This window comes from Streptomyces sp. NPDC003016 (assembly GCF_053591455.1).
The window spans coordinates 1-114,612 of sequence record NZ_JBSFTV010000011.1; the positions used below are offsets into that span (position 1 = coordinate 1).

Genomic DNA, 114,612 nt, shown 5'->3' on the forward strand with positions numbered 1-114,612 from the left:
CGGCGAGCTGGACCCCGTGCTGCGGCTGCGTCTCGTCGCCCGCTGGCGCGACTGGCTGGAAGCCGCCGGGCGCGGACTGCTGGAGGTGCGCTCGGGCTGCACGCCGACGCGGAGTGCGTGGCCGCCGCGCCCGGCGCGCAGCCGCTGCTGTTCGCACTGATGGCGGCCGCCGGCGGCGACGTCCTGCTGCCGCGGCCCTGCCCCGCCTGGTGGGTGCCGCAGGCCACGATGCTCGGCCGGACGGCCTACCACGTGCCGGCACCGGCCGAGTGCGGCGGCATACCCGATCCGTTCGCGCTGCTCGAAACCGTACGGCGGGTCCGCGACGAGGGCGGCGACCCGCGCCTGCTGCTGCTCTGCGTCCCCGACGACCCGACCGCCACCGTCGCCCCGCCCGAGCTCGTGCACGAGGTCTGCGAGGCGGCGGTCTCCGAGGGCCTGCACATCGTCAGCGACGAGACCTGGGGCGACACCCTGCACCGGCCGCAGGAGACGGTGTTCCTCAGTCCCGCGGAGATGTTCCCCGGCCGGGTGACCGTCCTGGCCGACCTGGCCGGGGCGTACACGCCGGCGAGCTGGCCGGCGGCTGTCGCCCGCTGCCCCCTCACCGGGGCGGGCGCGGCACTGCGTGCCAGGACCCTCGACCTCCTGATGGCGATCGGCGCCGTCGTGCCGGGGCCGGTCGCCGAGGCGGCGACGTACGCGCTCGGTGAGCCCGGACCCGTCACCGCCAGGATCCGGGCCGCCGCCGCGCTGCACGCGCGGGTGGCCGCCGCCGCCCACCACGCGGTTCTCGCCTCCGGCGCGCTCGCCCGCCCGCCGCACGCCGGCCGCCACCTGTACGCCGACCTCGGACCGCTGCGCGCCGGGCTCGCCGCCCGGGGGGTCACCGACTCCATGGACCTGGAGGAGTACCTGAGCGCACGGCTGGACAGCCTCGTCCCCGGGGGGCACCGGTTCGGCGACGAAATGAGCGCGCTGCGCGTCCGGATCGCCACCGCCCCGCTGCTCGGGTCAACCCCGGAGCAGCGTCTGGAGTCCCTTACAGCAGCCGACCCACTGGAATTGCCGCACGTGGCCCGAGCGTTGAGCACGTTCGTAAGGGCCTTCGACGAACTTCGATGACCCTACGCCGGCTTACGCCACCGAACGGAGCACCCTTGATGACGGAGACGCAGCAGCAGGCCGAGCGCTCTCTCGCCACCCCCGCCCCTCCCGGCGCCCCCGCCGCCCCCGGCGCACCCGCCCCGCCCCGGCCCCTCGGTGAGGTCCGCTCCTGGCCCCGGTCGTTCGCCGACCGCCTCACCACCCCGCTCCCCGGTGTGAAGGGCTTCGCCAGATTCGCCCGCGAGGGCGCCATACGGCCGAGCCCCGAAGGACTGCGCGACATCGCGCTGCTGCCCTACGAACCCGGCCCGTTGCCCGCCGTCGGGACCTCCACCCTCGCCGTCACCTGGGCGGGGCACGCCAGCTGGGTCGTGCGCATCGGCGGGCTCACGGTCCTCACCGACCCCGTCTGGTCACGGAAGATCCTCGGCACGCCGGCCCGCGTCACACCCGTCGGCGTGCCCTGGGAGGACCTGCCGCGGATCGACGCCGTGGTCATCAGCCACAACCACTACGACCACCTGGACGCCCCCACCCTCAAGCGCCTCCCGCGCGACACACCGCTCTTCGTCCCGGCGGGGCTGGCCCGCTGGTGCCGGCGCCGCGGCTTCACCCGGGTCACCGAGCTCGACTGGTGGGAGGCCGCCGAACTGGGCGGCGTGCGCTTCAACTTCGTCCCCGCCCACCACTGGAGCAAGCGCTCCCTCACCGACACCTGCCGCTCCCTGTGGGGCGGCTGGGTGCTCACGGACCATCAGGGCCGGGGGCAGAGCGTCTACTTCGCGGGCGACACCGGCTACGGCCACTGGTTCAAGGAGATCGGCGCCCGCCACCCCGGCATCGACCTCGCGCTGCTTCCCATCGGCGCGTACGACCCGCGCTGGTGGCTCAGCGACGTGCACACCGACCCGGAAGAGGCCGTGCAGGCGTGCCAGGACCTCGGGGCGGCGCGCATGGCGCCCATGCACTGGGGCACCTTCGTCCTCTCCGCCGAGCCGGTCCTGGAGCCGCTGACCCGGGTGCGCGCGGCCTGGCAGGAGGCGGGCCGGCCGCGCGAGCAGTTGTGGGACCTGCCGATCGGCGGCTCACGCGTACTGGAGCCCTGACGGTACGTCACAGGCGCCGCGCCCGGCCGTGGGGATGCCGCGTCCGGCAGTCCGGTGCTACGCGCCCCGCAGCCTGCGCCACACCGTCGGCGCCCCGCTGATCAGCAGCGCCAGCGCCACCGCCGCGACCACGCCCTGCCACGGCTCGGGGAAGAGCGAGCCGCCGAGGATGCCGATCAGCTGGTACGCCGCCGCCCAGGCGAGGCACGCCGGGGCGTCGCCCCGGGCGAACCCGCGCATCGGCATCGTCGACAGCAGGCAGGCGAGCATCACCGGTATCCGTCCGGCCGGCACGAGGCGGGAGAGCACCAGCACCTGCGACCCGTGCTCGCGCAGTGTGCGCCGCGCCTGTTCGAGACGGTCGGGAGCGGCCCGGCCGCGCAGCGTCTCCAGCAGACGGGAGCCGTTCCTCGAGCGGACCCCGCGCAGGCCGAGCCAGTACAGGCCGATGTCGCCCAGGAACGCGGCGGACGCCGCCAGCGCGAAGACGACGAGCAGGGCGAACGGGTCGCTGTGGTGGAAGGCCACCACGGCGGCCGTGCTCACCAGCGCACCCGTCGGCACCACCGGCACCAGCGATCCCAGCAGCACCAGCAGGAACAGTGCCGGATAACCGATCGCCTGCTGGGTCGACTCCGGGGGCACCTGGCGCACCACGTCCTGCGCGAGCGCGGCGTGGATCACCGGCCGGCCTCCGGCCGGACACTCTCGCCGTGCCCGAGCCGGTGCACCGCGACCTCCGGCGCGAGCCGCGCCGCCTGCCGCACGAACTCGTCGCCCGGGGAGTGGAACTCGTGCGGCCTGATCCCGTCCATCCCGATCGGCCAGTACGTTCCGTAGTGCACCGGCACGGCCGAGCGCGGCGCGATCCGCGCGAGCGCCTGCGCCGCCCGCCGCGCGTCCAGGTGCCCGTGCCCCAGGAAGGGCCCCCAGCCGCCCACCGGAAGCAGGGCCACGTCGACGGGCCCCACGGCGTCGGCCATGCCGTCGAAGAGCCCGGTGTCCCCGGCGAAGTACGTGCGTGCTTCACCGGTGACGACGTAACCGAGCGCGGGGGCGCGGTGCGGCCCCAGCGGCAGCCGCCGCCCGTCGTGCAGCGCCGGGACCGCCCGTACGACCAGGTTCTCCACCCGCACCTCGTCACCCGGCTCCACCTCGGTGATGCGCAGCCCGAGCCCGGAGAGCCTGCGCAGACCGGGCACGGCCCGCGCGGCGCCGCGCGGCACGACCACTGCGGTGCCGGGCGCCAGGCGGCGCAGCGACGGCAGGTGCAGATGGTCGGAGTGCAGGTGCGAGACGAGCACGGCTTCGGCCTCGGCGGCCTCGGGCGGCGGCAGCGCCCCGCGCCTGCGGCGCAGGTGGGCGAGGCGCCGCGCGAAGAGGGGGTCGGTCAGCAGCCGCGTCCCGGAGTCCGCGACGGTGCAGGTGGCGTGCCCCCACCAGGTGATCTCCACCGACACGAACGGCCTCCTCGCTGGGGGATGTCTCCGGTACGAGCGTAGGCGGTACCGGTCCGGGCGGTCACGGATGCCCCGACGGGTGCGTGAAGGAACCGGGTCCGTCACCGGTTCCGCCGCCGGGTCTGCTCATGGACGAGCGGGGGTAGCAATCCGGGAACGGAGGGGAGGGCGGCGCCATGACCACGCACTCCGTACGGTGCCCGCGCTGCGGGGGAGTCCTGGCGGTCACCCAGGACGGCTGGAGGATCTGCCATGCGTGCGGGTACTCCACGCCTCCGTGAGCCGTCCCCGAGCGCTTCCGGGCCGACGCACGAGTGCGCCGCACCGCGCCTCCTCCCCGGGACACGATCGGGAGTAGGGTCGTCGGCGACGGCAGTCAGTGCGAGGGGGCGGGGCATGGACGAGGTACGCGTGGCAGTCATCGCCAGCCTGACTCCGCTCGAGGAGCTCGACACGGATCCGTTCCTGGTGGACACCCGCAGTCAGCAGGCGATGTGCGCGCGCTGGGCCGCCGACAAGGGCTATGTCGTCACACGGCAGCTGCTCTTCTACGGCATGCGCCCCGACCACCGCGGACTGTGGGCGGACATCGAGGCGGGCGCGGTGGACCTCTTCGTCGCGCCCAACGAGCGCGTGCTGGCGCGGGCGCTGACCTCGGTGGCGGAATTCTCCGCGGAGTGCGAGCGCCGGGGCGTACGCCTGGAGACCGCGGACCTCGACGAGCCCGCGTACAGCGCCGCCATGAAGGCCGGAGTGCACCGGAGACTGTCGATGCCCACGGCCGGGTACGACGGCTGCTGACCGTTTCCGGCGCACTGGTCCTCTCCGCTTCTCCTCCGGACGCGCTTCTGTCCGAATCTGTCTGACGCTTTCCTCTGGACGCGGCCGTCCTCCCCACCGGCGCGGACAACCGGGGCGGTCCCGTCCCGCTGTGCCAGGCTGGGAAGCGGGCCCGGGTGCGGCCCGGAACGTGAGGTGGGAACGGCGTGGTCCGAGGGCGATGGCGCAGCGCGGGCAGCGCCCTGCTGCGGGTGACCACGGTATGGGCCGTGTCGACGCTCACGATGCTGGCGCTCGCCGGCATCCTGCCGGACTTCCAGCTCCAGGACGACAACGGCGACAGCATCACCCGGGTCGCGCTCACCGCGGTCTGGGGCGCCGGCGCCTTCGGACTGCTCGGCGCCCTGGTCTGGCCCCTGGCCGTACGCGCGCTGCTGCTCGTCCCCGCGCTCGTCGTCGGCCTGCTCGCCTTCTTCCTCAACGGCTCCCTGCTGCTCGTCGCGCTCAGCCTCGTCCCCGACGGGCGCGGCGAGGCCGATCCGGAGACCGCCGTGGTCGTCGCCGCCGTCATGTCCGCCGTCGCGTCGGCCACCTCCGGGGCGCTCGCGGTGCGCGACGACGGCGCGTACCGGCGCAGGCTCTACCGGCTCGCGCACCGCCGCCACCGGCGGGTCGGCGACGACGGGCGCAACGGACTGCCCGGCACGCTCTTCCTGCAACTCGACGGTGTCGGCCACGAGGTGCTGCGCGAGGCGGTCGCCGACGGGCTGATGCCGACCGTCGCCGCCTGGCTCGGCGGCGACGAACCCACCCACCGGCTGACCCCGTGGCGCACCGACTGGTCCAGCCAGACCGGCGCCAGCCAGCTCGGCATCCTGCACGGCTCGAACTTCGACGTCCCCGCCTTCCGCTGGTACGAGAAGGAGAGCGGCGAGGTCGTCGTCTCCAGCCGCCCCGCCAGCGCGGCCCTGATACAGCGCCGCGCGATCGAACGCACCGGTGACGGCGGACTGCTCACCTTCGACGGCGCGAGCCGCGGCAACCTCTTCAGCGGCGGCGCCGACCAGCTCGCCCTCGTCCTGTCGATCGCCGCCAGGCGCGGCAGGTCCAACCGGTCCCGGGCCGGCTACTTCGCGTACTTCTCCGACCCCGCCAATACGGTACGCACCGTCATGTCCTTCGTCGCCGAGGCCGTCCGGGAGATCGGCCAGTCGACCGCCGCGTGGCTGCGCAGCGACAGCCCGCGCGTGAAGCGGGGCGGCTTCTACCCCTTCATCAGGGCCTTCGCGACCGTCGTCGAGCGCGACGTGGTGGTCGCCGCGGTGCTCGGCGACATGCTCGCCGGACGTACCGCCGTCTACGCCGACCTCGTCGCGTACGACGAGGTGGCGCACCACTCCGGGCCGCACAGCCCGGACGCGCTGAAGGTCCTGGAGCGGCTCGACCGGTCGCTGGGGCTGATAGCCAAGGTCGCCGAGCACGCCCCGCGCGCGTACCGGATCGTCCTCCTCTCCGACCACGGGCAGAGCCCGGGGGAGACCTTCGAGGGCGCCTACGGACTCACCCTCGCGAACCTCGTCAGGGCCGGCTGCGGACTGCCCGTCCCGCGCCGTGCGGCGCGCACCGTCAGCGCGTCGGAGGCGCGCGACGCCGTGCGGACCGCGCTGCACCGCCCGGTGGCCGACGACGAGGAGGAGCGCCCGGAGCCCGGCACCGACCCGGTGGTGCTGGCCTCGGGCAACCTGGGGCTCATCTCCTTCCCCGACGTCGCGGGCCGGGCGACGCGCGAGCAGATCGACCGCCACCACCCCGCGCTGCTGACGACGCTCGCCAACCACCCCGGCATCGGCTTCCTGCTGGTACGGAGCGAGGAGCACGGCGCACTGGTGCTCGGGGCCGGCGGCGCGCAGCTGCGCCTCGACGACGACAGCACGGGCGACACCGGGCCGCTGGCGGTGTTCGGCCCGGGCGCCGCCGACGCCGTACGCCGGACCGACGGCTTCCCCCATGTCGCCGACATCATGGTGAACTCCTGGTACGACCCGGACACCGGACGCGTACACGCCTTCGAGGAACAGATCGGCTCGCACGGCGGCCTCGGCGGCGAACAGGCCCGGCCCTTCCTGATGTCGCCGTACACCCTCTCCCCGCCCGTCGCCGACGGGCGGGAGCCGGCCGGGGCCGAGCAGGTGCACCGGGTGCTGCGGCGCTGGCTGCGCGAGTGCCAGGGGCCGCAGGTGCCGCTGACGACGGTGGAGGATTCCCGGTCAGAAACGGAAGCGGAAGGACCTTTTCCGGTCAGCGACGGTGCCGTACAGGATAAATCCGGCTGATTTGGTGCCCTGTTTCCCGTACCGGAGCATGGTCGGGCTTTGGCACGGAGAGAGGCGCACCCCCCCATGACCACCCTGACCACCCCACCCCCCGCAGTCACCCCCACAGGCACCCCGGCGGGCAACGCCGACGAGGCCGGCAAGCACGCCCGGCGCTTCGGGCTCCCGGTGGCGACCGCCCTGGTCATGGGCAACATCATCGGCGGCGGAATCTTCCTGCTGCCCGCCTCCGTCGCCCCCTTCGGCACCATCAGCCTGGTCGCCTTCGGAGTGCTGACCCTCGGCGCGATCGCGCTGGCCCTGGTCTTCGGACGGCTCGCCGAGAGGCACCCGCGGACCGGCGGTCCGTACGTCTACGCCCGCGAGGCCTTCGGCGACTTCGCCGGCTTCCTCGCCGCCTGGAGCTACTGGATCACCACCTGGGTGTCCAACGCCGCGCTCGCGGTGGCCGCCGTCGGCTACCTCGACGTCCTCATACCCGTCCACGGCTCCGTCGCCGCCACGATCACGGCCGCGCTGGTGCTCCAGTGGCTGCCCGCCCTCGCCAACCTGGCCGGCACGCGCTACGTCGGTGCGGTCCAGCTCGTGGCGACGGTCCTGAAGTTCGCTCCGCTGCTGCTCGTCGCCGTCGGCGGGCTCTTCTTCTTCGACCCGTCCAACCTCGGCCCGTTCCAGGCGAGCGACCAGGGCCCGCTCGGCGCCGTCTCCGCCTCCGCCGCCATCCTGCTCTTCAGCTACCTCGGCGTGGAGTCCGCCGCCGTCAGCGCCGGCGAGGTCCGCGACCCGCGGCGCAACGTCGGCCGCGCCACCATCCTCGGCACGCTGGGCGCCGCCTTCATCTATCTGCTGGGTACGCTCGCGGTCTTCGGCACCGTCGCCCACGACAAACTGGTCGGTTCCACGGCGCCCTTCTCCGACGCCGTGAACGCGATGTTCGGCGGCTCGTGGGGCGGCACCGCCGTCGCCTGCGCCGCCCTGGTCTCCATGGTCGGCGCGCTCAACGGCTGGACGCTGCTGAGCGCGCAGACGCCGTACGCCGCCGCGAAGGACGGCCTCTTCCCCGCCGTGTTCGCCACGAAGCGGCGCGGGGTCCCGACGGTCGGCGTCCTGGTCACGGCCGTCCTGGCCTCGCTCCTCACCGTCTACAACTACACGATGGGCTCCGAGGGCGTCTTCGAGGTCCTGGTCCTGGTCACGACCTTCACGGCCACCGTCCCGTACCTGCTGTCCACGGCCGCCCAGATCTACTTCCTCGCCTCCGGCCGGTCGGCCCGCGTCGACCGCCGCCGCCTGGTCCGCGACGCGGTCCTCGCGGCCCTCGCCTTCGGCTTCTCGATGTGGCTGGTCGCGGGCTCGGGCTACGCGGCGGTCTACCAGGGTGTGCTGTTCCTGTTCGCGGGGGTGCTGGTGTACGCGTGGATCGCGGCCCGCAAGGCCAGGGCCGGGGCCGCCGCCTGAGGGTCTGCCCCCCGGACGCCCCCGGGCGTTGTCCTCAATCGCCGGACGGGCCGGACAGTGCCGCTTGCGGCAACTTTCGGCCCGTCGGGGGCCCCGGACGAAGTCGGGGGGCGATCGAGGGGCGGAGCTCGGGTCGGGGAAAGCGCCGCGGGCACCCCGCCGTCCCGGGCCCCGTGTGCCCGCTATCCTCCCTCAGGCACCCGCGCCCGTTCCGGACCAGGAGGTACACATGACGGCCCACCCGGCTGCCGCCGCCGAGCGCCCCGAGCGGGTCCGCCCCACGCCGAACAGCCTGACCGGCGTAGGGGTCGTCGTCACGGGTCCCGAGGGCCGCATCCTGCTGGGCCTCGCGCACGACGGCCGCTGGGAGCTCCCGGGCGGCAAGGTCGACCCCGGCGAGAGCTTCGAGGAGGCCGCCGTGCGCGAGCTGGCGGAGGAGACCTCGCTGCGCGCCGACGCCGCCGCGGTCCGCATCGTCGCCGTACTCATGGACGGCGTCACGGAGGGCGTTGCGGACGGCGCCCGCGGCGTCACCCGCGTCACGGCCGCCGCGGTGCTGGAGAGCGCCACGGGCGCGCCGCGCGTCACCGAGCCGCACAAGATCGTGCGGTGGGAGTGGTTCGGGGCCGACGACGTGCCCAAGGACCTCTTCGTACCGTCGGCGTCCGTACTGCGCGCCTGGCGCCCGGACCTCGACATTCCCCAGGCCCCCGCGCACTGCTACCCGACGGCCCGCTGAACCCGGCGGCCCACGGGCCCGCCGGGTCAGTCCTTCGCGGGCCCGGCCACGCCGGGGTCCGAGCCCGGCGCCGCGGCGGCGGACGGGTCCAGGATGCGGTTGAGGAAGTTCCTGGTCCGCTCGTGCCGGGGATCGCCCACGACCTGCGCGGCCGGGCCCTCCTCGACGATCACCCCGCCGTCCATGAACACGACCCGGTCGGCGACCTCCCGGGCGAAGCTCATCTCGTGGGTGACGACCATCATCGTCATGCCCTCCGAGGCGAGCACCCGCATGACCGCGAGCACGTCGCCGACGAGCTCCGGGTCGAGGGCGGAGGTGGGCTCGTCGAAGAGCATCACCTCGGGCCCCATGGCCAGCGCGCGGGCGATGGCCACCCGCTGCTGCTGCCCGCCGGACAGCTGCGCCGGGTAGGCGTCGGCCTTGTCGGCCAGCCCGACCCGCTCCAGGTTCGCCCGGGCCACCTCGGCGGCCTCGGCCTTGCCCCGGCCCAGCACCCGCCGCTGGGGGAGGACGAGGTTCTCGGTCACGGTCACGTGCGGGAAGAGGTTGAACTGCTGGAAGACCATGCCGATACGGCGGCGTACCGCGTCGATGTCCACCTCGACGTCGGTGACCTCGGTGCCACCGACGAAGACCTGGCCCGAGCTGGGCTCCTCCAGCAGGTTCACACAGCGCAGCAGCGTCGACTTGCCCGAGCCGGAGGGCCCGATGACGCACACCACGTCGCCCCGGGCGACCTCCAGGTCGATGCCGCGCAGGACGTGGTTGTCCCCGAACGACTTGTGCAGGGCGCGGATCTCGATCTCGGGCTGTGGCATCTGCTCGTCCTCACTTGGCCTTGTCGGCGCGGGCTTCCAGGCGGCGCACCACGAAGCTCAGCGGCACCGTCACGATCAGGTAGCACAGCCCCGCGACGAGGATCGGGGTGGAGTTGGCGGTCTGGCTGGCCAGGTCCCTGCCGAACTTGGTCAGTTCCCGCTCATTGAGGGTGATGCCGAGGAACAGCACCAGCGAGGAGTCCTTGAACAGCAGGACGAGTTCGTTGGTCAGCGGCGGGATGACGATGCGGAACGCCTGCGGGATGATCACCGAAATCATCGCCCGGGCATGCGAGAAGCCCAGCGAACGGGCCGCCTCCATCTGTCCCTTGGGCACGGCCTGGATGCCCGCCCTGATGGTCTCGGCCATGTAGGCGGCGGCGACCAGACCGAGGCCGAGGGCGACCTTGCCGTACGTACCGCCGGGAATCTCGGTGCCCGGGAACGCCAGCGGCACCGCGACGCCCACGAAGATGAGGATCAGCAGGGCGGGCAGGCCGCGGAAGATCTCGATGTAGACGCTCGCGACCCACCGGTAGGGGGCCACGGACGACAGCCGCATCAGCGCGACGACCAGGCCGAGTACGAGCCCGAACGCGAACCCGGAGAGCGTGTACACCACCGTGTTGCGCAGGGCGGTGGTGATGATCTCCGGGAAGAGCTCCGCGACCAGGTCCTTCTGCGCGAACTGGTTCTGCAGCCGGTCCCAGTCGGCCAGGAAGCCGAGCAGGACCAGGACCGCCACGAAGAGGGCGTACTGGATGCCCTGCGAGACGCGGCGCCGCTGCCGCCTGGAGAGACGGGAGGTCACGACCGGGTGGCCTTGGGCATCGGTCCGATCCACTTCTCGTAGATCTTCTTGTACGTGCCGTCGGCCTTGGCGTCGGTGATGGCCTTGTCGATGGCCGCCTTCAGTCCGGTGTTGCCCTTCTTCACCGAGAACCCGTACTTCTCGCCGGTCTCGATGTTCTGGCCGAGGACGAACTGGTCGGCGTTGGCCTTGTCCTTGAGCCAGCCCCGCACGACGGGGTAGTCGATGACGACGGCGTCGACCTGACCGGTGCGCAGCCCGTTCAGTACGGCGTCGGAACTCTCGAACGCCACCGGGTCGAAGCCCTTGCTCGTGGCGTAGCTCTCGCCGGTCGTCTCGGCCTGCGCCCCCAGCTTCTTCTTCTCGGACCTGACCTCGTCCAGCGAGGTGACGCCGCTCTTCCTGGTCGCCAGCAGTGCCTGGGTGGCATCGAAGTACGGCACGGAGAAGTCGACGTTCTTCTTGCGCTCGTCGGTGATGGTCATGCCGGCGGCGGCGAGGTCGCACTCGCCGGAGTTGAGGAACGCGCCCGTCTTGAAGTTCTCGAACGGCGTGTCGAGGATCTTCTGCTCGACCCCGAGGTTCTTGGCCACGAGATCGACGAGCGCCACGTCGAAGCCGACGACCTCGCCGTCCTGCTCCGACTGGAACGGCGGGTACGGCAGGTGGGTACAGGTGGTCAGCTTGCCCTTCTCGACCACGGGCACGCCGCCGGCGGCCTCGCCCGGCCCTTCGTCGCCCGAGGAACAGCCGGCGGCGAGGAACAGTCCGGCTGCCGCGGCACCGGCGGCGGTGAGGGTACGGAAGCGGCGGGCGCGGTGGCCCTTGGCCGTCCTGGACACGGTTGACCTCCATGGGGCGGGGGCGGACGTCGGCGGAGAAGACCGAGCCGTCAGCGGTGATCGTAAGCCAGCGACCCCGCCTTCGGGGCGCAGGACGGCACATCGCCCGCCCCCGGCGGATGCGGGGGCGGGCGACGGAGTGCGGTGGAGCGGATTACACGCTGGTCTCGGCGTCGATGAGCTGCTTGACCCTCCGGTCGATCGCCTCGGCCTGGGCGCGGGCGCGCTTCGCCGCCTCGCGCTCGCCCAGCCGGTCCAGCTGCTTGGCCTTGGCCCTCAGGCCGGCGGACTGCTTGCGCAGCTCTTCGATGTCGACGGTGATGGCACCGCCGCGAGCGGCCACGGCCTGCGGGCCGGCGGTCGTGGCGGCGTGCGCCGGCAGAGCCGTGAGAAGAACGCCACCGGTCATCACGGCGGTCACGGCGATCGTGGACATACGTCGAAGCATGAGAGCTTCCCCCTGGTGCAGGTCGGTCATTACCTGCCAGTAACCCTATAGGGAGTGATCTTGCGTTCCGGCCGCTTCTCCACCGGTTCGGCACCACCGGCTCTCTTCAGCAGCAGTTCCCGCTCGCGTGCGTTGCGGGTCAGGGAAGCCGCCCTCTCGAACTCCGCGCGCGCCTCCTCCCCCCGCCCCAGACGCTCCAGCAGGTCTCCTCGGACGCTCGGCAGCAAGTGGTAGTCCTTCAGCGCCGGTTCGTCGGCCAGGGCGTCCACCAGCGTCAGGGCGGCCGCCGCTCCCTCCGACATCGAGACGGCGACCGCCCGGTTCAGCTCGACCACGGGGGACGGGACCAGTGCCACCAGCCGCCCGTACAGCGCGGCGATCATCGCCCAGTCCGTGTCCTTGGTGGGGGCACCCCCACGCCGAAGGCTGTGGGGGAAGATCGCCCGGGCGTGGCACGCGGCGATCGCGGCCTGGACGGAGTACGGACCGCGGCCCGCGCGGTGCAGGGCCTCGAAGCCACGGCGGATGAGCATGCGGTTCCACCTGGCGCGGTTCTGGTCGGCGAGCAGCACCGGCTCGCCGTCGGGACCCGTACGGGCCGCGATGCGCGACGCCTGGAGTTCCAGGAGCGCGGCCAGGCCGTGGACTTCTGGCTCCTCGGGCATCAGCGCCGCGAGGACGCGCGCGAGCCGCAGCGCGTCCTCGCACAGGGCCGGACGCACCAGGTCGTCGCCGGCCGTCGCGGAGTAACCCTCGTTGAACACCAAGTAGATGACTTCGAGGACCGAATCGACGCGGGCCGCACGGTCGGCGCCGTACGGAACCTCGAAGGGCACCCCGGCCTTGGCGAGCGTCCGTTTCGCGCGCACGATCCGCTGGGCGACGGCAGGTTCGGAGACCAGGAACGCGCGGGCGATCTCCTGCGTCGTCAGCCCGCCCAGCAGCCGCAGTGTGAGCGCGACCCGGGCCTCCGTCGACAGGACCGGATGGCACGCGGTGAAGACCAGCCGCAGCAGATCGTCGTCGATGCCGTCGGCGTCGACAGCCCCCGGATCGGGCGGCGGCACGTCCTCCAGTGCCCGCCCCACCTCCGCCAGCTTGCGCGCGTACGTCTCCTTGCGGCGTACGAGATCGATCGCACGGTGCTTGGCGGTGGCCATGAGCCAGGCGCCCGGCCTGTCCGGGACACCCGACTCCGGCCACCGCTCCAGTGCGGCGACCAGAGCGTCCTGCGCGAGCTCCTCGGCGATGCCCACGTCCCGCACGATGCGGGCGACACCTGCGATGATGCGCCCGGACTCGATCCTGAACACCGCTTCGACCGTCTCGGTCACGTCGCTTGCTGCTGCTGTCACGACCACGTATCAGAGCAGCCGCACGGGGGCGGGGCAAGCGGGGCAGGGCGCCCGGATCAGCCCTCGGTGATCTCGCGGACCTCGACGGTGATGGTCCAGTAGTCCTCGTGGGTCTGGAGGAACCGCTTGGTCCACTCCACCGCCTCGGCCTTGTCCCTGGCCTGGATGATGGAGTAACCGCCGATGACTTCCTTGCTCTCGGTGAAGGGCCCGTCGGTGCAGCTCGTCTTCCCGCCGGACCAGGTGACCCTGGTGCCCTCGGAGGTCGGCGTGAGCCCGGCCGTGTCCAGCATGACCCCGGCCTTGGTGATCTCCTCGAACAGCGCGCCCATGCGCTCCACGAGCTCGGGACTGGGGCCCTCGGCGGGGGCGTTCTGCTCGTCGATGCGGATCAGCGTCAGGAAGCGCGGCATGGTGACTCCTCGGTACGGGAGGACGGGGGCTTTCCCCGCCTCTCACCCTTGCGTCGAACGGGAGGCACCGGGATCGACAGCTCGCCCGGAATTCTCCGAAGGATTTTCCGGAGCGGCGGCCGGAGCGCTCCGGCCGGCTGCATCCCCGGCACCCCGTGGTCGTGCACCTGCGAGGTCTGCGGCATCCCGCCCCGCGGGCCACCGGCCTCCGCCGCGACCGGCATGACGGTCTCGTCGAACCGCCGCGGGGCCTGCTCGGACTCCCACAGATCGAAGATCCGCAGGCCGGAGCCGGTCGGGACGGTGACGTGCGCCAGACAGCCCTCGAAGGCGTTGCCGGGAAGCACCTGGAGCTTGGCATGCAGCTCGTCGTGCTGCTCGGTCGTCACGCCCGTCAGTTCGGCCCGCGTGGAAATCGCCATCGGGGTCTCCTCCGGATGAACAGGTCCGCTCCCTCCCCGCCGCCGCGCCGCCGGCCTGCGCCCGCAACCAGCACACCACGCCCCCCGCGCGGCGGTATTCCACCCGATGCGGTACGAGGGGCGCCCCGCTGCCGCATTACCCCGGAGGTAATCGACCCTCTTCCGCAGACCCGGCATCGTTGCGGTCACCGGGAGCCGGGCGGCGCACTCCGCCCGGCCCCCGGCCCCCTTCCAGTCCGTACGACCACGACCACGACCACGATCTCGACGGAGGCTGACGCGTCATGTCCGCAACCCTGCTCGCGAACCTGTCCCGCACCACCGACCCCCGGACGATGCTGCGCCGCTTCCTCGCGCTCGACGCCGTGGTCACCACCACCAACGGGCTGGTGTACGTCGCCGCATCCGGCCCCGTCGGGCGGCTCCTCGGGGTCGGGCCGGTCCTGGTGCTCGAAGCCGGACTGTTCCTCGTGCTGTTCGGGGCCGGGGTCGGATACCTCGCCTCGCGCCGGCAGCCCGCAGGCTTCCCCGTCAAGGCCGTCATCGAGGCCAACCTGGTGTGGGCCGTGGCCAGCCTCGCCGCGCTCGTGCTGTGGTTCTCGCCGACGACCGCCGGGACGTTCTGGATCCCGATGCAGGCCGCCACCGTCGCCGGATTCGCCGGGCTCCAGCACCTCGCGCTGCGCGCCCGGGGGTGAGTGCCGGGGTGAGTGGCCGGGGTGAGTGGCCGCTCGCTCAGGCGGACAGCGACTGGAGGTACTTGACCGTCGCCGGGTCGGCCGGGAGGAACGTCTCTATGGCCAGCTCGGCGACCGTCACGTCCATCGGCGTGTTGAAAGTCGAGATCGACGAAATGAACGACAGCACCTGGCCGTCGTGCTCGACCTGGAGCGGCAGCGCGAAGTACGGGTACGGCGGATCCTCCGGGCGCCGCGCCTCTCCCGGCCCGGGCTCCGGCACGGGATAGGCCGCCACCTCGTCGTACAGCGCGCGCAGCGCCGGTGACCTGGCCAGCGCGATCTGGCGCTCCATCTGCGCCAGGAGATGCCCGCGCCACTCCGGCAGGTTGCGGATCCGCGGGGCGAGGCCCTCGGGGTGGAGGGTGAGCCGCATCGCGTTCAGCGGGGGCGCGAGGAGGTGCTCCGGCACGCCGTCGAGCAGCATCATGATGCCGCGGTTCGCGGCGACGACGGTGTACGAGCCGTCGACGACGAGGGCGGGGTACGGCTCGTATCCCGCCAGCAGCTGCCCGATGCCCGCCCGCAGGGCGCCCAGCGCCGGGTCGTCGAGCGGGGTCTCGGCGTACTGAGGGGCGTAACCGGCCGCCAGGAGGAGGGCGTTGCGCTCCCGCACCGGTACGTCGAGGTGCTCGGCCAGGCGCAGCACCATCTCCTCACTCGGGCGCGACCTGCCGGTCTCGATGAAGCTGATGTGCCGGGCGGACGAATCCGCGCGCAGGGCGAGCTCCAGCTGGCTCAGCCGGCGCTGCTCCCGCCAGCCGCGAAGCAGCGCGCCCACGCCCTTGTCGACCGCGACAGTTGTCATGGGACAAGACGGTAACCGACGCGCGGTGGCGCGCGCCCGTTCCGGCCGGAAGGTGGCAGGCTGGCGGGCCACACCACATCGTGGAGGGAGCTTCCCCATGGCCGCTGAGCCGTTGTCGCAGAAGGAGATCGAGGACCGTCTCCGTGAACTTCCGGGCTGGTCGCTGGACGGCGACCGGATCGCCCGTACCTACCGGCTCGGCACGCACTTCGCGGCCACCGCGCTGGTCGTCCATGTCGCCGGGATCCAGGACGAGCTGGACCACCACTGCGACCTGACGCTCGGCTACAACACCGTGGCGCTGACCGTCAACACGCACAGTGTGGGAGGCGCCGTCACCGCACTCGACTTCGAGCTCGCGCGCCGGGTCGAGGACATCGCGCCGGGGCACGGGGCGAGCTGACGCGGCCGGGTGCCCGCCCCCTCCCTCCGCGGGCCGCGCGGGGAGGGGACGGCCGACGCGGTGGAGGGCCCGTCAGGACGTCGCGCCGAATCGTGGGTGGGACGCCAGCCACGCCGTGTAGCTCTCGCTGCGCGCCACCGCATCGGCGTACGCCCCGTGCGTGTGCCCGCTCACCGCCACCGCCGCGTCGGCCGCCGGCGCCCCCGGATGCCAGCCCAGCAGATGGCGCCAGCTGAGCGGCGCCCCGGCCAGCGGGCGCGTGACGATTCCCGGCGTCGGCGGGAACGTCGCCCGGCACAGGCCCGTCGCCCGCCCCACCTGGACGAGATGGACGCAGGACGCCGTGTCCGTCTCGTACACCGACACCGGGGCGAAACCGGCCCGCGCGCAGGCCGCGGCGAAACAGTCCGCGAAGCAGCCCTCGCCCGGCACGTCCGTCCAGCACTCCCCGGCCAGCCACCTGAGCTCCAACTCCGCCCGGTCCGCGAGCCGGTGGGACTCGGGCAGCATCACGAAGACCGGGTCGACACCGACGAGCTGCCAGGTCAGCCGGTCCGCCGCGGGCGGTGCGCTCTGCCCGCAGGTCCCGATCAGGCCGAAGTCCAGCCTGCCCTCGACCAGCATCGTGCTGATCTCACCCACCGACCAGGTGGTGTGCGTGGTGACGGGCGTGGCGGGGAGGGCGGTCGCCAGCCGGTCCACCAGGCCGCCCAGCAGCGGCCCGTGCGTACCGCCGAGCCGGAAGCGCTGGATGTTCGCCCAGGTGTTGGCGAAACGGATCGCGTCCTCCTGGAGCTCGCGGACCGCCGGCAGCAGCACCCGTGCCCGCTCCAGGACCAGTTCGCCGAGCGGGGTGGGCCGCGAACCGGTGTGGTCGCGGTCGAAGAGAGGGCCGCCGAGCGCCTTCTCGATCCGCCGCAGCTGCGTGCTCAGCGCGGGCTGCGCCAACCCGAGGGACGCCGCCGCCTTGGTGAGACTTCCGGCGTCGGCAATGGCCCGTACGGTCCGCAGGTGGCGCAGCTCCAACTCCATGTCCGCAAGCTATGGCCGCCGGTTCGCCTCAGCAATACATCGGCGTCACACCTCTGCGTCACGCCCGTGACGACCGGATACGGGAACCGGGTGTGGGGAAGGGGAGTCCGCGCACGAGCCGTCGACAGGGGTTCGCCCGGCCGCGCACTGGCGGCAGTACCGGGCGGACTTCCACGCGCGGTTCCCGGACTCGGGGGCGGATCGGGTGCTGGAACCGGCCGGGCTGCGCGACCGCCTGCGCGACCGCCTGCGGCAGATGCCGCGCGAGCTCGGCGCGCTCCGTGCCGTCGGCGCCCCCCGACCGCCCCGCACGCCGGCGTTTTGCCGAAGCGGCAAGGAGATTCGCCGCGGGAGCGGTCCGGCGAGAAGGTGGACACATGACGACCCACAGCGATCACCACAGTGCCGATCACGCTCACCGCCCCACCCACGACCACGGTCACGGTCACCACGCCACCGACTTCGACTGGGACGCGCTCGCCACGCTCCTGGAGCACGAGGCCGAGGTGCACCGTCCGGTGTACGAGCAGGCCGCCGCCTGGATCGCCGAGCGCTTCCGGGGCACGCAGGGCGTACGCCGCGTCCTGGACGTCGGCAGCGGTCCCGGACTGATCACCTGCCTGCTCGCCGAGGTGTTCCCGGACGCGGAGGTGGTGGCCGTCGACAGCACCCCGGCGCTCCTCGAACGCGCCCGGGCGCGGGCGGAGCGGTCCGGGCTGGGGGAGCGGGTACGGACGGTGGTCGCCGAAGTGCCGGACGATCTGGGCTCGTTGGGTGAAGCCGACCTGGTCTGGGCCGCCAACTCCCTGCACCACGTCGGTGACCAGCGCGCGGCCCTCACCGGCTTCGCCGGACTGCTGCGGCCCGGCGGAGCGGTGGCCCTGTTCGAGGGCGGCCTGCCGGCGCGCCACCTGCCCCGTGACATCGGGATCGGCAGGCCGGGTCTGGAGGTGCGGCTGGAGGCCGTGTGGAGCGAGTGGTTCACCGCGATGCGGGAGGCGCTGCCCGGCGCGAAGGCCGAGGTGGAGGACTGGAGTGCGCTGCTGGCCGCCGCCGGGCTGACCCCGGACACCAGCCGTTCGTTCCTCCTCGACCTGCCGGCGCCGCTGTCGGCCGCGGCGCGCGAGACGGTCGTCGAGACCTTCACGCGGCAGCGCGACAAGTTCGCCGGACACCTGACGGCCGACGACGCCGCGACGCTGGACCGGCTGCTGGACGCACAGGACGCGGCGGGGCTGGCGCGGCGCCCGGACGTGTTCCTGCTGAGGGCGCGCACCCTGCACATCGCGCACCGCGTCTGACCGGGCGGCGGACCGGACCTAAAGGACGATCACCGGCTCCAACTGCCACCACTGACCGGGGGAGTCGGTGTCCTCCCACTGCCGCACGTTCGCGCCGTCGTCCATGCTGCCGTCAGCGACCTCCAGCAGCAGCCCGCTGACGTAACTGATCAGAGTGACCGTGCCCGGTGCGTCCAGGTGCTGTTCGATGATCCACTCCTGGGCGCCGAAGTTGTTGGCCTTCCACTGCTGGACGTTGGCGCCGTTCTCGGTGGAGGCCCCGGCCACGTCGAGCCGCTTGCCGCTCGCGGCGTTCACCAGGTGGTAGAGGCCGCCGCCGCTGTGCACGGCCGACACTTCCCACTGCTGCGCCGGTGCGCCGCTGTCCTTGCCCTGCTGGACGTTGACGCCGCTGCCCTTGCCTCCGCCGTACACCTCGAGGAGCAGCCCGCTGCCGGCATTGCGCAACCGGTACGGTCCTTCCTCGATGGCCTTGAGCCGTGGCTCCCGGGCTTCCCGGCTCATATCCCTTGCTCCTTGAGGCAGTCGAGGCAGTGGTGGACGGCGAACGGCGCCTGCCGGAGCGGGTCCGGCAGGCGCCGTCGAGTTCCGGCTCCGCGTCAGGCGCCGAAGTCGAAGGTCGCCGGGTCGGGGCCGAGACGCCTTTCCTCGTCGAGCGCGGCGAAGGCCGCCAGGTCGTCGGCGTCCAGCTCGAAGTCGAAGACGTCGAGGTTCTCCGCGATCCGGGACGGTGTCACGGACTTGGGAATCACGACATTGCCGATCTGGAGGTGCCAGCGCAGCACCACCTGGGCCGGGGTCCTGCCGTGCTTGCGGGCCACGGCCACGACCGTCGGGACCTCCAGCAGGCCCTTGCCCTGGCCGAGCGGCGACCACGCCTCGGTCGCGATGGAGTGCTGGGCGTGGAAGGCGCGGGACGCCTCCTGCTGGAGCTGCGGGTGGAGCTCGATCTGGTTGACGGCCGGAACGACCGAGGTCTCGCCGATCAGGCGCTCGAGGTGCTCGGGAAGGAAGTTGGAGACGCCGATCGCCTTGGCGCGGCCGTCCGCGTAGATCTTCTCGAAGGCCTTGTACGTGTCCACGTACGCGTCCTTGGCCGGCAGCGGCCAGTGGATCAGGTACAGGTCGACGTAGTCCAGGCCGAGCTTCGCCAGCGATGCGTCGAAGGCGCGCAGCGTGGAGTCGTAACCCTGCTCCGTGTTCCAGAGCTTCGTCGTGATGAACAGCTCGTCACGGGCGACACCGCAGGAGGCGATGGCCTTTCCGGTGCCCGTCTCGTTCTCGTAGATCGCGGCCGTGTCGATGGAGCGGTACCCGGCCTGGATCGCGGTCCCGACAGCCTTCTCGGCCTCGTCGTCAGGCACCTGCCAGACGCCGAAACCGAGCTGGGGCATCTCGACGCCGTTGTTCAGGGTGAGGGAAGGGGCCTTGCTCACGAGCGATCGATCCTTACGTCGTCGGTTGGTACTTCCCCCCGTCAACGATCACGGGGCCCCGCGCATTCCCGTCAGCGGTAAAGTGCTTCGACCTCCACCGCGTACGCCGCCTCGATCGCCTTGCGCTTGAGTTTGAGCGAGGGGGTCAGCAACCCGTGCTCCTCGCTGAACCGGTGGGCCAGTATCCGGAACGTACGGATCGACTCGGCCTGCGAGACCAGCGTGTTCGCGGCCACCACCGCGCGCCGCACCTCCATCTCCAGGTCGGGATCGCGCACCAGGTCGGCCGGGGCCAGCGGCGGCTTGTTGCGCATCTGGAGCCAGTGGTCCACGGCATCCTGGTCGAGGGTGACGAGCGCCGCGATGTACGGTCTGTCGTTGCCGACGACGATGCACTGGGCCACCAGCGGATGGGCCCGTACCCGCTCCTCCAGACCGGTCGGCGACACGCTCTTGCCGCCCGACGTGACCAGGATCTCCTTCTTCCGCCCGGTGATCGTCAGGTAGCCGTCCTCGTCCAGCGCGCCGATGTCCCCCGTGGCCAGCCAGCCCTCGCGCAGTACGGCGTCGGTGGCCCCGGGGTCGTTCAGATAGCCGGAGAAGACCTGGGGGCCGTGCAGCCAGATCTCCCCGTCGTCCGCGATGTGGACCGTCGTACCGGGCAGGGGAAGCCCCACCGTGCCGAAGCGGGTGCGCTCGGGAGGGTTCGCGGTCGCGGCCGCCGTCGTCTCGGTGAGCCCGTACCCCTCGAAGATCGTCACGCCCGCGCCCGCGAAGAACAGGCCCAGCCGCCGCTCCATGCCCGAGCCGCCGGACATCGCGTGCCGCACGCGCCCGCCCATGGCCTCGCGCACCTTCGCGTACACCGCCTTCTCGAAGAACTGGTGCTGGAGCCGGAGCGCGGCGGAGGGCCCGGGGCCGGTGCCGAAGGCGCGGTGCTCCTGAGCCTCGGCGTACCGCACCGCCACCTCGACGGCCTTGTCGAAGACCCCGGCCTTCCCGCCCGCCTCCGCCGTCCGGCGCGCGCCGCCGCAGACCTTCTCGAAGACGTACGGCACGGCCAGGACGAACGTGGGCCGGAAGGCCACCAGGTCCGGCATCAGCGCCTGCGCCGCGAGCACGGGCTGATGCCCGAGCCTGACCCGCCCGCGCACCGCCGCGACCTCGACCATCCGCCCGAAGACGTGCGCGAGCGGCAGGAACAGCAGCGTCGCCGCGTCGTCACCCGGTCCGGAGCGGAACGCCGGCTCCCAGCGGGCCAGCAGGGTGTCGCACTCGTACATGAAGTTGGCGTGCGTGATCACACAGCCCTTGGGCCGGCCCGTGGTGCCGGACGTGTAGATCACCGTCGCCACGGAATCCGGCGTCACCGCCCGCCGGTGACGGTGCACCACGTCGTCGCCGATGTCCGCCCCGGCCAGGACCAGTTCCGCTTCGGCGCCCGCGTCCAGCTGCCACAGGCGCCCCAGCATCGGCAGCCGGTCGATCACCGAGCCGATGGTCATCGCGTGGTCCTCGTGCTCGACCACGCAGGCCGTCACCCCGGCGTCGTACAGCGTCCAGAAGACCTGGTCGGCGGAGGCGGTGGGGTAGACCGGCACCGGCTGGGCCCCGACCGTCCAGAGCGCGAAGTCGAAGAGGGTCCACTCGTAGCGTGTACGTGACATGATCGCGACGCGGTCGCCGAACCGCACGCCGTGGGCCAGCAGCCCCTTGGCGACGGCCAGCACCTCGTCACGGAACCGGCCCGCCGACACATCCTGCCAGCGCCCGTCCTCGCCCTTGCGTCCGAGCGCGACACGGTGCGGGTCCTGCTCGGCGTGGTCGAAGACGGCGTCCGCCAGTCCGCCGACCGGAGGCGCCGTCACCAGGGGTGGAACAGTGAACTCGCGCAATGACTACTCCTTGTGGCGCTCCGCACAGCGCCGGTGACGGTACCCCACGGTGCCTGGCCGCGGGAGAGGGCACAGAATCCGAATTCATCTGGATATGCGTCGGTCAACAGGTGAAATCCGGTCACAGGGGAAGCCCCGGACGCTCTCCTGGGGGCGGAGTGAGCGCGGTGCGCGGGAATCTCCACGGAATCTGTACGCGCGCTGCGCATCCGCACTCCCCGGTTCCGCCTGTGTCCGCCTGTGTTCGTCTGCGTCCGTCCTCGCCCGTCCGTCTCACCGTGGGCCGGCCGGAGGCCGGTGCAGCCGGTCGCCGCCCGCCAGGATCGCCGCCGCCAGCGCGTCCGCCGCCTCCTGGGCGGCGGCCTGCCTGCGGCCGTGCAGCAGGACGAAGTCCACGCCGCCGAGTTCCGGCAGGCCCGCCTTCGCCGGTACGGGGGCCAGGCCCGGCGGGATCAGGCCCCGGGTGTGGGCCATGACGCCGAGCCCCGCGCGGGCCGCCGCGATCAGGCCGCTGAGGCTGCCGCTCGTACAGGCGATGCGCCAGGGGCGGCCGTCCTCCTCCAGCACTTCCAGGGCGCGGGCCCGGGTGATGCCGGGCGGCGGAAAGACGATCAGCGGCACCGGGCGGTCGGGGTCGAGGCGCAGGGACGGCGCGCCGATCCACGTCAGCGTCGACTGCCACACCAGCTCGCCGTGGGTGTCGCCGGGCCGCCGCTTGGCCAGGACCAGATCGAGCCGGCCCGCCTCCAGCTGCCGGTGCAGGGTGCCGGACAGCTCGACGGTCAGTTCCAGTTCCACCTCGGGGTGGTCCCGGCGGAACGACTCCAGGATTTCGGGCAGCCGGGTCAGTACGAAGTCCTCCGACGCGCCGAAGCGCAGCCGCCCCCGCAACCGGGTACCGGTGAAAAAGGCCGCGGCCCGCTCGTGGGCGCGCAGGATCGTACGGGCGAAACCGAGCATCGCCTCGCCGTCCTCCGTCAGCTCCACCCGGTGCGTGTCGCGGGTGAACAGCCGTCGCCCCGTCGCCTCCTCCAGCCGGCGCACGTGCTGGCTCACCGTGGACTGGCGCAGGCCGAGGCGCCGGGCGGCCCGGGTGAAGCTCAGGGTCTGGGCGACCGCCAGGAAGGTGCGGAGCTGGGTGGGCTCGTACATGGGGCGAGCGTACTTCCCGTCATCGGCAACCGTGATGACAGTGAGTTCGGTATATGGGATTCCCGATCGCGCGGAAGAGGCGGAACATGGAGCGGGCACGTATCACCCGAGAGCAAGCAAGTGGAGCCAATGAGTCGCCGCACGTCGTTTCAGTTGCCCTCCTGGCTGCCGGTCGATCCGTACATCCTGATGCTCATCGGGACGGTCGTCCTCGCGGCACTGCTGCCGGCGTCCGGTACGGCCGCCGAAGCGGTGGGCGGGGTTTCGACCGGGGCGGTCGCGCTGCTGTTCTTCCTGTACGGCGCGCGGCTCTCCACCCGTGAGGCACTCGACGGACTCCGGCACTGGCGCCTGCACCTGACGGTCCTGGTCTGTACGTTCGCGCTCTTCCCGCTGCTCGGTCTCGCGGCGAGGGGCCTCGTCCCGTACGTCCTCACCCCTCAGCTGTACGGCGGCCTCCTCTTCCTCTGCCTGGTCCCCTCGACCGTCCAGTCCTCGATCGCCTTCACCTCGATCGCACGCGGCAACGTGCCGGCGGCGATCTGCGCCGGCTCCTTCTCCAGCCTCGTCGGGATCTTCCTGACCCCGCTGCTCGCCGCGCTGCTGATCGGCGGCGGGGGCGGCTTCTCGGCGGACTCGCTGTTCAAGATCGTGCTCCAGCTGCTGGTGCCGTTCGTGGCGGGCCAGCTCCTGCGCCGGTGGGTCGGCGGATTCCTGGTGCGGCACAAGAAGGCGCTCGGGTACGTGGACCGCGGCTCGATCCTGCTCGTCGTCTACACCGCGTTCAGCCAGGGCGTGACCGGGGGCGTCTGGCACCAGGCGAGTCCGGGCCGGCTCGGCGCGCTGGTGGGGGTGGAGGCGGTGCTGCTCGCGGTGATGCTGACGCTGAGCTGGTACGGGGCGAAGCGGCTCGGCTTCGGGCGCGCGGACCGGATCGCGATCCAGTTCGCCGGGTCGAAGAAGTCGCTGGCGGCGGGGCTCCCCATGGCGAGCGTGCTGTTCGGGGCGGAGGCGAGCCTGGCCGTACTGCCGCTGATGCTGTTCCACCAGATGCAGCTGATGGTGTGCGCGGTGATCGCGAAACGGCGTTCACGGGACGCGGATGCGGATGCGGTGCGGCCGGCGCCTTCGGCAACGGTGCCGGGATGAGGTCCTGCGGAGCTTTTCCGGACCCGCCCCTTACCGGCTGTGACAGCCTGCGGCTTCGCCGCGTGTTTCGGGAAGAGGCGGGCAGGGGGACAGCGCCGCACCGCACCCGCACCCCGCAAGAGGCCGTCGCACCTGGCAAGATCGTCCAGTGACTTCCGCGATACGCCCCTTCGGTCCCCGCCCCTGCGCCCTCACCGTGTGCCGCGGCTGCTGCTGCGGCGACGCCCGCAAGAACCCGGGTACGGACCACGAGGGCCAGCTGCGCCGCCTGCGCGACGCGGCCGCCGCGTCCGGCGGGACGCTCGCCGTACGTACCAGCGACTGCCTCGGCCCGTGCGGACAGGCCAACGTCGTGGTCGTCCAGCCCTCCACCGAGGGCCGCAGGAGAGGCGGCCGCGCCGCCTGGGTCGGCTGGGCACTGGACGACGACTGCACGGACGACATCCTGGCCTGGGTCGCGGCCGGCGGCCCCGGCGTCGCGAAGCCCCCGGCCACCCTCGCGCTCCAGTTCGTCCCGCCCCCGGCGGAGGCCAGGCAGCGAGCCCGAGGCAGGCGCGGGCAGCGCTGAGGCGCAAGAACGGAGAGGCCCGGCCGGCGCAGGGGCGTTCCCCGCCGGCCGGGCCCGTATCCCGTGTCGCGGGGAGCGTCAGACCCCGGGGTGCAGGGCGATGCGCTCGTCGCCCGCGTACACGTTCATATCGGGGCCGCGCAGGAAACCGACCAGCGTCAGGCCGGTCTCGGCCGCCAGGTCCACGGCCAGCGACGAAGGCGCCGAGACCGCCGCGAGGACCGGGATCCCGGCCATCACCGCCTTCTGGGCGAGTTCGAACGACGCCCGGCCGGAAACCAGCAGCACCGCCCGGGACAGCGGCAGACGCCCGTCCCGCAGCGCCCGGCCCACCAGTTTGTCGACCGCGTTGTGGCGGCCCACGTCCTCCCGGACGTCGAGCAGCTCGCCCGTCTCCGAGAAGAGCGCGGCGGCGTGCAGGCCGCCGGTCCTGTCGAACACCTGTTGCGCGGCCCGCAGCCGGTCGGGGAGGCCGGCGAGCAGCTCGGGCGTCAGCCGGACCGGGGGAGTGTCGGCGATCGGGAAGCGCGCGGTGGTGCGTACCGCGTCGAGGCTCGCCTTGCCGCACAGGCCGCACGACGACGTCGTGTAGACGTTGCGCTCCAGGGTGATGTCGGGGACGGGGACACCGGGGGCCAGCTTCACGTCCACCACGTTGTACGTGTTCACGCCGTCCGCTGTCGCCCCCGCGCAGTAGACGATCGACTGCACGTCGTCGGCGGCCGCCAGCACCCCCTCGCTCACCAGGAACCCCGCCGCGAGCGCGAAGTCGTCGCCCGGTGTCCGCATGGTGATCGCGAGCGGCCTGCCGTTCAGCCGGATCTCCAGTGGCTCCTCGGCGACCAGCGTGTCCGGCCGGGCGCTCACCACGCCGTCCCTGACGCGGATGACGCGGCGGCGCTCGGTGACCCGTCCCATGGTGATCAGTCCCACTCACTTCTTCGTGATCTTCATCATCGGCGCTGTTGTACGTGCTGGTAGCCGGACCGGCCCTTGATGCACAGGTTGCCGTGGGTCACCGGGTTGTCGTGCGGTGAGGTGACCTTGACGATCTCATTGTCCTGCACGTGCAGGGTGAGGGTGCAGCCGGCGCCGCAGTACGCGCACACCGTCGTCGTCTCCGTCTGGGACTCCTCGTCCCAGGTCCCCGCCGCCCGCCCGGTGGAGCGCGGCCCCGACATACGCGCCGATGGCTCTAGTGCCGGCAACTGCGACTTTCACGGGGCTCTCCGATCGGTCGAGGGACCGAGTGAGGGGGAGCGGGAAGGACCGACAGAATATTGTCTACAGTATGCTGTTGAGGGGGTCAAGGGTCGCCGTCAGCAGGAAGCTCCAAAGAGTCGGGAGCGAATCCTGTCGGTTCACTTGCCCTCGTACCGGTGAGTCACAAAGAAGACTGGGCCGTTCCGACTGTCCGCAAAGAGGGGTGGAACCGCCAATGACCGGCTCACGAGTCGTCGCGCTCGGGCACTATCAGCCTGCCAAGGTGCTCACCAACGACGATCTGGCGGCCATGGTCGACACCAGCGACGAGTGGATCACCAGCCGTGTGGGCATCAGGACCCGCCACGTCGCCGGGCCCGACGAGCCCGTCGACGAGCTCGCCGCGCACGCCGGTGCCAAGGCCCTCGCCGCCGCGGGCCTCACCCCCGCCGACATCGACCTCGTCCTGGTCGCCACCTCCACCGCGATCAACCGCTCCCCGAACATGGCCGCCCGCGTCGCGGCCCGCCTCGGCATGCCGTCGCCCGCCACGATGGACCTCAATGTCGTCTGCTCGGGGTTCACCCACGCCCTCGCGACGGCCGATCACGCGGTACGGGCCGGCTCCTCCGCCCGCGCCCTGGTCATCGGCGCCGACAAGATGGCCGAGATCGCCGACTGGACCGACCGCACGACCTGCGTACTCGTCGGCGACGGCGCGGGTGCCGCGGTCGTCGAGGCGTGCGCCGAGGACGAGGAGCCGGGGATCGGTCCGGTGCTCTGGGGCTCGGTGCCGGAGATGGGCCACGCCGTACGGATCGAGGGCACGCCCCCGCGCTTCGCCCAGGAGGGCCAGTCGGTCTACCGCTGGGCCACCACCCAGCTGCCGCCCATCGCCCGCAAGGTGTGCGAGCGGGCCGGGGTGACGCCGGAGGAACTGGCGGCGGTCGTCCTGCACCAGGCGAACCTGCGGATCATCGAGCCCATCGCGCAGAAGATCGGCGCGGTCAACGCGGTGATCGCCCGCGATGTCGTGGAGTCGGGCAACACCTCGGCGGCCAGCATCCCGATGGCCCTGTCCAAGCTCGTCGAGCGCGGCGAGGTCGAGTCCGGCGCGCCGGTGCTGCTCTTCGGCTTCGGCGGGAACCTCTCGTACGCGGGCCAGGTCATCCGCTGCCCGTGACCCCGTGCAGCCCGTGACCCCGTGACGCGCCGCGCTCGGCCCCGAGGTGACCGGGCGGACGTACGGGGAGGCGCGGCCGGGCGGGTGGGCCGCCGCGCGTACGTCCTGCGCGTGGCTCAGGTTGTGGGCGCGGGGCCGGGCGGCAGGTGGACGGTCATGATCAGGTGGCAGGCCGTGGTGCCGGATCCGCGGTAGGTGTGGGGGGCGTCGCCGTCGAAGGCGGCGGTCTGTCCGGCTTCGACGGGGTGCTCGGTGCCGTCGACGACCAGGGTCATCCGTCCGGCGGTGACGCTGACGGTTTCGACGACTCCGGCCTGGTGGGGGTGGCTGGGGTACTCCTCGCCCGGTACGAGTTCCCAGCGCCAGACCTCGACCGGGGCCGGGCCCGAGGTCGTCAGCATGAGCCGGGCTTCGCTGCCCTGCTGTCCGGTCCACAGGGGCATCACGGCGTCGGCGCTCACGACGCGGACGCGGCCTTCGGCCGGTCCCTCCATCAGGGCGGAGACCGAGACGCCGAGGGTGTCGGCCAGCCGGACCAGGGTGGCGAAGTTCGGGTTGCCCTGGGCTTTCTCCAGCCCGACCAGGGCGCCCTTGCTGACCTTGGCGCGCCGGCCGAGCTCGTCCAGCGACAGGCCCGCGCGGTTGCGCGCCGCCCTGACGTTGTGCGCGAGCGTCCGCAGGGCCGCCTCTGTCTCGCTCATCCGATCACCATCCTCGCCAGTGGACCAATGGAATGCACCGTCCGGTCGTTTGGTTGACATGCTTCGGTCGGTTCGTTGTACAGTTTAGTCGTTCCATTGAAATAGTAAGGGATGTATCGTGATCGCTCTGCTGCTGGCCCTGGGCAGCTCCCTCGCCTACGGATGCGCCGACTTCCTCGGCGGGCTCGGCGCCCGCAAGGCGCACGTTCTGCGCACCGTGATGATCGCCGCCCCGGCCTCGCTCGCGGTCGAGCTGCTGCTGTGGCCGTTCCTCGGCGCCTCCTTCACCCCCGGCGCTCTCGGCTGGGGCGCCGCGTCCGGTGTCGCCTCGGCCGCCGCGTTCGCCCTGCTCTACCGGACCCTGGCCATCGGCCCGATGAACGTGCTCTCGCCCGTCACCGCCCTGGTGTCCGCCGTGCTGCCCGTCGGTGTGGGCCTGCTGCAGGGCGAGCACCTGGGCGCCGCCGGACTGGTCGGCCTGCCGCTCGCGCTGGCCGCGGTGGTGCTCGTCAGCGCCGGACACGGCGCCGGGGTGGCGCGCCCCTCGCGCACCGCGCTGCTGCTGGCCTTCGGCGCGGGCGCCGCCATCGCCCTCCAGCTGGTCTTCCTGCACCAGACGCCGTCCGACAGCGGCGTGGCCCCACTGATCGTGGGCCGGGCGGTCTCCTCGGCCGTCACCCTGGCCGCGGCCGGGCTGATGTACCGCAGGCTCGGGTCCGAGAAGCCCGCGTACGCGATGTCGGCGGCCGCCGGTGTGCTGGACTCCGTGGCGAACCTGCTGTTCCTCCTCGCCGCCCGCAGCGGGGACCTCGCCGTCGTCGCCGTGATCACCGCCCTCTACCCGGCCGGCACCGTCCTGCTCGCCCGCAGCGTGCTCGCCGAACGCATCCACCGCGGCCAGCTCGTCGGGCTCGGCGCCGCCGCCGTCGCCGTCAGCCTCCTCGCCCTGACCTGAGAGCCCCTTCCCCACCGCACCACCGCCTCGCAAGGAGCGCAGCATGTTCATCCAGCCCTGGGACGCCGGCCTGGACCAAGCCGAATGGCAGACCTGGATCGCGGACGGCCACGACTTCGCAGTCCTGAGCGTCAACGGCCTGCCCGGCCACGCGCCCGTCGCCGTCCCCACCCACTTCACCAGCGACGGAACCCACCTCCTGGTCCATCTCGCCCGCCCCAATCCGGCCTGGAAGGCGATCGAGCGCGACCCGAACGTCCTGCTCACCGTCACCGGCGACTACGCCTTCGTCCCCGGCCCCTGGCGCGCCGAGGCCGGCACCCCGCCCACCGACGGCGTTCCCACCAGCTATTACACGGCCGTCCAGTTCACCTGCCGCGCCACGATCGTCGACGACCCCGAGGCCAAGGCCGAGCTGCTGCGCCGCCAGCTCACCCACTTCCAGCCGGACGGCGACCACGCCCCCGTCGCCGTCGGCCAGGCGCCCTACGGCCGGATGCTGTCCGGCATCCGCGGCCTGCGCCTGGAAGTCACCGAGGTGGTGGCGAAGTTCAAGTACGACGACCACAAGCCCGTCGAGCACCGCACCGCCGTCGCCGGCCACCTCATCGAACGCGGCCAGGGCCTCGACGTCCCCACCGCGCGCCAGCAGCGCCGGCGCCTGGACCGCATCGGCCCCTGGAAGTCCTGACCCACCCCCGCACGCAGGAACGGAAACCCCGCGCCCATGACCGCCTTCCACCTCGCCCCCGCTGTCGCGGACGCCTTCCCCGGCACCCTCGTCGCCCTGGTCACCGCCACCGGCCTGCGCGGCCACGAGCCCTGGCCCCACACCGTCGCAGCTCTGGAAGACCTGGAGCGACAGCTCGCCGACGGCGCCTGGCGGCCCGCCGGCGAGACCGACCCCCGCATCGAGGCATGGCACACCGCCTACCGCTCCTTCGGGACCAACCCCCGCCGCATCCGCCCCAGCGTCGACGCGCTCGGCCGCCGCCTCGCCAAGAAGGGCGCCCTGCCGCGCATCAACCCGGCCGTCGACTCCTACAACGCCGTCTCCGTCCGCCACGGCCTGCCCGCCGGCGCCTTCGACCTGGACCACGTCACCGGCGACGTCGACATCCGGTACGCGGACGGCACCGAGTCCTTCACCCCGCTCGGCGAACCCGGCACCGTCGAGAACCCCAGGCCCGGCGAGATCGTCTACGCGGACACCACCGGCGTCCTGACCCGGCACTGGAACCACCGCGACGCCCACCGCACCCGCGTCACCGAGGACTCCGTCCACGTCGCCTTCGCCCTCGAAACCCTCCACGCCGCCCGCGACGGCCACCTCCTCAAGACCGCCGCCGAGGAACTGCAGGGCCTCCTCGTGCCGCACGCCGACCGGACCGCCGTGCACTACCTCGGCCCGACGCGGCCCCGGGTCACCGTCTGAGACCTGCACCCGGCCCCCGGCGCCTCGACGACGTCCTGCCGCCGAGGTACGCGGTCCGGCCCGGCGGCAGGAGAACAGGGCCGAGAGGGATTGCGCTCGGTAGACTGTAGACGATAGCCAATTACCGCTCGCCGATGTTGGCCGGAAGGGGACCGCGATGTTGTCCGCAGGACTGCCGCAAGGGACCGTACCCAGGCTGGAGCGGCCGGGGCCGCTCCGCGAGCGCGTGTACGAGGCGCTGCTCGAACTCATCACGACCCGGGCCCTGCGGCCCGGCCAGCACCTGATCGAGAGCGAGCTCGCCGGGCACCTGGGGGTGTCCCGGCAGCCGGTGCGCGAGGCGTTGCAGCGGCTCAACACCGAGGGGTGGGTCGATCTGCGGCCCGCGCAGGGCGCGTTCGTGCACGAACCCACCGAGGAGGAGGCCGACCAGCTCCTCTCCGTCCGTACGCTCCTGGAGGCGGAGGCGGCCAGACTCGCCGCCGCCAACGCGGGGTCCGCCGGCATCGCCGCGCTCGAGGAGGTGTGCGCCCGGGGCGAGCGGGCCGTCGCCGAGGACGACGTGGACCTCGCCGTGTCGCTCAACGCCCAGTTCCACGCCAAGGTCATGGAGCTGGCGGGCAATGCCGTCCTCAGTGAACTGGCGGCGCAGGTGGGCCGGCGCGTCCGCTGGTACTACACACCCGTCACCCGGCAGCGCGGCAGGCAGTCCTGGACCGAGCACCGCGCGCTGATCGCCGCGATCTCCGACCGCGACGAGCGGCGCGCCACCGAGGTCATGCGGGCGCACACCGAGCACACCCGTACGACCTACCACCAGCGCGAGGCCCGGTAGCACCACGCCGGCGGGACCGGGGCCCGGGGCGCAGTTCCCGGGCCCCGCGGACTGCCCGGGAAACCTTCTTTGTCCTCGGTGTGGAGAAAGTTGAGACGGATTCCTGCCCAACTTCTTCCCACTCCCGGCACCCGCTGCTACGTTCCCCTCCAAAGCGCGACGGAGAACGGCCGACAGGCAGGGAGGGGCACGTGAGGCGGATGACGGCGCGACCCGCGAACGCGCATCAGGCGCGACTGCTCCGCCTGCTGCGTGACGGCGGGCCCAATTCCCGTGCCCAGCTGGGCGACCAGGTCGACCTCTCCCGTTCGAAACTCGCCGTCGAGGTGGACCGGCTGCTCGAGACCGGCCTGGTCGTGGCCGACGGCCTCGCCGCCTCGCGCGGCGGCCGCCGCTCGCACAACATCCGGCTCGCGCCCGGCCTGCGCTTCCTCGGCGTCGACATCGGCGCCACCTCGATCGACGTGGCCGTCACCAACGCGGAACTGGAGGTGCTCGGTCACCTCAACCACCCCATGGACGTACGGGAAGGCCCGGTCGCCGTCTTCGAACAGGCCCTCGCCCTGGCCGCCAAGCTCAGGGCGTCCGGCCTCGCCGAGGGCTTCGACGGGGCGGGCATCGGCGTACCGGGCCCGGTCCGCTTCCCGGAGGGCGTGCCGGTCGCGCCGCCGATCATGCCCGGCTGGGACGGCTTTCCCGTACGCGAGGCGCTCAGCCAGGAACTGGGTTGCCCCGTCATGGTCGACAACGACGTGAACCTGATGGCGATGGGGGAGCAGCACGCCGGCGTCGCACGCTCCGTCGGCGACTTCCTCTGCGTCAAGATAGGCACCGGTATCGGCTGCGGCATCGTCGTCGGCGGCGAGGTCTACCGCGGTACGACCGGCAGCGCCGGCGACATCGGCCACATCCAGGTCGAACCGGAAGGCCGCCCCTGCGCCTGCGGCAACAAGGGCTGCCTGGAAGCCCACTTCAGCGGCGCCGCGCTCGCCCGCGACGCCGAGGACGCGGCCCGCTCCGGCAGCTCGCCCGAACTGGCCGTGCGGCTCGAAGTGGCGGGACGGCTCACGGCCGCCGACGTCGCCGCGGCCGCGGCGGCCGGCGACACCACCTCGCTCGACCTCATCCGCGAGGGCGGCAACCGCGTCGGCCAGGTCATCGCCGGACTCGTCAGCTTCTTCAACCCCGGCCTCGTGGTGATCGGCGGCGGGGTGACCGGCCTCGGCCACACCCTGCTCGCAAGCGTCCGCACCCAGGTCTACCGCCAGTCGCTGCCCCTGGCGACCGGCAACCTGCCCATCGTCCTGGGCGAGTTGGGGCCCGCCGCCGGCGTGATCGGCGCGGCCAGGCTCATCAGCGACCACCTGTTCTCGCCTGCCTGACCCCGGGCGGCGCCCGTAGGACCCGTACGACCCGTACGACCCGTACGACCCGCACCGCACCGACCAACCGCACCCGGGCCGCTTCGCCGTGCCCAGATCCGTCCTGCCCAGATCCTGCCCTGCTCGCTCACCGGCCGCCGCACCAGCCGAGGGGAACCGTCATGGCGCCACCGCAAGCAGCTCCACCCCTTCTTCTCACGATGTCCGGCATCACCAAGTCCTTCCCCGGCGTCCGCGCCCTCGACGGCGTCGACCTGGAGGTCCAGGCGGGCGAGGTCCACTGCCTGCTCGGCCAGAACGGCGCCGGCAAGTCCACCCTCATCAAGGTCCTCGCGGGCGTACACCAGCCCGACGGCGGTGGGATCACCTGGCAGGGCGCCGAGGTCACCCTGAAGTCGCCCATCGCCGCCATGCGCCTCGGCATCGCCACCATCTACCAGGAACTCGACCTGGTGGAGGGCCTGTCGGTCGCCGAGAACATCTTCCTCGGCCACGAGCCGACCACCGCCGGCTTCGTCGTACGGGGCAAGGAGGCCCGCGCGTCCGCGACCGCCCTGCTGAGGCGCCTCGGCCACCAGGAGATCGACTCCGGCTCCCTCGTCGGCTCGCTCTCCGCCGCCCAGCAGCAGATCGTCTCCATGGCGCGGGCGCTCTCCCACGACGTACGGCTCATCGTGATGGACGAACCGTCCGCCGCCCTCGACCCCGACGAGGTCGAGAACCTCTTCCGCATCGTGGCGGCGCTCACCGCGGACGGCGTCGCCGTCGTCTACATCTCCCACCGGCTGGAGGAGATCCGGCGCATCGGCGACCGCGTGACCGTGCTCAAGGACGGACGCGCGGTCGCGGTCGGACTGCCCGCCAAGACCACCCCGACACGCGAGGTCGTCTCCCTGATGACCGGCCGCGACGTCGGCTACGTCTTCCCCGAACGGGCGGCGGACACGGGCGGGGATGCGGCCGCCCCACCCGTGCTGCGGGTCGAAGGGCTCGCCAGGCAAGGGGAGTTCGCGGCCCTCGACCTCGACATCCGTCCGGGTGAGATCGTCGGCCTCGCCGGTCTCGTCGGCTCCGGACGCTCGGAGGTCCTGGAGACGATCTACGGAGCGCGCAGGCCCAGCGCCGGCCGCGTCCTCGTCGGCGGGCAGCCCCTGCGCCCCGGCAGCGTCCGCGCCGCCGTCCGCGCAGGCATCGGACTGGCCCCCGAGGAACGCAAGGCGCAGGGCCTGCTGATGCTCGAATCCGTCACCCGCAACGTGTCCGTGTCGACGCTGTCCCGCTTCTCGCGCGGCGGCTGGCTCGACCGTACGGCCGAACGCGGGGCCGCGCAGGCCGCCACCCGCGAACTGTCCCTGCGCCCCGACAACCCCGACGCCCCCGTCCGCACCCTCTCCGGCGGCAACCAGCAGAAAGCCGTACTCGCCCGCTGGCTGCTGCGCGGCTGCCGGGTGCTGCTGCTCGACGAACCGACGCGCGGCGTCGACGTCGGGGCGCGCGCCGAGCTGTACGCCGTGATCCGCAGGCTGGCCGACGAGGGCCTCGCCGTACTCCTCGTATCCAGCGAAGTCCCGGAAGTCCTGGGGCTCGCCGACCGGGTGCTCGTCCTCAGGGAAGGGCGCGTCGTCCACACGGCGCCCGCCCGGGAACTCGACGAACACCGTGTACTCGACCTCGTGATGGAAGGGAGCCCGACGCCATGACGCAGCCCGTCTCGTCGGCGCAGCAGCAGCAGGACGGACCGGTCGTCACCCCGGCCGGGCCGCCCACCGAGCAGCCGGCCCGGCGCAGGCTCGGGCTGCGCCTCGACGTACGCAACCTGTCGCTGCTCGGCGTACTCGCCGTCCTCGTCGTCGTCGGCGGCATCACCAAGCCCGACCAGTTCCTGGACAGCAGCAACCTCCAGCTCGTCCTCACCCAGGCGTCCGTCATCGGCGTCGTCACCGTCGGCATGACCTTCGTCATCACCAGCGGCGGCATCGACCTGTCGGTGGGCGCGATCGTGGCGCTCGCCTCGGTGTGGGCGACGACGCTCGCGACCCAGGAGTACGGCTTCGCGGGCATCCTCTTCACGGCGGTGGTCGTCGGGCTCGCCTGCGGACTCGTCAACGGACTGCTCATCGCGTACGGCGGGATGGTGCCGTTCATCGCGACGCTCGCCATGCTGGCGTCGGCCCGCGGCCTCGCCCTGCAGATCACCGACGGCAAGACGCAGATCGTCACCGTCGAATCGGTGCTCGACCTGGGCATTCCCGACTCGTACGTGCTCGGCGTACCGCCGCTGGTCTGGGTGTTCGCCGTCGTCACCGTCGTCGGCTGGCTGCTGCTCAACCGCACCACCTTCGGCCGGCGCACGGTCGCGGTCGGCGGCAACGCCGAGGCGGCCAGGCTCGCCGGCATCGACGTACGGCGCCAGCGCCTCTACCTCTACCTGCTGTCCGGACTGTGCTGCGGCATCGCGGCCTTCCTGCTGATCGTCCTGTCCGGCTCGGGACAGAACACCAACGGCAACCTGTACGAACTCGACGCCATCGCGGCGGCGATCATCGGCGGGACGCTGCTCAGCGGCGGCCGGGGCACGATCGTCGGCTCCGTGCTCGGCGTCCTCGTCTTCACCACGATCACCAACATCTTCGCGCTCAACAACCTGCAGAGCGACGTACAGCAGATCGCCAAGGGCGCGATCATCGTCGCCGCCGTACTGGTCCAGCGCCGCACCGCGCGCCACGGCGAGGCATGACCCCGCCCCCTGCTCCCCCCTACTCGTACGACCTGACCTGAAGGGTTGGAACCGTCATGCCAGAAACCAGTCGCAGAGGACTGCTCTTCGGCACCGCGGCCGTGTCCGCGGGCGCCCTGCTCACCGCCTGCACCAGCAACGAGCCGAAGAAGAAGGAGTCGGCCGTCGGCAACGAGCCGGCCGCCACCGACGACAAGCCCGGCAAGCCGGTCACCATCGGGTTCGCGGGTCCGCAGGCCGACCACGGCTGGCTCAACGCCATCAACGAGAACGCCACGTCGCGCGCCGAGAAGTACTCCGAGGTGACCCTGGAGATCACCGAGGGGTCGAACGACACCGCCCAGCAGATCGGCCAGGTCCAGACGCTGATCAACAAGAAGGTCGACGTACTGGTGGTCCTGCCGGCCGACGGCAAGGCGCTCACCCAGGTCGGCCTCCAGGCGATGAAGGCGGGCATCCCCGTCGTCAACCTGGACCGGATCTTCGCGTCGCCGCAGGCCTACCGCTGCTGGATCGGCGGCGACAACTACGGCATGGGGCTCAACGCCGGCAACTACATCGGCGAGCAGCTCAAGGACAAGAAGAACGCCAAGGTGGTGGAGCTGGCCGGCCTCGACAACCTGGAACTGACCAAGCAGCGCAGCCAGGGCTTCGCGGACGCCCTCAAGAACTACCCCAACATCGAGCGCGTCGCCCGCCAGGCGGCCGACTTCACCGTCGAGTCCGGCCAGGCCAAGATGGCGCAGCTGCTCCAGGCGCAGAAGCAGTTCGACGCGCTGTGGAACCACGACGACGACCAGGGCGTGGGCGCCCTGCGCGCCATCCAGCAGGCCGGGCGCGACGACTTCATGATGGTCGGAGGGGCCGGGGCGAAGGCCGCGATGGACGCCATCAAGGCGGACAACAGCGTGCTGAAGGCCACCGTCCTCTACCCGCCCACCATGGCCGCGTCCGCCATCGACCTGGCGCGCGCGCTCGGCCAGGGCAAGGGGGTGGGCGGCATGTCGGAGCTGGAGATCCCGGCGTCGATCACCCTCTACTCGGCCGTCGTCACCAAGGACAACGTCGACCAGTACCTGCCGACCGGCTTCAGCTGACCGGGCCGCATCGCCAGCACCCACCGTGCGAGTGACGAGTTCGACGAGGAGGAATCCGTATGGCCGGTAAGGAAGAGACGGAGACGGGTGCGCGGGCGGAAGCCGGGACCGCGTCCGGGGCGCCGCCGACGCTCGGCGTCGGCATGGTCGGATACGCGTTCATGGGAGCGGCCCACTCCCAGGGCTGGCGCACCGCGGGCCGCGTCTTCGACCTGCCGGCGCGGCCGGTCCTCGCGGCCGTCTGCGGACGTGACGTCAAGGCCGTACGGGCGGCGGCGGACCAGCACGGGTGGGCCGCGGCCGAGACCGACTGGCGGGCCCTGATCGCCCGCGACGACGTGCAGGTCGTCGACATCTGCACACCGGGCGACAGCCATGCGGAGATCGCCGTCGCCGCCCTGGAGGCGGGCAAGCACGTGCTGTGCGAGAAGCCGCTGGCCAACTCGGTCGCCGAGGCGGAGACCATGACGGCCGCCGCCGCACGCGCCCGGACCCGCGGACAGGTGGCGATGGTCGGCTTCAACTACCGCCGGGTGCCCGCCATGACGTACGCCCGCCGGCTGATCGCGGAGGGCAGGCTCGGGGCGCTGCGGCACGTCCGCGTCACCTACCTCCAGGACTGGCTCGTCGACCCGGAGTTCCCGCTGACCTGGCGGCTCCAGCGGCAGCACGCGGGCTCGGGCGCGCTCGGCGACCTGGGCGCGCACATCGTGGACCTCGCGCAGTTCCTGGCGGGGGAGCCGCTGGTGGGCGTGTCCGCGCTGACCGAGACCTTCGTACGGTCCAGGCCCCTGCCCGCCGGGGCCACGGCGGGGCTCTCGGGGTCCCAGGGCGCCGATGCGGGGCGCGGCGAGGTGACCGTCGACGACGCGGCGCTGTTCACCGGACGGCTCGCCTCGGGGGCGCTGGCCTCCTTCGAGGCGACGCGGACGGCGGCGGGCCGCAAGAACGCGCTCAGCGTCGAACTCAACGGTGAGCGCGGTTCGCTGGCCTTCGACCTGGAGCGGCTGAACGAGCTGTCCTTCCACGACCACACCGAGCCGGCGGTCACCGCCGGGTTCCGCCGGATCCTGGTGACCGAGCCCGAGCACCCGTACCTGGAGGGGTGGTGGCCGCCCGGTCACGCCCTGGGGTACGAGCACACCTTCGTGCACCAGGCGCGCGACCTGGTGCACGCCATCGCCACCGGCACCGATCCGCAGCCGTCCTTCGCGGACGGGCTGCAGGTGCAGCGGGTGCTGGCGGCGGTGGAGGAGAGCGCCGGGAAGAACGCCGTCTACACACCCGTACCCCTGTAGGAGGTCGTCTCCGCATGCCACGTCCCTTCACACTCTTCACCGGCCAGTGGGCCGACCTGCCCCTGGAAGAGGTCTGCCGGCTCGCCCGCGACTTCGGTTACGACGGGCTCGAACTCGCCTGCTGGGGCGATCACTTCGAGGTCGACAAGGCCCTGAACGAGCCCGGATACCTCGACGGGCGCCACGCCCTGCTGGACAAGTACGGCCTCACCTGCTGGGCCGTCTCCAACCACCTGGTGGGCCAGGCGGTCTGCGACGCGCCCATCGACGAGCGCCACCGGGCGATCCTGCCGGCGCGGATCTGGGGCGACGGTGAGCCCGAGGGGGTACGGCAGCGGGCCGCGGCGGAGATGGCCGACACCGCGCGCGCCGCGGCGGCCTTCGGGGTCCGTACGGTCGTCGGTTTCACCGGGTCGTCGATCTGGCACCTGGTGGCGATGTTCCCGCCGGTGCCGCCGCACATGATCGAGCGGGGGTACGAGGACTTCGCCGAGCGCTGGAACCCCGTCCTGGACGTCTTCGACGCGGAGGGGGTGCGCTTCGCCCACGAGGTGCATCCCAGCGAGATCGCGTACGACTACTGGACGACGGAGCGGGCGCTGGAGGCGGTCGGGCACCGGCCGGCCTTCGGGCTGAACTTCGACCCGAGCCACTTCGTGTGGCAGGACCTGGACCCGGTCGGCTTCCTCTACGACTTCCGCGACCGGATCTACCACGTGGACTGCAAGGAAGCCCGCAAACGCCTCGACGGCCGCAACGGCCGCCTCGGCTCCCACCTGCCCTGGGGCGACCCGCGCCGCGGCTGGGACTTCGTCTCCGCCGGACACGGCGACGTCCCGTGGGAGGACGTCTTCCGGATGCTGCGCTCGATCGGGTACGAGGGGCCGGTCTCGGTGGAGTGGGAGGACGCCGGCATGGACCGCCTCACCGGAGCCCCGGAAGCGCTGGCCACGCTGAAGCGCTACGACTTCGACCCGCCGTCGGCCTCGTTCGACGCCGCGTTCGGGGGCGGTGACTAGGTTTCACGCACGGGACGCCGGCTGCCCGGACGCGGCTTTGTCCTGCGGCGGGAGAAAGTTCAACTTACCCGCTGCGCAAGGGCTTTCCGTTCCGGACGAACGGGGTTACCGTCCCTGAGGTGTACAGGACATGAGTGGGTTCCGGTGTGACGGCGCATCCCGGTTCCCCTTCCCGCGACAGAGAGCTTCCCCGCCCGGCGTGGTGCAGGACGAGCACCGCCCGGCCCATTCCCGGAGGACACTCGTGCACAGGAAACGGCTCAGAGCCGGATCGGTTCGAAAGACCCTCGCACTCCTCACCGGCAGCCTCCTGGCCGCCACCTCACTGACCCTCACCGCCACCGCCGCCGAAAAGCCCGCACCGGGCAGCGGCGCCGGCCCGTCCGCCGCAGCCGCCGCCGAGGACTTCCAGCAGGTCACCCTCGCCAAGGGCGAGCCCGAGACGGGCGAACCCATGTCGCTCGCGGTGCTCCCCGACCGCAGCGTGCTGCACACCTCGCGCGACGGCGAGCTGCGGATGACCGACAGCGCGGGCAACACCCGCGTCGTCGGCACGATCCCGGTCTACTCGCACGACGAAGAGGGCCTCCAGGGCATCGGCATCGACCCGGAGTTCAGCGAGAACCGGCGGATCTACCTCTATTACGCGCCCCCGATGGACACCCCGGCAGGCGACGCCCCCAACGAGGGCACCGCCGCCGACTTCGCCAAGTTCGACGGCGTCAACCGGCTCTCACGCTTCGTGCTCAAGGCCGACGGCACCCTCGACAACGCCAGCGAGAAGAAGATCCTCGACGTACCCGCCACCCGTGGCATCTGCTGCCACGTCGGCGGCGACATCGACTTCGACGCGCAGGGCAACCTCTACCTGTCGACCGGTGACGACTCCAACCCCTTCGCCTCCGACGGCTACACCCCCATCGACGAACGCCCGGGCCGCAACCCGGCGTACGACGCACGCCGGACCTCGGGCAACACGAACGACCTGCGCGGGAAGATCCTCCGTATCACGGTGAACGAGGACGGCTCGTACACGGTTCCCGAAGGCAACCTGTTCGCCCCGGGAACCGACAGGACGCGCCCCGAGATCTACGCCATGGGCTTCCGCAACCCCTTCCGCTTCAGCGTCGACAAGGCCACCGGTGTGCTCTACGTCGGTGACTACGGCCCCGACGCCGGCGCCGCCGACCCCAAGCGCGGCCCGGCGGGACAGGTCGAGTTCGCCCGCGTCACCAGACCCGGCAACTTCGGCTGGCCCTTCTGCACCGGCAAGAACGAGCCCTACGTCGACTACGACTTCGCGACCAAGGAGTCCGGCGCCGCGTTCGACTGCGCCGCGCTCAAGAACACCTCGCCGCACAACACCGGCCTGACCGACCTGCCGCCCGCCGAGGAGGCGTGGATCCCGTACGACGGCGGATCGCTCCCCGAGTTCGGCAGCGGCTCGGAGTCCCCGATGGGCGGCCCCGTCTACCGGTACGACAAGGACCTCGACTCCCCGGTGAAGTTCCCCGAGGCGTACGACGGCGACTTCTTCGCGACCGAGTTCGGCCGGCGCTGGATCAAGCGCATCGAGCAGGACGCCGACGGCGCCGTGCAGTCCATCAACCCCGTGCCGTGGACCGGCACCCAGGTCATGGACTCGGCCTTCGGCCCCGACGGCGCGCTGTACGTCCTCGACTACGGCACCGCCTGGTTCGGCGGCAACGAGCACTCCGGCCTCTACCGCATCGAGAACGCCACCGACGGCCACTCGCCGGTCGCGGAAGCCGCGGCGGACAAGACGTCGGGCCAGGCCCCGCTGCGCGTGCGGTTCTCGTCGGCCGGGACGACGGACTCCGACGGCGACGCCCTGAAGTACTCCTGGACGTTCGGCGACGGCGGTACGTCGGCGTCGGCGAACCCCACGTACACGTACAAGAAGAACGGCACGTACACCGCGACCGTCACCGCCAAGGACACCACGGGGCGGACCGGATCGGCGAGCGTGCAGATCGTCGTGGGGAACACCGCGCCCGAGGTGACCCTCGAACTGCCCGGTGACGGCCAGCTCTTCACCTTCGGCGACGAGGTGCCGTTCAAGGTGAAGGTCACCGACGCGGAGGACGGCGCCGTCGACTGCTCGAAGGTCAAGGTGTCGCACTTCCTCGGCCACGACAGCCACGGCCACAAGATCACCGAGGCGTTCGGCTGCTCCGGCACCATCAAGACCATCGCCGACGGCGAGCACGACCCGAACGCCAACATCTTCGGCGCGTTCGACGCGGAGTACACGGACAAGGGCGCCGGCGGCCAGGCGCCGCTGACCACCCACGACCAGGCCGTCGCACAGCCCAAGCACCGCCAGGCCGAGCACTTCTCGAAGTCCTCGGGCGTCACCGTCTTCAACAAGGCGCCCGCACACGGCGGCAAGGCCGTCGGCGACATCGAGAACGGCGACTGGATCGCCTTCGCGCCGTACCGGATCGGCGACGCCACCTCCCTCACCGCGCGGATCTCGTCCGGCGGCGCGGGCGGCACGCTCGAAGTCCGCACCGGATCGCCCGACGGCAGGCTCGTCGGATCGGCCGTCGTGCCGGTGACCGGCGGCTGGGAGACCTTCCAGGACGTCACCACCACCATCAAGCGCCCGCCGGGCAGGACCACCACCCTCCACCTCGTCTTCAAGGGCGGCGCCGGAGCCCTCTACGACATCGACGACTTCACCTTCTCCACGGCGAAGAGCGACGCCACCCCCAAGAAGCGGGTCCTCGTCTTCTCCAAGACCGCCGGCTTCCGCCACGACTCCATCGGGGCGGGCATCACGGCCCTCAAGGAGCTCGGCGCGCAGCGCGGACTCGCCGTGGACGCCACCGAGGAGGCGAAGCAGTTCACCCCCGAGAACCTCGCCCGCTACGAGGCGGTCGCCTTCCTCTCGACGACCGGTGACGTGCTGAACACCCACCAGCAGACGGTCTTCGAGCAGTACGTCGCCGACGGCGGCGGCTACCTGGGCATCCACGCCGCCGCCGACACCGAGTACGACTGGAAGTTCTACGGCGGACTCGTCGGCGCGCACTTCGACTCGCACCCGCAGATCCAGTCCGCGACCGTACGCGTCGAGGACCACGACCACCCCGCCACCGCGCACCTGGACAACACCTGGCAGCGCACCGACGAGTGGTACAACTACCGCACCAACCCGCGTGATCAGGCCCGCGTCCTGGCCACCCTCGACGAGACCAGCTACACCGGCGGCACCATGAAGGGCGACCACCCGATCGCCTGGTGCCAGCCGTACGAGGGCGGACGCTCCTTCTACACCGGCGGCGGCCACACCAAGGAGTCGTACGCCGAACCGGCCTTCCGCAAGCACCTGCTGGGCGGAATGCTCTACGCCGCCGGGATCGCCAAGGCGGACTGCAAGCCCGCCAAGGGCTACCGGCCGCTCTTCAACGGCGAGACCCTCGACGGATGGAAGCAGGCGGGTCCCGGTTCCTTCGAGATCAAGGACCGCACGCTGAACTCCGTCGGCGGCCTGGGCCTGCTCTGGCACCAGGCCAAGGAACTCACGTCGTACTCCCTGAAGCTCGACTGGAAGATGGCCGGTGACGACAACTCCGGGATCTTCGTGGGCTTCCCGGCCTCCGACGACCCGTGGTCGGCGGTCGGCAAGGGGTACGAGATCCAGATCGACGCGACGGACGCCCCGGACCGGACCACCGGGTCCGTGTACGGCTTCAAGGCGGCGAACACCGCCGCACGGGACGCCGCGCTCAACCCGCCGGGGGAGTGGAACGCGTACGAGATCAGGGTCGAGGGAGAGCGGCTGCGCGTCTTCCTCAACGGAGTGAAGATCAACGACTTCACCAACACCGACCCCGCGCGGAGCCTGGCCCAGGGACACATCGGCATCCAGAACCACGGGGCCGGCGACGACGTCTCGTTCCGCAACATCAAGGTCAAGGAGCTGCCGACGGCAAACGGCTCCTAGCTCCTCGTCCGGCACGCCCGCCAGGACCGGTGGCGGGCGGGAGCACGCCGAGCCCCCGCCCGCCACCCTCTGGCACGTGTGCACTTCCCCATCTCTTCACCGCTCTGGCAGGGAGGCAGCCCGTGACCACCCCATCCGAAGGCACAACGGCGCACACGGCACGGACCGGAGTGTGGTTCGTCGGAGCGCGAGGTTCCGTCGCCACGACCGCCGTCGCGGGCTGCGCGGCGCTCACCGCGGGGCTCCACGCGGCGGACGGCATGGTCACCGAGACCCCGCCGTTCGCCGGAAGCGGCCTTCCGCCGCTCTCCTCCCTCGTCTTCGGCGGGCACGACACGGCGAGCTGCCCCCTGCCCAAACGGGCCGAGGAACTGGAGGCGGGCGGCGTCCTGCCGCACGGCCTGGCCTCGGCCGTACGCAGCGAACTGGCCGCAGCGGAAGGGGAGATCCGGACCGGCGGCCCGCTGCCGGGCGACACGCGGGGCGACGAGGAACTCATCGACGCGTTCGCCGCGGACCTGCTCGACTTCGCGCACCGGCAGCGGCTCGACCGGGTCGTCGTCGTCAACGTCGCCTCCACCGAACCCGTCCCCACGGACCACACGCTTCCGCCGAGCTCCCTCTACGCGGCGGCGGCGCTGCGGGCCGGCTGCCCGTACGTCAACTTCACCCCCTCCACCGGGCTGCGCGCCGAAGCCCTCCGAGGCGCCGTCGCGGCCGGCGGCCTTCCCCACGCGGGACGCGACGGCAAGACGGGCCAGACGCTGCTCCGTTCCGTGCTCGCCCCGATGTTCATGCAGCGCGCCCTGTCCGTACGGGCGTGGTCCGGCACGAACCTGCTCGGCGGCGGGGACGGGGCGGCGCTGGCCGACCCGGCGGCGGCGGCGGCCAAGAACGCGGGCAAGAACCGCGTCCTGACCGACACCCTCGGCACGCTTCCGCAGGGCGAGGTCCACATCGACGACGTACCGGCGCTCGGCGACTGGAAGACGGCCTGGGACCACATCGCCTTCGAGGGCTTCCTGGGGTCGCGGATGACGCTCCAGACGACGTGGCAGGGGTGCGACTCGGCGCTCGCGGCGCCCCTGGTCCTGGACCTGGCCCGGCTGCTGGCCCGCGCCCACGAGGCGGGCATCTCGGGCCCCCTGCCGGAGCTGGGCTTCTACTTCAAGGACCCGGACGGCGGACCGGCGGCGCTGGGGGAGCAGTACGAGGCGCTCCTGGCCTTCGGGACCCGCCTGCGGGAGGCCCGATGACGACCGCCCGCGTCACCGCGTGGGCGGAACTTCTGCGCGTGTCGGCGCTGTTCACCGTGGTGGGCGACGCGGTGGCGGGCGCGGCGTCCGTCGGCGTACGCCCCAACCGGGGCACCGCGCTGGCCGTCGGGGCTTCGGTGTGCCTGTACGAGGCGGGCATGGCCCTGAACGACTGGGCGGACCGGGCCGAGGACGCGGTGGACCGCCCGCACCGCCCGATCCCCTCGGGCCGCGTCACCCCGCGAGCCGCCCTGGCGGCGTCGTGCGCGCTGACGGTGGCGGGCCTCGCCCTGGCGGCCGGGGCGGGACGGCCGGCCCTGGGGACGGCCGTCCCGCTGGCCGCCACGGTCTGGGCGTACGACCTGCGCCTGAAGCACACGCCGGCGGCCCCCGCCGTGATGGCGACGGCCCGGGCCCTGGACCTGCTCCTCGGCGCGGCGGCCACACGGGCGGGGACCGGCCGGGCAGGTCTTCCCTTTCGCCGCCCCGCCCCTTCCCGGACCGGGGCTCCGCCCCAGGCCCCGGTCCTCAACCTCCCCCACAGCCTCAGGAGCAGGGGAGGGACCCCCCTGACGGGCTGGAGCTTGCCGGACAGGGGCGGGCTTTCCGGCCCGGAGCGGAAGATCAACCCCGTCCGGCGGTCGAGGACTTCGGGAAGGGGCGGGGCGGGGAGTGGGCTCCGCCGGGCCCGCCCCGGCCCCGCAGGGGGCGCGTCCCGCGACTCCGGTACGCGGGACGCCCTGACCGCCGCGGCGATGCTCGGCGCGCACACCTACGCCGTCACGGCGGTCTCGCGCCGCGAGACGCAGGGCGGCTCGACGGCCGCGCCACTCGCCGCCCTCGCGGCGACCGCCGTACTGGCCGTACTGGCCGCCCGCGAACGCCCCGGCGCCACGAACCGCACTCCGTACGCGCACGCCCCCGCCGCCTCCCGCCACGGAGCCGTACGCGTCGCCGCCCGCCTGGCGACCCCCGCCGCCCTCGCGGCAGCCACCTACTTCCGCACCGCGGCCAAGCCCCTCTTCCACGCCGCGCTCAACCCTTCCCCGCCCCTCACCCAGCGCGCCGTGGGCGGTGGGATCCGGGCCATGATCCCGCTGCAGGCGGCGCTCGCGGCCCGCAGTGGCGCGGCCGGGGCCGGGGCGGCGCTCATGGGGCTCGTACCCGTCGCCCGGAAGCTGTCGCGAAAGGTGAGCCCCACATGAACCCCACTCCTCTCTCCACCTCCACTCCCCTCTCCGCCCCCACTCCCGCCCCCCTCCGCTTCGGTTACGGCACCAACGGCCTCACCGACCTCCGCCTGGACGACGCCCTCGCCCTCCTCGCCGACCTCGGCTACGACGGTGTCGGCCTGACCCTCGACCACATGCACCTCGACCCCCTCGCCCCCGGACTCGCCGCCCGCACCGGCCACGTCGCCCGCAGGCTGGCGCGGCTGGGGCTGGGCGTGACCGTCGAGACCGGCGCGCGGTACGTCCTCGACCCGCGCCGCAAGCACGGCCCGTCCCTGCTCGACCCGGACCCCGAAGACCGCGCCGCCCGCGCCGGGCTGCTCCTCACGGCGGTACGCGTCGCCGCCGACCTGGGCGCCCACGCCGTGCACTGCTTCAGCGGCGTCACCCCGGCGGCCACCTCGCCCGGCACCGCCTGGCAGCGGCTGACGGAGTCGCTCGTCCCCGTCATCGACGCCGCCGCCACCGCCGGCGTACCGCTCGCCGTCGAGCCCGAACCCGGGCACCTCCTCTCCACCCTCGCCGACTTCCACCACCTGCGCCGCGCCCTCGGCGACCCGTCCGCCCTCGGCCTGACCCTCGACATCGGCCACTGCCAGTGCCTGGAACCGTCCTCGCCCGCCGACTGCGTACGCCAGGCCGGGCCCTGGCTGCGGCACGTCCAGATCGAGGACATGCGGCGCGGCGTACACGAGCACCTGCCGTTCGGCGAGGGCGAGATCGACTTCCCGCCCGTCCTGGAGGCGCTCGCGGCCACCGGCTACCAGGGCCTGACGGTCGTCGAACTGCCCCGTCACTCGCACGCCGGCCCCGACCTGGCGGCACGCTCCCTCGACTTCCTCCGCACGGCACTGCCCACCGAACCGCTCCTCCCGGCAGGAGGCGACGCACGATGCTGACCGGGCTGACCGACGGCGCACCGCCCGCAGCCCTCCAAGCCGCACTCGAAGAACGACTGGCCGGCGCGGACCGCGCCTGGCTGCACGAGGCCCTGGCGGAGGCCGAGGCGGAGGCGGAAGCCGAGTCACCCCGACCGGCGGACCGCCCCCAGTGGTCCCTTCCCACCTGGGAGACCCGCTTCGCCGAAGCGGGCCGCCACTGCCACCCGGCCCAGGCCGGTCCGGCCGGCTCGCCCGGTCCGCCCGGCCCGGGTGCCCAGGACCTGGCCGACGCCGCCCGTGTCCTCCTCCTGCACGCCGTACGGGCCGACCACGCCACCACCACCCGGCTCTACACCCACGGCACCGCGGCCGAGCGCCGCGCGGTCCTGCTCGCGCTGCCGCACCTGGGCGACGTGCCCGCCGGTTCCGCGCTCCCGCTGGTCGAGGACGCGCTGCGGACGAACGACACGCGCCTGGTCGCGGCCGCGGTCGGCCCGTACGCCGCCGCCCATCTCGACCAGCACGCCTGGCGGCACGCCGTTCTCAAGTGCCTGTTCACCGGCGTCCCCGCCGGCGCCGTCGCGGACCTGGCCGGCCGGGCCGCCGGCGACGCCGAGCTGGCCCGGATGCTCCGTGACTACGCCGCCGAGCGCACCGCCGCCGGCCGCCCGGTTCCGGAGGGTCTGGACCGCGTCCTGGCTCTTACGGCCGCCCCCACCCAGGAGTCCTGATGCGCATCTTCGACCCCCACATCCACATGACCTCCCGTACCACCGACGACTACGAGGCGATGTACGCCGCCGGGGTGCGTGCCGTGGTCGAGCCGTCCTTCTGGCTCGGCCAGCCCCGTACCTCGCCGGCCAGCTTCTTCGACTACTTCGACGCGCTCCTCGGCTGGGAGCCCTTCCGCGCCTCCCAGTACGGCATCGCCCACCACTGCACGATCGCCCTCAACCCCAAAGAGGCGAACGACCCCCGCTGCGTCCCCGTTCTCGACGCGCTCGCCCGTTACCTCGTCAAGGACGGGGTCGTTGCGGTCGGCGAGATCGGCTACGACTCGATGACCCCCGCCGAGGACACCGCCCTGGCCGCCCAGCTCCAGCTGGCCGCCGGCCACGGACTGCCCGCCCTCGTCCACACCCCGCACCGCGACAAGCTCGCCGGTCTGCACCGCACCGTCGACGTCATCCGTGAATCGGACCTCCCCCCGGACCGCGTCCTGCTCGATCACCTCAATGAGACAACCGTGAAGGCCGCCGCTGACAGCGGCTGCTGGCTCGGCTTCTCCGTCTACCCCGGCACCAAGATGGACGAGGAGCGCACGGTCGCGGTGATCAAGGAGTACGGCACGGAAAAAGTGCTGGTCAACTCCGCCGCGGACTGGGGAAAGAGCGACCCGCTCAAGACCCGCAGGGTCGGTGACGCCCTGCTTGCCGCGGGTTTCACCGCGGACGACGTGGACCGGGTCCTGTGGCGCAACCCGGTCGCCTTCTACGGTCTCAGCGGCCGCCTCCAGCTCGACGTGCCCGACGCCCCCGAACCTCTCCACGAGGGCAACTCCATCCTCCGCGGCGGGGAGTGAGCGATGCGCTTCCGCCACCCGGACGGCTCCACCGTCCACCTCGCGTACTGCACCAACGTCCACCCCGCCGAGACCCTCGACGGCGTACTCGCCCAGCTCCGCGACCACTGCGAACCCGTCCGCAGACGCCTCGGCCGCGACCGCCTCGGCATCGGCCTGTGGCTCGCGAAGGAGGCCGCGCACACCCTGACCACCGACCCGGCGACCCTGCGCGGCCTGCGCGGCGAACTGGACCGGCGCGGCCTGGAAGTCGTCACCCTCAACGGTTTCCCGTACGAGGGGTTCGGCGCCGGAGAGGTCAAGTACCGCGTCTACACACCGGACTGGACCGACCCCGAGCGCCTCGCCCACACCACCGACCTCGCCCGCCTGCTCGCCGCGCTTCTGCCGGACGACGTCACCGAAGGCACCGTCTCCACCCTCCCGATCGCCTGGCGCACCCCCTTCGACGCGGCCCGCGCCGAGGCCGCCCGCACGGCCCTCGCCACCCTCGCCGAACGCCTCGACGCCCTGGAGGAGCTGACGGGCAAGTCCCTCCGCGTCGGCCTCGAACCGGAGCCCGGCTGCGCCGTCGAGACCACCGCCGACGCCATCGGCCCGCTCACCGACCTGGCCGCCCCGCGCATCGGCGTCTGCGTCGACACCTGCCACCTCGCCACCTCCTTCGAGGACCCGGCGACCGCCCTGGACGCGCTCACCGCCGCCGGCGTCACCATCGCCAAGGCCCAGCTCTCCGCCGCCCTGCACGCCGAGGAACCCCACCTCCCCGCAGTACGCGAAGCCCTCGCAGCCTTCGCCGAACCCCGCTTCCTGCACCAGACCCGTACCTGCACCACCACCGGCCTGCGCGGCACCGACGACCTCGACGAGGCCCTCACCGGCAGCGCCCTGCCCGACGGCGCCCCCTGGCGCGCCCACTTCCACGTACCCCTGCACGCCCCGCCCGCCCCGCCGCTCACCTCCACCCTCCCCGTACTCGAGGACGCGCTCACCCGCCTCGTCGGCGGCCCGGAGCCGCTCACCCGCCACCTGGAGGTGGAGACGTACACCTGGCAGGCGCTCCCGCCCGAGCTGCGCCCCCGCACCCGCGCCCAGCTGGCCGACGGCATCGCCGCCGAACTGACCCTCGCCCGCGACCTGCTGACCGGCCTCGGCCTCAAGGAGCTGCCATGAGCCCCGCTCCCGCCCGGAAGCCCACCCCGCTCCTCGTCCTGGACGTCGTCGGCCTCACCCCTCAGCTCCTCGACCGCATGCCGCACCTCAAGGCCCTCGGGCAGTCCGGCTCCAGGGCTCCCCTCGGCACCGTCCTGCCCGCCGTCACCTGCGCCGCCCAGTCCACCTTCCTCACCGGAACCCTCCCCGCCGAGCACGGCATCGTCGGCAACGGCTGGTACTTCCGCGACATCGGCGAGGTCCTCCTCTGGCGCCAGCACAACGGTCTGGTCGAAGGCGACAAGATCTGGGACGCCGCCCGCCGCGTCCACCCCGGCTACACCGTCGCCAACATCTGCTGGTGGTACGCGATGGGCGCCGACACCGACATCACCGTCACCCCGCGCCCCGTCTACTACGCCGACGGCCGCAAGGAACCCGACTGCTACACCAGGCCCCCCGCACTCCACGACGAACTGACCGACAGGTTCGGCACGTTCCCCCTCTTCCACTTCTGGGGTCCGGGCGCCGACATCGTCTCCTCCCGGTGGATCATCGACGCCACCCGCCACATCCTCCGCACCCGCCCCACCGACCTGGCCCTCTGCTACCTCCCGCACCTCGACTACGACCTCCAGCGGTACGGCCCCGACGATCCCCGCTCCCACCGGGCGGCCACCGACCTGGACACGGCCCTGGCTCCCCTGCTCGCCGACGCGAAGGCCGAGGGCCGCACGGTCGTCGCCCTCTCCGAGTACGGCATCACCCGCGTCAGCCGCCCCGTCGACATCAACCGGGCCCTGCGCCGGGCCGGCCTCCTCGAGGTCCACACCCAGGACGGCATGGAGTACCTCGACCCCATGACCTCCCGCGCCTTCGCCGTCGCCGACCACCAGCTCGCGCACGTCTACGTGCGCAGGCCCGAGGACCCCGGGAACATGGCAGCCGTACGCGAGGCCCTCAAGGACGTCGGGGGAATCGGCGAACTCCTCGACGACGCGGGCAAGAAGGCGCACGGCCTCGACCACCCGCGCTCCGGCGAACTGGTCGCCGTGGCCGAACCCGACGCCTGGTTCACGTACTACTACTGGCTCGACGACGCGAAGGCACCCGACTTCGCCCGGCTCGTCGAGATCCACCGCAAACCCGGCTACGACCCTGTCGAGCTCTTCATGGACCCCCAGGACCCGTACGTACGCGTCAAGGCGGCCAAGGCCCTCGCCCGCAAGAAGCTCGGCATGCGCTACCGCATGGCGGTCGTGCCCCTCGACCCCTCACCCGTACGCGGCAGCCACGGCCGCCTGCCCGAGCGTGACGAAGACGGTCCGCTCATCCTGTGCTCCACCCCCCGCGCCGTCGAGGGCCGCGTCGCGGCCACCGATGTGAAAGCCCTGCTCCTTCAGCTTGCCGGACTGCACTGACAAAGGGAGTTCCACCGTGAGACCCATGAGCCGCACCCCGCACGACTCCGAGCTCGCCCACCGACTCAGCCGCCGCAACGTCCTCGGCGTCGCGGCGGGCGCCACCGCGGCCGCCCTGCTCGGCATGGGCCCGGCCGCCGCGGACAGCAAGGACCGGGGCAAGGACCATGGCAAGGACCGCGGCAAGGGCCGTCCCGTCCTGCCCCCCGGCCGCCTCGGCATCCAGCTCTACAGCCTCCGCGACAAGGTCTCCACCCTCGGTTTCGCCCCCGTCTTCGCCGAACTGGAGAAGTACGGCTACGACGAGATCGAACTCGCCGGGTACACCCAGGGGTCCGCGGGCGCCATCACCCTCGCCCAGCTCAGGCAGCTGGCCGCGGACCACGGCCTCAACCCCATCGGCAGCCACGTCAACTACTACTCCTCCGACCCCGGGGCGTACTCCTTCGCGACCAGCCTCACCAAGGTCCTGGACGACGCCCAGGCTCTTGGCCTCAAGCACATCGGCACCGCGTCCGGGCCGTTCCGCTACGGCTCCACCGTCGACGGCTGGAAGCGCGCCGCCGAGGACTTCAACACCTACGGCGCGGCGGCCCGCGAGCGCGGCATGAAGTTCTACCAGCACAACCACGCCGAGGAGTTCTCCTTCGCCACCGACCAGCCGGGCGTCCGCCTCTACGACGTCCTGCTCGCCGAGACCGACCCCGATCTCGTCTACCTGGAGATGGACATCTACTGGGCGTACGCCGGCCAGTTCCGCTTCGGCAAGAGGGCGGACGGCACCCCCGCCCCCTTCGACCCGCTGAAGTACGTCCTCGACCAGCCCGAGCGCTATCCGCTGTTCCACGTCAAGGACGGCATCAAGGACGCCGCCGTCCGCGACGGCTACCGCATGACCGACGTCGGCGACGGCGACATCGACTACAAGAAGTTCCTGTCGGCGGTCACCAGGCACTCCCGTCGGGGCCGCACGTACCACCACTGGCAGGCCGAGCACGACAACCCTGCCGAGTCCTTCGCCTTCGCCCGCAAGTCCAGCGAGCACCTGCACTCGCTCCGCGAGGGCCGCTGCGGCGACTGATATCCACGGCGCGGTACGGCACGGCATGAGTGCGGGGCCCGGAATCCTCCCGGGCCCCGCACTCATGCCGTCCGCCGTCCGCCGTCCGCCGTCCGCCGTCCGCCGTCCGCCGTCAGTCCGCGTCCCGGCTGATCGGCCTCGGATCGGCCGTGACGCCCTTGTTCCCGGGGCGGCCCGGCTGCGTCAGGAACAGCGCGATGAACGCCTCCAACGGCGCCCTGGTGGCGACCCTTTCCACCGACGCCCCTCGACGTACGAACGGCCGGCGCCCCAGATCCGCTGCTTCGAGGTCGGCCGCGGAAAGCCCCGCTCACGCGGCGACCGGGACGAACTCCTCGGCGGCTTCGGCGCGTCGTGGCGAGGCGCGTTCGTGGGCGGAGGACTCCTGATCCACTCGGTGACCGAGGGCCCGCGGGGCGAACGCCTCCCCGGCAGCTTCCCGGACCACCACCTGATGCCGTGACCCCTTATCCGATCCCCTGGCGATCGGGGAGGAGGGCGAACGCCCGCTCGGCCGCCTCCGGCGCCGTGCGCTCCACGGCCTGGACGAGGAGCGTGCGGTGCCGCAGCAGCGGCTCTCTCCTGCCCTCCGGCGCCAGCAGCAGCAGGTCGTCGATCCCGGCGAGCAGCCGCCGGGTCACCTGAGGGCTGCCGACCGCGCACCCCCTGATCTCGGCGAACCCGAGATCCACCAGATCGGCCCACCCCGGTACGTTCTGAACCAGCCGCACCGCACCCCGGCCGTCCCGGTGGTGCACGGCCCCGAGCGGCCGCTCCACCACCGCGGCGAGGAACTGCACGATCCGGTCCAGGCACTGCACGGCGGTCGTCGGATCGTTGACGGCGGACGAGAGCGCCCGCAGCGCGATGTCGGACAGCTGCCGCAGCCCGAACCCGAGGTCCTGGTGGGAGGTGCGTTCCACCCCTACGGACACGGTGTACCGCCGCGCCCGCCGCGAGGGCGTCCCGTCACCGTGCACCGCCAGCAGGGGCGTTCCGGGCACGACGAAATCCCCGATCCGGGGAATGAGCCGCAGGACGACACCTTCCCGGCCGGCGGCCCGCACCAGTCGCGCGACATTCACGTCACGCAGCACACCCGCCCGCCCCCGATGCGCGATCCGCCCGCTCTCGGCTCCGAGCGGCTCCTGGTCCGCTTCCCCGTCCGCCTCCCGGCCGGGCCCCCCGGCTGCCTGCTTGCCCAGCACCCGGAACGACTCCCGGGCGATACGGTCGACGACGGGCCCGACCTGCATCAGCCGCAGCGTGGACGACACGTACGCGATGAACAGCAACAGGCTCAGTACGACCATGAGCATGACCAGGATGCTCTGTACGAGCGGCACGGTGGTCACCAGTCGCGGATCGGACGTGCTGTCGTACTGGGTCAGCACCAGCAGCGAGAACAGGAACGTCGCCAGGAACACCGTGAGCGTGAGCTTGGTGATCCGGCTCCGCACGAAGATCCGCACCACCCGGGGCGTGAACCCCCCGCTCGCCATCTGGACCGCCACCAGCGAGATGCTGAAGACCACACCGATGAAGGTCATCATCGCCGCGCTGATCGTGGTGACGATGATCTTCGCGTCCTCGACGATCCCGATCAGATCGCCGACCTCGTCGTACGCCTTCTCGCCCTGCAGATACGCGACGAGCTCCGCGTCGAGCGCCGACGCCACCCACCACAGGGCGAACACGCACACCAGCCCCAGGCTCGGCGCGAACCAGAAGGTGTCCCGCAGATGCTCACGCAACGGCGACAGCGCCCGCGGCCGACGGTGCCCGCGCCCACCGGATCCGTATCCGTAAGTCACCGCCCGAACGCTACGCGTGCGCGGGTGGCAACGCGCGGTGCACACGGCGGCGGAACGACGGCGAGATCGGGTCGAGCAGGCCGCCGCAAGCCACTGACCACGGAATACGCAGGTGAAAGCCACCCTGAACCCCTGGTATTGTTTTCCATGTCGCCGCGGGAAACCGGGGCCGACCACCTGGTCCGGGTGGCGGAATGGCAGACGCGCTAGCTTGAGGTGCTAGTGCCCTTTATCGGGCGTGGGGGTTCAAGTCCCCCCTCGGACACCAGCGAATACCCCACGGTCTCTCGTAGACCGTGGGGTTTTTCGTTCTGCGACGGAACGTTTCCCGTGCCGGCCCGCGCAGCACGCGTGCACGCGAGGACCGACGCGCTGTTCGCATGGTGGCTGTCGGACACCGATGAGTTCACGACGCCGGACCGGTCTCCATGGGTGTACACGCTCATGCGCCGCACACTGGAGGAACCGATGGTTGCCAAGGGATTCACCACCTGTCTGTGGTTCGACGGGAAGGCCGAGGAGGCCGCGGGGCACTACGTATCGATCTTCAAGGACTCGAAGCTCGGACGGATCGGGCGCTACACCGAGGCCGGGCCGGGGTCCGCCGGGTCCGTCATGGCCGTCGAGTTCGAGGTCAACGGTCAGAGGTTCGTCGGGCTGAACGGCGGGCCGGAGTTCACGTTCAGCGAGGCGATCTCGTTCCAGATCCACTGCGGTGACCAGGACGAGGTGGACCATTACTGGAGCAAGCTCTCCGCGGGCGGTTCCGAAGGCCCCTGCGGCTGGCTGGAGGACAAGTACGGAGTGTCCTGGCAGGTCGTCCCCGACGGGCTCCTCGACATGCTCGGCGACTCGGACCCGGAGAAGGCGAAGCGGACCGCCGAGGCGATGTTCTCGATGTCCAAGCTCGACATCGCCGCACTGCGGAAGGCATACGCGGGAGAGTAGGGCGTACGCGGGACAGCAGGTACTGCGCCCGGATCAGGGGGTCGGCCCGTTCCGGCCGTCCGGGTGGCGGGACAGGTCTGCCAGCAGGTCTTCGGCCACGTGCTCCTCCAGGACGGCGGTCCGGTGGGTGAGCAGGGCCTCGGACAGGGCGGGGTCCCACGGGGCCTCGGTGATCCTGCCGGTGGGCGGGCCCGGCTCGGTGTGGGGGTAGGTGCGGGCGCGGGCCGTCAGGTAGTCGGTGGCCGACATGCGCCAGGGGGTGGCCGGCGTCTTCGCCAGGACGTGGGCGGCGATGCGCAGGCCCTCGCCGTCGAAGTCGCCGTGGTGGCGGAGCGGGGCTCCCGCCTTTGCCAGGTGGCGCAACAGGAGGAGTACGGCGCTGTTCGGCCAGCCGGACGTGCACACCAGGGGCGGGCAGGCCGGGCCGAAGCGCTGGAGGGCGAGGGCCAGGATGCTCGGGTTCTCGGTGATGTGGACCGCCGTGGGCGGGAAGCGCAGCTCGCCGGGTGTGCGCAGCTGGGCCAGGGTGAGGTGCGTGGCGTGGCCCGCGTCGGAGTACGTCGTCACGGCGCGGGCCACCGGGCCGTCGCCCGTGGGGCGCAGGCCGGCGGTGAGGACCGTGGTGGACAGGGCGTCGTCGGCGATTCCGGCGCGGGCCCACAGGGCGCGCCGTTCGGAGGCCGACTCGGGGACGGCCGTGTCGTACAGCGCGGCAAGGGCGCGCAGGACCAGGCCGCAGAGGCGGGTTCCGTCGTCGAGGGCGTGGGAGTCGTTCAGGACCCGGGTGGAGAAGACGGGCAGGGGTTCGCCCCGCGCGGGGAGCCCGGACAGGGCGCGCAGGGCGGCGGTGAGGGTGTTCCGTGTGGTGGACACCGAGCCGCCGGTCAGGCCGGCGCGGCGTACGTGCGCGACCCAGACGTCCAGTGCGGGCTGCGCCAGGACCACCGGGTGGGCGGCCAGCCACTCCCACAGGGCGGTGCGGGCGGCGCGGTCGCTCGCGCGGGCCGCGGCCCGGTCGCCGACCGGACCGACGACGGCCGTGACCACCGAGCGGGTGTCCTCGCCGCAGCTGTCACGGAGCGTCTCGTCCAGGTGGGAGAGGGAGACCGTGGGGCGCCGGCCGGGGAGCCGGTCCAGGCCCAGGAGGTCGGCTACAGCGCTCTGCGCGGCCTCGTCCAGGGGGCCGATCCGTACCCGTGCGACCGGCCGGCCGGTGGACAGCCGGTCGTGGAACGCCCGCCACAGCGGCGCCAGTCCGGGGAGGTCCAGCGGGTGTCCTGCCGCAGGGTGTCCTGCCGGAGAGTGCTCCGCCTCGGGGTGTCTCACCGCGGCTCCTCGTCGGACCGCAGGTCCGTGCCGTCCCAGACGAAGCGGACCGTCGTGACGGCGTCGTCGGGGCCGCCGCCCTCGGCCCCCACGCCCTCGATCCCGCCCGTGATCAGCTGGTGCACGGCGATGCCGTCGAGCTCCCGGTAGGTGCACCACTCGTGGTCCGAGGTGAGCATCAGGTCGAGGTCGAGCGAGCAGAGCAGGGCGAAGATCTGGCCCCGGTTGGCCGCGTCCACGCCGACGAACACCTCGTCCAGCAGGATCAGCCGGGGTGCCCGCGGCACCGCCTGGTAGTGCGCCGCCACGGCGGCGAACAGCGGCAGGTGCAGGGCGATGGCCTTCTCCCCGCCCGACAGCGCGCCGTGCAGCTTCTTCGTCAGCAGCTGCCACCCCTGCCCGTTCGCACGGTCCAGCTTCACCACGAACTGGTGCCACGCGGTGTAGTCCAGCACCCGCGTCAGCTGCTCCTCCCAGTTCCTCGCCGTGTCGGACGCCTTGGCCTCCTCGATGCGGTCGCGGAAGAAGCGGTGCAGCGCCTCGCGGTCGCCGTCCGGCATCCGCACCGGATCCTTCAGCAGCATGTCGCGGGCGGCCCTGGTACCGGGCGGCAGCGCCGGATCGACCTGCCACACCAGGCGCACCGCGACCCGGGAGGCCGTACGCACCCGCTCCAGGCGGGAGTTCATCGCGTCGACCAGTTCGTTGGCCTGGCGGATACGGGCGGCCAGATGGCGCCGGGTGTTGCCCGTGAGCGTACGGTCGAAGAGCTCGCGCTCGTCGGCGGTGATCTCCTCCTGGCTGCGGTCCCGCTCGGCCGTCAGGGAGGCCAGCAGTCCGGCGGCGCCCGTCCGCATGCCGTCCATCGCCGCCGAGAACACCTGCACGTCGTCGTCCGACTCCAGCGACAGATCGGCGCGCTCGCCCAGCGCCTGCCGGCTGGTGTGGACGGTCTCGGCGAGACGGCCCAGGGCGTCCGCGATGTTCTTCGGCCCGTACGGTACGGACGGCCACAGCGACCCGATCGTGCGGGCCGCCTCCAGGGTGGACTTGATCCCCTCCTCGGCCCTCACCGCCACCTCGGCCCCCGCGTCGACGGCGAAACCCAGCCGCAGATGGCGGCGGAAGCGGTCCGCGGCCGTGTCGCGCGCGGTCACCGCCGCGTCCCGCTGTGCGGCGGCCGTGACCCGCTCGCTGTCCAGCGAGCCGATACGGCCCGCGACCTTCAGCAGCAGCGCGTTCAGGTCGCGCAGGCCGGACAGGGCGGCGCGGTGCGACGCGCGCAGCTCCTCGATGCGGGCGAGCACCTCCTCGTACTCCGCGCCGACGGTGTGCTCGATCTCCTCCAGCCTGGCCCCCAGCGCGCGGGCGCCCGACTCCGCGCGGCCCGCCTCGGCCTCCAGGACCCGGGCGGCCTCGCCGGACCGCTCGGCGCGGGACTTCGCCTCCGCCGCCGTACGCCGCTCGGACGCCAGCTGGAGGTGGGCGAAGAACCACTGGTCGGCGGTGTCCCGCAACCTCTGGACCGTCTCGGCCACCGCGTCCAGCGCCGACGGATCGGCCGGCAGTCCGTGCTCGGCCGCCGTCTGGTCGAGCAGGGCCCGGGTGGTCTGCGCCGCGCTCTCGCACCGGCCCAGCCGCGCGACGGCGGACCGTACGGCGTCGTCCCGGGCGGCGGCGTCGGCCTGCGCCCGGTCGAGATCGCGCTCCGCCGCGACGACCGCCCGGTGGTCGGGGCGCGAGCGCCGGTCGGCCTCCAGGGCGGCGCGGCGGCCGGCGAGCGTGGTGAGCGCGGTGTCCAGTTCGGTGATCTGGTGGCCCAGACCGGTGATCCGCGCCGCCAGCTGCGCCAGCCGCTGCTCGCGGGCGCGGGCGCGCGCGGACGCGCCGATGTAGGCGGCCTCCGCCTTGGCCCAGCTCCCCGTCGCACTCGCCAGCCGCCAGGTGCCGTCCCCGCCGATCGCGGCACCGTGCCCCTGCGGCAGGGTGTCGTCGTACGCGATGCCGGACAGCAGCTGGCCGATGCGCTCCACCGCGACCGGCGCTCCCGGCTCCGCCCGCAGTACCTCGGCCAGGGACCGGCCCGGGGCGGGCACCGACCAGTCGGCCTCGGCGAAGGTGTCGTGGCCGAGGGCGAACGCACCGCCGTACGGGGCGACCCAGGCGTCCAGCAGACCACTCGCCTCCAGGGCGGCCTCGACCGCCGCGCGCGTACCGGCCGGCACCTCGTCGTGGAAGGCCACCAGCTTCCACAGCGGGGCGCCCATCAGCCGGGAACGGTCGGCCGTACGGAACGGCGGGGGAGGGGGCGGCAGTTCGGCGGTGTGCTCCAGCGCCGCGGCCTCGGCGGCCAGTGCCTCGCGCTCTGCCCGCACTGCCGCGCGCCGGGCGGCGGCGGTGGTCTCCGCGGCGGTCAGGGCGTGCTCGACCGCGCGGACGGCCGCGTCGGTCAGCGCCAGCACCTCGGGTTCGTCCGTCGCGCGGGCGGCCAGATCCTCCACGGCGCCGCCGTCGAAGGAGAGCTCCGCGCACTGCCGGGCCCAGACGCGCAGCCGCTCGGCCTGGGCCGCTGCCGCCTGCTCGTACTGCGCCGTCCGTCGGGCGCGCCGCTCCGAGGCGGTGGCCAGGTCGGCCCGGCACTCCTCCAGCCGCTCCTCGGCCGTCGTACGTTCGCCGGTCGCGGCCCGGTGCGCGGCCAGCGCCCCGCGCACCTCCTCGACCTGGCTCCGCCGCCCCCGCACCGCGCCGTGCAGGATCTGCCGGGCCCGGTCCGCGGAGCCCGCCGCGAGCAGGGTGGCCACCTCCGTGCAGGACGCCGTCATTCCGGCGCTCCGGGCGACCTGCCAGGTGTCGCTCTCGGCGCTGCGGACCTTCTCCTCCCGCGCATCGGCCGCCTCCTGGGCCCGCTCCTGACGCAGGGCGTCCTGGTCGGCCGTCTCACGGGCCGCGCCCGCCTTGGCCCGCCGCTCCTGCGCGTCCCGGTGGGCGTCGGCAGCCTGCTGCCGCAGCCGGTCGAGGTCGCGGCCCTGGCGGTAGGCGTCGGACTCCGTGAGGCCCTCGATCCTGGAGGCCAGCTCCTCGGCGAGGGCCTCGGCCTCGGCGTGCTCCGCCTCGGCCCGTCCCTGCTCCCCGACGGCCGCCCGGTGCGCCTCCTCGCTCTCCCGGGCCGCGCGGGTGCGGTTGTCCATCTCGGTCGTCGCCGAGACCACGGCGGCGGCGGCGGCGCGGAGCACCCGCTGGGCGTACGCGCGCTGCCGGGAGCCGAGGGCCTGCGCCGCCCGTACCTCGTCCTCCAGCCGGGACAGGTGCTCGCGCCGCCGGTCGAGCCGCTCGAAGCCGTCGGCCAGCTCGGAGATCTCCCCCTGGTCGAGCGGGGGCAGGGCGCGGGAGAGCAGTTCGGACAGGAGCGAGGGGTCGAGGCGCTGGGACAGCTTCGGCGTACGCAGTTGCAGCAGCGCGGTGATGAGCGCGTCGTAGCGCTGTTCGTTCAGTCCCGGGAAGAGGGTCTGCCGTACGGTGTCGCGGTACTCGGAGGCCGAGGCGTGCACCTCGCCGTGCCCGGCCAGGGCCTGCGCGAGGGCGGCCCTGGTCAGCGGCCGGCCCGCGTCGTTGACCAGGTCGAAGCCGCCGGGGACGCCGACGCGGCGGCGGGTGGTGAAGAAGTCGGCGGTCACCGACGTGGTCCGTTCGCCGGCCTGGAGCCGTGCCCCGACGGTGAACCAGGCGCCGTCGCCGTCGCCGTCGCCGTCGTCCGAGGCTTCTCCCTCTCCCTGGCCCTGGCCGGTACGGAACTCCAGCCAGACGTATCCCACCCGGGTGAGGCCGGTGGCGCCCTCGCCCATCAGGTTCCAGTGCATGGTGCGCTCGGAGCCGCCGAAGGTGGACAGCCGGTGGGGGCGCAGGCTCGCGTCGAAGAGGAACGGCAGCAGCACCTCCAGGGCCTTGGACTTGCCCGTGCCGTTCGGACCGCGCAGCAGCAGGCGGCCGCGGTGGAAGGTGAAGACCTCGTCGTAGTAGCGCCACACGTTGAGCACGCCCGCGCGGGTCGGCTGCCAGCGGGGGGTGCGGCCGCGGGCTCCGGAGCCCGCGGAGTCCGCGGAGGCGCGGCGGGGGAGGGCGGTGACCGTCATGCGGGGGGTTCTTCCTTGAGAGTGGCACCGGTGACCCGGTAGCGGGCGGCGGCGGGCCGGGGGACGACGCGGCCGCCCGCGCTGCGTACCAGACCGAATTCGACCAGGACCTGTACGGCGTCCGAGGCCAGGGCCGCGGCCCCGCCCTCCGTGCGGTACGCCTTGCCCCAGCGGGGGAAACGCCCCAGCAGGCTCTCCGCCTCGGCGGCCAGCTGCTCGGGCGTGCACCCGGCGGGCGAGGCGGTGAGCGTGTCGAGGAGCAGCAGGGCGGCGACCTTGGCGTGGCTCGCGTCGTCGGGGAACTTGCCGTCGGTGGCGATGGCGTCCGGGTCGATGAGCAGAAACCCTTCGGCGCGCTCCTCCAGCACGAATCCCGCCTGCTCCGCGGCGCGCCGCAGGATCTGGCGGCCGGTGGGGGAGGCGAGGTAGCCGAGCTGGGCTTCGGTCAGGTCGTCCCGGTGCAGGACGGGATTGTCGAACAGGCGCCGCAGCACCGAGTGCCGCAGCCACAGATTGCGCTGTACGGGCGAGGTATGGGCTTCCGGGGTGCCGGACCCCGGATCGTCCGGATCTTCCGGGTCCTCCGGGTTCTCCCAGGTCCCCGGAGTCCCCGAGTCGTCCGGAGCCTCCGCGGCCGCGGGCCCGTACCGCCGTTCCCGTACCAGGCCGGTCAGCAGCGCCTCGAACCTGCCGGGTATCGCGGCGGCCGGGACGGCGAGGCGGGAAGGACCGCACGGCGCGGCGAGCAGCCGCATCAGCACGGTGGCGTCCACCCGGTAGAGCACCTTCGCCTCGGCCGAGTCGGCGAAGCTGTCCGTCGTCCCGTCGACGGTCTGCAGGGCGCCGTACGACTCCAGCAGCCGCAGTACGTCGACGAACGCCACGCGCTCCGCACGCTGCGCGGTGTCGAAGGCGGGCAGCGCCTCGTCCGCGGCCGCGGCCCGTACCACCCGGTCGGCCAGCAGCCCGATGGTGGTGACCGGTACGGAGAGCAGCTCGGCGGCGGTGACGCAGAGCAGGACGTACCGCCGGCGGTCGAAGGGGGCGCGTCCCGAGCGGGTCCGCCGGGCGGGCCGCGTCGCGTCCGCGTCCGTCCGGACCTTCAGCAACCGGGCGTAACCCAGCCGCGGTTCGACGACCAGCGTCCAGCCGCAGTGGTAGTCGAACCAGTGGATCAGCGGATCCCGCCGCCGGCGCACCAGGTCGAAGGCCGCCGGGTCGGAGCGTTCGGTGAGCAGCGGGCGGGCCAGCAGCGTCCGGATGCAGCGGGCCAGCTCCTCCCGTTCGGCGACGACCAGTTGATTGGCGAAGTTGCTCATCCGGTCGCCTCCTCCAGGGCCGCCTCGGCCGGAACCGTCCCGGCCGTGTGCACTTCGATGAGGAAATCGGGGCCGGTCAGCGTGGCGTGCGGCGTACGCAGCACGGCCGGGGCGGCACCGGCGGCCGGTGGCCGCAGGACCACCTCCACCCGGCCGTCGCCGGTCACGGCCCGGCGTGCCCCCGTGGAGTCCGGGCGGACGGCCAGGGCGCGGCCGAGCAGATCCATCAGCCGCTCGAAGACCTCGTGGTCCAGCGCGCCGAAGTGCGAGAGCCGCACCGGGGCCCGAGTGCGCAGCAGACTCCAGGCGGCCTCCAGCTCGGCGCGCTCCGCCCGTGCCCGTTCGGCCCTCGCCGCCTTGAGCTCCGCCACGTCGCGCACCCGGCCGGTGCGGGTGAAACGCTCCGTACGGCCACTGGCGCGCAGCAGCGCGGACACCTCCACCGGCGGGGCGTCGCGCCAGCTCTCGGTGGCCGCCGTCAACTCGGGGTCGGCGTGCGCGAGATGGGCGTGGCGGGACGGTCCGAGCCCGAACGCCGTCGACCACAGCCGGTGCAGGTCGTCGTCGGTGGGCGCGGCGGCGAACCAGCGCGCCAGCTCCCTGAAGTCCTGTACGGCGCCGGTGGAGCGGCGCCGTGACTCGGTGATCCTGTCCAGCACCTGGAGCAGGGTGACGATGGCGCGGCGCGCCACATGGTGCAGCTGCTCCACCCGGGCGGGCGAACCGTCGGCCGGCAGGAACCAGGCACGCAGCCCCTCCCAGCGGGCGCGGCGGCGCGCGAGCCACTCGGGGGCCGGGTCGGCGCCGCCGGACGGCGGAAGTTCGGCGCCGCGCAGCGCCCGCCGCCACAGCGCTTCCGGGCCGCGGTCCTCGATCCGGGCGACGGCCGCGGCGACGGCGTGGGCCCGCTGGTCGAGGTTGGTGAGGAACTCCTGGAGGTAGGCCACGGTGGCGCCCTTGACCTCGTGGAACGTGGACAGCTCGGCGCCGTCGGTGCGCAGCAGCCGCTGCAACTCCCCGTTGAACTGCTTGGTGTTGCCGCGCAACGCGTCGAGGTGCCCTTCGAGCTCCTGCAGGGTGCTGAAGATCCGCCGGTCGCCGTCGGATCCGGCGTCCGCCGACAGGCGGTCCAGCTCCGCCAGCCGGTCCGCGATCGCGTCCAGTACGGCGGTCTGGAGGGCGCCGGTCGACGCGAGGACGGTGAGGGCGTGCTGCACGCCGGCGAACGCCGCCTCGCCGCGCCGGGTCAGGGAGTACTGGAGATTGCGGCGCTCGTACTCCTGCGCGGTGCGGTAGTTCTCCGCGTGGTTCTGGATCACGTCCAGCAACTGCCACTCCCGCAGCTGCTTCAGGGCCTGGGTCAGGTCGTCGTCGGTCAGCGCGTCGAACCAGCCGACGCCGCGCAGCCGCTCCCGTACGTCGTCCAGACCGAGCGCCGTCACCAGCCGCTCGTTCGCATCGCCGAAGGCCTGGAGGACCGCGCAGTACAGCGGTGCCCGGTCACCGGTGGTGAACCGGAACATGTCGGCCGGGACCCGGTGCGCCGCCGCGCCCCGGTTTCCGGTGGTGGTGATGTCATGCCCGTCCGTCAACGCCATGCGTTGAACACTAGACGGCGCCGCCGACACGGACGCCGGGCGACCAGAAAGGTGAACGCGCTCATATGAGCGTGGGGTGGTCACGATCGGGTCTCGCTGTGGTGGAAGGGTCTTGCCCACGAGGCGTGTAATCGTTTCCAATCATGCGTGTAATCGATTCCATGGGCTCGGGTCCCGGCCTCAGCCCCCGGAACCGGGGTCCACCGCAACCACAAGGAGGTGGTCCGGCAGTGGCGAGCATCAAAGATGTCGCGGCCGAGGCGGGAGTGTCCGTCGCCACGGTCTCGCGCGTCCTCAACAGCCACCCGTCCGTCAGCCCCGACGCGCGGACCCGCGTCCTCGCCGCCGTCGACGCGCTCGGCTACCGGCCCAACGCCGTGGCCCGGTCGCTGCGCACCGACCAGACGCGCACCCTGGGGCTCGTCATCAGCGACGTGCTCAACCCGTACTTCACCGCGCTCGCCCGCTCCGTCGAGGAGGCGGCGCGCGCGCTCGGCTACAGCGTCATCATCGGGAACGCCGACGAGCGGCCCGAGTTGCAGGACCACCACGTCCGTACGCTCCTCGACCGCCGGATCGACGGGCTCCTCGTGTCGCCCACCGACGGCGGCTCCCCGCAGATACTCGACGCCGCGCGCGGCGGCACCCCCATGGTCTTCGTCGACCGCTGGATTCCGGGTGTGGACGTGCCCGTCGTGCGCGCCGACGGCTGCCCCGCCGTACGCGACCTCGTCGGCCACCTCCACCGCCTCGGCCACCGCAGACTCGCGATCATCGCCGGACCGGCGGCCACCACCACCGGCAGCGAGCGCGTCGAGGCCTTCCGCGAGGCGCTGCGCGAGCACGGACTGCCGCTGCCGGACGCCTGCATCGGGCAGGGCGACTTCCAGGCGGCCAGCGGACGGCGCGCCACCGCGCGCTTCCTCTCCCTGCCCGAGCCGCCCGACGTCGTCTTCGCCGCCGACAACCTGATGGCGCTCGGCGCGCTGGACGCGATCCGCGAGCGCGGCCTGCGGGTCCCGCAGGACATCGGGCTCGCCGCCTTCGACGACATCCCGTGGTTCGTCCACACCGATCCGCCGATCACGGCGATCGCCCAGCCGACCGGCGAGCTGGGCCGGGCCGCCGTAAGGGCCCTGGTCGACCTCATCGAGGGCCGGCCCCCGCAGTCCGTCACGCTTCCCGCCCGGCTCGTCGTACGCCGGTCCTGCGGCGAGGGGCCTTCTTCGCATTCTCCGTACCAGAGCCAGAGGAGCAACCTGTGAGCGGCCCGGGCGAGTTGCTGCGCATCGAAGGCATACGCAAGACCTTCCCCGGCGTGGTCGCGCTCGACTCCGTCGACTTCGACCTGCGGCGCGGCGAAGTGCATGTCCTGCTCGGCGAGAACGGGGCGGGCAAGAGCACGCTGATCAAGATGCTGTCCGGCGCCTACCGCCCCGACAGCGGACGGATCCTGGTCGACGGGCGAGAGGTCCGTATCCACGGGGCGCAGGACGCCGAGCGGCTGGGCATCGCCACCATCCACCAGGAGTTCAACCTGGTGCCCGAGCTCACCGTCGCCGAGAACATCTTCCTCGGCCGCCAGCCCCGGCGCTTCGCGATGATCGACCGCAGGCGGATGGAGGCCGACGCGCAGGAGCTGCTGAAGCGGGTCGGCGTGCGGGTCTCGCCGAAGGCCAAGGTGCGCGAACTGGGCATCGCCCGGCTCCAGATGGTGGAGATCGCGAAGGCGCTGAGCCTGGACGCGCGCGTCCTGATCATGGACGAGCCGACCGCCGTACTGACCAGCGAGGAAGTGGACAAGCTCTTCCGGATCGTGCGGCAGCTGCGCGAGGACGGGGTGGGCATCGTCTTCATCACGCACCACCTGGAGGAGATCGCGGCCCTCGGCGACCGCGTCACCGTCCTGCGCGACGGCCGCAGCGTCGACCAGGTGCCCGCCTCCACGCCCGAGGGCGAGCTCGTACGGCTGATGGTCGGGCGCAGCATCGAGCAGCAGTACCCGCGCGAACGCCCGGAGACGGGGGAGCCGCTGCTCTCCGTGCGCGGGCTGACCCGCGACGGCGTGTTCCACGACGTCGGCTTCGACGTGCGCGCCGGCGAGGTCGTCGGACTCGCCGGGCTCGTCGGCGCCGGACGCACCGAGGTCGTACGCGCGGTCTTCGGCGCCGACCCCTACGACGCCGGGACCGTCGAGGTGCGGGGCGAGCGGCTGGCCAAGGGCGACGTGAACGCCGCCATGGGCGCCGGGATCGGGCTCGTGCCCGAGGACCGCAAGGGCCAGGGCCTGGTGCTCGACGCCTCCGTGCAGGAGAACCTCGGCCTGGTCACGCTGCGTTCGGCCACCCGCGCCGGCCTCGTGGACCTCAAGGGGCAGCGTACGGCCGCCGCCCGGATCGCCGGACAGCTCGGCGTACGGATGGCGGGCCTCGGCCAGCACGTCCGTACCCTCTCCGGCGGCAACCAGCAGAAGGTCGTCATCGGGAAGTGGCTGCTCGCTGACGCGAAGGTGCTCATCCTCGACGAGCCGACCCGTGGCATCGACGTCGGCGCCAAGGTCGAGATCTACCAGCTGATCAATGAACTGACCGCCTCCGGGCACGCCGTCCTGATGATCTCCAGCGACCTGCCCGAGGTCCTCGGCATGAGCGACCGGGTGCTGGTCATGGCCCAGGGCCGGATCGCCGGTGAACTCCCGGCGCACGAAGCGACCCAGGACGCGGTGATGGCGCTCGCCGTCACCGCCGCCCCGACCCCGAACGCAGCGAAGAACGAAGTGGAGGGCTCCCGTGGCCACTGACACGCTCAAGAGCAACACGGGCGCGAGCGCCGCGAGTACGGTCCGCCGCGTCCTGCTCGACAACGGCGCGCTGAGCGCCCTGGTGGTCCTGGTGGCGGCGATGTCGCTGCTCTCCGGCGACTTCCTCACCACCCAGAACCTGCTCAACGTGGGGGTGCAGGCCGCCGTCACCGCGATCCTCGCGTTCGGCGTCACCTTCGTCATCGTCTCGGCGGGCATCGACCTGTCGGTGGGGTCGGTGGCGGCGCTCTCGGCGACCGTGCTCGCCTGGACGGCCACGTCCGAGGGCGTCCCGGTGTGGATCGCGGTGATCCTCGCCGTCGCCACGGGCATCGCCTGCGGCCTGGTCAACGGCGCCCTCGTCTCGTACGGGAAACTCCCGCCGTTCATCGCCACGCTGGCCATGCTCTCGATCGGCCGCGGCCTGTCCCTGGTCATCTCGCAGGGCAGCCCGATCGCCTTCCCCGAGTCGGTGTCGGTGCTGGGCGACACACTCGGCGGGTGGCTGCCGGTGCCGGTCCTCGTGATGGTCGTGATGGGGCTCGTGACCGCGCTCGTCCTCGGCCGTACGTACATCGGACGCTCGATGTACGCGATCGGCGGCAACGAGGAGGCGGCCCGGCTCTCCGGACTGCGCGTCAAGCGGCAGAAGCTCGTCATCTACGCCCTGTCCGGCCTCTTCGCCGCCGTCGCGGGCATCGTCCTCGCCTCCCGTCTGGTCTCCGCGCAGCCGCAGGCCGCGCAGGGGTACGAACTCGACGCGATCGCCGCGGTCGTCATCGGCGGCGCCAGCCTGGCGGGCGGCGTCGGCAAGGCGTCCGGCACGCTGATCGGCGCGCTCATACTCGCGGTGCTCCGCAACGGCCTCAACCTGCTGTCGGTCTCGGCCTTCTGGCAGCAGGTCGTCATCGGCGTCGTGATCGCGCTCGCGGTCCTGCTGGACACGCTGCGGCGGCGGGCCGGCGGCGGATCGGCGGCCCCCGCGGCCTCGTCCGGGGCCGGTGCGTCCGGGTCCGGACGCAAGGGCGCGGCGAAACTCGCGGTCGCCGCCGTGTGCGTGGCGGCCGTCGTCGGCGCCGTGTCGTTCCTCAACTCCGGCTCCACCGGTACGACCACCAAGGTCAGCATGTCGCTCTCCACCCTCAACAACCCCTTCTTCGTACAGATGAAGGAAGGCGCGCAGGCGGAGGCCGAGGACGCGGGTATCGACCTCACGGTGACGGACGCGCAGAACGACGCCTCCCAGCAGGCCAACCAGCTCCAGAACTTCACCGGCGAGGGCGTGAAGTCGATCGTCGTCAACCCGGTGGACTCGGACGCGGTCGGGCCTGCGGTACGGGCCGCGAACAAGGCCGGCATCCCGGTGGTCGCCGCCGACCGCGGCGTCAACAAGGCGGACATCGCCACGCTCGTCGCCTCCGACAACGTCGCGGGCGGCAGGCTCGCGGCGAAGGCGCTGGCCGGGAAGCTCGGCGGCGAGGGCGAGATCGTCGTACTGCAGGGCACGGCCGGCACCTCCGCCAGCCGCGAGCGCGGCAAGGGCTTCGCCGAGGGGCTCGAGGCGTACCCGGGGATCAAGGTCGTCGCAAGCCAGCCGGCCGACTTCGACCGCACCAAGGGGCTGGACGTCATGACCAACCTGCTCCAGTCCAACCCGGGGATCACCGGCGTCTTCGCCGAGAACGACGAGATGGCGCTCGGCGCGGTCAAGGCGCTCGGCAGCAGGGCGGGCAAGTCCGTGGACGTCGTCGGGTTCGACGGAACCCCGGACGGTCTGAAGGCGGTCGAGGCCGGCACGCTCTACGCGTCGGTGGCCCAGCAGCCCAGGGAACTCGGGAAGATCGCCGTCCAGAACGCGGTCAAGGCCGCGCAGGGCAAGAAGGTCGGCAGCATGGTCAAGGTGCCGGTCAAGGTCGTGACGGAGAAGAACGTCGCCGACTTCTCATGACGGCCACGGCCACGGCTACGGCTACGGCTACGGCTATGACGACCGCGACCGCGACCGCGACCGCGACCGCGACCGCGACCGCGACCGCGACCGCGACCGCGACCGCGACCGCGACCGCGACCGCGACCGCGACCGTGACCGCGAACAGCGAAAGCAGGACAGCATGAACGACTACGACCTGCTGGTCGTGGGGTCGGCCAACGCCGACCTGGTGATCGGTGTCGAGCGCCGCCCCGCGCCCGGCGAGACCGTGCTCGGCTCCGACCTGGCCGTCCACCCCGGCGGCAAGGGCGCCAACCAGGCCGTCGCCGCCGCCCGCCTCGGTGCCAGAACCGCGCTGCTCGCCCGGGTCGGCGACGACGCCCACGGGCGGCTGCTGCTGGAATCGCAGCGCGCGGCCGGTGTGCACACCGGCGGTGTCCTGGTCGGCGGGGCGCCCACCGGTGTCGCGCTGATCACCGTGGACCCCTCGGGCGACAACAGCATCGTCGTCTCGCCCGGCGCCAACGCCCGGCTGACCCCCGAGGACGTCCGCGCCGCCGGGGACCTCCTCGCCGGCGCCGGGGTCGTCTCGGCGCAGCTGGAGATTCCCCTGGAGACCGTGGCCGAGGTGGTGCGTACGCGGGCGGCCGGCGCCCGGTTCGTACTGAACCCGTCGCCGCCCGCGCCGCTGCCCGCGGACGTGCTCGCCGCCTGTGATCCGCTGGTCGTCAACGAGCACGAGGCCAGGTTCGTGCTCGGTGACGCGGCGGGGCACGACCCCGAGGACTGGGCGCGGGCACTGCTCGCGCTCGGCCCGCGGTCGGTGGTCGTCACGCTGGGCGCGGAGGGCGCGCTGGTCGCCGAGGGCGGTACGGACGCTTCCGCCGTACGGGTCCCGAGCCCCCGGGTCGTCGCCGTCGACACCACCGGAGCCGGCGACGCGTTCACCGCGGCCCTGGCCTGGCGGCTCGGCCTGGGCGAGGACCTCGTCCAGGCCGCGGCCTTCGCGGTACGGGTGGGCGCCGCCGCCGTCACCAGGGAAGGCGCGCAGGCGTCCTTCCCGACCGCCGAGGAGGTCTGCGCGCTGTGAAGAAGGCCGGCATTCTGAACCGCCGTCTGGCGGGAGCGCTGGCCGAGCTGGGCCACGGCGACGGGGTCCTCGTCTGCGACGCCGGCCTGCCCGTCCCGGCCGGTCCGCGCGTCGTCGATCTGGCCTTCCGGGCCGGGATACCGTCCTTCGCCGACGTACTGGAAGGGCTGCTGGCCGAGCTGGTGATCGAGAGCGCGACGGCCGCGCACGAGGTACGGGAGGCGAACCCGGCGGCGGCGCGGCTGCTGGAGGGCTGTCTGCCGGATCTCACCCTGGTCCCGCACGACGAACTCAAGGCGCTGTCGGCGGGGGCCCGGCTGATCGTACGGACCGGGGAGGCGCGGCCGTACGCGAACGTGCTGCTGCGCTGCGGGGTCTTCTTCTGACAGGGGCGGACGCGGGCGCGGGTGCGGGGGGACTCCACCCCGGCCCGGGCCCTCGGCGCCCCTGTTCCCCTTCGCCCTCACCGGGCCCGCCGCCGCCGGGCGTGGCGCAGCCGGCGTCTTTCCCGGACTCTCTGTCCCACAGCCCGTTCCACGGCGTCGGTTTGTGATCCCCCCCTGCTCACCGCGGGCATCGCGGTCGGTCGTTCGTCACTTCGAACAACGTTCGGAGATTTGAAGGAAATCCGTGCGATTCATTGACGCGCGCGCGGGTTTGAATCTACGGTCCCGTTCGAAGCTGCGAGCACCATTCGAAATACCGAACACTAGGGGTGGGGATGGCACGACCTTTCCTGAGCCGCAGGAATGTGCTTGCCGGGATAGGCGGGCTGGCCGCAGCCGGCACTCTCGCGGCCGGCGCGGCAGGATGCGCCGCACCGCAGGCGGTCGCCGACGGAAAGACCAGGCTCCGTTACTGGCACCTCTTCGGCGGCGGCGACGGCGTCAACATGCAGGTGATGCTCGACGCCTTCCGGGCCGGGCACCCGGACATCGCCCTGGAATCCGCCACCCTCCAGTGGGGTGCCCCCTACTACACCAAACTCGGCATGGCGGGCGCGGGCGGCCGGGCCCCCGAAGTCGCCGCGCTCCACCTCGCCCGCCTCGCCGGCTTCGGACCCGGCAAGCTGCTCGACCCCTTCGACCTCGACCTGCTGGCCCAACACGGCGTCCACGCGGACGACTTCCCCGAAGGCATCTGGCGGCGCGGCGCCGTCGACGGCAAGCAGTACGCGATCCCGCTCGACACCCACCCCATGGTGCTCTTCTACAACACCGAGGTCTGCGAGAAGGCCGGACTGCTCGCCGCCGACAAGACCCTCCGGCCCATCGAAGGGGCCGAACAGTTCACCGCCGCGCTGCGCGCCGTCAAGAAGGCCACCGGGCAGCCGGCCCTGGTCACCGAGACGCTCGGCTCCGACTGCATCGGCCCCTGGCGGCTCTTCTCCACCTTCTACTCCCAGCTGGGCGGCGCCGTGCTGTCGCCCGACGGGAAGTCCCTCGCCGTCGACGACGCCAAGGCGCTGACCGCGCTGAAGTACATGCGCATGCTCGTCGAGGAGGGACTCGCCGTCCGCCGGGTCGACTACGCGGGCGCCATCGGCGTCTTCAACAACGCGAAGACCGGCTTCTACCTCAACGGCGAATGGGAGATCAGCTCCTTCCTCACCACCAAGCTGCCCTTCTCGATGACCCGCGTACCGAACCTCTTCGGCCGCCCCACCGCCCAGGCCGACTGCCACGCCTTCGTCCTGCCCCACCAGAAGGGGCGCGGCGGAAAGACCGACGAGGCGGCGCACGCCTTCGTCGCCTGGATGCTCAAGAACACCGTCGAGTGGGCCAAGGGCGGCCACGTACCCGCCTACCTGCCGACCCTGGAGAGGCCGGACTACCTGAAGCTCACCCCGCAGTCCGCCTACCGGTCGGTGGTGGACGACGTGGCCCTCGACGAGCCCGCCTGGTTCGCCGGCTCGGCCTCCGTGATGTGGATCGAACTCGGCGCCGTCTTCTCCAGCGTCCTCACCGGATCGCGTACGCCCGAGAACGCCCTGACCGAGGCCAAGGCCAGGCTCCGCACCCTGCTGGAGACCCCCAACCCCTTCGGAGGCGCGGCATGAGCGTGACCCACCCGGCCACCGTGCCGCCGGCCGCCGGAGTGCGGACCTCCGCGACGGGGCCCGCCGCCAGGCGCGTGGCCGTACGCCGCCACTGGAGCGAGCACGGGCTGGTCTTCGTCGCGCCCTTCCTCCTCTTCTACGGCCTCTTCCTGGTGTGGCCGCTGCTCTCCGGCCTCGGCATGAGCATGAGCAGCGACAACATCGCCGGTACGGGCGGCGAGTTCGTCGGCTTCGACAACTACGCCGAAGCCCTCCAGGACCCGAACGTCTGGTCCTCTCTCTGGAACACCGTCTGGTTCACGGTCCTGTCCACCGTGCCCCTGGTCGTCACCGGACTGGTCCTCGCCCTGCTCTCCCACCACCTCCGGATCGTCCAGTGGCTGTGGCGGCTCAGCTGGTTCGCGCCGTTCCTGCTGCCCTCCGGCGTCGTCGGCCTGCTCTTCCTCTGGGTGATCTTCCCGTCCGACTTCGGCTTCGCCGACCAGGCGCTCGCCGCCGTCGGGCTGCACCCGGGCATCGGCTGGCTCACCGACGAGCGCTACGCGATGCTCTCCATCGTCCTCACCACCGTGTGGTGGACCGTCGGCTTCAACTTCCTGCTCTACCTCGCCGCGCTCCAGGCCATCCCGCAACACCTCTACGAGGCCGCCGAACTCGACGGCGCCGGGGGGTGGCACCGGCTGCGCCACATCACCCTGCCCCTGCTGAGCCGCACCACGGGCGTGGTCGTCGTCCTCCAGGTGCTCGCCTCCCTGAAGATCTTCGACCAGGTCTACATCATGACCGGCGGGGGCCCCGACGACTCGACCCGGCCGATCCTCCAGTACGTCTACCAGGCCGGATTCACCGGTTACCGGATCGGTTACGCGTCCGCCGTCTCGTACATCTTCTTCGCCCTGATCCTGATCGTCTCCCTGGTGCAGCTGCGGCTGTCCCGGCGTACACGCGAGGAGAACGCCCGATGAGCGCCCACGCCCCGGCCGACACCACGGGCCGCCGGGCCCGCTGGACCCCGGGCCGCGCCGCGATGCTGCTCGCCGCCCTCGCCCTGGTGGTGGTGTGGGTGCTGCCGCTCGCCTGGGCCGTCGCCACCTCCCTCAAGCCGGAGGGCGAGACGACGAAGACACCGCTGGAGTGGATCGGCTCGACCGTCACCTTCGACGCCTACCGGCAGGTGTGGAAGTCCGGCGATCTCACCCGGTGGCTGTTCAACTCCGTCTGCATCTCGGTGACGACGACCGTGCTGACCGTCGTCCTGTGCGCGATGGCGGCCTACGGCTTCTCCCGCACCGACTTCCGGGGCCGCAAAGCGCTCTACGCGCTGGTGCTCGCCGGAATCATGGTGCCGCCGCAGGTGCTGATCGCCCCCCTCTTCGCCGAGATGGTCCAGCTCGGCCTCGTCGACACGTACTGGGGCGTGATCCTGCCCCAGGTCGCCGTCCCCGCCATGGTGTTCATCCTGGTGAAGTTCTTCGACGGCGTGCCGCGCGAGCTGGAAGAGGCCGCCTTCGTCGACGGCGCCGGGCGCTGGCGGGTCTTCTGGACCATCGTCATGCCGCTGTCCCGGCCGGTCCTCGCGGCCGTCGCGATCTTCACGTTCATCTCCACCTGGAACAACTTCCTCTGGCCGTTCCTGGTGACCACCGACCCGGGCGGCATGACCCTCCCCGTCGGACTCGTCAACGTCCAGTCGAGCTACGGGCTCCGGTACGCCCAGATGATGGCCTCCGTCGTCATCGCGGGGCTCCCGCTGCTGATCGTCTTCGCGCTCTTCCAGCGCCAGATCGTGCGCGGCGTCGCCCACACCGGCCTGGCCGGCCAGTAGCACCCCCACGACCCCCGCGACCGCCATGAGAGGAACCGCACGCATGACCCGCCCCGCGGACCCCGCCGCCGCCCGCTTCACCCTCGACCCGGCCTTCGCCGTCGGCGACGTCGACCCCCGGCTGTTCGGCTCGTTCGTCGAGCACCTCGGCCGCTGCGTCTACACCGGCATCTACGAGCCCGGCCACCCCACCGCCGACGAGGCCGGACTGCGTACCGACGTGCTCGGCCTGGTCCGCGAACTCGGCGTCACCGCCGTCCGCTACCCCGGCGGCAACTTCGTCTCCGGCTACCGGTGGGAGGACTCCGTGGGCCCGGCCGACGAGCGGCCGCGCCGCCTCGACCTGGCCTGGCGCTCCACCGAGACGAACCGCTTCGGCCTCAGCGAGTACATCGCCTTCCTGAAGAAAATCGGCCCGCAGGCCGAGCCGATGATGGCCGTGAACCTGGGCACGCGCGGCGTCGCCGAGGCGCTGGAGCTCCAGGAGTACGCCAACCACCCGGCCGGCACCGCACTCTCCGAGCGCCGCGTCGCGCACGGCGACAAGGACCCCTTCGGCATCCGGCTGTGGTGCCTCGGCAACGAGATGGACGGCCCCTGGCAGACCGGCCACAAGACCGCGGCCGAGTACGGGCGGCTCGCCGCCGAGACCGCGCGCGCGATGCGGCAGATGGACCGGGACGTCGAACTGGTCGCCTGCGGCAGCTCCAGCCGGGCCATGGAGACGTTCGCCGCCTGGGAGGCGACGGTGCTGGCCGAGACGTACGACCTCGTCGACTACATCTCGCTGCACGCCTACTACGAGGAGCTGGACGGCGACCGGGACTCCTTCCTCGCCTCCGCCGTCGACATGGAGTCCTTCATCGAGAGCGTCGTCGCCACCTGCGACCACGTCGGCGCCCGCCTCAAGTCCTCGAAGAGGATCAACCTCTCCTTCGACGAGTGGAACGTCTGGTACATGAGGCGCTTCCAGGAGCAGGCCGACGCCGAACCGCTCGACTGGCCCGAGGCGCCGCGGCTGCTGGAGGACAACTACTCCGTCACCGACGCCGTCGTCTTCGGCTCCCTGATGATCGCGCTGCTGCGCCACGCCGACCGGGTGACGGTCGCCTGCCTCGCCCAGCTCGTCAACGTCATCGCGCCGATCATGACCGAGCCCGGCGGCCCGGCCTGGAAGCAGACGACCTTCTTCCCGTTCGCGCAGGCGTCCCGGTACGGGCGGGGCCGTGTGCTCGACGTACGGATCGACTCGCCCACGTACGCGACGCCGAAGTACGGCGAGGTGCCCCTGCTGCACGCCACGGCGGTACGCGGCGACGACGGCACCGTCACCGTCTTCGCGGTCAACCGCAGCCAGGGCGAGCCGCTGCCGCTCGAAGTGGCCCTGCACGGACTGTCGCTGACCTCGGTCGTCGAACACAGCGTGCTGGCCGACACCGACCCGGAAGCCCGCAACACCCTTGCCGACCCCGAGCGCGTCACCCCGCGCGAGGCCCGGGGAACGACGCTCCGGGGCGGCACGTTGAGCACCACCCTGGAGCCGCTGTCCTGGAACATGATCCGCCTGGCCTGACGGCGTCTGACGGCGGGAGCGGCAGACCGGCCCCGGGCCGGCTTCACGGCGAGCGCCGCGAAGCCGGCCCGGGTGTTTTCGGACGCTCTCAGGCGGTACGCGCGCGGGTGCGGTGCGGCGCCCAGCCGTCCTGGCCCGCCAGGTAGTCGGAGACCTGGTGGCGGGCCGCTTCACCGGCGGGCATCTGCGGGCGCTGCGGGGTGACCGCCGCGCCGGGGCCGTGGTTGCGGTACTCGCTGAACCGGGCCTCCTGCCACGGGAACCCGCCCATGTCGGTCCACGGCGCCGACTTGACCGCAGCGGGCAGCACCGTCTCGCGGATCAGCACCTGGCCGACGGCGTCGGGATTCCCGCTGGGGTGCCACGGCCGGCCCAGGTGGAAGGACTGCTCCGGTGCGTCGCTGACGATCCTGCTGCGGGTGATCAGGAAGCCGTACGGGTTGCCCTTCCAGGTGCTGGCCGCGGTGATGTAACCGTTGTTGGTGGCGGAGCCGCGGCTCAGCGCCTTGATGACGGACCGCTCGACGACGGTCGTCGCCCGCCCGTAGATGAAGTCGACATCGCCCTCGATGTACGCGTCCCTGATGTAGACGCGCGCGGTCTCGGTGAGGACCGGGGTGTCGGTCATCAGCGTGTCCTGGTTGCCGAGGAAGCCGGTGTTCTCGAAGAGCAGCCGGTCCCCGGTGGTCTTCACGGCGAGTGCCTGTTCGCCGTTGATCTCGACGGCCGCCTCGTCGAAGTCGTTGGAGAAGGTCAGGTTGCGCGCGGTGAAGTCGTCGCCCTCGACGACGACGGTGGCGCTGCCCCAGGACCCGACGGTCCCGCCGCCCGGCTTCGCCTCGCCCGAGGGTGTGTCGAAGACGATCAGCGTGTCGTCGCGGTGCCTGCCGGTGCCGGCGAAGGTGACGCGGTGCTGCTCCTTGCCGACGCGCACCTTCTCCCGGTACGTACCGGGAGCCAGGGACAGGGTGACCCGGCCGTCGTTGCGGGCCGGGACCGCGTCGACGGCGGCCTGAAGGGTCGGGTAGTCGCCGCTGCCGTCCGCCTTCAGACGCAGCACGGTGTCCGTGCCGATGGACTTCTGCGGCCCGGAGAACTCCGTCACCAGCGCCGGGACGGCGGCCGCCGGGTCCAGCCGGTACGGGTAGAAGTCGCGCGGCTCGAAGGCCGTGCCCCAGGCGTCGTGCCGGCCGGTGGTGTTCTCGGTGACGGACCCGCGCTGGACCAGTTCCGCCGTGGCGTCGGCCTGGTAGGGGTGCTGGACGTCCTCGTAGTAGCTGTTCTCGATGACCATCTTCGTCCTGCCGCGCGCCCAGTTCCCGTACGAGAAGACCGGGTCGCCGTCCGCCACCTGCGCGGACAGGTAGTTGTTGTAGAGGTGGGCGTAGGCGCAGTTGTCGGCGGACGGGTTGCGCTGCTTGGTGCCGCTGAACCAGTTGTGGTCGATGGTGATCTGCGTCTTGACGTGGGGTGTCCAGCCGATCCCGAACGCCTTGTTGTGGTGGTCGAAGCGGTTGTACGAGACGGTGATGTACTCGCTGTCCTTGCGTACGTCGAGCAGTCCGTCGCCCATGTGCGTGAAGCGGTTGTGGTCGATCCAGACGTGGTGGACGGAGTCCATCTGGATGGCGTCGAAGTCCGTCGTCTTGCCGTCCCAGTCGCCCTCGACGTAGGAGTCCCTGATGGTGAGGTTGCGGATGATGACGTTGTGCGTGCCGGGGTCCAGGTGCAGCTCGCCGTGGACGAGTTCGGCGGTGTTCCCGACGCCGACGATGGTCTTGTCGGAGGCGACGTCGATGTCCGAGCCGAACGGTTCGACGGCGATCGTGCCCGCCACCCGGATGATGTAGGGCTCCTCGGCGCCGGCGTACTTGGCCAGATCGGCCTGGTTCCTGACGGTGACGACCTTGCCGCCCCGCCCGCCGGTGGTGCCTCCGTCGAGCGACGCGAAGCCGTGCGGGGTGTCGGACCAGGCGCGGTGGGAGGACGGTGCCGGACCGGTTGCGGCAGCAGGTGGTGCCGTCGCCGCCGCCGCCGCTGTCGCCGTCGCGGGGAGTCCGGCCACGGCCGCGGCCAGCGCCACGAGCAGGCCGAGGACCCGGGTTCTGGATCGCTTGCTGTGAGGGTGCGTCATTGCGGCTCCTGACAGACTGGGGTGCGGATCAGTGGGTGCGGGGCGCGCCCGCCCGGCGCGTGACCAGGGCCGGGACGGCCTGCGGCGGGTCGACCCGGGTGCGCAGGGCCGGGGTCCAGCCCGCGCCCTCGCGGAGCGGGTTGCCGGGGTTCGCGGCGTTGTGGGCGGCCACGAGGTCGGCCGGTGCGCCGTTGACGTGGTTGCCCTCGGCCGTGACCGGGGCGTCCTTCCACTTCTTCAGGATCTTCGCCGCGCTCACCCCCGCCGGCAGCGCGAAGGTGTTCTTCTCCGCGTACAGCTGGGACTCGAGGCCGATGCCGAAGGAGTACGCGTACCCCTTCGCCGCCACCACGAAGTGGTTGTTGTACGCGTCGACCTTCCCGAACCGCACGCGCGGCGCGCGCTCGACGATGTTCCGGAAGAGGTTGTGGTGGAGGGTGACCCGCAGCCTGCCCCGGTCGGTGGCGCCCGCGCTGTCGCTGTTGCCGATCATCAGGGTCTTGTCGTGGTCGGCGAAGACGTTCCAGGAGACGGTGACCAGGTCGGCGCCCCTGACGACATCCAGCTCGCCGTCGTGCTGCTGGAACAACTGGCCGTAGTGGAGGGGCTGTTCACTGTCCGGGCGGCGGCCGTCGGTGAACGTGTTGTGGTCGATCCAGATGTGCGTCGAGCCGTGCACGACGAGGTTGTCGTACTCGGAGTTCCACGCGCCCGCGTCGCCGTCCGTGGGGTCCCACTGCGGGAAGCAGTCGAAGGCGTCCTCGAAGGTGAGGCCCCGGACCACGACGTTGTCGGTGTCCTTGACCTGGAGGGACCCGCCGAGCAGCCGTGCGCCGCGGCCCACGCCGACGATCGTCGTGTTCGCCGGGACGTACGCCTTGACCTGCTGGGCCTGCGCGGCGGCGGAAGCGGCGCGGGCCTCCTCCTGCGGGCCGGCGGGCGGCGCGGTGCCCCAGGTCTTCGGGTCGTACGCCGCCAGGTAGGCGTCCAGGGAGTAGCCGCCGGTGGCGAAGTCCTCGCAGCTCCGGCCGCCCATGCCGTCGAGCGTGCCGCTGACCCTGATCACCTTCGGGGCGTCGCCGCCGTCCTTCAGTGCGCGCTTGAGCCCCTCCCAGGTGGTGACGGTGTAGGTGTGCGCTCCGTCGGCCCCGGCGCCTCCGGTGGTGCCGCCGTCGGCCGACGCCCAGCCGTCGTGCGCGGGGAGAACGGGGACGTCACGCACCGGTGAAGCCGCTGAAACCGGCGCGGCGTGGGCGCTCGCGCCGGGCACGGCGACGAGCAGGCCCGGTGTCACCACCGCGGCGACCAGGGAGACGAGACGTGCACGGCGTGTCTGGGCTCTGCTCTGTGCTCTGTTCTGTGTTCTGTTCTGTGTTCTGCGCATTACGGCTCCTCGTGCCAGGTCAGCCAGGTGTCGGGCAGGTCCGTGTCCAGGTGGCGCAGCTCGTCCGGCGCCAGCACGCCCTCCGCCGCCAGCGCGCGCGCCGTCAGCCGGGCCACCTCGACGGCGCCGCGCGGGTGGAAGTGGGTGTCGTCGGCGACACCGTCCGGATAGTTGGGGGATTCGCCCGGCTCCAGCCAGTGGAAGTGCTCCCTGCTGGCCTCGGGGCCGAGCTTCTGCCACAGCGCGAGCGAGAGCGCCGCGATGTCCAGCAGCGGCACCTCGTGCGCGGCCGCGAGCGCCCGCATCGCCTCCGGGTACGCGCCGTGCGTGGCCAGCGCCGTACCGGCGGCGTCGAACCGCCGCCGCTCCACGGAGGTCAGCAGCACGGGATGCGCGCCGCGGGCCCGCGCCCCGGTGACGTACTGGAGCAGGTACTGCTGGTAGCTCGTCCACGGCTCGGTGAGACGGACGGGGTCGTCGTGCTTCTGGTCGTTGTGGCCGAACTGGACGAGCAGGAGGTCGCCGGGGCGGACCGCCTCCAGGACGGGGGCGAGCCGCCCCTCGTCGAGGAAACTCTTCGAACTGCGGCCGTTGACCGCGTGGTTGGCGACGCTCAGGTGCTCGTGCAGGAAGAAGGGGAGCGCCATGCCCCAGCCGGCCTCGGGCGCGGCCGTCATGTGCTTGCCGGCGGCGGTGGAGTCTCCGGCGATGAAGACCGTGCGCGCGCGGTGGGTGTGCGGGGTCACTTGTTCTGCTGCTCCCACTCGGCCTGCGCCTCGTTCAGCTCACCGGCGAGCTTGTCCAGGAACGCCTTGGGCGTGGTCTTGCCGAGCAGGACCTTCTGGAACTCGGGCTCGTTGTCGGCCTTGGTGATCGAGTTCCAGTCGGACAGGTAGTACGGCAACTGCACGATCTTGGTGGAGCCGTCGGTGAGGGACCGCGCGCCGAGCTTCGTCGGCTCGGACCTGTTGATCCACTCGTCCTTCGCGGCCTCGGTGTGCGCCGGGATCGCGCCCGCCGCCTCGTTCCACTTGCTGTTCGACTCATGAGACGCGGCGAACTCGATGAACTTCCACGCCGCGGCCTTGTTCTTGCTCGCCTTGAACAGGCCGAGCCCGTCCACGGGGTTGGACACCTGGACCCGCACACCGCCGGGGCCCGTCGGGTTCGGGATGCCGGCGAACTTCTCCTCGCCCAGCGCCTTCACGTGATCCTGGTAGGAGCCGAGGTTGTGGCTGAGCATCCCGATGGTGCCGGAGTCCCACTGGGCGACCATCTTGGCGAAGTCGTTGTTGACGTCGGCCTCGGGCGTCGTCCGCTTGTACAGCCCGACGTACTTCTCCAGCGCCGCGACGTTCTCCGGGGCGTTGACGGTGGTCTTCTCGCCCTTCCAGAACTCGGTGATGCCGGACTGCCCGTAGATCGCGTCCAGCGCCTGGGCGACGGAACCGGCGCCGCCGCGGATCGTGTACCCGAAGGCGTTCTTGTCGGCGTCGGTCAGCTTCTCGGCCGCCGTGTAGAACGCGTCCCACGTCGTCGGCGCCTCCAGCCCCGCCTTCTCGAACAGATCGGTCCGGTACCAGAGGGTGCCGTTGTTCGCTGACGTCGGCACGGTGTACATCTCGTCCCCGCGCCCGCCGGCCGTCCGTACCCCCTCGACCATCGACTCCACCAGCCTGCCGTCCAGCGAGGAGCCCTTGATCCGGTCCCCGACGGGCTCCAGCGCCTCCTGCGCGACGATGTTGGAGAGGTAGGCGGTGCCGACGCCGCCGACGTCGGGCAGACCGCCGCCCGCTATCGCGGTGTCGTACTTCGACTGCACGTCGGTGATCGGGATCGGGACGTACTTGACCTTGATGTCCTTGTTCGCCGCTTCGAAGTCCTTGATGATCTCCTTCCAGACGGCGGTACGCGGACCGCCGTTGTTGTCCCAGAAGGTGATCTCGCCCTTGCCCGAGCCCTCGTTGCCGCCCGCGCTGCTGCCGTCGTCCCCGCAGGCCGTCGCGGTCAGCGCGAGTACCGCCGTCAGTGCGACCGCGGCAGTGGCCCGCCCCCGGGGGCGGCGGCCGGAAGTAACTCTCATGGACTGCTCTTCTCTCTCGGTGTGCGTCATTGCGGCTCCTCGGAGATGTCGTGCGGTGATCGGGCCTTGACCAGGCCGTGTTCAGGCGTTGATACGGAAGGTGCCGAAGAGAGCGGTACCGGCGGGGCCCGTCCCGGCCGGCGCGGCGGCGAACAGGGCGAGCTGCGCTCCGACCCAGCGCCACGGCACGGCCGCGAAGACCTGGCCGGAGGGGAGGAATCCGTCCCCGGTGTCGGCGGCGAACCGGCAGCGCGCCCCGGCCGAGACCTCGATCCGCAGCCGCGCCCGCCCCCCGGGCGCCGGGCGGGCGTACTCCGCGTCCCGTTCGCGTTCGGCGACCGTCTCGGCGTACCGGTGCACCAGCTGTACGCCGCCGTCGGCGCCCCGCTCCAGACCGATCCACGAGAACGCGTCACCCAGCACGGCGAACCCCGCCCTGGCCCCCGGCTCCGTGCTGTTGAGGGTCAGTTCGACCGTCGCGGTGAACTCGGGCGCGGGCAGCCGCTGCACCAGCACGTTCGGCAGCCGCCGCAGGTCGTGCGCGTCGGCCGTCCGCAGGCAGGTGGCCAGCAGCCCGTCCCCGGAGTGCGGCACCGTCCACCCCGCCCGCGGGGCGGCCGTCCACTGCCACTGCCGCCCGTAGCGCCCGCCGGGGAAGCTGTCGTCGGTGGCCGGAGCCGCGACCGGCTGCGGCGGCAGGTCCGGCTTCGGGTGTACGGACACGGGCTCGCCCGCGTCCCCGATCACCGGCCACCCCGCGTCGTCCCAGCGCATCGGCTGGAGGTGCACCACCCGCCCGTACGCCCCGCGCGACTGGAAGTGCAGGAACCAGTCCTCACCGGCCCCGGTGCGCACCCAGCCGCCCTGGTGGGGGCCGTTGACCTCGGTGCGGCCCTGCTCCAGGACGACCCGCTCCTCGTACGGGCCGAAGAACTCCCGCGACCGCAGCGCCCCCTGCCAGCCGGTCTCCACGCCGCCGGCCGGCGCGAAGATCCAGAACCAGCCGTCGTGGCGGTAGAGCTTCGGCCCTTCGAGGGTGAACCAGCCGGGGATCAGGTCCGCGTCGACGATCACCTCGCCCTCGTCGAGCAAGGTGCGCCCGTCCAGGCTCATCCGGTGTCCGGTCAGCCGGTTCTTCACCCCCGACCGCGACTTGGCCCAGGCGTGCACGAGATAGGCCCGGCCGCTCTCCTCGTCCCACAGCGGGCACGGGTCGATCAGGCCCTTGCCCGCCTTCACCAGGTGCGGCTCGGTCCACGGCCCGCGGATGTCCTCCGCGTTGATCTGGTGGATGCCCACGTCCGGATCGCCCCAGAAGATCCAGAACCGGCCGCCGCTGTGCCGGATGGACGGCGCCCACACCCCGCCGTCGTGCCGCGGCCCGGCGGACTCCCCCTCCCCTTCCACCGGCGGCTCCAGCGCGTGCCCGGTCAGCGTCCAGTTGACGAGGTCGCGCGAGTGCAGCAGCGGCAGCCCCGGCACCCGGCCGAAGCTGGAGACGGTGAGGTAGTAGTCGTCGCCGACCCGCACCACGTCCGGGTCGGACCAGTCCCCGGCGAGTACCGGATTGCGGTACGTGCCGTCGCCCCGGTCGGCGGTCCACGGCCGGCTCACGCGCCCACCGCCTTGCCGGCGTAGGCCGCCGCGGCGTCCCGGTCCAGCCGGCCGTCGGCCACGACCGTGACCACGCGGCGCACGAGCGTCCCCCCGTCGGGCACGGGCAGCCGGTCCGACCAGGCGAGCGCCGACCCGACGCCCGGATACTCGGCCGTCCGTACGAACCACGGGTCGCGACGGGTGTCCGCCGTCGCCCCCGCGAAGACCAGCGTCCAGCCGTCGCCCGCCAGGCCCAGCCAGTCGGCGGCCCGCCCGTGCACGGCGTCCTCGCCCTCCCCGGCCTCGGTGAAGGCGGTCGGCGCCGCGGCCTGCCGGGGAGCGCGCCAGAAGAAACCGCCGTACCCCGCGCCCGCCCGGCCGTTGGTGGCCGGGCTGCCGATGGACAGGTCGCCGCCCGAGGTGTTGGTGAGGGAGAAGGTGAGGTCCAGCGCCCAGGCGGTGTCGTCCAGCGCGGTGGCGGCCACGGTGCGGTGCTCGCGCAGCAGCTCGCCCGTACGGTCCGCGGCGTCCGCACCGGCACGCCAGCTCAGCTCCTCCACGAAGCCGGAGCCGTCCGGGTCGCGTCGCCGCCACCCCTGGTGGAGCTGCACGCCGTGGTTGTCGAGCTCCGTCGGGCCCCGGTCGCGTACGTAGGTGCTCCCGCCCCAGAAGTTGTGCCCCGCCACGTCCGGCACGGCGAGCCCCACTCCCAGGTGGTGGACGTGGTCGTCGGGCATCTCCTCGGTGACGGGCAGGCCGCCCAGTGTCGACAGGGGGTGCAGGTACGGACGGGGCGCGAGCCGGGTCGCGAGCGCGGGCCGGTAGGTGTAGCGGCCGACGGGACGCCCCGAACAGCGCAGTGCGAGGGTCGAGTTCATGGTGTGCTCGCTTCGGTGGAGCGTGCCCAGGGCGCGCCCAGCTCGGAGAAGAGGGTCAGGGTCTCGGCGCTCGCGGCGACCACGCGGTCCACACCGGTGACGATCCGGCGCGGCGCCCGCTCGCCGGGCGCGGTCCGCCAGGCGGACGCGGGCAGCGCGAGGGGATCGGGAGCGAGCCGTATCGCTTCGACGACCCGCATGAAGGCGCCGGTCAGCTCCGGCGGTACGAGGAGCGGCGTGCCCTCCGCCAGATGACGGACCAGGTTCTCCAGCAGGTCGGTCCTGCCGTACACGGACTCCTCGGGGCCGCGCCCGGCGCGCTGCACCAGCACGCGGTCCTCCTTGTACCAGAAGGTGATCCGGCCCAGTTCGCCGTGGGCGACGACGTACGGCTCGTCCGGTTCCTCGGCGCAGAGCGTCGCGGCCACCGTGACCGGGATCCCGCGCGCCGTCGTGATCCGCACGCAGGAGGTGTCGTCCGACTCGATGTCGTTGGCCCGCAGCAGCTCGGACTCGATGCCCGCCACGTCCTCGGACCGCGCACTCCCGGCCACCGCCAGGGCGGTGGCGACGGCGTGCGCCAGCGGATTGGTCAGCGCGCCGTCCACCACGTCGACCTCGCCCAGCCGGCGGCGCCCCGACCACGGGGCCCGGGTGAAGTACGCGGTGTCCCGCACCCACGCCCCGGCGGCGCCGACGCCCAGCAGTTCGCCGATCGCGCCCTGGTCGATCAGCGACCGGATCGCGGGCAGGGCGTGCGAGCCCAGGGACTGGAAGCCGATCTGGCAGCGGGTGCCGGCCGCCCGCACCCCGTGCGCCATGCGCTCGAACTCCGCGTACGACGGCGCGGGCGGCTTCTCCAGCAGCAGGTGCACGCCGCGCGAGGCCGCCGCCAGCGCCAGATCGGTGTGGGTCTGGATGGGCGTGCAGACGACGGCGAGCCGGGCGCCGGTGGAGTCCAGCAGCCCGCCGAAGTCGGCGGACTGCTCGGGCGTACCGAAGCCGTCCAGCTCTTCGGCGTCCAGCGGCCTCAGCTCGCAGATCCCGGCGAGCCGGACCAGGCCCAGCGCTTCGAGGCGGCGGATGTTGTGCAGGTGCCAGCGGCCGTGACCGCGTGCGCCGGCGAGTACGACGGGCAGGGGGAGGGGCAGGGGCGCAGGCAGGGCGCTCATCCCTTCACCGCCCCTGCGCTGAAGCCGGTGATCAGCCACTTCTGGATGAAGGCGAAGACGATCACGACCGGCACCGCGGCGATGACACCGCCCGCGGCCAGGGCTCCGAGATCCACGCTGTCCGCTCCTATCAGGGTGTTGAGGCCGACCGGAATGGTCTGCTTGTCCTGCTCGCTCAGGAACATCAGGGCGAACAGGAAGTGGTTCCAGCTGTGGACGAAGGCGAAGGAGCCGACGGCGATCAGGCCGGGCCGCAGCAGCGGCAGCACCACCGCGCAGAAGGCCCGGAAGCGCGAACAGCCGTCCACCCAGGCGGCCTCCTCCAGCGTGACCGGCACGTTCTTGATGAATCCGCTGATCAGGATGATCGACAGCGGCAGCTGGAAGACCGTCTCCGCGATGATCACGCTCCCCAGGGAGTTGATCATCTGGAGGTTCTTGAAGATCTCGAAGAGCGGTACGAGCATCAGCGCGCCCGGGATGAACTGCGAGCACAGCAGCGCCAGCATGAAGCCGCTCTTGATCCGGAACTCGAACCGGGCCAGGGCGTAGCCGCCGGCCAGCGCGATCCCCGTCGTCATGACCAGGGTGGCCACCCCGACGATCATGCTGTTCTGGAAGAACATCCCGAAGCTGCGCTCGGTCCAGACCTTCTCGAAGTGCTCGAACGTGACCGGCCACGGCACCAGCGAGGTGGAGCCGGCGGGCCGCAGCGCGAACAGCAGCATCCAGTAGAACGGGACGAGTGTGAAGAGGAGGTAGAGGGCGAGCGGCAGGTAGATCTGCCAGCGCGGTACGTCGTCGAAGGCGCGCTCGCGCCGGTTCCTGCGGCGCGCGCCGCGGCCCGGCGGCGCGGGCGCGTCGGTGGCGGAGTCCGGGGCCGCGGGGGAGCGGGGGTCCTTCTCCGCGAGTGCTGCGGTCACTTGGTGTCGCCTCCGAACTTGCTCAGGCGCAGATAGAGGATCGAGCAGAAGAGGAGGATCACGAAGGCGACCGTGGTCAGCGCGGAGGCGTAGCCGAAGTCGTGGCCCTCGATGCCGGTGTTGGCGACGTACAGCGGGAGCGTGGTGGTGACGCCGGCCGGTCCGCCGCCGGTGAGGGTGTAGAGCAGGTCGACGTTGTTGAACTCCCACACCCCGCGGAGCAGCGTGGCCAGCACGATCGCGTCCCTGAGGTGTGGCAGCGTGATGTGGAAGAACTGCCGCATCCGGCCGGCGCCGTCGACGGAGGCCGCCTCGTACAGCTCCTTCGGTACGGACTGGAGGTCGGCGAGGATGAGGATCGCGAAGAAGGGGACACCGCGCCAGAGTTCGGCGAGGACGGCGGCCCAGAAGACGGTGCCGGTGTCGGAGAGCACCGAGGTGCCGTACGAGCCGATGCCCGCGTCCGCCAGGTAGCGGCTGACGCCGGTGGACGGGTTGTAGAGCAGCATCCAGATGGTGGTGGTCAGCACGCCCGACACGGCCCAGGGCGAGAAGACCATCGCGCGGGCGATGCCGCGTCCGACGAAGGTCTGGTTGACGAGCAGGGCGAGGACGAGCCCGAGGGCGAGCTGAAGGCTCACCTGGACGACGACCCAGCGGGCGCTGAAGCCGAGGGTGGTCCAGAACTGCGGATCGTCGGTGAAGATCCGGGTGAAGTTGTCGAGGCCCGCGAAGCCGTTGCGCCACGGCTTGGTGACGTTGTAGTTCTGCAGGCTGTAGTAGAAGACGCTGATGACCGGATAGGCGATGAAGCCCAGCATCAGCAGCCCGGCGGGCGCGATGAGCAGATACGGGAGCCGGCGGGGTGGTGCTCCCACGCGGCGCCCCGGCGCCCTGGGCTTGTCGGCCACGGCTGAGGCTGAGGCCATGACTGCTTCTCCGTTCTCAAGTCATAAGTGCGGGTGGTGAAGCGCTTTCCGGATGCCGTTCGACATACCGGCCGGCGCTGAGCAGGACAGGAAAGGGCGGTGCGGTGCGGTGCAGGGCGGTGCGGACCGGACGGGCGGACTCAGCCCGCGTACGGATCGGGGACTTCCCCCGGCCGGGAGAGGAAGGCGAAGTCGCAGCCGGTGTCGGCCTGGGTGATCTGCTCGCTGTACAGCGCCCCGTAGCCGCGCTCGTACTTCGCGGGCGGCGGGCTCCACTCGGCCCTGCGCCGCTCCAGCTCCTCGTCCGTCACGTCGAGCCGCAGCGACCGGGCCGCGACGTCGAGGGTGATCGGGTCTCCGGTCCGTACGAGCGCGAGCGGCCCGCCCACGTACGACTCCGGGGCGATGTGCAGCACACAGGTGCCGTAACTCGTGCCGCTCATCCGGGCGTCGGAGATCCGCACCATGTCCCGGACCCCCTCCTTGAGCAGGTGGTCGGGGATCGGCAGCATCCCGTACTCGGGCATCCCGGGGCCGCCCTTGGGGCCGGCGTTGCGCAGCACGAGCACGGTGTCCGCGGTGATGCCGAGCGACGGGTCGTTGATGGTGCGCTGCATGGCCCTGTAGTCGTCGAAGACGACGGCGGGGCCGGTGTGGCGGAGCAGGTGCGGTTCGGCGGCGATGTGCTTGATGACCGCGCCGTCCGGGCACAGGTTGCCGCGCAGTACCGCGACCCCGCCCTCGTCCGCGAGCGGCTTCGAACGCGGCCTGATCACCTCGGGGTTGTGCACCCGTGCGCCCGCCAGCTGCTCGCGCAGCGAGTCGTGCGCCACGGTCGGCCGGTCCAGGTGGAGCACGTCCGTGAGCTGCGCCAGGAACGCCGGAAGCCCGCCCGCGAAGTGGAAGTCCTCCATCAGGTACTGGCCGCCCGGCCGCAGGTTCGCGAGCACCGGCACGGTCCGCGCGATCCGGTCGAAGTCGTCGAGCGTGAGCGGTACTTGGGAGCGCCCCGCCATCGCGATCAGATGGATGACGGCGTTCGTCGAACCGCCCAGCGCCAGCACGGTCGCGACCGCGTCCTCGTACGCGTCGCGGGTCAGGATCCGCGACAGCTTCAGGTCGCGGTGCACGAGCTCGACGATCCGGCGGCCCGAGGCCGCCGCCATCCGGTCGTGCCCGGAGTCCACGGCCGGTACGGACGACGCGCCGGGCAGGGTGACGCCCAGCGCCTCGGCCGCGGCGGTCAGCGTCGAGGCCGTGCCCATCGTCATGCAGGTGCCGGGGGAGCGGGCGAGCCCGTTCTCCAGCTCGGCCATCTCGGCGTCGCCGATCAGCCCGGCCCGCTTGTCGTCCCAGTACTTCCACATGTCGGTGCCGGAGCCGAGCACCTCGTTGCGCCAGTGGCCCGGCAGCATGGGCCCGGCCGGGACGAAGACGGCCGGCAGGTCGACGGACGCGGCGCCCATCAGCAGCGCGGGCGTCGACTTGTCGCAGCCGCCGAGCAGTACCGCGCCGTCGACGGGATAGGAGCGCAGCAGCTCCTCCGTCTCCATCGCGAGCATGTTCCGGTAGAGCATCGGGGTCGGCTTCTGGAAGGTCTCGGAGAGCGTGGAGACCGGGAATTCCAGCGGGAAGCCCCCCGCCTGCCACACCCCGCGCTTCACCGCCTGCGCCCGGTCCCGGAGGTGGACGTGGCACGGGTTGATGTCGGACCAGGTGTTGAGGACCGCGATGACCGGCTTGCCCAGGTGCTCCTCGGGGAGGTAGCCGAGCTGGCGGGTGCGGGCGCGGTGACTGAACGAGCGGAGCCCGTCCGTCCCGTACCACTGATGGCTGCGCAGCTCCTCCGGCGGCCGGGCGCTCATATGGACCATCCCGCCACGAGCTCCGCGACCTCGGCGCGCCGGTCCTCGGGCAGGACCCGGCTGGGTGCGCGCACGTCGCGCCGGCACAGGCCGAGGGAGGCCAGGGCCTCCTTCACCACGGTGACGTTGTCGGCGGACTGCCGGGCCGCCCGCAGCTCCTCGAAGGGGCGGATCTGCTCCCAGGTCTTCATCGCGGCCGGGTAGTCGCCCGCGCGCAGCGCGTCGAGCAGGCCCAGCGACACGGACGGGGCGACGTTGACCAGACCCGAGGTGAACCCGGTGGCGCCGACCGCGAAGTAGGGAACGGCGTACAGCTCGGCGAGTCCGGCGACCCAGACGAAACGGTCCAGGCCCGCGTCCCGCGCGAAGGCGGCGAAGCGCGCCGTGTCCGGCACGGCGTACTTCACGCCGATGACGTTGGGACAGGCTTCGCCCAGCGCGGCGAGGCTCTCCGCGCTCAACTGCGGATCGCGCACGTACGGGACGATCCCGAGCCCGGGGACGGCGTCGGCGATGGCGCGGTGGTAGTCGGTCCAGCCGTCGTGCGAGACGTACGGATGGACGGGCTGGTGCACCATCAGCATCTCGGCGCCCGCGTCCCGGGCGTGCTCGGCGGCGGCGACGGCGGTCGGCACGTCGTGTCCGACGCCGACGAGGACCGCGGCCCGGCCGCCCGCCTCCTCGATGGTCAGCTCGGTGACGGCGCGGCGCTCCGGCGGGGTCAGCGCGTAGAACTCGCCCGTGTTCCCGTTCGGCGTCAGGGTCCGTACGCCCCCGTCCAGCAGCCGGCCGAGCAGCGCGCGGTGAGCGGCGGTGTCCAGGGAGCCGTCGGCGGCGAACGGGGTCACCGGGATCGCCACCACGTCGGCGAGGGCGCTCCGCAGGGCGGAGAAGTCTGCGCTGGTCATACGGGATCCCCCTCCGGGAACGCGCGCTGGACGAAGTCGGCGATGTGGGTGTGCAGGGCGCGGGCGGCGCCCTGGGCGTCGCCGTCGAGCGCGAGCCGCAGGATCTCCAGGTGCTCACGGGCCTCCCGCTCCCAGGACGGGACGGCGGCCCAGGCGACGGTCGAGACGAGGGCCGCCTGGTCGCGCACCTCGTCCAGCACCCTGGCGAGCAGCGGGTTTCCGCACGGCAGGTAGAGCGCGCGGTGGAACTCCCGGTTGGCCAGCGAGCGTTCGGCCCGGTCGGTGGCCTCCGCGGCCCTGACGAGCGCCTCGCGGGCCGCTTCCAGGGAGGCCCGCGAGGCGATGGTGCGGCGCAGCGCCTCCGGTTCGAGCAGCAGCCGTACGTCGTACACCTCACGCGCCATGGCCGCGTCGACGGTCCGTACGGTGACGCCCTTGTACTGGTTCATCACGACGAGCCCGGTGCCGGCCAGGGTCTTGAGCGCCTCGCGCACCGGGGTCTTGGACACCCCGAACTGGGCGGCCAGTTCGGTCTCGACCAGGGCCTGCCCGGGGCTGAGGCCGCCGGTGAGGATGGCGTGTTTGATCCCCTCCAGCACGTACTGCGTGCGGGAGGGGATCGGGCTCGGAGCGAAAGCCATGGGCACTCACATATCTCGTGTATCGCGTCTCATATATGACGTACGAAGTACGACGCGATGAAGCTAAGCCCGCAGCCATGTGCCGTCAATGTTTCGCGCAAAAGAACTTCCGCGCGCGGTGCGGTGGTTGCCTCAGCGGGCGTACGCGTCCAGCAGCCGCGCGTACTCCGCCTTCGTCACCGGCAGCACCGTGCCGTGCCGGGGGCTGGCCGGCAACTCGAAGGTGTCAGGGACCGTCCAGGTGCCCGAGTCGAGGTCGGTGGTCTCGAAGGGGATGTAGCCCCGGCCGCCGAACTCGTCGATGAACAGGTACCACTTCTCCTCGGTGTTGGACTTGAAGACCGTCGGCCCCTCGCCGCGCGCGATCGCGCCCTTGCCGATGCAGTCGGCGACGAAGCCGTACGCCGTGGAGCGCAGGTCGTCGGACTTCTCGGCGGTGATGAACTTGGAGCACGGGGTGGTCGAGGAGTTGTTCCGCTCGTCCTTGGTGAAGCGGTAGTAGCTGCCGTCGTGGCGGATCACCGTCGAGTCGATGACGGAGTAGCCGGGGTCGTTCCAGACCTTGGGCTCGCTGAAGGTGTGGAAGTCGCGCGTGGTGGCGTACAGCATCTTGTTGTACGTGGTGCCGGTGTGGTCCGGGTCGTCGGCGGCGTACACCTTGGACGCCCAGAAGACGACGTACGAGCCGAGCTTCTCGTCGTAGTACGCCTCCGGCGCCCAGGTGTTGCCCGCCGTGTCGGGGGAGACCTTCACCAGGCGCTGGTCGGTCCAGTGGACCAGGTCGGTGGACTCCCACACCATGACGGACCTGCTGCCGGTGCGCTGCACCTGGTCCCAGCTGCCGCCGCTGCCGCCGTGCATCCGCAGGTCGGTGGCTATCTGGTAGAACTTGTCGCCCTCGGGGGAGCGGATGACGAACGGGTCGCGCAGCCCCTTGGTGCCGAGCGTGGACGTGAGGACCGGCCTGCCGCCGTTCAGCTCCCGCCAGTGCAGGGGGTCGTTGCCCCGGCTGAGCGCCATCCGGACCTGCTCGCCGTCGGAGGTTCCCTCACCGGTGAAGTAGCTGAAGGCGTACCCGGTGTACTTCCGCTTCTTGGGCAGCGCGGGAACGGTGGCCGTGAACGTGCGGCGCGCCCGGGCCTCGCCACGGGTGACGGTCGCGGTGAGCTCCACGGTGCGGGCGCCCTTGCCGTGCTCGGGCCGGTGGACGAGACCGGTGGAGCCGATGACGGCGGGCTCGGCGGAGGCCCAGCGGACGGCCGTGCGGTGGGAGCCCGCGGTGGGCAGCGTGAGGTTTCCGCGTACGTCGTCGAGGTGGTGGACGGTGAGTTCCCGGGCGGCCAGGGCGGTGGCCGCGGTGTCGTCGCCGGGCGCGGGCTCCGCGTGGGCGAGGCCGCTCCCCGGTACGGCCAGCAGGCCGGCGAGCAGGGACAGCAGGGGCAACAGGAGGCGGGGACGCAAGGGCGGGGGTCCTTTCGGGTGGTGGGCTCGGGCCCGTCCCCGGTCCTCGATCGCGAGCGGCGCCATCGAGCCCGTCCGGCGGTCGAGGGCACGCCCGAAGGGCGCCGGGGCCCGGGGCTTGCCCCAGTTCGGAAAGGGGCGGGCAGGGAAAGAGCCCCGCAGGGCGCAACGCCCTGACGGTGCCGGACGCTAGCCTCCCGGCCGACGCACCGACAAGGCCCCCGGACGAAATCCGTTCGAAACCGGGCGCGGTGTTCGGGTGGCCGAACGGAAAACCCTTCGTCCGCGCCGCAAGGGGCTGGTGTGCACGCCCGCTCGCGATTACCGTCTCCGCTGCACAGGATCTCGCACGACGTTCGATATCTCGAACGCTTCCCTGAGGAGGGCTCCGTGAGCCGCGATCACATACCGGCCACCCGTCGAGGAGTGCTGAAGGGCGCCCTCGCGCTGGGCGCCGTCGCCGCCGTTCCCGCCGTCGCGACCCCCGCCCACGCCGTCGCCGCCCCCGCCAACCCCCTGGTCCGGCACCGCGCCGACCCGCACATCCACCGCCACACCGACCGCCGTTACTACTTCACCGCCACCTCGCCCGAGTACGACCGGATCATCCTGCGCCGCTCCCGCACCCTCGCCGGTCTGGCGACGGCCGAGGAGTCCGTCATCTGGCGCCGGCACACCACCGGCGACATGGCGGCGCACATCTGGGCGCCCGAGATCCACCACATCGACGGGGCCTGGTACATCTACTTCGCCGCCGCGCCCGCCGACGACGTGTGGAAGATCCGCATCTGGGTCCTGGAGAACCGGAACGCCGACCCCTTCAAGGGGACCTGGACCGAGAGGGGGCAGCTCACCACCGCCTGGGACACCTTCTCGCTCGACGCCACCACCTTCACGCACCGGGGCGGCCGCTACCTCGCCTGGGCGCAGCACGAGCCCGGGATCGACCACAACACGGGCGTCTTCCTCTCCCGGATGGCGAACCCGTGGACCCTCACGGGACCCCAGGTGCGCCTGACCACACCCGAGTACGACTGGGAGCGCATCGGGTTCAAGGTCAACGAGGGGCCCGCGGTGATCCGGCGCAACGGCCGCATCTTCATGACGTACTCGGCGAGCGCGACCGACGCGAACTACTGCATGGGCCTGCTCACCGCCGACGAGGACGCCGATCTGCTCGCCCCCGGAGCCTGGGTCAAGTCGCCGGTGCCGGTCTTCACGAGCAACGCCACGACCCGCCAGTACGGCCCGGGGCACAACTCCTTCACCGTCGCCGAGGACGGCCGTACCGACGTCCTCGTCTACCACGCCCGGCAGTACGAGGAGATCACCGGCGACCCGCTGCACGACCCCAACCGGCACACCCGCGTCCAGCGTCTGCGCTGGAAGCCGGACGGGACCCCGGACTTCGGCGTCCCCGTCGCGGACGGACCGGTCAGGCTGACCGGCAGGGGACGCCCCTGACGTACCGGCGTCGCCTCCGGCCCTCGCCCCCGCTCCTGCCCCCGCCCGCGTCCGCGGTCCAGCCGCCGACGCGGGCGCGGTGCCGGGCCGCGCGCCCGGCGGCTGATTCACCGGCCTCCTGCGCAAACCGTTGACGGGCCCGGCGGGCGCTCGTACATTGCCCCGGCAAGCGCTTTCCTAAAACGATTCAATCGTCGGCTGAAGGGGTCAACCATGCGCACAACCAGGCATGTCGAGAGGCGTACCTTCCTGAAGGCGGCCGGCGCCTCACTGGCGACCGTGGGGCTGACCGCCGCGGGGTGCGGGGGCGGCAGCGGCTCCTCCGGCGGCGGCCCCGTGACCATCAGGTATGCCTGGTGGGGCGCCGACGACCGCGCCAAGAAGATCAACGAGTCGATCGCGCTCTTCGAGAAGAAGCACCCGAAGATCAAGGTCAAGACGGACTTCCAGCCCTACCTGGACTTCTGGAAGAAGTTCAACACGCAGGCCGCGGGCGGCAACGCGCCGGACGTCATCCAGAACGCGGTGACCTTCCTGCGCAAGTACGCGGCCCGCAACGTGCTCCTCGACCTGAACCCCCAGGTCCAGGCGGGCAACCTCAGCACCGACAACTTCCGTGCCGGCCTGGAGAAGTTCGCCGAGATCGACGGCAAGCTGCTCGGCCTGCCGGTCGGCTCGAACTCGATGGGCTACATCATCGACGAGAAGGTCTACGAGAAGGCCGGCGTCACGCCCGAGTCCGGCTGGACCTGGGACGACTGGTACGCCGGTCTGGAGAAGATCAAGCGCAGGACCGGTGTCGCCGGCGACTCGGGACCGCACTCGATCATGTACTACTACGACCTGAAGCTGCGGCAGCGGGGCAAGGCGTTCTTCACCGAGGACGGACTCGGCTTCCAGGAGAGCGACCTCGAAGCCGAGTGGACCGAGGCAATGAAACGAATCAGGTCCGGCGTCTACGCCGACGCCAAGAAGGCCGAGCAGATCAAGCCCAAGGCCGCGACCGCCGGGGGCCTTTCGGCGGGCGAGTTCACCTGGGACAACTTCACCGTCCGCTACGCCGCCGAGGGAAAGAGCGCGTACGGCATCGCGCCCATACCGACGACCGACGGCAGGAAGACCGGCCAGTACCTCGGCTCCCTGATGCTCAGCGGCACCGCCCGCACCAAGCACCCCGAGGAAGTGGCCACCTTCATCAACTTCATGGTCCACGACCCGGAGGTGGGCCGGATCATGGGCTACGACCGCGGAGTGCTCTCCACCACCGAGCAGTTCGAGGCCTTCGAGCCCACCGACAAGGTGAGCAAGCAGATCTCGGCGTACGAGACGCAGATCGCCGAGACGGGCGTGCTCGAACCCATCACCCCGCACCCCGCCGGCGCCGATGTCGTCGAGGCGGCCTTCCTGCGCCTCGCCACCGAGATGAGCCTCGACAAGGCGTCACCGGGCGAGGCGGTCGACAAGTTCTTCACGGAGGCGAAGACGGCCTTCACCGCGAACGCCTGATGGGGCGGACAGTGACGCACACCGGACACGCCCCGCCCCCGCCGGCGGCCACCCGCGCCGAGCCCCCGCCCGGCCCCGGCCGGGGCGGCGCGCCGCACTCCGCCGGACTGCGGCGGGGCAGCCGCCGCGAGAACCTCGCCGGCTACCTCTTCATGTCGCCCTGGATCGCCGGCTTCCTGCTCCTCACCGCAGGCCCCATGGCCGCCTCGCTCTACTTCGCCTTCACCGACTACAACCTCTTCGACGCACCCCGGTGGATCGGCCTCCAGAACTTCAGCGACATGTTCGCCGACCCCCGCTGGCAGAAGTCGGTCGAGGTCACGGTCGCGTACGTCGTCATCGGTACGCCGCTGAAACTCGCCGCCGCACTCGGCGTCGCCCTGCTGCTCGCCCAGAGCCGCCGCGGCCAGTCCTTCTACCGGGCCGCGTTCTACGCCCCGTCGCTGATCGGCGCGAGCGTCTCCGTCGCCGTCGTGTGGCGGGCGCTCTTCACCGACGACGCCGTGGTCGACCGTACGCAGCAGCTCTTCGGCATGGACGCCGGCGGCTGGGTCGGCGACCCCGACATGATCATGTACGCCCTGGTCGCGCTCACCGTCTGGCAGTTCGGCGCGCCCATGGTCATCTTCCTGGCCGGGCTGAAGCAGGTGCCGCGCGAGCTGTACGAAGCGGCCGAGATGGACGGCGCCGGCCCCTGGCGCCGGTTCTGGAACATCACCCTGCCGATGATCTCCCCGGTGCTCTTCTTCAACGTCCTGCTGGAAACCATCCACTCCTTCCAGATCTTCGGCTCGGCCTACATCCTCGGCGGCCAGGGCAGTCCCTGCGGGCCCGCCGACGCCACGCTCGTCTACACCTGTTACCTCTACCAGCAGGGCTTCGAGAACAGCCGGATGGGCTTCGCCTCCGCCATGGCCTGGATGCTGCTGATAGCGGTCGGCCTGGTGACGGCGGTGCTGTTCTGGTCGCAGAAGCGCTGGGTGCACTACGAGGAGAACGCCCGGTGACCCTGACTCCCGACCCCACCTCGTCACGCCGGCGGGAGCACGCCGGATCACTCGGCTGGCACCTGGGCGCACTGGCGGTGCTCGCCGTCGTGCTCTACCCGGTGATCTGGGTGCTCGGCGGCTCCTTCAAGCCCGGCAACGAGATCATCGGCAGTCTCGACCTGCTGCCGACCGATCCGATCGTGGCCAACTACACGCGGCTCACCGAAGGCATCGCGGGCATCCCCATCTCCACCTTCTTCGTCAACTCCACCGTGCTGGCCGTGGGTTCGGTCGGCGGAGTGGTGATCTCCTGCTCGCTGGCCGCCTACGCCTTCACCAGGATCAGGTTCGCGGGACGCAACCTCCTCTTCACCCTGATGATCGGCACGCTGCTGCTGCCGTACCACGTCCTGATGATCCCGCAGTACGTGCTGTTCCAGAAGCTGGAACTGATCAACACGATGGTCCCGCTGCTGCTCGGCAAGTACCTCGCCGTCGACGCCTTCTTCGTCTTCCTCATGGTCCAGTTCATGCGCGCCCTGCCCAAGGAACTGGACGAGGCGGCGCGCCTGGACGGCTGCGGACACTTCCGGATCTACTGGTCGATCGTGCTGCCCCTGTGCCGCCCCGCCCTGATCACCAGCGCGATCTTCACCTTCATCAACGCCTGGAACGACTTCATGGGCCCGTTGCTCTACCTCAACGAGCCCGAGAAGTACACCGTCTCGCTGGGACTGAAGATGTTCGTCGACCAGGACGCGGTCGCCGACTACGGCGGCATGATCGCCATGTCGCTGGTGGCGCTGCTGCCCGTGCTGGCGTTCTTCCTCGCCTTCCAGCGCTACCTCATCGACGGCATGGCCACCTCCGGCCTGAAGGGCTGACCGGCCGTGGCCCGCTTCCACGAGCGCTTCGGCGTCTTCGCCGAGTGCCTGCTCACCGGCGTGTGGATCGCCCTCGCCTCGCTCCCGCTGGTGACGTGGCCCGCGGCGCTCGCCGCCGGGGCGCGGCACCTGCGACGCCATCTGACCGGCGAGGAGAGCGCCGGATGGCGGGAGTTCGCCGCCGACTTCCGTGCCGCGGCCCGCCGGGGCTGGGCCGTGGGCCTGGCCGGCTGGGCGGCGGCCTGGCTGCTGTGGCTGGACCTCGCGGCGGTACGAGCGGGCCTGCCCGGCGGCCCCCTCGTCGGCACGGTCGGCATCCTCGCCCTCATCGGCTGCGCGGTGGCGGCGCTGCGGGCGGCCGCCGACTGGCAGCCGGCGGCCTCCTGGCGCGTCCTGCTGGCGGCGGCGGGCCGGCGTACGGTCCTCGACCCCGCCGGATCGCTCCTGATCGTCGGCGGATTCGCGGTGGTCGCCGCCTCCGCCTGGTTCGTGGCGCCGCTGGCCGTGCCGGTGGCCGGCGCCGTCACGGCGGCGGCCGTCGCCGTGGAGCGACGGTACGTGTCCCGCTGAGGCCGCCGTCCCCCTCACCCGCACCACGCCCCACACCCCACACAACGGAAGGGCACGACCATGTCTTCGATCCCCCGCAGATCCCTCCTCAAGGCGGCGGCGGTCGCCGGCGCCGCCGCCCAGTTCAGCTGGGCGCTGGGCACCCCCCGCGCCCAGGCCGCGCCCGGGGCCGACGCCGCCGGCACGGACCCCGTGACCCTGAAGTGGCTGGAGGACACCGGCCTGGGAGCCGCCCCCGGCGCCACCCTCGGAGTGCCGTGGCCCAAGGGCGCGTACGACAAGGACCAGGCGTTCACGCTCACCACCGCCGAGGGCAAGGACGTCCCCGTCCAGTCCTGGCCGCTCGCGCACTGGCCCGACGGCTCGCTGAAGTGGACCGCGCACGCCGTCGGTCCCGAGGTCACCGCCGCCGCCTTCACGCTCAGCGCCGGAACGCCGGCCGCGCCCGCCCGTAGAGTCACGGTCTCCAGCGGCGGCGGCACGATCGACGTGTCCACGGGCGTCATCACCGCGAAGATCGGCAAGAGCGGCTCCACCCTCGTCAAGTCCGTCACCCGGGGCGCCACCGAGATCGCCGGGAACGGACGGCTCGTCCTCCTCAGACAGGGCGAGATCGAGGACGGCGACCAGGGGAGCACGAAGTACGAACGCTTCGAGAGTGCCATCTCCGAGGCCGTGGTGGAACAGGACGGCCCCGTCCGCGCCGTCGTCCGCATCGACGGCAGGCACCGCCGCGGAAACCGCAGCTGGCTGCCGTTCTCCGTCCGCCTCTACTTCTACGCGGGCGCCGAGTCGTTCCGCATGGTGCACACCATCACGTACGACGGCACCCAGGAGCCCGGCAAGGCGAGCGGCGACTTCGTCCGCGGCCTCGGCGTCCGCTTCACCGTGCCGATGCGCGACGAGGCGTACGACCGCCACATCCGCATCGGCGGTGACGGCACGGGCCTGCTGCGCGAAGCCGTCAAGGGCATCACGGGCCTGCGCCGCGACCCGGGAGCCGCCGTCCAGGCCGCGCAGTTCGAGGGGAAGAAGCTGCCCGACCCGGCCACCTGGGACCAGCGCGTCACCAGCCGCCTCCACCTCATCCCCACCTGGGGGGACTACACCCTCAGCCAGCTCTCCGCCGACGGCTTCACCCTGCGCAAGCGCACCAAGGAGGGCCACGGCTGGATCCCGGCCGGCGGCGGACGCCGCGCCTCCGGCTTCGGGTACGTCGGCGGGGCGAGCGGCGGACTCTCCTTCGGGCTGCGCGACTTCTGGGAGAAGCACCCCGCCGGGCTCGACATCCGCGGCGCGCACACCGACGAGGCCGAGGTCACGCTCTGGCTCTGGTCGCCCGAGGCCCCGCCCATGGACCTGCGCTTCTACCACGACGGCCTCGGCCAGGACACGTACGCCGAGCAGCTCGAAGGTCTCAACATCACCTACGAGGACTACGAGCCCGGCTTCGGCACCCCGTACGGCATCGCCCGCACCAGCGAACTCCTCTTCTGGGCCCACGGTTCCACACCGGACGCCGAGGCGCTGGCGCGGGAGGTGACGGCCGTCCGCACCCCGCCCCAGCTCGCCGCCCCGCCCCGGCAGCTGATCAAGGCCAGGGTCTTCGGCGGCCTGTTCTCCGAGCCCGACCGGTCCGTGCCCGCCAAGGCGAAGATCGAGGACCACCTGGACTTCCTCTTCACCTACTACAAGGACCAGGTCGAGATGCGGCGCTGGTACGGCTTCTGGGACTACGGCGACGTCATGCACAGCTACGACCCGGCCCGCCACCAGTGGCGCTACGACGTCGGCGGCTACGCCTGGGACAACTCCGAGCTCTCGCCCGACCTCTGGCTCTGGTACGCCTACCTGCGCTCCGGCCGCGCCGACATCTTCCGCTTCGCCGAGGCCATGACCCGCCACACCGGCGAGGTCGACGTCTACCACCTCGGCACCTGGGCCGGCCTCGGCACCCGGCACGGCATCCAGCACTACGCCGACAGCGCCAAGCAGCAGCGCATCGCCAACACCACCTACCGCCGCTTCTACTACTTCCTCACCGCCGACGAACGCACCGGCGACCTCATGCACGCCAACGTCGACTCCGACGAGACCTTCCTCGCCCTCGACCCGATCCGCAAGATCCGCACCGAGCCGTACACCCCCGACCGGCACGCCCTGTCGGTCGGCTTCGGCACCGACTGGAGCGGACTGGTCTCGGCCTGGCTCACCGAGTGGGAACGCGGCGGCCCCAAGGCGGCCAAGGCCAAGGCCCGGGTGCTGTCCACCATGGAGACGATCGCCGCCCAGCCCAACGGCTTCGTCCAGGGCAGCGGCCTCTACGACCTCGACACCGGCCGGTTCGCCGTCGCGAAGGAGGCCAGGGTCGAGGTCTCGCACCTGTCGGCGGTCTTCGGACTGAACGAACTGTGCGCCGAGCTGATCCACCTCGTCGACATGCCGGAGTTCAAGGAGGCGTACCTCGACTACTGCCGCTACTTCAACGCCACCAAGGCCGAACAGGCCGCGCGCTACGGCAAGAACTTCGGCTCGCTGATCCTCTTCCAGGGACACTCGCGGCTCGACGCGTACGCGGCGGTGCAGAGCGGCGACGAGAAGCTGGCCAAGCGCGCGTGGGAGAAGTTCTACAACAGCGACGGCTACAAGGAGTCGTCGCCGTGGACCACGGAGAAGGTGAGCGGACCGGTCGCGCTCGTGCCGGGCAGCGAGGCGAACTGGGTCCACACCAACGACACCGCGCTGTACGGTCTGGCCGCCATCGAGAACCTGGCGCTGATCGGCGACCGGATGCCGTAGGCCGTGCGGTACGCCCCGCCGCCACCGGAAGCCGCCTCTTCGCGGGCAACCGCACCGCGTCGGACCTGGGAATGCCGCTCGGCGTCCCGGGTCCGACGCGGTGCGGCCGGCACCTGATGCCCCATCACCCATCGCCCTGCCCTGGTCGCAAGGGCCTCGCGTACCGACCCATTCATGACGGCTCCGGGACCACCCGCGCCGGCCGAAGGAGAGGGCAGATTTTGGCTACCGCACAGCCGGTGGGCATCAAGGACGTGGCCCGCGCCGCCGGAGTCTCGGTCGGCACGGTGTCGAACGTCCTCAACCGCCCCGAAACCGTCGCCGTGCCGACCCGGGGCCGGGTGCTGTCCGCGATCAGCCGGCTGGGCTACGTGCGCAGCGATTCCGCGCGCCAGCTCCGGGCGGGCCGCAGCCGCATGATCGCCCTGCTCGTCCTCGACATGGGCAACCCGTTCTTCGTGGAGGTCGCGCGCGGCGCCGAGCGGGCGGCGCGCGCGGCAGGGCTCGGCGTCATGCTCTGCACCAGCGGCCAGAGCCCCGCCGAGGAGGCCGGCTACCTGGGCCTCTTCGCCGAACAGCGGGTACGCGGCGTGCTGCTCACGCCCGCCGACGCCACCGGCCGCACCGTCGAGGATTTCCGCCGTCACGGCATCCCCTTCGTTCTCGTCGACCGCGTCGCCGAGGGGCGAGGCGGGTGCTCCGTCTCCGTCGACGACGTCACCGGTGGGGCACTCGCCGTACGCCACCTCGTCGACGCGGGCCACCGCGACATCGCGTTCGTCGGCGGCCCCGCCCGGCTCCAGCAGGTCAAGGACCGCCGCGACGGCGCACGCGCGGCCCTCGCCGAGGCGGGCCTGGAGCCCGGCGCGCTCAAGGAGATCCCCACCGACCGCCTCGACGTGGCGGCGGGCCGCGACGCGGGCGCCCGGCTGCTCGGCCTGCCCGAGGCGCACCGGCCCACCGCCGTTTTCTGCGCCAACGACCTGCTCGCGCTCGGTGTGCTCCAGGCGATGTACGCGGCGGGTGCCGGCGTGCCGGACCGGCTGGCGATCGTCGGGTACGACGACATCGAATTCGCCGCCGCTGCCGCCGTCCCCCTCACCTCGGTGCGCCGGCCCGCCCCGACCATGGGCGCCATGGCCACCGGCCTCCTCCTGGAGGAGACCGGGGCCACCACACCCACATCCGAGCACGAACACGAGCACCAGCGCGTGGTGCTCCAGCCCGAACTGGTCGTACGCCGCTCCACCCTGCAGCCCCGCGCCGGCTGAGGCCCGGACGCCGGCGTCCCGGTCACGTGTCCTTCCTCGGGTGGCCACGACCAGGCACCGTCGCGGAATGCCGGGCCGCCCTCGTGCGCCACCTGCTGCACGCCGGGCACGACGGGAGCCTCCCGGTCGTCGCGCTCGGCCGGTACTCCCCGCGCACGACCATGTGGCGTGGTGCGCGACCGGCGTCCACGCGGGCACCGAACACGAGCGGCGCTACCGGCTGGTCCCGTCCTGCGGCGGTGCGGCGGTGCGGCGGCGGCGCGGCTGGTCGCCACGGAGGACGTCGTCACCGGCGGGGGACGGTGTGCGGGTCCGCGCCGCCCGGAGACATCCACCGGCTCTGGAACGCGGGCACGGACGGGGCGGTCTCCCTCCATGCGTACGGCGCGGACCTGCCGCGCCTCGGTACGAGCGTCCGGCGGGCGTACGCGCTGAGCACCGACCGCTGAGCGCGCCGCTGCCCGCGGGCCGGACCCATTGACACGCGCGGAGGGTGGGCGGAAACTGCGGGGCGAACTGATCGCGAACTTAAGTTCACTGTGCGAACATGCGTTCCTTCCGCCCCGCCCCCGCCTTGCCCCGACCCGCCCCGACCCGAAGGTTCCCCGTGCCCCAGAGCTCCCTGCGCCCCGTGGCGCTCGTACTCGGCCTGTGCTGGCTGGCCGTCTTCTTCGACGGCATGGACGTCAACATCTACGGCGCGGTCATGCCGCACATGCTCGACGACCAGGACCTGGGCCTGACTCCGGCCAGTGCGGGCACCATCGGCAGCTGGACCACCTTCGGCATGCTCCTGGGTGCGCTGGCCGCCGGAAACCTCACCGACTGGCTGGGCCGGCGACCCGTCGTGATCTGGTCCGTGATCCTCTTCTCGCTCGGCTCGGCGCTCTGCGCACTGGCCGAAGGACCCGCGTTCTTCGGCGCCGGGCGCTTCGCCGCGGGCCTGGGGCTCGGCGGGCTGATGCCCACCTGCCTGGCCATGGTCATGGAGTTCGCCCCGCGCGGCCGGGTCGCCCTCGCGACCGGGCTGCTGATGACCTCGTACCACGCGGGCGGCATGGTGGCCACCGGCCTCGGCCTGTCCCTCGCCCCGGCGTTCGGCTGGCGCTGGGTGTTCTGGGCCGGCGTCGCGCCCGCGATCATCGCCGTACCGCTCATCGTGCGCCACCTGCCGGAGTCGCCCGGCGTGCTGCTCGCCCGCGGCCGCCGCGCCAAGGCCGACGCGATCGCCGACCGGTACGGACTGGAACGCCCCGAGCCCGCCCAGGCACCGGCCGCCGGGGCCAAGGGCCGCTGGGCCGCGGTGCTCGCGCTGTTCGCCCCGGGCTGCCGCTGGGCGACCCCGCTGCTGTGGGCCGCGTCCTTCTGCGGCCTGCTCCTCGTGTACGGAGTCAGCACCTGGCTCCCGCAGTTGATGCGCGCCTCGGGCTACGGCCTCACCTCCTCCATCAGCTTCCTGATGGTCATCAACGCGGGCGGCATCGTCGGCATGCTGATCGCCGGACGCACCGCCGACCGCTTCGGCCCGGTGCGCGTCTCCGCCCTGTGGTTCGTCCTCACCGCCGCCGGAGCGCTGCTGATGGGCCGGGAACTGGGACTGGCCCTGATGTACGGCGTCGTGTTCATCACCGGCGTCTGGCTGTTCAGCGCCCAGGTGATGGTCTACGCCGCGACCAACACGGTGTACGCGCCCGGGCAGCGCGCCACCGGCCTCGGCTGGGTCACCGGCGTCGGCCGGCTCGGCGCGGTCGTCGGTCCGTCGCTGGGCGGCGCCCTGGTGGCCAACGGCATGCAGGACTGGGGGTTCACCGCCTTCGCGGTGGCCGGGCTCTGCGGAGCCGCGGCCATCTCACTGGTGCCGCTGACGGCCCGCCGGAGCGGGCGGGGCGGATCCGGCGCCGGCGCCGGCGCCGCGACCGCGACGGCGACGGCGACCACCTGACGGGGCGTCCGCACCGAAAGGGCGTCCGCCCCGAAAGAGTCTTCGCATCGTCCGCGTGCGTCGTCCCGTCACCGGGCCTGCGGGTAACGGTCGTTCACTCGTCCCGGATCAAAGTGCGCCGATCGATTCCGCACCGCGGTGCTGCCGGGCTACGCTCGAGATCCGCCACCTTTTGGGGAGGGATGATGGTGCCCGTCCCGGAGCACCCGGTCACCGTCCCGCTGCTGGAGCGCGAGACGGAACTCGCCGCCGCCAGGCACGCCGTCGAAGCGCTCTGCGCGGACACGCCGGCCGGTGGGGTCCTCGTCTGCAGCGGCGAGGCCGGTCTGGGCAAGACAGCGCTGCTGTCCGAGATCCGGCGCCTCGCCGCCGGACGGTGCACGGTGTGGTCCGCGCGCGGTGGCGAGGCCGTCACCTCCGTCCCCTTCCACGCCGTACGGCAACTCCTGCAGCCCGCCCTCACCCTGCCCGGCGCCGTGGACGTCAGGGAGCTGCTGGGCGACGGGTACGAGATCATCGGACCCGCGCTCGGCGTGGCGCCGCCCGACGGGCGGGCGGACCCCCAGGGCGTCCGTGACGGCCTGGACGCCCTCGTCCTGCGGCTGGCGGCCACGCACCGGCCGCTGGTCCTGATGGTCGACGACGCGCACTGGTCCGATCTGGAAACGCTCGGCTGGCTGGCGTCCTTCGTCCAGCGCGAGGACCTTCCGGTGCTCGTCGTCATCGCGTACCGCCCCGAGGAACCCACCGGCGACACGGCGGAGTTCCTCCGGGCGGTGGAGGCCGTCGCCCGCCAGTGCGTGCGTCTGCGGGCGCTCACCCCCGAAGCCGTGGCCGGCCTCGCACGGGCCGCGCTCGGCCAGCACGCGGACGAACCGTTCTGCCGTGAGGTGTGGGCGGTCACCGGGGGCAACCTCTACGAGACCGTGGAGCTCGTCGCCAAGGTGCGCGACGAGGAACTGGACCCCGTGGAGGATTCCGCCGGCGTCCTGCGCGCCCTCGGCGCGTCCGCGCGCGGCACCGGCCTGATCACCAGACTCGAAGAACTGGGCACCGCCGCCACCCGGTTCGCCTGGGCGGCCGCCATCCTCGGCACCGAGATCTCACTGGACCTGGCCGCCTCGCTCGCGAGCCTGAGCCGCGACCAGGCCGCCGACTGCGCCCAGCGGCTGCGCGCGGCCCGCATCCTGGCGGGCAGCGACCCGATGGAGTTCGTCCACCCGCTCATCGCGGGCGCCGTCTACCGCGCCATGCCGCCGGCCACCCGCACCGCCATGCACGGCCGGGCCGCCTGGACACTCACCCAGGCCGGCCTGGGCGCCGCTGCCGTCGCCAGGCACCTCCTCGAAGTCCATCCGGACGACGACCCGGAGCTGGTCGCCCAACTGCGCGAGGCCGCGGCCGAGCACCTCGCCGTCGGCGCTCCGGACGCCGCCAGACGCTGTCTGGAGCGCGCCCTCCTGGAGCCGCCGCTGCCCGAAGAGCACGCGAAAGTCCTGTACGAACTGGGCTGCGCCACCCTGCTGACCTCGCCCGCCACCACCGTCGGCCACCTGACGTCCGCCCTCGGCATGCGCGGTCTGGACGCCGGCCGGCGCGTGGACGCGGTCTTCCGGCTGTCCCAGGCCCTCACCCACAACAACCAGACACGGGAGGCGGCGCAGGTCGTGGCCGCCGAGGCCGCCCGGACCGCCCCGGGCCCCGCCAGGATGCGCCTCCAGGCCGTGCACTTCCTGTGGGAGGGCGTACAGGCGGCCGAGGACGACGGCCCCGGACGCTCCCGGCGCCTCGCCGAGATGACCGACGGCCTCCAGGGGCGCGACAACTCCGAACGCGCGCTGCTCATACTGAGGGCCTTCGACGCGGTCGCGCGCGGGGAGAACGCGGAGGAGATCGTCCAGACCTGCGACCGCGCCCTGCTGGACGGCCGGCTCGCGCCGGGCCTCGGCTGGACCAACACCGAATGGGGCTTCGAGCCCCCGGCCCTGCTCGGCCTCGCGTACGCCTTCGCCGACCGCCTCGACCAGGCGGAGAGCCTCTTCGACGAGGCGCTGCGCGACTTCGAGATCTCCGGCTGGAGCGGCGGCCACCTGGCCTTCGCCCATGCCCTCGTCGGCTACCTCCAGCGCAGGCGCGGCAGGCTCGCCGAGGCCGAGGCGTACCTGCGCGAGAGCCTGCGCCTGGCCGAGCGCGTCGGCAACGGCCTGCCGATGCACTGGGACGCCGCCTGCATGCTCATCGACACGCTGCTCGCGCGGGGCAGGACCGACGAGGCCCAGGAGGCGGCCGACCGCCACGGGTTCGCCCCGCCGTACCCGTCGTCGATCGTCGTCCCCGACGCGCGGTGCGTACGCGGAAGGCTGCTGCTGGCCCAGGGCCGCGCCAAGGAAGCCGTCGCCGAACTCGAAGCCGCCGGGGAGGCGCTGTCGGCGCGCGGTCGGCACAACGGTGTCATGGCCCCCTGGGCGAGCGACCTCGCCCGCGCGGTGGCCGCCGACGACCCCGGCCGCGCGGCCATCCTCGCCGCCTACGTGCGCGACCGCGCGGAGCGCTTCGGCACGGACACCGCCATCGGGGAGTCACTGCGCTGCGCGGCGGCCCTGGAGGAGGGGGAGCGGGCCGTGGAACTGCTGGCCAAGGCGGTCGCGTTCCTCGAGAACTCCCCCTGCGCGTACGAGCACGCCCTGGCCCGTGTCGAGTACGGCATCGCCGCGCGCTCCGAGGACGAGCTGGTCCGGGGCCTGGCCCTCGCGGAGAAGTGCAGCGCCGACGGACTGGTGGCACGGGCCGGGGAGGCGCTGCGTTCGCTCTGAGGCACGTTCCGGACTGCTTCGGACCGTTCCCGGGATCAGCGTTCCAGCTCCCTGTGCGCGCTCTCGGGAAGCCGGAAGTACACCGCGGTGGACACCAGGCAGAGCGCGGCGACGTACCACGGGAACAGCCCCGGGCGGCCCAGCTCCTTGAACAGCGTGCCCACGTACGGCGCCGTACCGCCGAAGAGCGCGACCGTGAGGGAGTACGGGAAACCGATGCCGGCGGCGCGCACCCTGGCCGGGAAGATCTCCGCGTTGACCGCCGCCGAGATGGAGGTGAAGCCGGTGAGCAGGACCATTCCCGCGCACTGCACGAGCAGCAGCGACACGAAGGAACCGTTGACGGAGCGCAGCAGCGGCACGCTGAGCAGCGCGAAGCCGATGCCGAAGAACAGCAGCAGCGGCTTGCGGCCGTAACGGTCGGAGAGCAGTCCGCCGACCGGCTGGAGCAGCGCGAAGAAGGCCAGTGAGACGGTGCCCGCGAGCAGCGCGTCGGACGTGGCGGTGCCCGCGTTCAGTTCGGCGTACGTCGGCAGGTAGGACGTCCACGTGTAGTACGCGATCGTGCCGCCCGCCGTGATGCCGCAGATCAGCAGCGACTGGCGCGGGTGGTGGCGCAGGGCGTCGAGGAGTCCCGGGCGGGGCCCGCGCACACGCTCGGCGGCGAGCGTCTCCTGGGCCCCGCGGCGGATCCAGAACCCGACCAGGCTGAGCACCGCGCCCACGACGAACGGAACGCGCCACCCCCATCCCTCCATCGCCCCCTCGTCGAGGCCGGCGACGAGCGCGGCGGCGATGCCGGACGCGGCGAGCTGGCCCGCGGTGGTCGAGACGTACTGGAAGCTGGAGAAGAGGCCGCGCCTGCCGGGTCCGGCGGACTCCACCAGGAAGGTGGTCGAGGCGGCGAACTCGCCGCCGACGGAGAGCCCTTGGAGCAGCCGGGCAGCGACCAGCACCACGGGAGCGAGGATTCCCGCGGACGCGTACGTCGGTGTCAGGCCGACCAGCAGGCTGCTGCCGCCCATCAGGAGGATGGTGACGGTGAGCGCGGCCCGCCGCCCGTGCCGGTCGGCCACGGCGCCCATCAGCAGGCCGCCGACCGGCCGCATGAAGAAGCCGACGGCGAAGACGGCGAAGGCGGAGAGCAGGGGGACGAGGGAATTCCCGGCGCCCGGGGGGAAGATCTGGCCGGCTATGTAGGTGGCGAGGAAGGTGTACGCGTACCAGTCGTACCACTCGACGGCATTGCCCACGGAGGCCGCGAGCAACTGCCGGTGGGGGCGGCGCGCAGGGGCGGAGGTCTGTGTCATGATCATGACTATCTCCCGGTGGAGGCGGCGTCAATCGCCCCGCGCCCCGCGTCACGGTCCTCTTTCGGGGCACGCGTGCGGGGCGGCCCGTTGGCGCACGCGCGAAGGAGGGCGAAAGAATGTTCGAAGGCTTCGAGGCCGGGCGGATCCAGCTCGATGAGGCATCCGTCTTCGTCCGCCACGGCGGGGAGGGGCCGCCGGTGCTGTTGCTGCACGGCCACCCCCGGACCTCCGCGACCTGGCACCGCGTTGCCCCGCTGCTCGTCGAGCGGGGCTTCACGGTCGTCTGCCCCGACCTGCGGGGGTACGGCCGGTCCCGCGGTCCGGCGCCCACCGCGGACCACTCGGGTCATTCCAAGCGTGCCGTCGCCCACGACATGGTCGAGGTGATGCGTTCCCTCGGGCATGCCCGGTTCGCGCTCGCCGGGCACGACCGCGGGGGCGCTGTCGCGTTACGCCTCGCCCTCGATCACCCCCGCGCGGTGTCACGGGTGGCGCTGATCGACTGCCTGCCCGTCACCGAGCACCTGTCCCGTATCACCGCCGAGTTCGCCACACAGTGGTGGCACTGGTTCTTCTTCGCCCAGCCGGACACCCCCGAGCGGGTGATCAACGCGGACCCGGACAGCTGGTACCGCGGCGATCCGCAGCGCATGGGACAGGAGAACTACGACGAGTGGCGGGAGGCCACGAGGAACCCCGACGTGGTGCGGGCGATGCTGGAGGACTACCGGGCCGGCCTCACCGTCGACAGGCGCCACGAGGAGGCCGACCGGGCCGGCGGGGTACGGATCCGGTGTCCCGCGCTGATCCTGTGGTCGCTCCGGGACGATCTCGAAGAGCTCTACGGAGACCCGTTGGAGATCTGGCGGCGCTGGGCGCCCGACGCACGCGGCCACGGCATCGATGCCGGGCACCACGTGGCCGAAGAGGCCCCGGGCGCGCTGGCCGCCTCCCTGGGGGACTTCTTCGACAGCTGACCCGGGCAGAGAACGACCGCCCCGGCCGCATCCCGCCCCGCGCCGCCCCGGCCGCATCCCGCCCCGCGCCGCCCCGGCCGCATCCCGCCCCGCGCCGCCCCGCGCCGCCCCGGCCGCATCCCGCCCCGCGCCGCCCGGCCCGGCCCGGCCCGGGAGGGCCCGGCCGGAGTGCTAACGCCTGGAGCAGCGCAGGCTCTTCAGGTCGACGGTGTCGCTCATCGTCCGCATCCCGAGGTCGTTGGGGTGGAGGTGGTCGCCGCTGTCGTACGCCGGAAGGATGCGCGACGGCGCGGCCGGGTCCCCGACCGCCTCGTCGAAGTCGACGACCGCGTCGAACGCCCCGCCGCCGCGGATGAAGGCATTGACCTCCTGCCGTACGGTCTCTCCCGCCGGCGTCCACTCCCGCCAGCCCTCGTACGGCATGACGGTCGCTCCGACCACGCACACACCCGCGGCGTGCGCCCTGCCGACGAGCTGCCGGTAACCGGCGATCAGGTCGGCGGCCGTCGGCGCGGGCACGGCCTTGATGTCGTTGACCCCTTCGAGCAGGACCATGGTGCGCACGCCCCGCTGCGAGAGCACGTCCCGGTCGAGGCGTTTGAGCGCGCTCTCGCCGGCGCCGTCCTCGAGGACCTTGTTGCCGGAGATGCCTTCGTTGGCGACGCCCTTGATGCGCGTGCCGGGGTCGGCGTCCAGCCGACGGGCCAGGAAGTCCGGCCAGCGTTGGTTGGTGTCCCGGGTCGAGAGGGCGCCGTCGGTGATCGAGTCGCCGAGCGTCGCCACGGCGCCGGTGCCGCGCCGGGCGTCGACCGTCACCGCGTCGAGGTAGAACCACGAGGTGGTCTTCTGGGTGTAGGGCGTGGCGGAACCGTCCGCGGCGTGGTCGCCGGCGGGCGCGACGTACGAGGTCTGCAGGGCCGTCCTGTGGCCGGTCGCGGCGCCGCCCGCCCGCCGTACGTACACGCTGACGGCCAGATCCGACTGCGGCCGGACCGTGCCGGGCAGCGGGTCGCTGTGGACGGACCCGCCGGGCGGGACGGTGACCGAGGCCGATCCGGCGAAGGACAGCGGCCGGTTGGTGCCCGGCACCAGCGCGGCGCCGGTGGCCCGCAGTCCGGCGTAGACACGGCCGAACGTCACCGGCTGGTCGCCGAAGGCGTTGGAGAGCCGGATCCGCAGCCCGCCGCCGCCCGCGCTCGTGCGCACGACGAGCCGGTACGTACGTTCCGGGGCCGCGCCGGCGGTGGACAGCCTGTCCGCGCCGGCGGCCCAGGTGACGACGGGCGTGGTGCCGCGCGCGGCGGAGGGCCCGGGTGACGGGGAGGCGGTGGACGGCGGCCCGGAGGCGAGGAGCGTCCCGATCGCGAGGGCGACGGCCGCCGGGAGACGCGGGGCGTGTGTGCGCGACGTGGGTCTGTTCATGGCGCGGAGGTCCCTCCCCTGGGCATGGGCGTACCGCAAACGGCACTCGGGGAATCGACTCCCGGCGCGGCACGTGCTGTCCAGGGTGCGAAACCGGCAGCAGTGGCTCGCGCGGAGGGGGTCAGGACCCCTGATGCGGCACAGTGGACCACGCCGGAACGGTGTCCGCGATCCGGCACGCCATCAGGTAGAGCGGAATCGGCGGCGTGTACGGCGAGTTGCCTTCCGGCGAGTGGATCAGGCGCGGACGCGTCGCGGGCACGTACAGCCCGGGGACGTACCGGGCAGGCTGCGGCCAGACCAGGCCGTGGTCGGACTCGGCCGGCACGACCCACCACCACCAGCCGGGATCGGCGAAGACGCAGCCGGGCCGGGACAGATGCGCCATCATCCGGAACCCGTGCCGCGCGGGAAGACCCACCGCGTCGCAGCCGAGCGGCACGGAGAGGCCGGGCGGCACGGGTAGCCGGACCGGTCCGCCACCGTGCTCGCCGTGTCCGCCGGGCTCACTGTGTCCGCCGTGTCCGTCGGGCTCACTGTGTCCGCCGTGTCCGTCGTGCTCGCGGTTGGCGCGGCGGCGGGCGCGCGCAAGGCGGCCGGCCGGCAGGTTGGTCATCACGGACCTCAGCAAGGAAGCTCCGCCCAGACGATCCGCCCGGGGCCGTCCGCGGCGTCGCGTGTTCCCCAGAAGCTGCTCAGGGCGTCGACGAGCTGCAGCCCGCGCCCGTGCTCCTCGTCGCCGGCCTGGCGCAGCTGCGGCCCGGTGGGACGCAGTCCCTGGTCCTTCACGGCCACACGCAGCCGGCCGTCGCTGTCGCGCAGTTCGCACACGATGTGCTCGCTCGCGGTGTGCAGCAGGGCGTTGGTGAACAGTTCGGTGACGATCAGTGCCGCCGTGTCGCAGGCGTCCTCGTGGACGCCCCACTGCGTGAGCTGCCGCCTGGCCAGGCGCCGGGCGGCGGCCACGCATTCCGGGCGCGCCGGTAATTCGAATCCGTACCGGCGTATGGCTGTCCCCCGGCAGAGGTCCATGAGCTGGGGGACGAGCGCAGTGCCTGGTGCCACGAGCGTTTCCTCACGGTGGGGGGCAGGGCCGGACAACTGCTACCCCCCGGGGACAGCGTGCGGCATCCGCGTGAACTGGTTCGCCGCTCAACTCTCCTCCTGAAAGCGACACTTGGCAAGGGGCACTGTGAAAATTGCAGAGTGTCGTTTCTTTGGCCGCGACCGCGTGGCACACTGCTCGCAACAGCCCATGGGGAGGTCTGAAGTGAGTGAACCGCGGTCCGCCCCGACGGTGGGTCAGGTCGTTCTCGGGAAGCGTCTGCTGGACCTGCGCGAGAGAGCCGGTCTGAGCCGCGAAGAGGCCGCCAAGGTGCTCCGCGTCACCCCGGCCACCATCCGCAGGATGGAGACGGCCGAGGTCGCGCTCAAGATCCCTTACGTACAGCTCCTGCTGCCGGCGTACGGGCTCCCCGCCGAGGAGACCGCATCCTTCGTCGAGCTGGCCGAGGAGGCGAACAGGCCCGGCTGGTGGCAGCGGTTCCACGGCGTCCTGCCCGACTGGTTCAGCATGTACGTCAGCCTGGAGGGCGCCGCGTCACTCATCAGGGCGTACGAACCGCAGTTCGTGCCGGGTCTCCTGCAGACCGAGAGCTACGCCCGCGCCATCATGCGCGGCGGAGCCGTCGGTCAGACCAGGCCCGACGCCATCGAGCGGCACGTGGCCCTGCGCATGGCACGCCAGAGCCTCCTCACCCGCCCCGACGCCCCGAAGCTGTGGGTCGTCATGGACGAGACGGTCCTGCGCCGGCCCGTCGGCAGCCCGGACGTGCTGGGGGAGCAGATCGACCGCCTCCTGGAGGCCGCCGACATGCCCAACGTCACGTTGCAGATCGCCGAGTTCGTGACGGGCCACCACCCCGGTACCTACGGCCCCTTCGTCCTCTTCCGCTTCGCCGTGCCGGAACTCCCGGACATGGTCTACAGCGAGTACCTGACCGGCGCGGTCTATCTCGACTCGCGCTCCGAGGTGGCGTCCCACCTCGAAGTCATGGACCGCATGGCGGCTCAGGCCGCGACTGCACAACGCACAAAGGAGATCCTCAAGGATCTCCGCAAGGAGCTGTGATGGACCGGATATACAACGGCATGCCCGCGAACGACCTGCCCGCGGAGGGCTGGAACAAGCCGTGGAGCGGTGGCAACGGCGGCAACTGCATCGAGGCCATGAAGCTGGCCGACGGCAGGGTCGCGGTCCGCCAGTCCGCAGACCCCGAGGGCCCCGCGCTGATCTACACCCCCGGTGAGATCGCCGCCTTCATCCAGGGAGCCAAGGCCGGCCAGGCGGACTTCCTGCTCACCTGAACCACCACGCCGCCCCGTCCTCCACCGTTCGCCGTCCACCGCTACCCACGGAGCGCCGCATGACCGGGCACGACCACACCGCCGTCGAGATCGACACCGGCAAGCCGCATCCGGCGCGCATGTACGACTGGTTCCTGGGCGGCAAGGACAACTACCCGGTGGACGAGGAGATGGCGCGCCAGCTCCTCGCCCTCGACTCCCGGGGGCGCGACATGGCGCGGGTCAACCGGGCGTTCATGCACCGGGCCACGCGCTGGCTCGCCGAGAAGGGCGTGCGCCAGTTCCTCGACATCGGTACGGGCATACCGACCGAGCCGAACCTCCACCAGGTCGCCCAGCGGACCGCGCCCGACGCGCGCGTCGTCTACTGCGACAACGACCCGATCGTGCTCGCCCACGCGGAGGCGCTGCTGCGCTCCACCCCCGAGGGTGCCACCGAGTACATCCAGGCCGACGCCCGCGAACCCGATCTCATCCTGGAGCGGGCGGGCAGGACGCTCGACTTCACCGAGCCGGTCGCGCTGTCCCTCGTCGCGCTGCTGCACTTCGTGGGCGACGAGGACGGTGCGCACGCGCTGGTGAACCGCCTCATGGACCGGTTGCCGTCCGGCAGCTACCTGGTCCTTTCCCACGTCACCGGGGACTTCGACCCGGAGGGCGCGGCGAAGGCGGCCGCGATGTACTCCGCGCGAGGTCTCACGCTGCGGCCGCGTTCGCGCGAGGAGTTCGCCGCGTTCTTCAACGGCTTCGCACTCGTCGAGCCGGGCGTCTCGCTGGCCGCCGACTGGCGTCCCGAGCTCGGCGAAGTCATCGAGGTCGCGGGCGACGAACCGATCCCGGGCTACACGGGCGTGGCCCGCAAGGTCTGACGCGGTCCACCCCGCGGGGCTGTTCCCCTGCCCGCCCCTTCCCGAAACCGGGGGCCGGGCCCTCAGACCCCGGGACGCCCTCCGGCGCGTGTCCTCGAACGCCGGACGGGCTTGAGTCGCCGGCCGGGCTCGGTTTTCGCGGCGCGGCTGAGCTTTCCGCGCCGCGTCGGGCTTTCCGCGCCGCGTCGGGCTTTCCGCCCGTCCGGCGATCGAGGACCGGGGTCCGGGGCGGAGCCCCGGGTTACGGGAAGGGGCGGGCAGGGAACAGCTCCGCAAGGGAGGCGGCCCGCCCACCCTAGCCGGGGGACCCGGCGCCGGTGAGCCCGTCGAGCACCGACGTGACCCGGGCCCAAGTCGCCCAGTCGCGCTCCAGGGCCGGGACCTCCCTGCCGCCCCCGGCCCCCCACTCCGCCGCGATCGCCACCGCGTCCCGCCCGCTCGCCGCCCCCGCGGCAAGCGCCGCCGCGCCGAGTGCGACCAGCTCGGCGGCCTCGGGGATCAGCAGCGGGCGCCCGGAGAGGCGTCGTACGGTCTCCACCCATGTACGCCCCCGCGCCCCGCCCCCGACCAGGCGCAGCGGACGCGACGCCACCGCCGGATCGGCGGGGTCGAGGCCGCAGGCGCGCAGTACCTCGTCCAGGGCCCGCAGCACGGTCACGGCCGCGCCCTCGTAGGCGGCGCCCAGGAGCTGCTGCGGGGTGGTGTGGTGGCGCAGGCCGGTCAGGAGGCCGGAGGCGGCGGGCAGGTCGGGGGTGCGCTCGCCGTCGAGGTAGGGGAGGAGCACCGCCTCGCCGCCCGGCGCGGCGTCGTCGCGGTCCAGGCCCAGGAGGGTGGCGACCCTGTCGACGGCGAGGGTGCAGTTCAGGGTGCAGGCCAGCGGCAGGTAGCCGCCGTCGGCGGCGGCGAAACCGGCCAGCGCGGGCGAGTCCGGCCGGGTGCGGGTCGCCGCGAACACCGTGCCGGACGTGCCCAGGCTGAGCACCGGATGGTCCAGCAGCCCGGCGCCGCCCAGGCCCAGTCCCACCGCCGCGGCCATGTTGTCGCCCGTACCCGCCGCGACGGCGATCCCGGCGGGCAGGCCGATCCGCTCGGCCGCCGCGCGTGTGAGGGAGCCGATGCGGGTGGCCCCGGTGGGAGCCACGGGCGGCAGCAGCTTCTCGTCCAGGCCGGCCAGGCCGAGGAGCCGGGAGTCGTACGCGCCCGTGGCGGTGGAGTACCAGCAGGTGCCCGAGGCGTCGCCCGGATCGGTCGCGGCCACCCCGGCGAGGCGCTCGGTGAGGAAGTCGTGGGGGAGGCGTACGGCGGCGGCGGACTCGGCGGCGTACGGCTCGTTCTCGCGCAGCCACCGCCACTTGGCGGCCGTCATGGAGGCGACGGGCACGGATCCGGCGCGCGCCGTCCACGCGGCCGGGCCGCCCAGAGCCTCGGTGAGGGCGGCGGCCTGCGGGGCCGAACGGGTGTCGTTCCACAGCAGGGCGGGCCGCAGCGGGCGCCCTGCGCCGTCGAGGACGACCAGGCCGTGCTGCTGGCCGGCGACCGCGATGCCGGTGACGGCGGAGGCGGGGACGCCGGACTCGCGGAGCCCGGCGGCGACGGCGGCGGCCAGGGCCTGCCACCACTCCTCGGGGTCGCTCTCGCGCGCGCCCCCCTCGCCCGTGACCCGGTGCGGCGCGCGCCCCACGGCCAGCAGCCGGCCCGTGACGGCGTCGGTGAACGCCGCCTTCGTGGACTGCGTGGAACTGTCCACTCCGACGACGACCCTGCTCGGCGGCATGGGGCCCCCTCTTCTCCTCGGCCGCGTGGCTTCTCGCGGCTTCTGCGTCTTCTGGTCTTCTGGTCTTCTGGCTCTTCTGTGGAACAGGTTGGTCGTGCAGTATTAGTCATGTCAACAAACAAATGGAGGCCGGTCATATGTCGGAGCGCTTCACCCCCACCCCCGACGACAAGTTCACCTTCGGTCTGTGGACCGTCGGCTGGCAGGGCGTCGACCCCTTCGGTACGGCGACCCGCCCCGCTCTCGACCCGGTCGAGTCCGTCCGGCGCCTCGCCGGACTCGGCGCCCACGGCGTCACCTTCCACGACGACGACCTCATCCCCTTCGGCTCCACGGACACCGAGCGCGAGGCACACGTCAAGCGGTTCCGCCAGGCGCTGGACGACACCGGCATGAAGGTGCCGATGGCCACCACGAACCTCTTCACCCACCCCGTCTTCAAGGACGGCGCGTTCACCGCCAACGACCGCGACGTGCGCCGCTACGCCCTGCGCAAGACGATCCGCAACATCGACCTCGCCGTCGAACTCGGCGCCACCACCTACGTCGCCTGGGGCGGCCGCGAGGGCGCCGAGTCCGGCGCCGCCAAGGACGTGCGGGTTGCTCTCGACCGCATGAAGGAAGCCTTCGACCTCCTCGGCGCGTACGTCACCGAGCAGGGCTACGACCTGCGCTTCGCCATCGAGCCCAAGCCCAACGAGCCGCGCGGCGACATCCTGCTCCCCACCATCGGCCACGCGCTCGCGTTCATCGAGCGCCTGGAACGCCCCGAAATGGTCGGTGTGAACCCCGAGACCGGCCACGAGCAGATGGCCGGGCTCAACTTCCCGCACGGCATCGCCCAGGCCCTGTGGGCGGGCAAGCTCTTCCACATCGACCTCAACGGCCAGACCGGCATCAAGTACGACCAGGACTTCCGCTTCGGCGCCGGCGACCTGCGCCAGGCCTTCTGGCTCGTCGACCTGCTGGAGACGGCCGGCTACGAGGGCCCCCGCCACTTCGACTTCAAGCCGGTGCGCACCGACGGCGCCGACGGCGTGTGGGCCTCCGCCGCCGGCTGCATGCGCAACTACCTCATCCTCAAGGAGCGGGCCGCCGCCTTCCGCGCCGACCCGGAGGTCCAGGACGCCCTGCGCGCCTCCCGGCTCGACGAACTCGCCCGGCCCACCGCCGAGGACGGCCTCGCGGCGCTGCTCGCGGACCGCGGCTCCTACGAGGACTTCGACGTCACGGAGGCGGCCGGGCGGAGCATGGCCTTCGAGACGCTGGACCAGCTGGCGCTGGACCACCTGCTGGGCGTACGTCCGTAACCGGGGTCAGTACGCCGCCGGGTCGGCCAGTACGTCCCGCACCACCAGCGCCGCCGCGCCGCGCGCCGCGTCCCCGGTCAGGGACGCGGCGCGCAGCCGGCCGCCCGGCCCGGCCCACAGGCCGGACACCACCCGGCGGCCCAGCTCCCGGTCGGCGGGGGGCGACAGCCACGGCATCAGCGTCCGGTAGATCCCGCCGAGCACCACCGCGTCCGGATCGAAGAGGTTCACCGCGCCGGACAGGACGAGCCCCAGCATGGCCCCGGCCTGCCGGATCGCGGCCACGGCCCGCGCGTCGTCCGCGCGCGCCCGGGACGCGAGCTCCGTCACGCCCGGCAGCCCGGCGTTCTCGTCGATGCCCGCCGCCCGCAGCACCGCGCGCTGGCCGGCGTACTGCTCCAGACAGCCCCGCGATCCGCAGCGGCACCCGGGCCCCTCCGGGTCCACCACCACGTGCCCGATCTCGCCGGCGAACCCGTGCGCGCCGCGCAGCAGTTCGCCGCCCAGGACGAGCGCGCCGCCGACGCCGATCTCCCCGCTGAGGTAGAGGAACGTCCGCTCGCGGCCGAGATCGCCGAACCACAGCTCGGCCAGCGCCGCCAGGTTCGCCTCGTTGTCGGAGCCGACCGGCAGGGCCCGCCGTCCGGGCAGCAGCTCCGCCAGCGCCCGCGCGAAGACGTCCTCGGCCGCGACCCCGTTCCACCCCAGATTGGGCGCCTGGCGGACCGTACCGCCGGAGACCAGACCGGGCAGCGCCAGCTGTACGCCGACGGGCCGCAGGTCGATTTCGGCCGCCGACTCCCACGCCCGCGACGCGATCCGGGCGGCGCGCGCCAGGACTTCGGCGGGTTCGGCGCCGCGGTTGTCGGTGTGCTCGGTGAGCCGTACCCGGTCGCTTCCCGACAGGTCCGTCACGCACACCGACACGTAGTCGATGTTGACCTCGACGCCCAGTCC

General features: G+C 72.3%; 97 protein-coding genes, 1 tRNA gene and 4 pseudogenes (1 of these 102 only partly in view). 59 read left to right on the forward strand and 43 right to left on the reverse strand.

Annotated features, from left to right (window positions below; translation table 11 throughout):
- On the forward strand, positions 1–1,125 hold a 1,125-nt coding region (locus ACWDZ4_RS11600), incomplete at its 5' end, for an aminotransferase class I/II-fold pyridoxal phosphate-dependent enzyme (protein ID WP_451508200.1).
- Positions 1,126–1,163: 38 nt separating this feature from the next.
- Positions 1,164–2,213, forward strand: coding sequence for an MBL fold metallo-hydrolase (locus tag ACWDZ4_RS11605; protein ID WP_451508201.1), 1,050 nt, complete (start codon positions 1,164–1,166; stop codon positions 2,211–2,213).
- A gap of 57 nt (positions 2,214–2,270) precedes the next feature.
- Here ACWDZ4_RS11605 and ACWDZ4_RS11610 read toward each other — a convergent pair whose 3' ends face one another.
- The gene (locus tag ACWDZ4_RS11610; protein ID WP_451508202.1) at positions 2,271–2,897 is read right to left on the reverse strand and encodes a DedA family protein; all 627 of its coding nucleotides are present in this window, start codon (positions 2,895–2,897) and stop codon (positions 2,271–2,273) included.
- Positions 2,894–3,673: an MBL fold metallo-hydrolase gene (locus ACWDZ4_RS11615; RefSeq protein ID WP_451508203.1), complete on the reverse strand. Its 780-nt coding sequence runs from the start codon at positions 3,671–3,673 to the stop codon at positions 2,894–2,896. The genes ACWDZ4_RS11610 and ACWDZ4_RS11615 overlap by 4 nt, the downstream gene beginning before the upstream one ends.
- A 396-nt stretch (positions 3,674–4,069) precedes the next feature.
- On the opposite strand from ACWDZ4_RS11615, the gene ACWDZ4_RS11620 reads away from it, so the two are divergent.
- The 4 genes from ACWDZ4_RS11620 to ACWDZ4_RS11635 all read left to right on the forward strand — a co-directional run bounded on the left by ACWDZ4_RS11620 (position 4,070) and on the right by ACWDZ4_RS11635 (position 8,983).
- Positions 4,070–4,474 carry a hypothetical protein gene (locus tag ACWDZ4_RS11620; RefSeq protein WP_451508204.1) on the forward strand — a complete coding sequence of 135 codons (405 nt, stop codon included), beginning with the start codon at positions 4,070–4,072 and terminating at the stop codon, positions 4,472–4,474.
- Between the two features lie 185 nt (positions 4,475–4,659).
- Positions 4,660–6,786 (forward strand): alkaline phosphatase family protein, encoded by a 2,127-nt coding sequence (locus tag ACWDZ4_RS11625; protein WP_451508205.1) that lies wholly within the window; start codon positions 4,660–4,662, stop codon positions 6,784–6,786.
- Between the two features lie 66 nt (positions 6,787–6,852).
- Positions 6,853–8,244, forward strand: coding sequence for an amino acid permease (locus ACWDZ4_RS11630; protein WP_451508206.1), 1,392 nt, complete (start codon positions 6,853–6,855; stop codon positions 8,242–8,244).
- 229 nt (positions 8,245–8,473) lie between these two features.
- Positions 8,474–8,983: a nucleotide triphosphate diphosphatase NUDT15 gene (locus ACWDZ4_RS11635; RefSeq protein WP_451508207.1), complete on the forward strand. Its 510-nt coding sequence runs from the start codon at positions 8,474–8,476 to the stop codon at positions 8,981–8,983.
- A gap of 26 nt (positions 8,984–9,009) precedes the next feature.
- Here the strand turns inward: ACWDZ4_RS11635 and ACWDZ4_RS11640 are convergent, their stop codons facing one another.
- The 7 genes from ACWDZ4_RS11640 to ACWDZ4_RS11670 form a co-directional block, all read right to left on the reverse strand.
- Positions 9,010–9,804, reverse strand: a complete 795-nt coding sequence (locus tag ACWDZ4_RS11640; RefSeq protein WP_451508208.1) for an amino acid ABC transporter ATP-binding protein — start codon at positions 9,802–9,804, stop codon at positions 9,010–9,012.
- A 10-nt stretch (positions 9,805–9,814) separates the two neighbouring features.
- Positions 9,815–10,648, reverse strand: coding sequence for an amino acid ABC transporter permease (locus ACWDZ4_RS11645; protein ID WP_451508209.1), 834 nt, complete (start codon positions 10,646–10,648; stop codon positions 9,815–9,817).
- Positions 10,612–11,457 carry an ABC transporter substrate-binding protein gene (locus ACWDZ4_RS11650; RefSeq protein ID WP_451508210.1) on the reverse strand — a complete coding sequence of 282 codons (846 nt, stop codon included), beginning with the start codon at positions 11,455–11,457 and terminating at the stop codon, positions 10,612–10,614. Before ACWDZ4_RS11650 ends, ACWDZ4_RS11645 begins: the two co-directional genes overlap by 37 nt.
- Positions 11,458–11,611: 154 nt before the next feature.
- On the reverse strand, positions 11,612–11,893 hold the full coding sequence (locus tag ACWDZ4_RS11655; RefSeq protein WP_451508211.1) for a hypothetical protein: 282 nt from the start codon (positions 11,891–11,893) through the stop codon (positions 11,612–11,614).
- Between the two features lie 41 nt (positions 11,894–11,934).
- Positions 11,935–13,266, reverse strand: a complete 1,332-nt coding sequence (locus tag ACWDZ4_RS11660) for an RNA polymerase sigma factor (RefSeq protein WP_451508212.1) — start codon at positions 13,264–13,266, stop codon at positions 11,935–11,937.
- Positions 13,267–13,316: 50 nt separating this feature from the next.
- Entirely contained in the window at positions 13,317–13,673 is a 357-nt protein-coding gene (locus ACWDZ4_RS11665) for a YciI family protein (RefSeq protein WP_451508213.1), read from the reverse strand.
- Positions 13,658–14,095: a hypothetical protein gene (locus ACWDZ4_RS11670; RefSeq protein WP_451508214.1), complete on the reverse strand. Its 438-nt coding sequence runs from the start codon at positions 14,093–14,095 to the stop codon at positions 13,658–13,660. Before ACWDZ4_RS11670 ends, ACWDZ4_RS11665 begins: the two co-directional genes overlap by 16 nt.
- Positions 14,096–14,379: 284 nt before the next feature.
- Between ACWDZ4_RS11670 and ACWDZ4_RS11675 the strand changes: the two genes are divergently transcribed.
- Positions 14,380–14,793, forward strand: a complete 414-nt coding sequence (locus tag ACWDZ4_RS11675; RefSeq protein ID WP_451508215.1) for a hypothetical protein — start codon at positions 14,380–14,382, stop codon at positions 14,791–14,793.
- Positions 14,794–14,830: 37 nt separating this feature from the next.
- Here the strand turns inward: ACWDZ4_RS11675 and ACWDZ4_RS11680 are convergent, their stop codons facing one another.
- Entirely contained in the window at positions 14,831–15,640 is an 810-nt protein-coding gene (locus ACWDZ4_RS11680; RefSeq protein ID WP_451508216.1) for a helix-turn-helix domain-containing protein, read from the reverse strand.
- Positions 15,641–15,737: 97 nt separating this feature from the next.
- Here ACWDZ4_RS11680 and ACWDZ4_RS11685 point away from each other — a divergent pair, with 97 nt between their 5' ends.
- Positions 15,738–16,043: a 4a-hydroxytetrahydrobiopterin dehydratase gene (locus tag ACWDZ4_RS11685; RefSeq protein ID WP_451508217.1), complete on the forward strand. Its 306-nt coding sequence runs from the start codon at positions 15,738–15,740 to the stop codon at positions 16,041–16,043.
- A 72-nt stretch (positions 16,044–16,115) separates the two neighbouring features.
- Here ACWDZ4_RS11685 and ACWDZ4_RS11690 read toward each other — a convergent pair whose 3' ends face one another.
- A complete protein-coding gene (locus tag ACWDZ4_RS11690; protein WP_451508218.1) occupies positions 16,116–17,075 on the reverse strand; it encodes a LysR family transcriptional regulator in 960 nt (319 codons plus the stop codon).
- A gap of 377 nt (positions 17,076–17,452) precedes the next feature.
- On the opposite strand from ACWDZ4_RS11690, the gene ACWDZ4_RS11695 reads away from it, so the two are divergent.
- Positions 17,453–18,376 (forward strand): methyltransferase domain-containing protein, encoded by a 924-nt coding sequence (locus ACWDZ4_RS11695; RefSeq protein WP_451508219.1) that lies wholly within the window; start codon positions 17,453–17,455, stop codon positions 18,374–18,376.
- A gap of 18 nt (positions 18,377–18,394) precedes the next feature.
- On the opposite strand, the gene ACWDZ4_RS11700 is transcribed toward ACWDZ4_RS11695, so the two are convergent.
- The 4 genes from ACWDZ4_RS11700 to ACWDZ4_RS11715 form a co-directional block, all read right to left on the reverse strand.
- On the reverse strand, positions 18,395–18,880 hold the full coding sequence (locus ACWDZ4_RS11700; protein ID WP_451508220.1) for an RICIN domain-containing protein: 486 nt from the start codon (positions 18,878–18,880) through the stop codon (positions 18,395–18,397).
- A 95-nt stretch (positions 18,881–18,975) separates the two neighbouring features.
- Positions 18,976–19,812, reverse strand: coding sequence for an aldo/keto reductase (locus tag ACWDZ4_RS11705; protein ID WP_451508221.1), 837 nt, complete (start codon positions 19,810–19,812; stop codon positions 18,976–18,978).
- Positions 19,813–19,883: 71 nt separating this feature from the next.
- Positions 19,884–21,683: an AMP-dependent synthetase/ligase gene (locus ACWDZ4_RS11710; protein ID WP_451508357.1), complete on the reverse strand. Its 1,800-nt coding sequence runs from the start codon at positions 21,681–21,683 to the stop codon at positions 19,884–19,886.
- A gap of 297 nt (positions 21,684–21,980) precedes the next feature.
- Complete coding sequence (locus ACWDZ4_RS11715; RefSeq protein WP_451508222.1) at positions 21,981–22,859, reverse strand: LysR substrate-binding domain-containing protein; 879 nt, start codon at positions 22,857–22,859, stop codon at positions 21,981–21,983.
- A gap of 129 nt (positions 22,860–22,988) precedes the next feature.
- Here ACWDZ4_RS11715 and ACWDZ4_RS11720 point away from each other — a divergent pair, with 129 nt between their 5' ends.
- Positions 22,989–24,008, forward strand: coding sequence for a bile acid:sodium symporter family protein (locus ACWDZ4_RS11720; RefSeq protein ID WP_451508223.1), 1,020 nt, complete (start codon positions 22,989–22,991; stop codon positions 24,006–24,008).
- Between the two features lie 148 nt (positions 24,009–24,156).
- Complete coding sequence (locus ACWDZ4_RS11725; protein ID WP_451508224.1) at positions 24,157–24,576, forward strand: (2Fe-2S) ferredoxin domain-containing protein; 420 nt, start codon at positions 24,157–24,159, stop codon at positions 24,574–24,576.
- A 78-nt stretch (positions 24,577–24,654) separates the two neighbouring features.
- Here ACWDZ4_RS11725 and fdhD read toward each other — a convergent pair whose 3' ends face one another.
- Positions 24,655–25,494, reverse strand: coding sequence for a formate dehydrogenase accessory sulfurtransferase FdhD (gene fdhD / locus ACWDZ4_RS11730; protein ID WP_451508358.1), 840 nt, complete (start codon positions 25,492–25,494; stop codon positions 24,655–24,657).
- Between the two features lie 35 nt (positions 25,495–25,529).
- Positions 25,530–25,733, reverse strand: a pseudogene (locus tag ACWDZ4_RS11735) (2Fe-2S iron-sulfur cluster-binding protein); the annotation flags it as partial.
- 281 nt (positions 25,734–26,014) lie between these two features.
- On the opposite strand from ACWDZ4_RS11735, the gene ACWDZ4_RS11740 reads away from it, so the two are divergent.
- A complete protein-coding gene (locus ACWDZ4_RS11740) occupies positions 26,015–26,962 on the forward strand; it encodes a beta-ketoacyl-ACP synthase III (protein ID WP_451508225.1) in 948 nt (315 codons plus the stop codon).
- Positions 26,963–27,078: 116 nt separating this feature from the next.
- Here the strand turns inward: ACWDZ4_RS11740 and ACWDZ4_RS11745 are convergent, their stop codons facing one another.
- Complete coding sequence (locus ACWDZ4_RS11745) at positions 27,079–27,663, reverse strand: helix-turn-helix domain-containing protein (protein WP_451508226.1); 585 nt, start codon at positions 27,661–27,663, stop codon at positions 27,079–27,081.
- 118 nt (positions 27,664–27,781) lie between these two features.
- Between ACWDZ4_RS11745 and ACWDZ4_RS11750 the strand changes: the two genes are divergently transcribed.
- From ACWDZ4_RS11750 to ACWDZ4_RS11840, 19 genes are all read left to right on the forward strand, one after another.
- Positions 27,782–28,618: an EamA family transporter gene (locus ACWDZ4_RS11750; protein WP_451508227.1), complete on the forward strand. Its 837-nt coding sequence runs from the start codon at positions 27,782–27,784 to the stop codon at positions 28,616–28,618.
- 43 nt (positions 28,619–28,661) lie between these two features.
- The gene (locus tag ACWDZ4_RS11755) at positions 28,662–29,309 is read left to right on the forward strand and encodes an FMN-binding negative transcriptional regulator (protein ID WP_451508228.1); all 648 of its coding nucleotides are present in this window, start codon (positions 28,662–28,664) and stop codon (positions 29,307–29,309) included.
- 36 nt (positions 29,310–29,345) lie between these two features.
- On the forward strand, positions 29,346–30,053 hold the full coding sequence (locus tag ACWDZ4_RS11760) for a B3/B4 domain-containing protein (protein ID WP_451508229.1): 708 nt from the start codon (positions 29,346–29,348) through the stop codon (positions 30,051–30,053).
- Positions 30,054–30,210: 157 nt separating this feature from the next.
- Positions 30,211–30,888, forward strand: coding sequence for a GntR family transcriptional regulator (locus tag ACWDZ4_RS11765; protein WP_451508230.1), 678 nt, complete (start codon positions 30,211–30,213; stop codon positions 30,886–30,888).
- 200 nt (positions 30,889–31,088) lie between these two features.
- Positions 31,089–32,270, forward strand: coding sequence for an ROK family protein (locus tag ACWDZ4_RS11770; protein WP_451508231.1), 1,182 nt, complete (start codon positions 31,089–31,091; stop codon positions 32,268–32,270).
- Between the two features lie 161 nt (positions 32,271–32,431).
- Positions 32,432–33,970, forward strand: a complete 1,539-nt coding sequence (locus tag ACWDZ4_RS11775) for a sugar ABC transporter ATP-binding protein (RefSeq protein WP_451508232.1) — start codon at positions 32,432–32,434, stop codon at positions 33,968–33,970.
- A complete protein-coding gene (locus ACWDZ4_RS11780) occupies positions 33,967–35,007 on the forward strand; it encodes an ABC transporter permease (protein ID WP_451508233.1) in 1,041 nt (346 codons plus the stop codon). Before ACWDZ4_RS11775 ends, ACWDZ4_RS11780 begins: the two co-directional genes overlap by 4 nt.
- Positions 35,008–35,063: 56 nt before the next feature.
- Positions 35,064–36,104 (forward strand): substrate-binding domain-containing protein, encoded by a 1,041-nt coding sequence (locus ACWDZ4_RS11785; RefSeq protein WP_451508234.1) that lies wholly within the window; start codon positions 35,064–35,066, stop codon positions 36,102–36,104.
- A 59-nt stretch (positions 36,105–36,163) separates the two neighbouring features.
- Positions 36,164–37,402: a Gfo/Idh/MocA family protein gene (locus tag ACWDZ4_RS11790; protein ID WP_451508235.1), complete on the forward strand. Its 1,239-nt coding sequence runs from the start codon at positions 36,164–36,166 to the stop codon at positions 37,400–37,402.
- 14 nt (positions 37,403–37,416) lie between these two features.
- A complete protein-coding gene (locus ACWDZ4_RS11795; RefSeq protein WP_451508236.1) occupies positions 37,417–38,421 on the forward strand; it encodes a sugar phosphate isomerase/epimerase family protein in 1,005 nt (334 codons plus the stop codon).
- 244 nt (positions 38,422–38,665) lie between these two features.
- Positions 38,666–42,394 carry a ThuA domain-containing protein gene (locus ACWDZ4_RS11800; RefSeq protein WP_451508237.1) on the forward strand — a complete coding sequence of 1,243 codons (3,729 nt, stop codon included), beginning with the start codon at positions 38,666–38,668 and terminating at the stop codon, positions 42,392–42,394.
- Between the two features lie 122 nt (positions 42,395–42,516).
- Positions 42,517–43,650, forward strand: coding sequence for an inositol-3-phosphate synthase (locus ACWDZ4_RS11805; RefSeq protein WP_451508238.1), 1,134 nt, complete (start codon positions 42,517–42,519; stop codon positions 43,648–43,650).
- Positions 43,647–44,855 (forward strand): UbiA family prenyltransferase, encoded by a 1,209-nt coding sequence (locus ACWDZ4_RS11810; RefSeq protein ID WP_451508239.1) that lies wholly within the window; start codon positions 43,647–43,649, stop codon positions 44,853–44,855. The genes ACWDZ4_RS11805 and ACWDZ4_RS11810 overlap by 4 nt, the downstream gene beginning before the upstream one ends.
- Complete coding sequence (locus ACWDZ4_RS11815; protein WP_451508240.1) at positions 44,852–45,781, forward strand: sugar phosphate isomerase/epimerase family protein; 930 nt, start codon at positions 44,852–44,854, stop codon at positions 45,779–45,781. Before ACWDZ4_RS11810 ends, ACWDZ4_RS11815 begins: the two co-directional genes overlap by 4 nt.
- Positions 45,775–46,494, forward strand: a complete 720-nt coding sequence (locus ACWDZ4_RS11820) for an EboA domain-containing protein (RefSeq protein WP_451508241.1) — start codon at positions 45,775–45,777, stop codon at positions 46,492–46,494. Before ACWDZ4_RS11815 ends, ACWDZ4_RS11820 begins: the two co-directional genes overlap by 7 nt.
- Positions 46,494–47,345: a TatD family hydrolase gene (locus ACWDZ4_RS11825; RefSeq protein ID WP_451508242.1), complete on the forward strand. Its 852-nt coding sequence runs from the start codon at positions 46,494–46,496 to the stop codon at positions 47,343–47,345. The genes ACWDZ4_RS11820 and ACWDZ4_RS11825 overlap by 1 nt, the downstream gene beginning before the upstream one ends.
- 3 nt (positions 47,346–47,348) lie before the next feature.
- On the forward strand, positions 47,349–48,518 hold the full coding sequence (eboE, locus tag ACWDZ4_RS11830; RefSeq protein WP_451508243.1) for a metabolite traffic protein EboE: 1,170 nt from the start codon (positions 47,349–47,351) through the stop codon (positions 48,516–48,518).
- Positions 48,515–49,918, forward strand: coding sequence for an alkaline phosphatase family protein (locus ACWDZ4_RS11835; protein ID WP_451508244.1), 1,404 nt, complete (start codon positions 48,515–48,517; stop codon positions 49,916–49,918). Before eboE ends, ACWDZ4_RS11835 begins: the two co-directional genes overlap by 4 nt.
- A 25-nt stretch (positions 49,919–49,943) precedes the next feature.
- Positions 49,944–50,999, forward strand: coding sequence for a sugar phosphate isomerase/epimerase family protein (locus tag ACWDZ4_RS11840; protein ID WP_451508245.1), 1,056 nt, complete (start codon positions 49,944–49,946; stop codon positions 50,997–50,999).
- Positions 51,000–51,111: 112 nt separating this feature from the next.
- Here the strand turns inward: ACWDZ4_RS11840 and ACWDZ4_RS11845 are convergent, their stop codons facing one another.
- Entirely contained in the window at positions 51,112–51,237 is a 126-nt protein-coding gene (locus tag ACWDZ4_RS11845; RefSeq protein ID WP_451508366.1) for a hypothetical protein, read from the reverse strand.
- On the opposite strand from ACWDZ4_RS11845, the pseudogene ACWDZ4_RS11850 reads away from it, so the two are divergent.
- Positions 51,191–51,462 (forward strand): annotated as a pseudogene (locus tag ACWDZ4_RS11850) (aldehyde dehydrogenase family protein); the annotation flags it as partial. The gene ACWDZ4_RS11845 and the pseudogene ACWDZ4_RS11850 overlap by 47 nt on opposite strands.
- Positions 51,463–51,466: 4 nt before the next feature.
- Here ACWDZ4_RS11850 and ACWDZ4_RS11855 read toward each other — a convergent pair.
- Positions 51,467–52,813: a DUF2254 domain-containing protein gene (locus tag ACWDZ4_RS11855; RefSeq protein ID WP_451508246.1), complete on the reverse strand. Its 1,347-nt coding sequence runs from the start codon at positions 52,811–52,813 to the stop codon at positions 51,467–51,469.
- A gap of 180 nt (positions 52,814–52,993) precedes the next feature.
- Between ACWDZ4_RS11855 and ACWDZ4_RS11860 the strand changes: the two genes are divergently transcribed.
- Both ACWDZ4_RS11860 and ACWDZ4_RS11865 read left to right on the forward strand, forming a co-directional pair.
- A tRNA-Leu gene (locus tag ACWDZ4_RS11860) sits at positions 52,994–53,081 on the forward strand.
- 200 nt (positions 53,082–53,281) lie between these two features.
- Complete coding sequence (locus tag ACWDZ4_RS11865) at positions 53,282–53,761, forward strand: VOC family protein (RefSeq protein ID WP_451508359.1); 480 nt, start codon at positions 53,282–53,284, stop codon at positions 53,759–53,761.
- 33 nt (positions 53,762–53,794) lie between these two features.
- On the opposite strand, the gene ACWDZ4_RS11870 is transcribed toward ACWDZ4_RS11865, so the two are convergent.
- The 4 genes from ACWDZ4_RS11870 to ACWDZ4_RS11885 are packed head-to-tail and all read right to left on the reverse strand — an operon-like array spanning position 53,795 to position 62,134.
- The gene (locus ACWDZ4_RS11870) at positions 53,795–55,087 is read right to left on the reverse strand and encodes a TIGR02679 family protein (protein ID WP_451508247.1); all 1,293 of its coding nucleotides are present in this window, start codon (positions 55,085–55,087) and stop codon (positions 53,795–53,797) included.
- Positions 55,084–59,217 carry a TIGR02680 family protein gene (locus tag ACWDZ4_RS11875; protein ID WP_451508248.1) on the reverse strand — a complete coding sequence of 1,378 codons (4,134 nt, stop codon included), beginning with the start codon at positions 59,215–59,217 and terminating at the stop codon, positions 55,084–55,086. Before ACWDZ4_RS11875 ends, ACWDZ4_RS11870 begins: the two co-directional genes overlap by 4 nt.
- Positions 59,214–60,536, reverse strand: coding sequence for a TIGR02678 family protein (locus ACWDZ4_RS11880; RefSeq protein ID WP_451508249.1), 1,323 nt, complete (start codon positions 60,534–60,536; stop codon positions 59,214–59,216). The genes ACWDZ4_RS11875 and ACWDZ4_RS11880 overlap by 4 nt, the downstream gene beginning before the upstream one ends.
- On the reverse strand, positions 60,533–62,134 hold the full coding sequence (locus ACWDZ4_RS11885) for a TIGR02677 family protein (RefSeq protein ID WP_451508250.1): 1,602 nt from the start codon (positions 62,132–62,134) through the stop codon (positions 60,533–60,535). Before ACWDZ4_RS11885 ends, ACWDZ4_RS11880 begins: the two co-directional genes overlap by 4 nt.
- A 230-nt stretch (positions 62,135–62,364) precedes the next feature.
- Between ACWDZ4_RS11885 and ACWDZ4_RS11890 the strand changes: the two genes are divergently transcribed.
- The 10 genes from ACWDZ4_RS11890 to arfA all read left to right on the forward strand — a co-directional run bounded on the left by ACWDZ4_RS11890 (position 62,365) and on the right by arfA (position 73,411).
- Entirely contained in the window at positions 62,365–63,399 is a 1,035-nt protein-coding gene (locus tag ACWDZ4_RS11890) for a LacI family DNA-binding transcriptional regulator (RefSeq protein WP_451508251.1), read from the forward strand.
- A complete protein-coding gene (locus tag ACWDZ4_RS11895) occupies positions 63,396–64,934 on the forward strand; it encodes a sugar ABC transporter ATP-binding protein (RefSeq protein WP_451508252.1) in 1,539 nt (512 codons plus the stop codon). The genes ACWDZ4_RS11890 and ACWDZ4_RS11895 overlap by 4 nt, the downstream gene beginning before the upstream one ends.
- Entirely contained in the window at positions 64,924–66,882 is a 1,959-nt protein-coding gene (locus ACWDZ4_RS11900) for an ABC transporter permease/substrate-binding protein (protein ID WP_451508253.1), read from the forward strand. Before ACWDZ4_RS11895 ends, ACWDZ4_RS11900 begins: the two co-directional genes overlap by 11 nt.
- Before the next feature lie 35 nt (positions 66,883–66,917).
- Positions 66,918–67,049, forward strand: a complete 132-nt coding sequence (locus ACWDZ4_RS11905; RefSeq protein ID WP_451508254.1) for a hypothetical protein — start codon at positions 66,918–66,920, stop codon at positions 67,047–67,049.
- The gene (locus tag ACWDZ4_RS11910; protein WP_451508255.1) at positions 67,046–67,954 is read left to right on the forward strand and encodes a ribokinase; all 909 of its coding nucleotides are present in this window, start codon (positions 67,046–67,048) and stop codon (positions 67,952–67,954) included. Before ACWDZ4_RS11905 ends, ACWDZ4_RS11910 begins: the two co-directional genes overlap by 4 nt.
- On the forward strand, positions 67,951–68,340 hold the full coding sequence (gene rbsD / locus ACWDZ4_RS11915; RefSeq protein WP_451508256.1) for a D-ribose pyranase: 390 nt from the start codon (positions 67,951–67,953) through the stop codon (positions 68,338–68,340). Before ACWDZ4_RS11910 ends, rbsD begins: the two co-directional genes overlap by 4 nt.
- Positions 68,341–68,675: 335 nt before the next feature.
- Positions 68,676–70,013, forward strand: a complete 1,338-nt coding sequence (locus tag ACWDZ4_RS11920) for an extracellular solute-binding protein (protein ID WP_451508257.1) — start codon at positions 68,676–68,678, stop codon at positions 70,011–70,013.
- Complete coding sequence (locus ACWDZ4_RS11925; protein WP_451508258.1) at positions 70,010–70,978, forward strand: carbohydrate ABC transporter permease; 969 nt, start codon at positions 70,010–70,012, stop codon at positions 70,976–70,978. Before ACWDZ4_RS11920 ends, ACWDZ4_RS11925 begins: the two co-directional genes overlap by 4 nt.
- Positions 70,975–71,838: a carbohydrate ABC transporter permease gene (locus tag ACWDZ4_RS11930; protein WP_451508259.1), complete on the forward strand. Its 864-nt coding sequence runs from the start codon at positions 70,975–70,977 to the stop codon at positions 71,836–71,838. The genes ACWDZ4_RS11925 and ACWDZ4_RS11930 overlap by 4 nt, the downstream gene beginning before the upstream one ends.
- Positions 71,839–71,881: 43 nt before the next feature.
- The gene (arfA, locus tag ACWDZ4_RS11935) at positions 71,882–73,411 is read left to right on the forward strand and encodes an arabinosylfuranosidase ArfA (protein WP_451508260.1); all 1,530 of its coding nucleotides are present in this window, start codon (positions 71,882–71,884) and stop codon (positions 73,409–73,411) included.
- Between the two features lie 88 nt (positions 73,412–73,499).
- On the opposite strand, the gene ACWDZ4_RS11940 is transcribed toward arfA, so the two are convergent.
- The 13 genes and pseudogenes from ACWDZ4_RS11940 to ACWDZ4_RS12000 form a co-directional block, all read right to left on the reverse strand.
- A complete protein-coding gene (locus ACWDZ4_RS11940) occupies positions 73,500–75,545 on the reverse strand; it encodes a pectinesterase family protein (protein ID WP_451508261.1) in 2,046 nt (681 codons plus the stop codon).
- A 28-nt stretch (positions 75,546–75,573) separates the two neighbouring features.
- Entirely contained in the window at positions 75,574–76,929 is a 1,356-nt protein-coding gene (locus tag ACWDZ4_RS11945) for a pectate lyase family protein (RefSeq protein WP_451508262.1), read from the reverse strand.
- Positions 76,929–77,675, reverse strand: coding sequence for a rhamnogalacturonan acetylesterase (locus ACWDZ4_RS11950; RefSeq protein WP_451508263.1), 747 nt, complete (start codon positions 77,673–77,675; stop codon positions 76,929–76,931). The genes ACWDZ4_RS11945 and ACWDZ4_RS11950 overlap by 1 nt, the downstream gene beginning before the upstream one ends.
- Positions 77,672–79,012 (reverse strand): ABC transporter substrate-binding protein, encoded by a 1,341-nt coding sequence (locus ACWDZ4_RS11955; protein WP_451508264.1) that lies wholly within the window; start codon positions 79,010–79,012, stop codon positions 77,672–77,674. The genes ACWDZ4_RS11950 and ACWDZ4_RS11955 overlap by 4 nt, the downstream gene beginning before the upstream one ends.
- An 81-nt stretch (positions 79,013–79,093) precedes the next feature.
- On the reverse strand, positions 79,094–80,626 hold the full coding sequence (locus tag ACWDZ4_RS11960) for a family 43 glycosylhydrolase (RefSeq protein ID WP_451508265.1): 1,533 nt from the start codon (positions 80,624–80,626) through the stop codon (positions 79,094–79,096).
- Positions 80,623–81,486, reverse strand: coding sequence for a DUF6807 domain-containing protein (locus tag ACWDZ4_RS11965; protein WP_451508266.1), 864 nt, complete (start codon positions 81,484–81,486; stop codon positions 80,623–80,625). The genes ACWDZ4_RS11960 and ACWDZ4_RS11965 overlap by 4 nt, the downstream gene beginning before the upstream one ends.
- Positions 81,483–82,658 carry a Gfo/Idh/MocA family protein gene (locus ACWDZ4_RS11970; RefSeq protein WP_451508267.1) on the reverse strand — a complete coding sequence of 392 codons (1,176 nt, stop codon included), beginning with the start codon at positions 82,656–82,658 and terminating at the stop codon, positions 81,483–81,485. Before ACWDZ4_RS11970 ends, ACWDZ4_RS11965 begins: the two co-directional genes overlap by 4 nt.
- Entirely contained in the window at positions 82,655–83,581 is a 927-nt protein-coding gene (locus tag ACWDZ4_RS11975) for a carbohydrate ABC transporter permease (RefSeq protein WP_451508268.1), read from the reverse strand. The genes ACWDZ4_RS11970 and ACWDZ4_RS11975 overlap by 4 nt, the downstream gene beginning before the upstream one ends.
- Entirely contained in the window at positions 83,578–84,510 is a 933-nt protein-coding gene (locus tag ACWDZ4_RS11980) for a carbohydrate ABC transporter permease (protein WP_344498696.1), read from the reverse strand. The genes ACWDZ4_RS11975 and ACWDZ4_RS11980 overlap by 4 nt, the downstream gene beginning before the upstream one ends.
- A gap of 140 nt (positions 84,511–84,650) precedes the next feature.
- Positions 84,651–86,375 (reverse strand): L-arabinonate dehydratase, encoded by a 1,725-nt coding sequence (gene araD / locus ACWDZ4_RS11985; protein ID WP_451508269.1) that lies wholly within the window; start codon positions 86,373–86,375, stop codon positions 84,651–84,653.
- Positions 86,372–87,283: a dihydrodipicolinate synthase family protein gene (locus tag ACWDZ4_RS11990; protein WP_451508270.1), complete on the reverse strand. Its 912-nt coding sequence runs from the start codon at positions 87,281–87,283 to the stop codon at positions 86,372–86,374. The genes araD and ACWDZ4_RS11990 overlap by 4 nt, the downstream gene beginning before the upstream one ends.
- Positions 87,280–87,924 (reverse strand): GntR family transcriptional regulator, encoded by a 645-nt coding sequence (locus ACWDZ4_RS11995; protein ID WP_451508271.1) that lies wholly within the window; start codon positions 87,922–87,924, stop codon positions 87,280–87,282. The genes ACWDZ4_RS11990 and ACWDZ4_RS11995 overlap by 4 nt, the downstream gene beginning before the upstream one ends.
- 141 nt (positions 87,925–88,065) lie before the next feature.
- Positions 88,066–89,289: pseudogene (locus ACWDZ4_RS12000) on the reverse strand (immunoglobulin-like domain-containing protein); the annotation flags it as partial.
- A 486-nt stretch (positions 89,290–89,775) separates the two neighbouring features.
- On the opposite strand from ACWDZ4_RS12000, the gene ACWDZ4_RS12005 reads away from it, so the two are divergent.
- From ACWDZ4_RS12005 to ACWDZ4_RS12050, 10 genes and pseudogenes are all read left to right on the forward strand, one after another.
- On the forward strand, positions 89,776–90,849 hold the full coding sequence (locus tag ACWDZ4_RS12005; protein WP_451508272.1) for a glycoside hydrolase family 43 protein: 1,074 nt from the start codon (positions 89,776–89,778) through the stop codon (positions 90,847–90,849).
- Positions 90,850–91,062: 213 nt separating this feature from the next.
- Entirely contained in the window at positions 91,063–92,355 is a 1,293-nt protein-coding gene (locus ACWDZ4_RS12010) for an ABC transporter substrate-binding protein (RefSeq protein ID WP_451508273.1), read from the forward strand.
- Entirely contained in the window at positions 92,355–93,362 is a 1,008-nt protein-coding gene (locus ACWDZ4_RS12015) for a carbohydrate ABC transporter permease (protein WP_451508274.1), read from the forward strand. Before ACWDZ4_RS12010 ends, ACWDZ4_RS12015 begins: the two co-directional genes overlap by 1 nt.
- A complete protein-coding gene (locus ACWDZ4_RS12020; protein ID WP_451508275.1) occupies positions 93,359–94,228 on the forward strand; it encodes a carbohydrate ABC transporter permease in 870 nt (289 codons plus the stop codon). Before ACWDZ4_RS12015 ends, ACWDZ4_RS12020 begins: the two co-directional genes overlap by 4 nt.
- Before the next feature lie 6 nt (positions 94,229–94,234).
- Positions 94,235–94,798, forward strand: a complete 564-nt coding sequence (locus tag ACWDZ4_RS12025; RefSeq protein ID WP_451508276.1) for a hypothetical protein — start codon at positions 94,235–94,237, stop codon at positions 94,796–94,798.
- 60 nt (positions 94,799–94,858) lie between these two features.
- Positions 94,859–97,597 carry an exo-rhamnogalacturonan lyase family protein gene (locus ACWDZ4_RS12030; RefSeq protein ID WP_451508277.1) on the forward strand — a complete coding sequence of 913 codons (2,739 nt, stop codon included), beginning with the start codon at positions 94,859–94,861 and terminating at the stop codon, positions 97,595–97,597.
- Between the two features lie 221 nt (positions 97,598–97,818).
- Positions 97,819–98,868: a LacI family DNA-binding transcriptional regulator gene (locus tag ACWDZ4_RS12035; RefSeq protein ID WP_451508278.1), complete on the forward strand. Its 1,050-nt coding sequence runs from the start codon at positions 97,819–97,821 to the stop codon at positions 98,866–98,868.
- A gap of 86 nt (positions 98,869–98,954) precedes the next feature.
- Positions 98,955–99,317: pseudogene (locus ACWDZ4_RS12040) on the forward strand (cysteine dioxygenase); the annotation flags it as partial.
- A gap of 158 nt (positions 99,318–99,475) precedes the next feature.
- Positions 99,476–100,810, forward strand: coding sequence for an MFS transporter (locus ACWDZ4_RS12045; RefSeq protein WP_451508279.1), 1,335 nt, complete (start codon positions 99,476–99,478; stop codon positions 100,808–100,810).
- A 182-nt stretch (positions 100,811–100,992) separates the two neighbouring features.
- Complete coding sequence (locus ACWDZ4_RS12050) at positions 100,993–103,623, forward strand: ATP-binding protein (RefSeq protein WP_451508280.1); 2,631 nt, start codon at positions 100,993–100,995, stop codon at positions 103,621–103,623.
- A gap of 35 nt (positions 103,624–103,658) precedes the next feature.
- Here ACWDZ4_RS12050 and ACWDZ4_RS12055 read toward each other — a convergent pair whose 3' ends face one another.
- Positions 103,659–104,939 (reverse strand): MFS transporter, encoded by a 1,281-nt coding sequence (locus tag ACWDZ4_RS12055; RefSeq protein ID WP_451508281.1) that lies wholly within the window; start codon positions 104,937–104,939, stop codon positions 103,659–103,661.
- 113 nt (positions 104,940–105,052) lie between these two features.
- Here ACWDZ4_RS12055 and ACWDZ4_RS12060 point away from each other — a divergent pair, with 113 nt between their 5' ends.
- The gene (locus tag ACWDZ4_RS12060) at positions 105,053–105,913 is read left to right on the forward strand and encodes an alpha/beta fold hydrolase (RefSeq protein ID WP_451508282.1); all 861 of its coding nucleotides are present in this window, start codon (positions 105,053–105,055) and stop codon (positions 105,911–105,913) included.
- A gap of 171 nt (positions 105,914–106,084) precedes the next feature.
- On the opposite strand, the gene ACWDZ4_RS12065 is transcribed toward ACWDZ4_RS12060, so the two are convergent.
- The 3 genes from ACWDZ4_RS12065 to ACWDZ4_RS12075 form a co-directional block, all read right to left on the reverse strand.
- A complete protein-coding gene (locus tag ACWDZ4_RS12065; RefSeq protein ID WP_451508283.1) occupies positions 106,085–107,335 on the reverse strand; it encodes an SGNH/GDSL hydrolase family protein in 1,251 nt (416 codons plus the stop codon).
- Positions 107,336–107,456: 121 nt separating this feature from the next.
- Complete coding sequence (locus ACWDZ4_RS12070; protein WP_451508284.1) at positions 107,457–107,951, reverse strand: hypothetical protein; 495 nt, start codon at positions 107,949–107,951, stop codon at positions 107,457–107,459.
- Positions 107,952–107,959: 8 nt separating this feature from the next.
- The gene (locus ACWDZ4_RS12075) at positions 107,960–108,400 is read right to left on the reverse strand and encodes an ATP-binding protein (RefSeq protein WP_451508285.1); all 441 of its coding nucleotides are present in this window, start codon (positions 108,398–108,400) and stop codon (positions 107,960–107,962) included.
- A gap of 205 nt (positions 108,401–108,605) precedes the next feature.
- Here ACWDZ4_RS12075 and ACWDZ4_RS12080 point away from each other — a divergent pair, with 205 nt between their 5' ends.
- Genes ACWDZ4_RS12080 through ACWDZ4_RS12090 form a run of 3 tightly spaced genes read left to right on the forward strand, consistent with a single transcriptional unit; the run spans position 108,606 to position 110,571 of the window.
- Positions 108,606–109,466, forward strand: a complete 861-nt coding sequence (locus ACWDZ4_RS12080) for a helix-turn-helix domain-containing protein (protein ID WP_451508286.1) — start codon at positions 108,606–108,608, stop codon at positions 109,464–109,466.
- Positions 109,466–109,702 carry a DUF397 domain-containing protein gene (locus ACWDZ4_RS12085; protein WP_451508287.1) on the forward strand — a complete coding sequence of 79 codons (237 nt, stop codon included), beginning with the start codon at positions 109,466–109,468 and terminating at the stop codon, positions 109,700–109,702. Before ACWDZ4_RS12080 ends, ACWDZ4_RS12085 begins: the two co-directional genes overlap by 1 nt.
- Positions 109,703–109,761: 59 nt before the next feature.
- Positions 109,762–110,571 carry an SAM-dependent methyltransferase gene (locus ACWDZ4_RS12090; protein ID WP_451508288.1) on the forward strand — a complete coding sequence of 270 codons (810 nt, stop codon included), beginning with the start codon at positions 109,762–109,764 and terminating at the stop codon, positions 110,569–110,571.
- A 295-nt stretch (positions 110,572–110,866) separates the two neighbouring features.
- Here the strand turns inward: ACWDZ4_RS12090 and xylB are convergent, their stop codons facing one another.
- Positions 110,867–112,345: a xylulokinase gene (gene xylB, locus ACWDZ4_RS12095; RefSeq protein ID WP_451508289.1), complete on the reverse strand. Its 1,479-nt coding sequence runs from the start codon at positions 112,343–112,345 to the stop codon at positions 110,867–110,869.
- A 137-nt stretch (positions 112,346–112,482) separates the two neighbouring features.
- Between xylB and xylA the strand changes: the two genes are divergently transcribed.
- On the forward strand, positions 112,483–113,655 hold the full coding sequence (gene xylA / locus ACWDZ4_RS12100; RefSeq protein WP_451508290.1) for a xylose isomerase: 1,173 nt from the start codon (positions 112,483–112,485) through the stop codon (positions 113,653–113,655).
- Positions 113,656–113,661: 6 nt separating this feature from the next.
- Here xylA and ACWDZ4_RS12105 read toward each other — a convergent pair whose 3' ends face one another.
- Positions 113,662–114,612, reverse strand: partial view of an ROK family protein gene (locus ACWDZ4_RS12105; RefSeq protein ID WP_451508291.1) — the 3' portion only. 270 nt of this gene lie beyond the right edge of the window; only the last 951 of its 1,221 coding nucleotides appear in the window; its start codon lies beyond the right edge, outside the window — the gene reads right to left on this strand; it ends in the stop codon at positions 113,662–113,664.

Coding starts and splice junctions, on each gene's coding strand:
- ACWDZ4_RS11605 (WP_451508201.1), top strand. CDS start 1,164: ATGACGGAGACGCAGCAGCAGGCCGAGCGCTCTCTCGCCACCCCCGCC.
- ACWDZ4_RS11620 (WP_451508204.1), top strand. CDS start 4,070: ATGGACGAGGTACGCGTGGCAGTCATCGCCAGCCTGACTCCGCTCGAG.
- ACWDZ4_RS11630 (WP_451508206.1), top strand. CDS start 6,853: ATGACCACCCTGACCACCCCACCCCCCGCAGTCACCCCCACAGGCACC.
- ACWDZ4_RS11635 (WP_451508207.1), top strand. CDS start 8,474: ATGACGGCCCACCCGGCTGCCGCCGCCGAGCGCCCCGAGCGGGTCCGC.
- ACWDZ4_RS11640 (WP_451508208.1), bottom strand. CDS start 9,804: ATGCCACAGCCCGAGATCGAGATCCGCGCCCTGCACAAGTCGTTCGGG.
- ACWDZ4_RS11655 (WP_451508211.1), bottom strand. CDS start 11,893: ATGTCCACGATCGCCGTGACCGCCGTGATGACCGGTGGCGTTCTTCTC.
- ACWDZ4_RS11665 (WP_451508213.1), bottom strand. CDS start 13,673: ATGCCGCGCTTCCTGACGCTGATCCGCATCGACGAGCAGAACGCCCCC.
- ACWDZ4_RS11670 (WP_451508214.1), bottom strand. CDS start 14,095: ATGGCGATTTCCACGCGGGCCGAACTGACGGGCGTGACGACCGAGCAG.
- ACWDZ4_RS11675 (WP_451508215.1), top strand. CDS start 14,380: ATGTCCGCAACCCTGCTCGCGAACCTGTCCCGCACCACCGACCCCCGG.
- ACWDZ4_RS11680 (WP_451508216.1), bottom strand. CDS start 15,640: ATGACAACTGTCGCGGTCGACAAGGGCGTGGGCGCGCTGCTTCGCGGC.
- ACWDZ4_RS11685 (WP_451508217.1), top strand. CDS start 15,738: ATGGCCGCTGAGCCGTTGTCGCAGAAGGAGATCGAGGACCGTCTCCGT.
- ACWDZ4_RS11690 (WP_451508218.1), bottom strand. CDS start 17,075: ATGGAGTTGGAGCTGCGCCACCTGCGGACCGTACGGGCCATTGCCGAC.
- ACWDZ4_RS11695 (WP_451508219.1), top strand. CDS start 17,453: ATGACGACCCACAGCGATCACCACAGTGCCGATCACGCTCACCGCCCC.
- ACWDZ4_RS11700 (WP_451508220.1), bottom strand. CDS start 18,880: ATGAGCCGGGAAGCCCGGGAGCCACGGCTCAAGGCCATCGAGGAAGGA.
- ACWDZ4_RS11715 (WP_451508222.1), bottom strand. CDS start 22,859: ATGTACGAGCCCACCCAGCTCCGCACCTTCCTGGCGGTCGCCCAGACC.
- ACWDZ4_RS11720 (WP_451508223.1), top strand. CDS start 22,989: ATGAGTCGCCGCACGTCGTTTCAGTTGCCCTCCTGGCTGCCGGTCGAT.
- fdhD (WP_451508358.1), bottom strand. CDS start 25,494: ATGGGACGGGTCACCGAGCGCCGCCGCGTCATCCGCGTCAGGGACGGC.
- ACWDZ4_RS11740 (WP_451508225.1), top strand. CDS start 26,015: ATGACCGGCTCACGAGTCGTCGCGCTCGGGCACTATCAGCCTGCCAAG.
- ACWDZ4_RS11745 (WP_451508226.1), bottom strand. CDS start 27,663: ATGAGCGAGACAGAGGCGGCCCTGCGGACGCTCGCGCACAACGTCAGG.
- ACWDZ4_RS11755 (WP_451508228.1), top strand. CDS start 28,662: ATGTTCATCCAGCCCTGGGACGCCGGCCTGGACCAAGCCGAATGGCAG.
- ACWDZ4_RS11760 (WP_451508229.1), top strand. CDS start 29,346: ATGACCGCCTTCCACCTCGCCCCCGCTGTCGCGGACGCCTTCCCCGGC.
- ACWDZ4_RS11765 (WP_451508230.1), top strand. CDS start 30,211: ATGTTGTCCGCAGGACTGCCGCAAGGGACCGTACCCAGGCTGGAGCGG.
- ACWDZ4_RS11770 (WP_451508231.1), top strand. CDS start 31,089: ATGACGGCGCGACCCGCGAACGCGCATCAGGCGCGACTGCTCCGCCTG.
- ACWDZ4_RS11775 (WP_451508232.1), top strand. CDS start 32,432: ATGGCGCCACCGCAAGCAGCTCCACCCCTTCTTCTCACGATGTCCGGC.
- ACWDZ4_RS11780 (WP_451508233.1), top strand. CDS start 33,967: ATGACGCAGCCCGTCTCGTCGGCGCAGCAGCAGCAGGACGGACCGGTC.
- ACWDZ4_RS11785 (WP_451508234.1), top strand. CDS start 35,064: ATGCCAGAAACCAGTCGCAGAGGACTGCTCTTCGGCACCGCGGCCGTG.
- ACWDZ4_RS11790 (WP_451508235.1), top strand. CDS start 36,164: ATGGCCGGTAAGGAAGAGACGGAGACGGGTGCGCGGGCGGAAGCCGGG.
- ACWDZ4_RS11795 (WP_451508236.1), top strand. CDS start 37,417: ATGCCACGTCCCTTCACACTCTTCACCGGCCAGTGGGCCGACCTGCCC.
- ACWDZ4_RS11810 (WP_451508239.1), top strand. CDS start 43,647: ATGACGACCGCCCGCGTCACCGCGTGGGCGGAACTTCTGCGCGTGTCG.
- ACWDZ4_RS11815 (WP_451508240.1), top strand. CDS start 44,852: ATGAACCCCACTCCTCTCTCCACCTCCACTCCCCTCTCCGCCCCCACT.
- ACWDZ4_RS11820 (WP_451508241.1), top strand. CDS start 45,775: ATGCTGACCGGGCTGACCGACGGCGCACCGCCCGCAGCCCTCCAAGCC.
- ACWDZ4_RS11825 (WP_451508242.1), top strand. CDS start 46,494: ATGCGCATCTTCGACCCCCACATCCACATGACCTCCCGTACCACCGAC.
- eboE (WP_451508243.1), top strand. CDS start 47,349: ATGCGCTTCCGCCACCCGGACGGCTCCACCGTCCACCTCGCGTACTGC.
- ACWDZ4_RS11835 (WP_451508244.1), top strand. CDS start 48,515: ATGAGCCCCGCTCCCGCCCGGAAGCCCACCCCGCTCCTCGTCCTGGAC.
- ACWDZ4_RS11840 (WP_451508245.1), top strand. CDS start 49,944: ATGAGCCGCACCCCGCACGACTCCGAGCTCGCCCACCGACTCAGCCGC.
- ACWDZ4_RS11865 (WP_451508359.1), top strand. CDS start 53,282: ATGGTTGCCAAGGGATTCACCACCTGTCTGTGGTTCGACGGGAAGGCC.
- ACWDZ4_RS11875 (WP_451508248.1), bottom strand. CDS start 59,217: ATGACGGTCACCGCCCTCCCCCGCCGCGCCTCCGCGGACTCCGCGGGC.
- ACWDZ4_RS11880 (WP_451508249.1), bottom strand. CDS start 60,536: ATGAGCAACTTCGCCAATCAACTGGTCGTCGCCGAACGGGAGGAGCTG.
- ACWDZ4_RS11885 (WP_451508250.1), bottom strand. CDS start 62,134: ATGGCGTTGACGGACGGGCATGACATCACCACCACCGGAAACCGGGGC.
- ACWDZ4_RS11905 (WP_451508254.1), top strand. CDS start 66,918: ATGACGACCGCGACCGCGACCGCGACCGCGACCGCGACCGCGACCGCG.
- ACWDZ4_RS11910 (WP_451508255.1), top strand. CDS start 67,046: ATGAACGACTACGACCTGCTGGTCGTGGGGTCGGCCAACGCCGACCTG.
- ACWDZ4_RS11920 (WP_451508257.1), top strand. CDS start 68,676: ATGGCACGACCTTTCCTGAGCCGCAGGAATGTGCTTGCCGGGATAGGC.
- ACWDZ4_RS11925 (WP_451508258.1), top strand. CDS start 70,010: ATGAGCGTGACCCACCCGGCCACCGTGCCGCCGGCCGCCGGAGTGCGG.
- ACWDZ4_RS11930 (WP_451508259.1), top strand. CDS start 70,975: ATGAGCGCCCACGCCCCGGCCGACACCACGGGCCGCCGGGCCCGCTGG.
- arfA (WP_451508260.1), top strand. CDS start 71,882: ATGACCCGCCCCGCGGACCCCGCCGCCGCCCGCTTCACCCTCGACCCG.
- ACWDZ4_RS11940 (WP_451508261.1), bottom strand. CDS start 75,545: ATGACGCACCCTCACAGCAAGCGATCCAGAACCCGGGTCCTCGGCCTG.
- ACWDZ4_RS11945 (WP_451508262.1), bottom strand. CDS start 76,929: ATGCGCAGAACACAGAACAGAACACAGAACAGAGCACAGAGCAGAGCC.
- ACWDZ4_RS11955 (WP_451508264.1), bottom strand. CDS start 79,012: ATGAGAGTTACTTCCGGCCGCCGCCCCCGGGGGCGGGCCACTGCCGCG.
- ACWDZ4_RS11965 (WP_451508266.1), bottom strand. CDS start 81,486: ATGAACTCGACCCTCGCACTGCGCTGTTCGGGGCGTCCCGTCGGCCGC.
- ACWDZ4_RS11970 (WP_451508267.1), bottom strand. CDS start 82,658: ATGAGCGCCCTGCCTGCGCCCCTGCCCCTCCCCCTGCCCGTCGTACTC.
- ACWDZ4_RS11980 (WP_344498696.1), bottom strand. CDS start 84,510: ATGGCCTCAGCCTCAGCCGTGGCCGACAAGCCCAGGGCGCCGGGGCGC.
- araD (WP_451508269.1), bottom strand. CDS start 86,375: ATGAGCGCCCGGCCGCCGGAGGAGCTGCGCAGCCATCAGTGGTACGGG.
- ACWDZ4_RS11990 (WP_451508270.1), bottom strand. CDS start 87,283: ATGACCAGCGCAGACTTCTCCGCCCTGCGGAGCGCCCTCGCCGACGTG.
- ACWDZ4_RS11995 (WP_451508271.1), bottom strand. CDS start 87,924: ATGGCTTTCGCTCCGAGCCCGATCCCCTCCCGCACGCAGTACGTGCTG.
- ACWDZ4_RS12010 (WP_451508273.1), top strand. CDS start 91,063: ATGCGCACAACCAGGCATGTCGAGAGGCGTACCTTCCTGAAGGCGGCC.
- ACWDZ4_RS12015 (WP_451508274.1), top strand. CDS start 92,355: ATGGGGCGGACAGTGACGCACACCGGACACGCCCCGCCCCCGCCGGCG.
- ACWDZ4_RS12030 (WP_451508277.1), top strand. CDS start 94,859: ATGTCTTCGATCCCCCGCAGATCCCTCCTCAAGGCGGCGGCGGTCGCC.
- ACWDZ4_RS12050 (WP_451508280.1), top strand. CDS start 100,993: ATGATGGTGCCCGTCCCGGAGCACCCGGTCACCGTCCCGCTGCTGGAG.
- ACWDZ4_RS12055 (WP_451508281.1), bottom strand. CDS start 104,939: ATGATCATGACACAGACCTCCGCCCCTGCGCGCCGCCCCCACCGGCAG.
- ACWDZ4_RS12060 (WP_451508282.1), top strand. CDS start 105,053: ATGTTCGAAGGCTTCGAGGCCGGGCGGATCCAGCTCGATGAGGCATCC.
- ACWDZ4_RS12065 (WP_451508283.1), bottom strand. CDS start 107,335: ATGAACAGACCCACGTCGCGCACACACGCCCCGCGTCTCCCGGCGGCC.
- ACWDZ4_RS12070 (WP_451508284.1), bottom strand. CDS start 107,951: ATGACCAACCTGCCGGCCGGCCGCCTTGCGCGCGCCCGCCGCCGCGCC.
- ACWDZ4_RS12085 (WP_451508287.1), top strand. CDS start 109,466: ATGGACCGGATATACAACGGCATGCCCGCGAACGACCTGCCCGCGGAG.
- ACWDZ4_RS12090 (WP_451508288.1), top strand. CDS start 109,762: ATGACCGGGCACGACCACACCGCCGTCGAGATCGACACCGGCAAGCCG.
- xylB (WP_451508289.1), bottom strand. CDS start 112,345: ATGCCGCCGAGCAGGGTCGTCGTCGGAGTGGACAGTTCCACGCAGTCC.
- xylA (WP_451508290.1), top strand. CDS start 112,483: ATGTCGGAGCGCTTCACCCCCACCCCCGACGACAAGTTCACCTTCGGT.